This is a genomic window from Buchnera aphidicola (Cavariella theobaldi) (assembly GCF_964059165.1).
Classification (GTDB): Bacteria; Pseudomonadota; Gammaproteobacteria; order Enterobacterales; family Enterobacteriaceae; genus Buchnera; species Buchnera aphidicola_BO.
Map to the genome: position 1 here is coordinate 288,358 of NZ_OZ060413.1, position 115,343 is coordinate 403,700.

Below are 115,343 nucleotides of genomic sequence, written 5' to 3' on the forward strand. Positions count from 1 at the left end.
TAATTTGTATTTCGTTAGGATGAAAATTTTCTCTATGTATTTTTTGAGCTTGAAAAAGAATGTCAAAAAATGGTTTTTGAAAAAGAATTTTTGTTTTTTCTAAAGTCCATATTTTCTTCATATTACCTCTAAAAAATTATGATTTTATTTTTATAAAAGTTTATAATATTTTATTGAATATTCAATTATATATATAAAAATGAATTTATCTGATGCGCTTTTTGATTATAAACATATTTGGCATCCTTACTCTTCTATGATTAAACCATTACCATGTTATTCAATCATATCAGCAAAAGGAGTATATTTAACACTAAAAAATGGCCAAAAATTAGTCGATGGAATGTCTTCTTGGTGGTCTGCGATACATGGTTATAACCATCCTGTATTAAATCGAGCTTTAAAAAAACAAATACAAAAAATGTCTCATGTTATGTTTGGTGGCATTACGCATCCTTCAGCTATCGCGTTATGTCGAAAACTAATTCAATTAACACCTTCAAAATTAGATTGTGTTTTTTTATCCGATTCCGGTTCTATATCAATTGAAGTTGCAATGAAAATGATTATCCAATACTGGAACTCTTTGGGTCAAAATAGAAAAAAATTTTTAACCATTTTAAATGGATATCATGGCGACACATTTGCTGCAATGTCTATATCTGATCCTAATAACTCTATTCATCAAATATATAATAATTTTTTACCTAAAAATTTTTTTGCTCAATCACCTGTTTCTTCTTTTCATTCGTCATGGAATAAAAATGATCTAGTATCATTTAAAAAAATAATTGAAAAACATTCCTTACAAATAGCAGGTGTTATATTAGAACCCATAGTGCAAGGTGTCGGTGGTATGAATTTTTATCATCCTACATATTTAAAAAAAATCAAAAAATTATGTGACTATTATCATATTCCGTTAATTTTTGATGAAATAGCTACTGGTTTTGGTAGAACTGGAAAAATTTTTGCTTTTGAACATGCTAATGTTATACCAGATATATTATGCTTAGGAAAAGCTATTACGGGTGGTACGATTACTTTAGCCGCAACTCTAACTTCACGAAATATTGCAGATAGAATTAGTAATAGCAAACCCGGTTGTTTTATGCATGGACCTACTTATATGGGTAATCCTCTAGCATGCTCTGTAGCTTATGCTAATATAAAAATTTTACAAAGTAATGAATGGCAAAATCAAGTATTACATATTGAAAGACAATTGTATAAAAATTTACTACCATTACGTGAACACCCTAGAGTAATAGATATTCGTATATTAGGAGCTATTGGAGTTGTTGAGTGTTCACAAATAATAAATATTGCGATGATGCAAAAATTTTTTGTGGAACAAGGGGTTTGGATTAGACCATTTAAAAAATTAATTTATATTGTTCCTCCATATATTATTAGTACGTATGCACTGAAACAATTAACAAATGCAATAAAAAAAGCATTAAATAAAAAATTCTTGTTTATTTAAAAAGCATTAAAATAATTTAAAAAAAGATATTATCATATATGTAATTGGTAGGGTTTGATCCACAGAGCTCCAATACGTGTATTATAAGTATTTAATTTTCTTAATTCTCCTGTATTATAAGATATACTATATATAGTAAATGTATTAGATTTCTGACCAGTAACGATTAAGTAATGATTATTCCAAGTAATACAAAATGCGCGAGGTTGTTCTTCTGTCAAATAACTTTTAAAAAATATAATTTTATTATTATCCGAGCGTATATAAAAAAGTTGAATAGTATTAGATGCGCGATCAGCAGCATATAAAAATCGTCCACAAGATGTTATATGAATATCAGAAGCCCAACAATATTTATTTAACTGAGAAGAAAAAAGATTTATGGTTTGTATTTTTTTTATTTTTACCATGTTCTTTTCATGATATAAATTCCATACATCTATAGTGCTATTGAGTTCGTTAATAGTGTATACAAAATCCTGATTCGGATGAATACTGATATGACGTGGTCCTGAATTTTTTTGAGTATATATTACTTTTTGTTCAGTGCTTTTTATTTGATTATTATTTGTAAGATAATACAAATTAATACAATCTGCTTGTAGAGATGTCAATAACAATACATTATATTTTTTATTTACTTTAGCTGCATGACATCCTTTAATATTATATATAGTTTGTATAGGATTTTGTACTATTCCATTTTTATTTAATAAACTTATACTCATACAGTTAAAATGATAAGAACAAGAAAATAAGAATTTATTATTAAAATCAAAAGCAATATAATTCGGGCTTCCAGGTAAAGAGCTTTCATGAATTTTTTTAAGTAAACCATTATGTTTTATAGAATACATAATAATTCTGTTATTAGGACGGATTCCTGCATACAAAATATTTTTATTTTTAATCATATTTATAGGTTGGACTTGGCCGTCAGTCACGACGGTTTGAATTAATTTTAAAATTCCATTTCGGCATAAATTCCATACTTCTATTATATTATGATCTGGTATAGCAATATATACAATTTCTTTCATATAGTCTCTTTTTAGAAAATGAATTAATTTAATACATTAAATAATATTATTATATAATTTAATATATTTCTGATAATATTTATTATTAATATGATTTTAATAATATTTAAAAAATAAATTAATATTATTAAAAACATAAAAATTATTGTTAGTTATTTTTAAATTTTTTTAATAAATCTTTTATCCATGTAATTCGAAGAAAATTATTATTTAAATTTTTTATAAATTTTAATTTAGTTGTACTTATTATTTTCCAAACATGTTGTTCTTCTTGTAATAATTGTAATAAGTATTTTATATTAATGTCATTTTTTGTATCAAATTCTATAAATCCTTCATGATCATTAGATTTAATACGATTAATTCCTAATTGCTCTGCTAGTAAACGAATTTCAGAAATTAATAATAAATTTTTCGTTTCATCAGGGATCTTCCCGTATCTATCATGCAACTCATATTCTACTTTTTTGACTTCTTCTATATTACTAGTACTGGCAATTTTTTTATAAAAATATAATCTTGTATTTACATCGGCAATATAATTTTTTGGTAATAAAACAGGTACAGATAAATCTATTTCTGGTTGTTTTTTTATCAATTCATTCAATGAAAGACAATCACCATGTTGTATAGATTTAACAGTTTTTTTTAATATTTTAATATATAAATTAAATCCTATACTATTTATATGGCCACTTTGCTCTTTTCCCAATAGTTCACCAACACCTCTGATTTCTAAATCTTGATTAGCTAAAGAAAAACCCGCACCAAAATCATCAATAGATAAAAATGCTTCTAGTCTTTTTTTCGCGTCTTCTGTAATTTTTTTAAAATTATGAACAAGGAGCCATGCATATGCTTGATAATTTGATCTACCTACACGACCGCGCAATTGATGTAATTGTGATAACCCAAAATGATCGGCATTTTCAATAATAATAGTATTTGCACTAGGTATATCAATACCGCTTTCAATGATTGTTGTACATACTAATACATTAAATTTTTTTTGATAAAAATTATTGATAATTTTTTTTAGCTCAATATTGTTCATTTTTCCATGACCAATTTGAATATCTGCTTCTGGAATTAAACAAGATAATTTTTTAGCTATATTATTAATGTTTTTTACTTTATTATATATATAATAAACTTGTCCACCTCTTAATATTTCACGCAGGATTGTCTCGCGAATTAATTGAGAATTATACTCCTGAACAAAAGTTTTAATAGATAATCTATGAGATGGAGGATTAGCTATAATTGATAAATCCTTTATACCAGTCATTGCCATATTTAATGTGCGTGGTATTGGGGTAGCAGTTAGGGTTAATATATCAATATTAGAATAGGATTGCTGAATAATTTCTTTATGCCGCACACCAAATTTATGTTCTTCATCTATAATTAACAATCCGAGATTATACCAATTAATATTTTTTAATAAAATTTTATGAGTGCCAATTAATATGTGAATATTACCTTTCTGAGTATTATCTAAAATAATATTTTGTTTTTTTTGTGTACAAAATCTAGATAACATATTAATTTGAAAAGACCAGTTAGAGAAGCGTTTTTTAAAACTATCAAAATGTTGTTGTGCCAATAAAGTAGTTGGTACTAAAATAGCCACTTGTTTATTATTAGATACAGCTATAAATGCCGCTCTCATAGCTACTTCTGTTTTTCCAAAACCCACATCTCCACAAATTACGCGATCCATAGGAGTTGAGCTATGCATATCATTTAAGACTGATGTAATCACTTTTTTTTGATCTAATGTTAATTCAAATGGAAAATCTTTACAAAAAATTTTGTATTCTTCTGTATTTTTTTGAAAAGAAAAACCTGTTTTAGATGCTCTATGAGCATAAATATCTAATAATTTTACTGCATGATCATATAATATATGATGAATTTTCTTTTTTTCCTTGATCCAATTGGACCCACCTAATTTATGTAGTGGAATATTTTCTTGAGAAATACCTGTATATGGTGAAATAAGGTGAAAATATGAAATAGGTACATATAGCTTGTCTTCTTCTGCATATTTAATAACCACATACTCAGATTTAATGTTAGCAATTTCTATAGTTTTTAAACCTTGATATCTTCCAATACCATGTTCAAGATGTACAATAGGATGATTAAATTTTAGTTCAGACAATTGGTTATTTATAAAAATATTTTTCTTTTTTTCTATAATTGGTACGATTTGTTGATCTATCAATATTGGTAGTAAATATTTTTCACATATAAATAAAATATTTCTTTTTTTATTTATAAAGCTTCTATTAATATGACTAATAGTATAAAAATAATTATTTAAACAATGTATATCGGTAATTTTTTTGATATGTTCAGGATTAATATTATGTTCTTGAAGAAATTTTAAAAATATATTTAAATATTTTTTGTTTTCTAGAAAAAAGATAATTTTACCTGAAAATATGTGAAAAAAGGATATAAGATAATTAATTTTTTGTTGTTTATTTAATTTATTTGATACAATAGGTAATTTTTGTATATTTAAATTAATAGCATTATTGTTTTCTACCACTTTACCTACTTTAATTTCAATAGAAGAATATTGTTTTAAAAAAAACAATAATTCTTTTTTAGTTATCCATAAATTTTGAGGCGTTATTAATGGAGTTCGGTTAAGAGAAGAAATCAAGCGATGTCGCTCTTTTATTTTTTTCCAAAAATTGTTTACATATTCTTCTAATGTATCTTCATAAATCACTAAAGTATTTTTAGATAAATAATGAAATAAAGTAATTAATTTTTTTTGAAAAAAAAATGGTTGCCAATATTCAATACCAGGTATAAGTTTACGATTATGAGATTGATAAATATCTTCTTCTTTAATATCGATTTTAAAATTTTTTTTCCAATTTTTACAGAATGTTTGTATGCCATTCTTATGGATGGGAAATTCATTTTTAGGCATAATGATGATTGAATGTATATCACTAAAAGTAAGCTGATTAAATATGTTAAAATGATGTAAACGAGAAATATAATTATGTAATACATGAATGCGACACGGATGAATGTTACCCATTGGATAAATATCTATTAATGATAAATTATAACTAAATTCACCAGGATGAATAACTTCATTAACTTTTTCGTATCCTATCTCATATAATTTACGTATCAGCGTATGAAAATTTATTTTATCATTTTTATTAATATAAATAGATTCTTCAATAAGATATTGATATGAACAGACTTTTTGCAGTAAAGTTGGCAATGAAACAATTAATAATCCTTTTTTAATATTTTTTAAATTATATAAAATTGAAAGCCGTGAAGAAATAATTTTACAATGAGGTGAAAAACAATCAAAAGGTAAAGTTTCCCAATCTTTAAAATGCATAATCTTTAAATTTGTTAATTCCTTGATTGTTTTTTTGATTTCATCTGTTTTTTTAATATCAGAAGAAATAAAAATAACTAGTTCCGAATATTGTTCTATAATAAGAGAACATTCAATAAGGCCTGAAAAACCAATTGCATTAGCTAATATATATTTTTTTTTTGTATTTTCTTTAAAGTTATATTCTATTTTTTTCATCATATGTATCAATTGTTTATATAAATAGATTATATAAATATTTAATAAAAATTTTTATATATTCATTATTTATGTTTTTTGTGTTTAAATGGTATAATAAATAATTATTTATACAATATGCAAAATTTATAATCTATTAAATTAATTGTATTATAAAAGTTTATTTGATTTATTTTTTTTAATAAATTGTGTTAATATATATTAAATTGATTGCATTTATATAATAATTACGTTTAATATATAAAAATATAAAAATTTTTTATATTTATTTTGATACATATAAAGTTTAAATATATTAAAGATAAACAAAATGTATCAACCCATATCATTTTTTATTGGTTTACGTTATTTGTGGAATAAACATCTTCCAACATTTAAAAAAATAATTACTATATTATCGATATTATGTATTAGTATTAGCGTGTCCGCTCTGATTATCATGATATCTATGATGAATGGATTTAAAGAGGAATTTAAAAAAAATATTCTATATTTTACTCCACATATAATTGTTACTAATAAAGATAGACATGTTAATAGATTTATGTTTCCTAAACAATTATTAAATGTTAAAGAAATCATAAAATTTTCCGACTTTATCTCTGATGAAGTTATCATACACACTCATAATAATATAATCATAGGAGCTATCCTTGGTATTAATGCTACCAATTATACTGATATATATAGATACAGCATCCAAGATGTTTTATGCAAACTAAAATCAGGATATAATAACGTAATTATCGGAAAAAAATTAGCCGAAAAATTACATGTAAAATTAGGTGATCATATTAAATTAATTGTCTCACCTTCTAAAAATATTCAATTTCCGAAAAATTTTTTAAAAGAGCACATTTTTAAAATTAATGATATTTTTTGTACTAATAATGAAGTAGATTATTATCAAATATTAATTAATCAAGACGATGCTGCAAATTTATTAAATTATCCCAGAAATCATATTACTGGCTGGAGATTGTGGTTTAAAAATCCTCTGTCTATCAATAGACATGAGATAAAAAAATTTACACAAAAATTTACATTATTAGATTGGAAAATACAAAAAAATACATTATTTCAAGCAATAAAAATTGAAACATATATTATAACGGTACTTCTATGTTTAATTGTATTAGTAGTGATTTGTAACATTGTTATAACTATAATGCTATGTGTAACAGAAAAACAAAAATCTATTGCAATTTTAAAAGCACATGGATTAAAAAACTGGAAAATAATACTAATATTTTTTATTTTAAGTTCCAGCATAACCATCATAGGAGTAGTATTAGGGATTGTTACTAGTATCTGTTTAATTATGCAAAAAAATTTTTTAATGTCTTTTTTAAAAGTATTTTCCAATCATAATGAAATATCAATTATTATTGATTTATCACAAATATTTTTTATTACTAATGCTATTTTATTTTTAACAATATTATTAAATATACTTCCTTCTTGGACTATCATTAAATTGCAACCAGTAAAAATTTTATATAAAAATGAATAATTCTATTTTATTACAATGTATAAACTTATATAAATCCTACCAAGATGGAGATATATTACAGTCTGTTCTAAAAAATATATCATTTGTTATAAAAAAAAAGATATAATAGCTATTATTGGAAAATCTGGTTCTGGAAAAAGTACATTATTACACTTATTGGGAGGATTAGATACTCCCACATCTGGAAAAATATTTTTTAATAATGTATCGCTATGCTCAATGTCATCAAATGCTTTATCAGAATTAAGAAATAAAAAAATTGGTTTTATATATCAATTTCATCATTTACTATTAGATTTTAACATTCTTGAAAATGTTTCTATGCCTTTGTTAATAAATAGTACAAATGCAAAAAAAGCCTATGAAAAATCATATGAAATGTTAAAGATGGTAAATTTAGAAAAAAAAATAAAAAAATATCCATCTGAATTATCAGGAGGGGAAAGGCAGAGAGTTGCGATTGCACGCGCTTTCATTAATGTTCCACCCTTAATTATTGCCGATGAACCAACTGGTAATTTAGACAAATGCAATAGAGATATGATATTGGATTTGATATTAAAATTTAATAAGAATCATAATACTGCCTTTTTAATTGTAACTCACGATATTACATTAGCTAAAAAATTACCAATTCTACTAAAAATCAACAATGGGAAGCTTATACATCATGGACAGTAAAAAACAAGACAATATTAATGAATTATTTGCCTTTCATACTTTCACAACGCTTTTATCGTCCTAAAAAAATAAACTTTTCAACAAAATTAATAACTATTATTTCACAAATAGGAATATCAACAAGTATTTTTGCATTACTAATAAGTTTAAGTGCATTAAATGGTTTTCAAGTTTTATTAAACAAAAATATTTTATCTACTCTACCACACGGTGTGATTTTGTTGAAAAATCCATCTCCATTAAAATGGACTATAATAAAAAAAAAAATAGAAAGTGTACCAGGAATTTCCTATGTAACACGTCATATCACGTTTAATGGATTATTAAAAAAAAATAAAATTATTAAATTAGTTCAGATTAAGAGTTTCAGTGGTAAAAAAGATTTAAAAAAATATTTTTCTCATAAAAACAATCAAAATTATTTTAATGTAAAAAAAAATAATAAATATGATGTTTTTATTTCTTCTTCTCTAGCAAAAATTTTACGCGTTAAAGAAAATGATTGGATTAATTTAATTATATTCAATCAAGAAAATCATTTTGTTCAATCCAGTTTCGTCAATTTTCCTATAAAAATTAAATCTATTTTTACGTCTCAAGAAGTATTATCTGATAACGTGATTTTAATGCCTTTAAACTTTTTTACTAATCTCTCAAGTATTAATAAAACTTTTGCTGAGATTGAAATTCATATGTCTCACCCTTTTCAAGCGGATAGTATTATACTTGATGCAGCAAAAAGGATAAAAGAACCAGTTGCTATTTATACATGGATGAAAACTTATAAAGATTTTTATCACGATATTCAAAAAATTAAAATAACCATATATTGTGCAATATCAATAGTTATTATTATTTCATGTTTAAGTACAGTATCAATTTCTTTTATATCCATCTTAAAAAAAACTAAAGAAATTGCCATTTTAAGAAGTATGGGTGCTAATAATTCTCTTATTCAATTAATTTTTTTATGCTATGGATTAAGATTTGTTGTATCAGGAATTTTTTTTGGTTTGCTTATTGGCATAATTACAATTTTAAATTTTGAAAACATAATATTTTTTTTAAAAATATTTTTTAAAAATACCATTTTTTTAAATGATCTTCACCTGACAGATTACTTATTATTAAAATTACATGTATTAGATGTCATAACAATATTAATTGTAACAATAATAATAGGTATTTTGACTAATATTTATCCATCTTATTATGCTACTACTATCAATCCAAGTAAAGTTCTCAAAGAGAATTAACACAAATATTTATAAATACTATGTTAAAAATATGGTGAAAAAATGACTATTAAAGTAGGAATAAACGGATTTGGTCGTATTGGACGCGTATTATTTAGACTTGCACAAACACGTAAAGATATTGAAATTGTTGCTATTAATGATTTATTAAATACTGAATATATTGCTTATATGTTGAAATATGATTCAACACATGGTAATTTTCAAAATAACATTGCAATACACCAAGATTATTTAATTGTAAACGGAAAAAATATTAGAATTACCTCTCATAAAGATCCAGAAAAAATTTTGTGGAGCGACGTTGCAGTTGATGTAGTTATAGAATCTACTGGACTTTTTTTAACTAAAGAATTAGCGCATAAACACATTAAAGCAGGATCAAAAAAAGTAATTATTACCGGTCCTTCAAAAGATAATATTCCAATGTTTGTAAAAGGTGCTAATTTTGATAAATATCAAGGAGAAAGCATTGTATCCAATGCATCCTGCACTACTAATTGTTTAGCTCCTTTAGCTAAAATAATAGATAAAAAATTTAATATTATTGAAGGATTAATGACTACAGTACATGCCAGTACTGCTACTCAAAATGTTGTAGACGGAGTTTCTTGTAAAGATTGGCGCGGAGGTAGAGGAGCATTACAAAATATTATTCCATCTTCTACTGGAGCTGCGAATGCTGTAGGAAAAATTTTACCTAATCTTAATGGAAAGCTAACCGGTATAGCATTTAGAGTGCCAGTGTCTAATGTATCTGTTGTAGATTTAACTGTTCGCTGTAAAACAACAGTATCATATCAAGAAATTTGTCAAGAAATAAAACGATCTTCAGAGAAGGAAATGAAAGGTATTATAGGATATACAGAAGATGAGGTTGTATCCACAGATTTTAACGGACAAGAATTAACTTCTATATTTGATGCAAAAGCCGGTTTATCATTAAATAAAAATTTTTTTAAATTAATTGCTTGGTATGACAATGAAACAGGTTACTCCAGCAAAGTTTTAGATTTAGCTAAATTAATAAATACGTATAAAATATAAATATTCATTATATAACCTTTAAAGTTATTGAATAATAAATACATATAAAACGATATTGGTTCATGATAAAGCAGTATTAAGTTAGACTTAATACTGCTTTTATTATCAGTAAAATTATATAATTTTTATAACAATAAAAATAAAAAAATTTTTTAAAAAAATTTTATAAAATTAAAATAAAATATGTAATTAACATTATTAATTTCTTTCAATATATAATATATTTACCTTGAAAAAGTCATCATATAAATTCATTTTATGATATTTTTTAAATCAAAAAAAGGTGCAATTTTTCTAAGCCATATTTTAATTCTTTGATCAGTTTTTTCTGGTTGACGATCTTCGTCTAAAATTAATCCTACAAAGTAATCTTTGTTTAATAATGCTTTAGAAGATTCGAAAGTATATTCTTGTGTAGACCATCTTCCTACTATATTTCCTTGGTTTTTTTGTATAATGTTATATATGATACCTAAAGCATCGCAAAAATATTCATTATAATCTTCTTGATCACCACAACCAAATAAAGCAATAGTTTTATTTAAAAAATTTATTTTTTTTAATATAGGTAAAAAATCCTCCCAATCACATTGTACTTCACCATAATACCATGTGGGTATACCAAATATTAAATAATTAAAATTTTCAATATCTTTTTTAGATGCTTTACTAATATCGTATATTTGAGAAATATTTACACCAATTTTTTTATAAATAATATTTGCTATTTTTTCTGTATTACCTGTATCACTTCCAAAAAAAATACCTATTTTTTTCATTTTATTGTTCTCATATACAAGATTTTTACAGAAATATATTATATTAATAAATAATCTATAAATGCTTATGAAAATATTTTTTATATTGCTATTTAAAATATCAGATCATCAACATAATATATTAAATATACTTAAGTATGCATGATATATAATTATAAAAAATTAAATATTAAAATACTTCATAAATATTATTATCGATATTTTATTTATTGAATAAATAAATTATAACTTTATAAAAATAAATTATGATATTGAAATAAAATTATTAAATAATTTATCTTTATCAGTATTTTTATTAAAAAATTTATTATACTTATATTTTGATATAATATATAAAAGAAAATTTATGAAAAAAAATTTAATTTGGTTTAGAAATGATTTGCGTGTTCATGATAATACAGCATTATATAAAGCATGTACATTTTCTACAGAACAGATCATAGCCTTATTCATTGCCACTCCACAACAATGGTATAATCGAAATATTTCTGAAAAAAAAATATCCTTTCTTAATCAAAATTTAATATCATTAAAAAATGAATTATATAATTTAAATATTTTATTATATTATTATGAATCTACTACTTTTAAAAAATCTGTAAATGATTTAGTTGTATTTTGTCAACAACACAAAATAAATAATGTTTTTTATAATTATCAATATGACAGTGATGAACATGTAAGAGATGTAGTAGCGACAAAAAAACTTTCTGAACAAGGTGTCATAACGCATGGATTTCATGATCATATATTAGTTTCGAGTCAAGATATTTTAACTCAAAAAAACATGCCATATAAAAAATTTTTTTCTTTTAAAAAAAAAATTATTAATATTTTAAAAAAAAAAATACCTATATGTTTTCCAGTACCTAAAAAAAGAGCTCATCCATTATCTTTTCATTCCATTGATTTAAATATTAAAAACTATAAATCTAATTTTGATTTAAATCTTTTCCCTATTGGAGAAAGAAAGGCTATTATTCGATTAAAAGCATTTTTAAAAAAAAAATTGAGTGATTATGCTTTAAAAAGAAATTTTCCTATTTTAAATCATACTAGCATGTTATCTCCATATTTATCTATAGGTGTTTTATCATCGCGATATTGTTTTAAAATGATTTTTCAAATACACAAAAATATATTTAATACTATATCTACATGCTCTTGGATAAATGAAATAATGTGGAGAGAGTTTTATTATCATTTATTAATTGGTTATCCATTATTAAATCAATGTCAATCTTTAACGCCATGGGAAAAAAATATTCCCTGGAAAAATAATACAAATTACTTTCATGCTTGGAAACAAGGTCAAACAGGTTTTCCAATAATTGATGCTGGTATGCGGCAATTAAAAAAAATAGGATGGATGCATAATAGATTAAGAATGATTACATCTAGTTTTTTAGTAAAAAACTTGTTGATTGATTGGAGAAAAGGAGAAAAATATTTTATTTCTCAATTAATTGATGGAGATAAAGCTATAAACAATGGAAGCTGGCAATGGGCAGCATCTATAGGAGCTGATTCTACTCCTTATATTCGTATTTTTAATCCAATACGACAGTCAAAAATCTTTGATTCATCTGGAAGTTTTATAAAAAAATTTATTCCTGAATTAAATAATGTACCTTGTGCTTATATTCATAATCCATATGAATGGGCCAATATAAAAAATATTACATTACAATATCCTAAACCGATTGTAAATTTTAGTGATACTAAAAAAAAAGCATTATTAATTTTTAACCAAACACGGTTAAAGTATCTTGATAAGGAAAACAAAAATTAATGAAAAATTTTTTATTAGAAAAAATTATAAATGAAAAATTATCTACGAATCAATATAAAGACAATGTTCCTAATGGCCTTCAAATAGAAGGACGACCAATAATCAAAAAAATTATTACTGGAGTCACTGCTTGTCAAGCATTATTAGATCAGGCATTAAATTACAATGCAAGCGCTATAATAGTGCATCATGGTTATTTTTGGAAAAATGAATCAAAATATATACATGATATGAAAAGAAAAAGATTAAAAACAATATTATCAAATGATATTAATTTATATAGTTGGCATTTACCCTTAGATATGCATCCAGAAATAGGTAATAATGCTCAAATAGCTAAAAAACTAAATATTTGTACACAAGGTAATATTTTACCCTATGTTTTTTGGGGTTATATGAAAGATACAATTAAAGGTTATGAGCTCGCTCAAAAAATAGAAAAAAAATTTAAAAAATCTCCTATACATTTATATGAAAATGCTCCTCATGATATCAATCGTATTGCTTGGTGTAGCGGAAAAGGTCAAGGTTTTCTAAAAGATGCGTATAAATTGGGGGTAGATGCTTTTTTAACTGGAGAGATTTCAGAAGAAACTATGCATATTTCTCAAGAATTAGGTATTCATTTTTTTGCATTAGGACATCACGCCACTGAAAGAGATGGTATTATAGCTTTGGGGCAATGGTTAAAAAATAAATATTGTTTAGATGTTACATTTATTGATATTCATAATCCTGCATAAATTTAGAAAATAAGATTATTATCAATATCAAAAAAATTTATTTTGAAAAATAATGAAAATCACTTAAGAATTAAAATATTAACATGTTTTAAAACATACATGTGTTTTATATAATATTCTTTGTTAATTTTAATATTCATAATTGTATAATTGAATAAAAATGAAAAATAATACTTTTAAAAAATGGTTTCAAAATTCTTGGTTATCTGGAGAAAATCAAAATTATATAGAAGAAATGTACAAAAAATTTTTAAATAATTCCAAATCTATTGATAAAACATGGTATAATAATTTTTTATCTATATCAAAGAATATTGATATACTAGACAAAAATAACATTCAAGAAAAAAATTTATATTTTAGAAATGATTTAGAATATGATGTAAATCATATGAATGTTTCTAGCAATAACAATATTTCTGAAAAAATAAAAATTCTAATTCATACGTTTAGAAAAATAGGTTATAAACAATCTTCTTTTAATCCTCTCCAATCAAAAATATCATCAGATATTCCAAATTTAAAATTATCTTATTATAATTTTACACAGAAAGATTTAAATAAGTTAATTAATATTAATTTTAAAAAAAATAATTGTTTTCGAACGAATATTCAAGATTTGTATTCTATTCTTTTAAAAAAATATTGTGGTTCTGTTGGTTTTGAGTATATGCATTTACAAGATACCGAAGAAAAAACATGGATTACAAATTATATAGAATCATATTTTTGTGAAAAAACATTAAAAAAAATAGATAAAATAAATTTATTAACTGATATCATCCATGCAGAGTCCTTAGAAAAATATCTTGGAAAAAAATTTTCTAGCGTAAAACGATTTTCTATAGAGGGAGCTGAAACACTAATTCCTATATTAAATACCATCATAAAATGTGCACAACAAAAAGATATATCTAACATTATATTAGGCATGGCTCATAGAGGTCGGTTAAACGTTTTAGTTAATATTTTAAATAAAAGCACAAAAATATTATTTAATGAATTCTCTAGTATAAATGTATCAGAAAAGTATAGCGGTGATGTAAAATATCACATGGGAGGATTAACTATAATAAAAAACAAAAATAAAAATATTAAATTTTATTTACATTTTAATCCTTCACATTTAGAAATAATTAATCCAGTAACAATAGGCTCAGTTCGTGCATGCATAGATAATCTAAAAATATCATCTTCTAAAATTTTACCTATTAATATTCATGGAGATGCTGCTATTATTGGACAAGGTATTACCCAGGAAACATTAAATATTTCACAAACAGAAGGTTATACAGTAGGAGGTACAATTCATATAGTCATAAATAATCAAATTGGTTTTACTACTTCTAACGCTAAACATTTGCGTTCTAGTCAATATTGTACTGATATTGCTAAAATGATTGAAGCACCCATCTTTCATATCAATACTGATGATGTAGAATCATCTATTTTTGTAACACAATTAGCGACATCTTTTCGAAACAAATTTAAAAAAGATGTTTTTATAGATTTAGTATGCTATCGACGTCACGGTCATAATGAAGTGGATGAACCTTTTGTAACGCAACCCATGATGTATCAAAAAATAAAAAATCATCCGACGACTAAAGACCAATATTCTCATTTATTAATTAATGAAGGGATTATTACATCATTAAACATCGATAATATTGCTACAGAATATCAGCAAAAATTAAAACAAGAAGATTATGTTGTTTCCACAGAAAAAAAAAGACATGTTATATCTGATAATCATAATGTAAATTTTTACAATAAAAGTACCATATTATCAAAGATAAACAAAAATTTTTTAAATATTCAAAATCTAGCAATAAATATAAATACAATTCCTCATGCTATTACAATGCATCCAAGAGTAAAAAAAATTTATGAAGAAAGATTGGCAATGGCTCAAGGATTAAAATTATTTAATTGGGGCGCTGCTGAAAATTTAGCTTATGCCACTATTTTAAATGAGGGAATTTCTTGTCGGATATCTGGAGAAGACAGTAGAAGAGGTACATTTTTTCACCGACATGCTTGTATTCATGACCAAAAAAACGGTTCAATTTATATTCCACTAAAAAATATACATAAAAATCAAGGATGTTTTCAAATATGGGATTCTACACTTTCTGAAGAAGCTGTATTAGCTTTTGAATATGGATATTCTTTATTCTCATTAAATACATTAAACATTTGGGAAGCTCAATTTGGTGATTTTATTAATGGAGCTCAGATTATTATTGATCAATTTATTGCATCAAGCGAACAAAAATGGAATCAAAAATGTAATTTAGTATTATTATTACCTCATGGGTACGAAGGGCAAGGACCAGAGCACTCCTCAGCAAGAATTGAAAGATTTCTTCAATTATGTGCGGAAGATAATATGCAAATATGTATTCCTACTACATCTTCTCAAATATATCATATTTTACGTAGACAAATTGTTGAAAATATCATTAAACCTTTAATTATATTTACCCCTAAATCGCTGTTAAGAAATACAATGGCTAATTCTACATTAGACTCGATTATATATGGAAAATTTCAACATGTCATAGATGAAATAGATAATATTCATATACAAAAAGTAAATAGAATTATTTTGTGTTCTGGAAAAATATATTATGACTTAATAACAGAACGTCGTAAACAGAATATTAACGACATTGCCATATTGCGAATTGAACAACTGTATCCTTTTCCGACTGATACAATATTAAAAATACTAAAAAATTATCTTTTTGTAAAAGATTTTATTTGGTGTCAAGAAGAACCTTATAATCAAGGCGCTTGGATATATATTAAAGATAATATTAACAATGTTTTACCTAATACTCAATCATTACAATATGTTGGTCGTATGTCTTCAGCTTCTCCCGCTTCTGGATATATTTCAATTCATAAAAAACAACAAGAATATTTAATAAAACAAGCATTAAAAAGATCTTAAAAGGATAAAAAATGACAAAAAATAATATCATTGTTCCCGATCTACCAGAATCGATTACTGATGCTACTGTTATAAAATGGTATAAAAAAGAAGGAGATACAGTTATTTATGAAGAAAATTTAGTAGATATTGAAACAGATAAAGTAATGTTAGAAATTTCTTCTCCATGTGATGGGATATTAAGTAATATTATAGAAAAAGAAAGTAATATTGTTCAGTCACAGCAAATATTAGGTCAGATTATTAAATCGGAATCTCATCAAGAAATAACTAGCAATAATTTTTCATCAAAGAAAATTTTTTCTACACCAGAAAAAGATAACATAAAAGATGATGCAAATGATTTATTTAAATTTTTTTCACCATCTATTAGACGCTTGATAAAAATATATCAAAGTAATCCTGATATTATTAAATCATCTAAAAATTCAAATATTATTTTACGCAAAATAATTATTGATTATATAGATAAAAAAAATAAAAATAAAATACTAGATAAAACGCATAATATTTTTTTCAATAAAAATGATATAGATAAAAATGATATAGATAAAAATGATATAGATAAAAATGATATAGATAAAAATGATATAGATAAAAATGATATAGATAAAAATGATATAGATAAAAATGATATAGATAAAAATGATATAGATATAAAAAAACGTGTAAAAATGACTAGATTACGTCAAAGAATAGCAGAACGATTACTCCAAACTAAAAATAATACAGCCATGTTAACTACTTTTAATGAAGTTAATATGGAGCCTATTATACTATTACGAAAAAAATATAATAAAAATTTTGAACAAACATATGGTATAAGAATTGGTTTTATGTCATTTTATGTAAAAGCAGTCGTGGAAGCCTTAAAAAAATTTCCAGCAATTAATGCATCTATTGATAAAGATGATATAATTTATTATAAAAATTTTGATATTAGCATAGCGATTTCTACACCAAGAGGATTAATCACACCAGTATTAAGAAATGCTGATACTATGTCTATGTCTGATATTGAAAAAAAAATAAAAGAATTTTCTTTAAAAGGTATTCAAAATAAAATTACTATACAGGAATTAATAGGGGGTAATTTTACCATCACTAACGGTGGTGTATTTGGCTCTCTGATGTCTACACCTATTATTAACCCCCCTCAGACAGCTATATTAGGAATACATCTGATCAAAGATCGTCCGATGGCTATCGATGGAAAAATAAAAATACTCCCAATGATGTATTTAGCGCTTTCTTATGATCATCGTTTAATAGATGGAAAAGAATCTGTTAGTTTTTTATTAACTATTAAAAACATATTAGAAGATTTTACCAGTATTTTGATTCATACATAAAAATATATTAATTTCTATGAATATCTTTAAAAGTACAGTGTGACTCAATTAAGTACTGTGCTTTTATGAAAAAATTTTTTTATTTAACTCTATTGTTATAAATTTAATAAATATAAAACATATATTGCTGATATTTTAAATAATTATAGTTCTATTATAAAAAACAATATATAATTTTCTTCCGAACACTATATAGAATATAATTGAGAAAAGAATAATGAATAAAATCGTTTTAATTAGGCATGGAGAAAGTACATGGAACAAATTAAATCAATTTACTGGATGGCACGATGTTGATCTAACAGAAAATGGCGGGAGAGAAGCTAAATTAGCTGCTAAATTATTAAAAAAAGAAAATTTTTATTTTGATGAGGCTCATACTTCTGTATTAAAAAGAGCAATAAATACTTTATGGAGTATTATGAATGATTTACAACAGCCCTGGTTACCTGTAAAAAAAACATGGCGCTTAAATGAAAGACACTATGGCGCATTAGAGGGATTAAATAAACACGAAACTTTATTAAAATATGGAGAAAAAACTGTAGTAGCTTGGAGAAGAAGTTTTGATGCTATTCCACCACAAATTAAAATATCAGATATACGCTTTCCGGGTAATGATAGACGTTATTCCAATGTAGATATTAAAGATATTCCATTAGGAGAAAGTTTAGAATTAACAGTTAATAGAGTAGTTCCTTATTGGAAAAAAAATATACTACCAAATCTTAAAAAAAACAAAAAAATTATTGTAGTAGCACATGGAAATTCTTTGCGCGCATTAATACAGTATTTAAAAAAAATAGACATTAATCATATTTCAGAATTAAACATTCCTACTGCCATACCAATTATATTGGAATTTGATAAACAATGGATAGCTCAAAAATACTATTTTTTACAATAAATATTTAATGACATTCCTCTATGCATAAATATTTTATTAAAAATAAATATTATAAACATTCATAATTAAAAAAATAAAAAATTTTAATGCGAAATGTTTTATTTTTAACATTATCAAAAGTTTTAAAAATCAAATGATAATACTATATTTAAAATAATTTTTATATTTATATATATATATATATTTATATTTTTAAAAGTTTTTTATTATACTATATAAAAAATGAAATAATTAATAGAGGTTCATGTGATTAAAAAAATTGGAGTATTAACTAGCGGCGGAGATGCTCCAGGTATGAATGCTGCCATTCGGGGGGTAGTAAGAACTGCGTTAAGTGAAAAATTAGAAGTTTTTGGTATTTATGACGGATATTTAGGTTTATACGAAAATCGTATGATAAAATTAGATCGATATAGCGTATCAGATGTAATCAATCGAGGTGGAACATTTTTGGGATCAGCACGATTTTCTAATTTTTATAAAGATGAAATACGAGCTATTGCTGTAAGAAATGCAAAACAAAGACAAATTGATGCTTTAGTTATTATTGGTGGTGATGGGTCTTATATTGGCGCGCAAAAATTAACTCAAATAGGTCTGCCATGCATAAGTATTCCTGGTACTATAGATAATGATGTTGCAGGCACGGATTATACAATAGGTTACTTTACAGCATTAGAAACAGTTGTAGAAGCTATTGATAGACTGCGAGATACTTCTTCTTCCCATCAGCGTATCTCTATTGTAGAGGTTATGGGAAGATATTGTGGAGATTTAACATTAGCTGCAGCTATTGCTGGTGGATGCGAATTTATTGTTCTTCCAGAGGTAAAATATATTAAAGAAGATTTAGTAAAGGAGATTAAAGCTGGAATAGAAAAAGGGAAAAAACATGCAATTGTTGCAATAACAGAATATATTTGTAATGTCGAAAAATTAGCAAAATACATCGAAAAAGAAACTCATCGAGAAACAAGAGCTACTATTCTTGGTCATATTCAGAGAGGTGGTGCACCAGTAGTATATGATCGTATTTTAGCTTCGCGTATGGGTGCATATTCTGTTGAATTGTTACTGCAAGGTCATAAGGGTAAATGTGTAGGCATTCAAAATGAAAAAATGGTTTTTCATGATATTGCTGATGCTTTACAAAATATGAAACGTATTTTTAAACAAGATTGGTTAATTACTGCAAAAAAGTTATATTAATATAACATTTGTGCCGGTTTTCCGGCGCTCTAAGGTCATTTTTTATTGCAAATATTTTCATTGATGATTTTTTATATGATACAAATATAATTATTATATATAAAGCATATAAAATCATAACGAGTATTAAAATAATGAATATTTATAATAAAAATAATATAATCAAACAATGCCTAGCTGAATTTTTTGGAACAGGATTAATTATACTATTTGGATTAAATGCTACAGTATTATCTAAACTCAGTAATTATAATATTAATTATTTAGATATTAGTATTATCTGGAGTATTGGAGTATCAATATCTATTTATTCTAGTTTATTTATATCTGGCGCGCATTTAAATCCAGCTATTACTATTTTTTTATGGTCTATATCTGAATTTAATAAAAAAAAAGTATTACCGTATATTTTTTCTCAAATATTAGGATCATTTTTTTTTACAATGATTATATATTGTATTTATCGTAATATTTTAATAGTATTTGAGCGAACACATAAAATCGTACGAGGTACTCAAGAAAGTCTTGATCTAGCATCTATTTTTTGTGTATACCCAAAAATAAATACTCTATTTTTATATGATTTTATTGCAGAAGTGATGACATCTATTATTTTTATGATAGTAATAATGTTATTACGTCATAAAAAAAAATATCTTTTAACTTATTCGTATTTATCTCCAATTTTAGTAGGGATATTAATTTTTTTTATCAATATATCTATTGGTTCTTACTATAATATTACTCTAAATCCAGCTAGAGATATTGGACCAAGAGTATTTTTAAGTTTTATCGGATGGGGTTCTTTATCTTTTACTGGTGGTACTAATATACCATATTTTTTTATTCCTTTGTTAGGTCCTATCATCGGAATTAATATTGGTGGGTGGTTATATAAAAAATTAATAATAAAAAATTAAAAATATTAAATTATTAATATATTTTATGAGCTATCTTTATAATTTTTAAAAATTCTTTATATTCTAATGATGCATTTCCAATTAATAAACCACTTATATCCGGCTGTTCAAGAAATGGTTTAGCATTTAAAGAACTAATAGAACCTCCGTATTGAATAATAAGACTATCTATACTAACACTGTCATGTTCTGCAATATAATTTTTAATAAATTGATGTATTATTTGAACCTTTTCTGCATCAGCTGATTGACCGGTTCCAATTGCCCAAATAGGTTCATATGCTATAACCGTATTTCTAAAAGCACTTTTTCCACAAATATTAAATATACAATTGATTTGATTTTTAAGTATTTCATATGTTTTTTTTAATTTTTTTTCTTCTTTTGTTTCTCCTATACATAAAATAGGAATTAAATTGTGGCTTTTAGCTAAATAAAATTTTTTTGCAATAATATCATTATTTTCATAATGAAAAATACGCCTTTCAGAATGCCCTAAAATAACATATTTAACACCAATATCTTTCAACATTAATATAGATACTTCTCCAGTAAATGAACCGCTTAAATTGACATCTATATTTTGTGCTGAAACAAATAAATTTTTATGAACAATATTTTTACATAATCTATCTAAATATACAAATGCAGGGGCGATAACAATAATATTTTTTTCAATATGACATGATAAATACGCTTGTAATTGCATTAAAAATTTAGAAATTATTATTTTTTTTTGATTAAGTTTCCAATTAGCAACGATTAAAAATTGTTTCATATTACCTCTAGAATATACATTTTTATTTTAAAATATATTTTTTAGAAACTAAGTTTGTTTATAATTTCATTATATGAAAACTTAGTTTCTATTATGCTATACTGAAATATACTTTCTATTCATATTGATTATTGGATTGCTAAGTATTTTTTAATCTAATATATATATTTTCTGCTACATTTCTCTATGAATATACTTTCTTAAAATGCAAATAAAAAAAATAATTTTGATAAAATAAAACTCTTGAATATTTTTATTTTCATTTTGACATATTATAAAAAATTAATATATGCATATTTTTATTATTTCTGAAATATAATTTTTTTTAATAATGCTATCACGCAATTAGCACCTTATCAAAATGTTATAAATTTTATTTTTCAAAAAATATTTTTTAAAAGTGTTATTCAGTATTTTTAGCTGCTTTAAAAGCATCTGCCATAGCGCTAGAAAAATTGTCATCAGAATTTTTTTGACACGTTAAATCCTCTTTAAGATTTTCTTCAATCCAATGAAGATTTACATAAATTATTCTGTTTTTACGATCGATATTTATTATTTTAACTAAAATTTTATCATTAATTTTTATTTTTTGTATAAAATTATTAACATCTATATGCGTAATATCAGAAAATCTCATATGTCCTTCAACATTTTCCGACAATTCTACTATTGCACTTTTACTATCAAAAGATTTCACTTTAGCGGGAATAATTAATGATTTATTTAAAATAGTTATATATTCATTTAGAGGATCATCTTCTAATTGTTTTATTCCTAATGAAATTCGCTCTCTTTCTGCATCAACTTGTAAAACAACAGCTGATATTTCATCACCCTTTTTATATTGTCTTACAGCTTCCTCACCAGGACGACTCCAGGAAATATCAGATAAGTGGACCAATCCATCTATTCCGCCATTTAAACCTATAAAAATACCAAAGTCTGTAATAGACTTAATTTTTCCAGAAACATGCACACCTTTGTTATGTGTTTCAGAAAATTGTTGCCATGGATTTATTTTACATTGTTTTAAACCAAGCGAAATACGACGACGATCCTCATCAATATCTAAAACCATTACCTCTACTTTATCATTAACGCTCACTACTTTAGATGGATGAATATTTTTATTAGTCCAATCCATTTCAGATACATGAACTAATCCTTCTACTCCCTCTTCAATCTCTACAAAACAGCCGTAATCTGTCAAATTAGTTACACGTCCACTTAATTTAGTACATTCTGGATAGCGTTTAGAAATAGCTATCCATGGATCTTCACCTAATTGTTTTAATCCTAAAGATACTCTTGTTCTTTCTCGATCAAATTTTAAAATTTTAACATTGATTTCATCGCCCACATTTACAATTTCACTTGGATGTTTTACTCGTTTCCAAGCCATATCTGTAATATGTAATAATCCATCTACTCCCCCTAAATCTACAAATGCGCCATAATCTGTTAAATTTTTAACAATACCCTTAACATGAATTCCTTCTTGTAAATTTTCTAGTAATTGATCTCTTTCAGCACTGTTTTCTGATTCAATTACCGCTCTTCGAGATACAACAACATTATTACGTTTTTGATCTAATTTGATAACTTTAAATTCTAATTCTTTTCCTTCTAAATGTATTGTCTCTCGAATAGGTCGAATATCAACTAAAGAACCAGGTAAAAAAGCACGTATATCATTTAATTCAACAGTAAATCCTCCTTTGACTTTACCATTGATTATCCCAATTACTGTTTCTTCTTTTTTGTGTGCATCTTCTAATACCAACCATGCTTCATGACGTTTGGCTTTTTCACGCGATAATATAGTTTCACCGAAACCATCTTCTATCGCATCTAAAGCTACATCAATTTCATCACCTACCTTAATATCTAATAATCCTTGAGAATTCTTAAATTGTTCAATAGGAATAGAAGATTCAGATTTTAAGCCTGCGTCTACTAAAACTATATCTTTTTCTATTGAAACAATGACTCCACGAATAATAGATCCTGGTCGAGTTTTAATCTCTTTTAGAGATTGTTCAAACAATTGAGCAAAAGATTCATTCATATTAATAATTTCAAGAAACTTTTATGTAACATCTATTTTAGCTTCATGCAAAATGAGGTTGTTTTAATATGCCTGATAATAATCCCTATTATAGGGCGTAATATTAAAAAAATAAAAATTCTATATTTTTATTTTTTTGAGTATATATATCATAGAAATGTTAACAACTTCTAAAAAACTCATATTAGTTGAATTTAATATTATAGCATTTTTTGATGGGTATAAAGGAGAAATTAATCGATTTTCATCACGCTGATCACGATCTTGAATTTCTTTTAATAACTGCTTATAATCTACATTATATCCATTTTTTTTAAGTTCTAAAAATCTTCTTTTAGTTCGGCATTCTAAGCTAGCATTTAAAAAAAATTTCAGTATCGCATCTGGAAAGACAACAGTTCCCATATCACGACCTTCTGCTATTAATCCTGGAAGACAGCGAAATGATTGTTGTTTTTTTAATAATATTCTTCTTATATAAGGATAAGTGGATAATTGAGAAGCAAGATTACTAATATTATGAGAGTGAAGATAATAAAAAATATTTTTTTCACATTTTGTTATTTTTGATTGCGCTTTTTTAATTAAAGAAAAATCAAATTTTCTTGCAATAGGAATAATATTATTTTCAATAATAGAAACATTTTTTTGTAAAGCTAATAAAGCAATTATGCGATAAATTAAACCTGACTCTAATAAAGACCAATTTAACTTATTGGCTATTTTTTTAGACAATGCACTTTTTCCAACGCCACTTGGTCCATCAATTGTAATAACAGGAGCTAATTTTATCATAATAATCTTTTAATTAAATATAAGGTATTTAAAAATATAAAAATATTTTATAAAATATTATCTAATCACTAATAGTACTAATTGATAAAAATTTTTGAAAATAAGATGGAAAAGTTTTTTCAACACACTTGGGATTTAATATATTAACACCAATATTTGATAGCGATATAAGTGAAAAACACATAGCCATTCTATGATCATTATAAGTATTAATATTTGAATAACAAAAAGATTTTGGGGGAGAAATTGATAAAAAATCTTTTCCTTCTTGAATTATAGCACCAATTTTTTTTAATTCATTAGCCATAGCAGACAATCGATCAGTCTCCTTTACTCTCCAATTATATATATTACGAATTACTGTGGTACCTTTTGAAAATAGAGCGACTATAGCAATAGTCATTGCCGCATCTGGAATATGATTCATATCCAAATCTATTGAATATAAATTATTGCGAATACATGTAATAGAATAATCTTCCCAAATAATGCGCGCTCCCATTTTTTCAAGAACATGAGCAAATTTAATATCACCTTGCACGCTTTTCTTTCCCACTCCTTTTACTGTAACAGCACCACCTTTAATCGCAGCAGCCGCTAAAAAATAAGAAGCAGAAGAAGCATCTCCTTCTATCCAATATTCTCCAGGTGATTGATATTGTTGATTTCCTTGAATATAAAAAATAGAATAATTATCATTTTTAATACTAATTTTAAAAATAGCCATTAAATATATAGTAATATCGATATAAGGTTTAGATACTAAAGAACCTTTGATAAATATAGTAGTATCTTTTTTAGCCAATGGTGCAATGATTAATAACGCTGTTAAAAATTGACTCGAGATGCTACCATCTAAGATAATAGACCCCCCAATAAAACCACCATAAATGCAAACAGGAGGATATCCTGTTTTTTTTTCATAATTTATAACCGCACCGCCTTGTTGCAAAGCATGTATAAGATGTTTAATCGGTCTTTCGTGCATTCTTTTATCTCCACTCAAAATAACATTATTTTTCTTTAAAGAAAATGCTGCTAGCAAAGGCCGCATAGCAGTTCCAGCATTTCCTAAAAATAATGAAATTGGTTGAGATAACTGAAAAGCTTGACCAATACCATGCATGTGACAAGTACGTTTATCGGCTGAAAGAGAATAGTGAATACCTATATTTTTTAAAGCAAGTAACATATATTTAACATCATCGCTATCCAATAAATTTTTTAATACTGTCACACCTTTAGACATCGCAGATATTAATAATACTCGATTAGAAATACTTTTAGAACCAGGTAAATACACAGTTCCATTAACACCAGTAATGGATTTTAATTTTAAACATTCTTCCATAATGAATTATACACTCTATGTAATGATAATAAAAAATGTATTTTTTTAATTGAATTAATTATTTACCCATATCTATTTTGAAAATGTAACATAAATTCCACTAAACATCGAACTCCTGATAATGGCATGGCATTATAGATCGATGCTCTTATACCACCGACCACAGAATGACCTCTTAAGCCAATCAAACCATATTCATATGCTGTTTTTAAAAATATCTCATTTAATTTCGGATCTATTATGTTAAAGACAACATTCATTTTTGATCGATTCTTTGCAGATATATTATTCGTATAAAAATTACTATTATCTATTGTTTTATATAATAAACGAGATTTTATTTCATTTTTTTTTTCTATTTTTTTGAGTCCTCCTTGTTTTTTTAACCATTTAAATACTAAACCTGACAAATACCAAGAAAATGTAGGTGGAGTATTATACATAGAATTGTATTTTGATAATATTCGATAATCTAAAATTGAAGGAGGTAGAGAGGTGGTATTTCTTAACAAGCTTTCTCGAATAATAATTATTGTTATCCCTGCAGGTCCAATGTTTTTTTGAGCTCCAGCATAAATAAGATCATAATTTTCAATATTAATATCACGAGAAAGAAGTACAGATGAAAAATCACCAATAATAATATTTTTAAAGCCATTTGGTTCTTCATAAATAGCTATACCATCAATTGTTTCATTTGGACAATAATGAATATATTTAGCATATTTACTTATATTCCATTGAGACATCGGCAAGAGAGAAACAACATTATTACATATTGTTTTAATATTTATATTATTAGGTATACAATATTTTCTTGCTTCTATTTCTGCGCACTGAGACCAATAACCACTATTAATGTAATCTACATTCTGAGAATTGCTTAGCAAATTCATAGGTACAGCGGAAAACTGACCTCTAGCGCCACCTTGACAAAATAATACTTTATAAGATTCTGGAATCCGTAATAAATCTCTTAAGTCTTTTTCCGATTCTTCTGCAATATCAATAAAGTCTTTACTACGATGGCTAATTTCCATCACAGATAAACGCAATTGTTTCCAATTTTGTAATTCTTTTTTCGCTTGACGAAGTACTATTTTAGGAATCATTGCTGGACCAGCGCTAAAATTGTAAACTACATTCATTATTTCACCAATATTTATTTTTTAAATATTTTATATTTTTATTAATTTATAAATTTTAAATTTTGCATATATTTTTGTAATATTTTTGGCACTTCTATGCGACCATCAGAACATTGATAATTTTCTAATATTGCAGCTAATGTTCGACCTACAGCTAATCCAGAACCGTTTAATGTATGCAAAAAACAAGTTTTTTTTGTAATATTATTTCGATATCTTGCTTTCATTCTACGCGCTTGAAAATCGAGCATATTAGAACAAGAAGACACTTCTCTATACTTTTTTTGAGAAGGAAACCACACTTCTAAATCATAAGTTTTTGATGCGGCAAAACTAATTTCTCCAGCGCATAATAGCATTTTTCTATATGGTAGTTCTAAAAGTTTTAATACTTTTTCTGCATGATTAGTTAATTGCTCCAATGCTTTTTTTGATTTTTCTGGTTGAATAATTTGCACTAATTCTACTTTATCAAATTGATGTAGTCTAATTAATCCTTTGGTATCACGACCATAAGAAGAAGCTTCTGATCGAAAACAAGGAGTGTGTGCAGTAAGCATAATAGGTAATACTTTTTCGTTAACTATTTGATTACTGACTAAATTAGTTAAAGGCACTTCTGCTGTAGGAATTAAGATATAATTATCTTTATTAGAGGATTTAATATGAAATAAATCATCACTAAATTTAGGTAATTGTCCTGTTCCATATAACGAATTTCTATTAACTAAGTAAGGCACATAAACTTCTATATAACCATGACTAGTTGTATGTAAATCTAACATAAATTGACTTAATGCACGATGTAAAAGAGCAATATTACCTTTCATTACTACAAATCGTGCACCAGATATATGAGCTGAAGATTGCCAATCTAATCCATTATATTTTTTTCCAATTTCGATGTGATCCTTAATTTCAAAATTATAATTTCTTTTTTCACCCCAACATTTAATTATTTTATTATCACAATAGTTTTTTCCTTCAGGAATATCTTCGGAAGGAAAGTTTGGTATTAATATTGAAAAATTATGAATTTTTTCTTGTAATCGTTTTAATTTCATTTGAAATAAATGTAAATTTTTATTAGATTTTATAACTTTTTGTTTTAATAATTCATCTTTTTTCTTAAGAAATTTCGCATTTTTGACTAAATTAGATAAAATATTATGCTGACACTGTAAAGTCTCAGTTTTAATTTGAAGATTTTTTCGTTCTTCTTCCATCGAAGATATTTGAAGAGTATCTAACTCAAATCCTTTTTTTAATAATTTTTTAGCTAAATTATGCAAGTCATATCGTAATAAATCAGGATTCAACATAATGTTTTACGTCTTTTAATAATGAATAAAATTTTGTTTTTATAAATAATTTACATTTTAAAAAAATTAAAATATAAAAGATAGTATTATTCCATTCTTTATATCGTTTAGTATTATATATTTTAAGAGTGTTTTTTTATATGAGAATAACACTATACAAAAATAAAATACTTCATAATTTTCTTATGATATTCTTTATATCTTATTATAAGAATACAATATTAACATGTTCTAAATTTCTTATAAAATATAAATATTTCTTTGTAAAAAATTAATTTTTTAATGAAAACAAAATAATTAATATTGTCACATAAAAGTATACTGAATAAAAAAATTTTTATAAAAATAAGAATATATTCTCTTATTATGACAGTATATTTACTGTATGTAATGCAAAAAAAATAACAGATATCTCAAAAATTTGATAATATATCTAGCTTTAGAGTACAAAGTGATTTTAATATCAGCAATATTGACTAAAATATAAGGACAATAAAATCATTGAAAAAAATTATACATAATAAAATAATTATTTTAGGATCTGGACCAGCGGGATATACAGCTGCTATTTATTCATCAAGAGCTAATTTAAAACCATTTTTAATTACAGGTAATAATAAAGGTGGACAATTGATGAATACAAATGAAATTGAAAATTGGCCAGGAGATGTGAATACCGTTTCTGGTACAGATTTAATAAATAGAATGCATCGACAAGCACTAAAATTTAATACAAAAGTTATATCTGATCATATTATTTCAGTAAAATTATCAGAAAAACCGTTTTTTATGATCGGTGAAAAAAATATTTATACATCTGATGCGTTAATTATTGCTACTGGCGCTAATCCACGTTTTTTAGGACTAGAATCAGAACATACTTTTAAAGGTAAAGGTGTCTCCACGTGCGCGATATGTGATGGTTTTTTTTATAAAAATAAAGAAGTAGCAGTAGTAGGAGGAGGTAATACTGCTATTGAAGAAACGTTATACTTATCTAATTTTGTACATAAAATACACTTAGTGCATCGTCGCGATCATTTTAGAGCTGAAAAAATTTTAATTAGTCGGTTAACAAAAAAGATTGAAGAAAAGAAAGTAATACTACATTTAAATTGTACTATTTCAGAAATATTAGGAAATTCCTTTGGTGTTGATAGTATATTAATTAAAAAAAATACTTATTTGAATGAGAAGATATTGAAAATCATGGTTTCTGGTGTGTTTATTTCTATTGGATATACGCCTAATACAAGTCTTTTTATCAATCAATTAGACATGAAAGACAATTATATTAAAATTCTTTATGGTCAACATGGCAATCATACACAAACGAGTATACCTGGTGTTTTTGCAGCTGGTGATGTAACAGATCATGTTTATCGGCAAGCTATTACTTCTTCTGCAAGTGGTTGTATGGCTGCATTAGATAGTGAACGATATCTTAATTCTATAAATCTATAATATTAATATATTTTCACAAATAATATACTAGTCAAAACGACTAGTATTATATAAGATAATGCGATAACATTTACAATGTTATGAAAAACACATATTTTAATTTTAAAGTAAGAGAACAGTATGGCTAAAGAAGAAAATATTGAAATGCAAGGAACAGTGATAGACACATTACCTAATACCATGTTTCGTGTAGAATTAGAAAATAAACATATCATTACCGCCCATATCTCAGGTAAAATGAGAAAAAATTATATTAGAATATTAACAGGTGATAAAGTAACTGTAGAATTAACATCATATGATTTAACCAAAGGTCGTATTATTTTTCGGAGTAGATAATTATTATGTTGGATAAGTTTCTAGTGATAATATTACAAGAAATATAAAAAATTTAATTTTTTTATTTCATTAATATATTTTAAAAAATAATGTATTACTATAAATAATCCATGCATTCCAATATAATATAAATAGATAGTTTAAATAGTCGTTTTGACGCACTCTAAAATAAATCTTCATATATCGTTCTAATAAAATTACATTTGTATTCTAATTTTTATTTTTCCCCATTATATTATAATTAAAAAAATAGGAATTGTATGCGCAGTCAATATTGTGGGCATCTTCGCATTATTCATATAAAAAAAATAGTCAATTTATGCGGTTGGGTACATAAAATACGCAATCTGGGGCAATTTATTTTCGTTGATCTGAGAGATTGGACAGGTCTTGTTCAAGTCATTTTTCAATCACACGATAATAGTCTATTTGATCAAGCTAAAAACTTAAAAAATGAATTCTGTATTAGAATCAGAGGTTGTGTTCAAGAACGAGATATAATTAATAAAAATACAAAAATAAAAACTGGTGAAATAGAGGTTTTAGCGCATAATTTAAAAATTTTTAATGTATCTCTACCTATACCCATCAGTAATGTGAATAATACTAATGATATTCATTTAAAGTACAGATATTTAGATTTACGTCGATTAGATATTTTGAAAAATATTCAAAAACGAAGTGAAGTGACTCACTTAATACGAAAAATTATGGAGAAAAATAATTTTTTAGATATTGAAACACCAATTCTTACAAAATCTACACCTGAAGGTGCTAGAGATTATTTAGTTCCTAGTCGTAACTATCCGGGACAATTCTATGCTTTACCACAATCTCCACAACTCTTTAAACAATTACTAATGATTTCAGGTATTGATAAATATTATCAAATAGCTAAATGTTTTCGTGATGAAGATTTAAGATCAGATCGACAGCCCGAATTTACACAAATTGATATAGAAATTTCTTTTATAAATTCTATTCAAATACGTTGTTTTGTAGAAAAATTAATAAAATCTATTTGGTCAAAAATTATTCATGTAAAACTTAATAAGTTTCCAATTTTATCTTTTCATGAAGCGATGGCGCGTTATGGTTGTGATAAGCCTGATTTACGTAATCCTATAGAAATTATTGATATATCTGATATTTTCATTGATAAACACCATATAGAATTTTTTCAGATTAATCCAAATCATAATAACCGCATTGCATTATTGTGCGTATCTGAAAAAAAATTTTTCAGTCGAAAAAATATAGATATTTATGCTCAATATATTAAAAAATATAATGCAAAAAAACTATTTTATATAAAAATTAATAATATTAAAAAGGGATGTCAAGGCATTCAAACTTCGATAAAAAAAATTTTAGACGAAAAAACGTGGAAAAAAATTGCTTCAAAAACTTATGCTAAAAACGGAGATATTTTATTTATCATAGCGGACACTATAGAAATTGTGAACAAATCACTTGGCATGTTGCGTATAAAGTTAGGAAACGATTTAAATCTTGTTAAAGAATATGAGTGGAAGCCTGTATGGATTATCAATTTTCCTTTATTCTTTAAAAATGCTAAAGGTAATCTTACTTCCATGCATCATCCTTTTACTGCTATAAAAAAAATAAAGAAAAAAGACTCATCAAATGAAATAGAAAAAAATGTTTCTGACAGTTATGATTTAGTTATCAATGGCTATGAAATTGGTGGTGGCTCAGTAAGAATATATGACTATAAAAAACAAGAAAAAATCTTTGATTTAATTGGTATTTCAAAAAATATTCAACTAAAAAAATTTGGTTTTTTTATTGAAGCACTAAAATATGGAGCCCCGCCACATGCAGGTATTGCATTGGGTTTAGATAGAATTGTTATGTTATTAACTGGTAGTAAAAATATTAGAGATGTTATTGCATTTCCTAAAACCACTTCAGCTAGTTGTCCTTTAACTAATTCACCTAGTACGATAAAACATGATATATTAAAAGAATTAGGTATAAAAATTATTAAATAACATCAATATTTTATTGATATAAATATTTTTGAATATTACTAATAAGACAAATAAAAGATGAAAAAACAACAATAGACGGACTTGCAGGTGTATTGCATAGCATAGATAAAAATACACCACCTGTTACAGAAATAATACTTATAATAATAGAAATAATAACCATTTTTTCTGGAGAGCTAGAAAAACGTTGAGCTGTTGCAGGTGGAATAATCAGTAAAGAAGTTACTAATAGTGCACCCACGCATTTTATGGCAATAGCAATTGTCATAGCGCTAGTTAACATAATTTTTAAACGTACATGATATAAGTTAATACCATCTATTTTCGCTAGTTCTTCATTAATTGTTGCTGATAGAAGATTTTCCCAAGAAAATATTAAAATACTGAGCACAATTAGACTAATAATGGAGATTGTAATCAAATCAGAAGTGGTTACTGCTAACAAATCACCAAACAAATAGCTATTAATATCTATAGGTTGTGTAGTAGACATTAAACTTACACAAAATATACCAAGAGAAAGAGAGCTATGTGATATGATACTTAATGTAGTTTCTATAGAAAAAGGTACAATTTCTTCTATCCACGCTATTATTATTGCTAATAATCCGATAAAAAATAATATAGAATAAAAAGAGTCAAAATCTAAAATAGTAGATATTGCTAATCCAAGTAAAGAAGAATGAGATAAAGTGTCACCGAAAGCAGACATTCGACGCCAAACCATGAAAGAACCTAAAGGACCGGTTGCTAAAGTTAGAACAATACCAGCTAACCATCCGGGAAAAATAATCTCAAACATAATAAATGTCACTCGATAATAAAAAATTTGTTGATTTAAAATTCATGAAAATGATTATGATCATGATGATAAATAGCTAATTCCTTTGAACGTTGAGAACCAAAAATAGAGATAAATTCTTTGTTTTTAAATACTTTTTCTGGAGTACCAAAACAACAAATGTGATTATTTAAACATATTACTTCATCTGTTTTAGCCATGACTAAATTTAAATCATGTGAAACCATAAAAATAGAACATTTTAATTCAGTACGAATTTGATTAATCAATTCATACAAAGATAATTGACCAGCTACATCTACTCCTTGCGTGGGCTCATCTAAAACTAACAAATCTGGTTTTTTTAATAGAGCTTTAGCTAAAAGAACGCGCTGCATTTCTCCACCAGATAATTGTTCTAATTTATATAATTGTAATGATCTTACTTTTACACGATTTAATATGGATTGAATATCACTATCATTAGATTTATTAGATAATCTCATAAATCTGTCTACTGTCATAGGTAAAAATGGATTAAAATATAATTTTTGTGGTACATAACCAATCGATAAATTTGGATAATGCAAAATTGATCCTGTATTAGGTTTAATTAATCCTAATATTACACGCACTAATGTGGATTTTCCAGCACCATTTGGACCAATTAAAGTAACAATCTGATTAGATACTAAAGACATAGATATATTGGAAAGAATAGAACGATTAGAAAAGTTAACATAAATTTTTTTTAATTTAATAAATTCTAACATAAGTGACGTAAATTTAAATTTTTTATATACTTTTGTATCTTTATTATAATTGATATTTATCTAGATGAACATCAATATTATGCTGATCTAGTATAAAAATAATGTTAAATATTCTCATGTTAAATCACTTTCAATCAGTAACAATCAATTCTTTTGATTATATGGTAAAATTGAATCGGATTGTTACCTTTTATTATTAAATAAAGAATGAAAAAAAATTTTGTACAGTTTACAAGCTAAATGATATTTGTACTATATAATTAACCAATATTTTCTTTAAATACGGATTATATTAAATACACTTCTGTTAAAATGGTATAGGAAATAAAAAATATTAATATTACAATAATGTTGATATACTTAAGATCAACGCTTATAGAAACATAAATTATATTTACTAAAAAAAATAAAACATTCAAAAATATTTTTAAAAAAATTATTTTTATTTATTCACTACCTATAAATATCTTCAATGATATTATAGATTTTGTTTTTATAACATTTATCTTAAAATCCTGAGAAAATTATAGAAACTCAAAAAATTGATATTTTTTATAAAATTCAACTCAATATGAATATACATAAAAATGCATGAAAATACTAGATTTTCGATATTAATGCTCTATTAAATACAGTAGTTATATATTTATATATATATGTATTTAAAATATTTTCGTAGTATAATGCCAATGTTAATATCAACAAAAAAATTTTACATATTTTCAAGGAAATAATTATGAATTGTTAAGTACAATAGAATTTTATAAAAAATATGCTCGTATATTAAATAATAATAATTTATTATGATATTTTTTATTATTTATTTTAGTAAAAAATATCATATGTAATATAATTTTTTAATTAAATTATGTATAATACATGTATTAGCTTAACTTTTTTTAATAAACAATTATTAAAACACTTTTAAAATTCTGCTAGTGTTAGTTTTACCTATTTTCCCCATAATATCACCTTGAGTCACAATTACTAAATCACCTTTTATTAAAAAATTTTTTTTACATAGCAATGCTAATGCTTCATTAGCGGCTTTCACTCCATTATGAAAGCTATTAAAATATATTGGAATAACACCTCTATAAAGAGCAGATAAATTCAATGTTTTTTGATTTTTTGACAAGGCAAAAATAGGTAATCCAGATGTAATACGAGACATCATCAATGCCGTATTTCCAGATTCTGTCATAGCAATAATAGCAGAAATGCCATGTAAATGATTAGCAGAATACATAGCAGACATAGCAATAGCTTCTTCAATATCATTAAATTTAAGATTTAATCGATGCCGTGAGACATTAATACTGGGGACTTTTTCTGCGCCTTGACACACTTTAGCCATATTTATAACCGTTTCAGATGGATATTTACCGGATGCTGTTTCAGCTGATAACATAACCGCATCGCTTCCATCTAAAACAGCATTTGCTACATCCATCACCTCTGCTCTAGTAGGTAATGGATTAAGAATCATAGACTCCATCATTTGCGTTGCTGTAATTACTATTCTATTTAATTGTCTAGCAGTTCGAATAAGTTTTTTTTGAATACCAGCTAATTCAGAATCACCAATTTCTACACCCAAATCCCCTCTTGCTATCATAATAACATCTGACGCTAATATAATATCTTCTATTGTTTTTTGATTTTTGATTGCTTCAGCACGTTCTATTTTTGCTACTATTTTTGCATTGCTTCCAGCTTGATATGCTAATTCTCTTGCTTTATATAAATCTTGACTACATCGTGGAAATGATATAGCTAAATAATCTACGTCCATTTCTGATGCAAGAATAATATCTTTTTTATCTTTTTCTGTTAATGCATGAGCTGACAATCCACCACCTAATTTATTAATACCTTTATTATTAGACAAAACACCACCTACAATAACTACAGTAAATATTTCTGTTTGAGCAACATGGGTAACTTTTAATTGTATCCTTCCATCATCTAATAATAGTATATCATTAACATTTAAATCATGTGGCAATTCTTTATAATCAATACCAACTCTTTCTTGATTACCTTTATGTTCTTCTAGTGTTGTATCTAATATAAAGCAATCGTTTATATTTAAATATATCCTACCTTTTTGAAATTTAGAAATTCTTATTTTTGGTCCCTGTAAATCCGCTAATAAAGCAATATGACAATTTAAATTTTGCATTATTTCTTTGGCTTTTTTCGCTCTTTTTTTATGTTCGCTTGGTATACCATGCGAAAAATTAAATCTCAATACATTAACGCCTGCTAAAATAATTTTTTCAAGATTATTTTTTAAATCTGTAGAAGGTCCTACAGTAGCAACAATTTTAGTTCTTCTCAAACGCTGTAACATAAAAACCTCTTTACAATAAATAAAACCAATACTTCAGTAGTAGTCAATATTATAATAAATATAACAATTTTTTAAAAATTCTTCATTTGATAAATCATTTTTCAAAAAATATTTATTTTATTTAATAAGCTATTTGGTCACAATTAAAATAACACTATCATTATATAAACAAATTATCTAAAAAAATAGATTCTCTAATAAATAAACATTATAATCTTAATTATTAACATTATATAATCCTATAAAGAGTAAATAATGAATATAGAAAACAATAATAGTTGTGATATAGTTATATTTGGTACAAAAGGCGATTTAGCAAAAAGAAAATTGTTGCCAGCTTTATATAAATTAGAAAAAAATAAAAAAATTCATCAAGATACACGCATTATTGGCGTGGGTCGCGCCGAATGGACAAAAGAAGAATATTCTATCTTAGTCAAAGAATCTATAAAAAAATTTATCAATGAAGAAATAGATAAAACAGTGTGGAAGCATATGCATGCTCGTTTATATTTTTGCAATATTAATGTAAATGATATTTGCAGTTTTGAAAAATTAAAAACAGTGCTGAAAAAAAAAAACAATATAATAGTTTACTATTGCGCTACACCGCCGCATACATTTTATCCTATTTGTAAAGGCTTGGGAAGTATATGTTTAAATACACCCCCTGCTCGTATAATAATAGAAAAACCTCTTGGCACATGTTTGAAAACGTCAAAAAAAATTAATAACCAAATTTCTAAATATTTTTCAGAATCACAAATATTCCGGATTGATCATTATTTAGGTAAAGAAGCCATATTAAATCTTATTGCTTTACGTTTTTCTAATTCGTTCTTTTTTCATAATTGGAATAACAAAATTATTGATCATATTCAAATAACAGTAGCAGAACAGGTGGGTATTGAAAATAGATGGAATTATTTTGATAATATGGGGCAAATGCGTGATATGGTACAAAATCATTTATTACAAATTTTAACTCTATTGACCATATCTCCGCCAAAAGATTTAACATGTGAAAATATTCAAAACGAAAAAATAAAAATACTGCGTGCATTACGTCCTATTCATTCAAAAGATATTGACGTTAAAACTGTACGAGGACAATATATATCAGGTTATATTAATAATTGTCCTGTACCATCATATCAACAAGAAAAAGGTGCAAATAATAATACTGAAACAGAAACCTTTGTTGCTATTAGAGCTGACATTGATAATGAAACATGGTCTGGTGTGCCATTTTATTTAAGAACAGGAAAACGCTTACCATATAAATACTCCGAAGTAGTAATATCTTTTAAAAAAATGGCTTTTAATTTATTTTCTGATGCTGATATAAACTTGCTGCCTAACCAATTAATTATGCGATTAGAACCTGAATTTAATATTAAAATAAATTTTTTTAATAAAAAACCGGGATTTAATTCAGAGTATCATTTAAACAATAGTCAATTAGAATGGCACGCTTGTGATAAAAAAAATTATTCTTTTTCAATCGATGCATATGAAAGATTATTACTGGAATCCATGAAAGGCATACAATCTTTATTTGTATCACGTCATGAAATAGAATATGCATGGAATTGGATCGATCCTATCGTATTTTCTTGGAAAAAAAACAATAATAATCATCTTCAATTTTATTCTGCTGGTACATGGGGGCCAGAAAAATCAAAATATATCATCAATCGTGATCATCGAAATTGGCATATGTTTGATTATTAATTGATTATTTTAAAAAATATTATTGCATAAAGTAAAAGTTTAAATTATAAAAAACATCCGTCTATATTGACTTAATTAAGAATAATATGTTAATTTAAAAATTAATATTTTTAAAAATTTTTCTAGTAAAACACAAAATATTTATAAAAAATTTTATATAATATATACTTTTGTAAGTATATACTGTTTCGCTGATTTAGGAAGATAATTGCTTATGTTACGTATTGCTCTTTTCCTATTAACTAATTTGTCAGTTATGTTAATATTTAGTCTGATTCTAAGCTTAATAGGAATATCGTCTCATACTTTATATGGTTTAATCTTTATATCAACTATATTTGGGTTTAGTGGATCACTATTATCATTGATAATGTCTAAGTGGATAGCTTTATCTTCAGTTAATGGTGAAGTTATTCATTATCCTCGTAATGAAATAGAGCATTGGCTCATAAATACTGTACGTCAACAGTCAATAAAAAAAGGTATTGTCATGCCGCAAGTAGCGGTTTATAATGCTATTGATATGAATGCTTTTGCGACAGGTGCGCGCCGTGATTCTGCTTTAATTGCTGTATCGACAGGATTATTAGAAAATATGACAAAAGATGAAGCAGAAGCAGTATTAGCACATGAAATCAGTCATATTGCTAATGGCGATATGATTACTATGACTTTAATTCAAGGTGTATTGAACACATTTGTTATTTTTATATCTCGCTTACTTTCGCAATTTTTAACTAGTTTTATAGTGAATGATAAAGATGATAGCAATATTGAAACAAAAAATCCTGTGACATATTTTATAATTTCCATATTATTACAGTTATTTTTTGGTACATTAGCCAGTCTGATAACTATGTGGTTTTCTAGACACCGAGAATTTTATGCAGATGCACATTCTGCAAAATTAGTTGGTAAAAATAAAATGATATCAGCTTTACATCGTTTAAAGAAGAGTTATGAACCAGAAGAATCAGATAATATGATCGCATTGTGTATTCATGGAAGACATAATAAATATTTAGAATTATTTGCATCCCATCCCTCTTTAGATAAACGCATACAGGCACTGCATAATAAGGATTACATGTAGTGAAACATGTTAAAAAAATAATATTTTCTCTTAATATGAGAAAATAATATATCTCTATTAAGAGAAAACTAAAAAATATATTATAAAATTATTTTGTGATAGCATTTCCACCCTTGTTTTTTTAAGAAAAACTGTTAGTATAAAATAAAGTATTTTGTTAAAAATATTTTTGATTAACTATATTACATTAATAATAAATTAATTTATAATTCTGGTTATGTATGACTTCGTAAAATTGAACAGCTTAGAGTATATATTTTAAAGCAGAGCCTATTTCCGAATCTTAAATTTATGCCTTATTCAGTAATGTTCATAGTTTATTCACAAATTAGCATTAAACTAATACATAAAATAATACAAGGAAATTACAAAATGAATAAGATTAAAGGTCAAGTTAAATGGTTTAATGAATCTAAAGGTTTTGGTTTTATTACTCCAGAAGATGGTAGTAAAGATGTTTTTGTACATTTTTCTTCAATTCAAGGGAATGGATTTAAAACACTATCTGAAGGTCAAAACGTTGAATTTGAAATTCAAGACGGACAAAAAGGGCCTGCCGCAGTCAATGTTTTTTCTATATAAAGCAAATTCATAAAAATATGTTTTTAAAGACCTCTGCTAAAATCAGAGGCCATTATCTTTTAATGAAAAAATAAAAATATTTAACCGCTAAAAATCTTGTTAATCTATTTTAAAAAATAAAAATAGAGTACAATAAGCATTAACTTCATATATTTTTCTGAAAGCATTGTTTATTCATATAATTACTTCAATCCAGCTTTTTTAATATTCATAAAAATAATAAAACATTCATTAACGATTTTATATTTTTATTGAAATTAAATATCATGCTGTCCTATTTTTTTTTACGGAGCTTTTCTAATGGAGTTTTTGTTAGACGCATCAACTTGGGCTGGCTTATTTACACTAATCTTTTTAGAACTCATATTAAGTGTTGACAACATTATTTTTGTTGCAATTTTATCAGAAAAATTACCACCGCATCAAAGAGATAAGGCACGTATAATGGGCTTGGGGTTAGCCCTTGTCATGCGATTAGCACTTCTATCATTAGTATCTTGGGTTATTACTCTAACCACACCTATTATTCATAATCAATTCTGTACTCTATCAATACGTGATTTTATATTATTATTTGGTGGTATATTTTTACTCTTTAAAGCCGTAATAGAATTACACGAAAAGTTAGAAAATAATCCCAATGATGATATAGAAAATAAAAATTATGCAAGTTTTTGGCCTGTAGTAATTCAAATAGTTGTCTTAGATGCAGTATTTTCTTTAGATGCAATTATAACAGCCGTCGGAATGGTAAATGAATTTTTAATTATGATAACAGCTGTTATTGTAGCTGCAATTTTAATGTTAATGGCTTCAAAATCACTAACAAAATTTATTAATCTTCATCAAACTGTTGTTGTTTTATGCCTGAGTTTCTTATTAATCATTGGATTTAGTTTAGTGGCAGAATCACTACAGTTTCATATTCCGAAGGGATATCTTTATGCAGCAATAGGATTTTCTATATTAATAGAAATTTTTAATCAAATTGCACGTCGTAATTTTATCAAAAATCAATCTCGTAAACCTATGAGACAAAGAGCTGCAGAAACTATTTTAGGATTAATGATTCGCGAAAAAAAAAACGGTTCTGATATATCAAAAGAATATCAAGATCATCATAACCATCAAGAAACACATTATCAACCCTTAGAAGAGCATGAAACCTTTAAAGAAGAAGAACAATATATGATAAACGGCGTTCTTACTTTAGCAGGACGCTCTATTCGAAGTATCATGACACCCAGAAGCAATATTTCATGGGTTAATATAGAAAAAAGTAATAGTGAAATTAGAATGCAGTTACTTGATACACCTCATAGTTTATTTCCAGTTTGTAAAGGGGAATTAGATGAAATTATAGGAATTGTTAGAGCCAAAGAACTTCTAGTAGCTTTAGATAAAAATATTAATATATCTCATTTTTCTAGTCAAAAACCAGCTATTATTATCCCAGATACTTTGGATCCAATAAATCTTCTTGGAGTATTACGTCGAGCTAAAAGTAGTTTTGTTATTGTTAGCAACGAATTTGGTGTAGTGCAAGGATTAATAACACCTTTAGATTTTTTAGAAGCGATAGCAGGAGAATTTCCGGATGCGGATGAAACACCAGATATTATCAAAGAACAAAATAGTTGGCTAGTCAAGGGTGAAACAGACTTACATTCACTACAACAACTTCTTAAAACTACAGCATTAATAAAAAAAGATACATGCGCTTCATTAGGAGGTTTATTAATTTCTCAACAAGGTCAATTACCACTACCAGGAGATATAATCAATATTGACGTTTTTCAATTTCATATTATTAAAATTACAAAATATCGCATTGATCTTGTGAGAATCATAAAAAATAAAATATAATTAAAATTTAATACCAAATATTTGATAAAATATTTCTATTTATTATTATTTTTAAAAACAATATAATGTATAAAAATTTTTTTGAGTGAATTATGTCTAATATAATCTTAGCAATTGATACCTCTCTTAATTCTTGTTCTGTTGCAATCTATAAAAACAATCATATTCATTCATTAATAGAATCTTGTAATAAAACACATACTAAAAAAATATTACCAATGATTAATCAGATTTTATTATATACGAACACAAAATTATCGCAGATACACGCTATCGCTCTATCAATAGGACCTGGTAATTTTACAAGTATACGTATTGGAATCAGCATTGCACAAAGTTTATCATTAAGTTTTAATATACCTCTAATTAGTGTTTCTACTTTAATTATTTTTGCAGAAAAAGCATGGAGAAAATATAAAAAAAACAAAATTTTAGTTGCTATTAATGCCAATCAAAAACAAGTGTACTGGGCTCGATATGTGCGCAATGAAAAATATATGTGGATAGGGAATAAAACAGAATCGTGTATCAATATCTCATCAGTACAAAAAAGAATACAGTCCTTAACTAATCCATGGACATTAGTTGGAAATGCATGTTCTAAAATAGGATATATAAATTCATCGTTAATACAGAATATAAATATTTTATTTCCTAATGCAAAAGATATTATTCCATTAGCTTTGTTATCAATAAAAGAAAATAAAATATTAAAATCTATACAAATTAAACCAAACTATTTAAATAATATTCTTTAATATAGAAATATATAGTTAGATACTACAAAAAAATTAATACAGAAGTATTTTATATACTTCAGTATTAATGGAATAAATGCATAATGAAACTATGATAAAAATAAATATTATAACTATGAGTATTTATATCTATTTTATTCTCTATATCTATTCTGGTAAAATAATATTTAATTCTATTATAGAAACATTTTTATTCTTATGATTTAATTGAATTTTTATCATATTAGGATCTATATGAACATATTTACAAATCACTGATAATATTTCTTGTTTTAATTGTGGGAAACAATCTGGTAGAGATTGACATTTTTTACGTTCTGAAACAATAAGTTGCAATCTTTCTTTTGCAATATAAGCTGTGTTTTTATTCCGAGATAAAAAAAAATCTAATAAAGTCATATTTATCTCCCGAATAAACGTTTTAAAAAACTTTTTTTTTCTTCAATAAAACGAAAAGGACAGTTGTAACCAAGTAATCTATCTACAGTATCTATATAAGCTTTGCCTGCATAAGAATTAGTATCTAATATAATCGATTCCCCTCGATTAGATGCACGAAGAACGGATGGGTCTTCTGGGATAACACCTATGAATGGTATATGAAGAATATCTAATACATCTTTCATACTCAACATTTCTCCATTATTAACTCTTATAGGATTATAACGTGTTAATAATAAATGCTCTTTAATCGGATCTTTATTTTCTTCAGCTCTTCTTGATTTAGAAGCAATAATACCAAGAATTCTATCAGAATCTCTGACTGAAGACACTTCCGGATTAGTCGTAACAATTGCTTCATCCGCAAAATATAATGCTAAAATAGCTCCATTCTCAATACCAGCAGGCGAATCACAAATAATAAAATCAAAGTTCATGTCTATTAATTGATTAAAAACTCTTTCTACTCCTATATTTGTTAATGCATTTTTATCTCTCGTTTGTGATGCAGGTAAAATAAATAAATTCTGTGTTTTTTTATCTTTAATTAAAGCTTGATTTAATGTCGCGTCACCTTGAATCACATTGACAAAATCATAGACAACCCTACGTTCACAGCCCATGATTAAATCTAAGTTTCTTAATCCTATATCAAAATCTATGACCACAGTTTTTTTATTTTTTTTAGCTAATCCAGTTGCAATGGCTGCGCTAGAAGTAGTTTTACCGACACCTCCTTTTCCAGAAGTGACTACAATAATCTGCGTCATATAAAAATCCTTTATATAATATAGTTAACTCAGAGAGAATTTATAGTTAAACATTTATTTTTTAAATAAATTAAAGATGCTTTTCCTATAAACTGTATAGGTATTTGATCTGATAACCAATACTCACCGGATATAGATACTAATTCAGAAAATAATCTAGTACAAAATATTTTACTACTTGTATCTCCATTAGCACCTGCTAATACTCTACCTCGTAATAAACCATATATATGAATATTTCCATCCGCAACTAATTCGGCGCCTGCATTGACAGTATTAGTCACAATTAAATCAGAATATTGCGCATAAATCTTTTGACCTGAACGAACAGGTTTATCGATAAAATATGTTTTTTTTGATTTTTTTTCAGTAATAGAAGAAAGTTTTTTATCAGTAAAATTTGTATTGTGATAAAAATTAATGTTTTGTATTCTTCCTTCGGATAAAATAGGAAGTCCAGAATCAAAAATTATTTTTCTAAAATTTTTATCTTTACAACCGGTCACTCCGACTATAAAAAAACCGTGCGATATAATATTTTTTTTTATTTTTATCCAATTTATTATATTTAATAAACCAGATATATTTATTATAATAGGTGCATTTTTGAAAAAAATAGGATTTTTTTTAATTTTTTGATATAAATATTTATTAATAAATTCTATATTATTATTATATAAATACAAAACTAAAAATGTAAAACTACTACTTTTTAGTTCAACATATTTTTTAAACATATTTATGTCTCAATAATATTATATTCAGATAAATTAATCATATAAAATAAATGTAATTTTGAAAATTATTACATTGATATAAAAATTTTTTTAATAATAAATAATTATAATATAAATATTATATGAGAACAATTTCTATTTTTTTAAATAAAAAAATAGTATAGAAAGCTATTTTTTTAAAAAATATATTTTATTCAGACATACTATCTAAGGAATTTTTAATCGTGTTTATCGCGAAAACCAGTCAGTTGCTATTACGCCATGCTATGAAATTTAACAATAAAAGTATTTTTTTTTCAGGTAATATACAAGACTACTTTCCCGCACATTTATCTGCTTTAAAAAAAACAATTCATATTCAAAAATATTATGATCAATTATCATTTCATATGATAAAAAATCACAAAAACGTTCATATATGTTATGAACATATAGTCACAGAGAAAATAACAAAAGATTATAACGTATTAATATATTATTGGCCTAAAAATAAAAATGAAGCATATTTTCAATTAATGAATCTACTATCCTGTTTTTCAATTGGTACTAAAATTTTTTTAATTGGTAATAATTCGAGTGGTATTAATAGTGCATCAAGAATGTTGTTTCAATGGTTGACATTAAAAACATTAGATCGAGCAAAACATTCTATTTTAAATGCTGGAATTTTATTAAAAAAACCAATATTTATATTTGAAAATTTTTTTAAAACACATATATATAATGATATATCTGTTAAAACATTACCTGGAATATTTGACTATAAAAACATAGATTCTGGAAGTAAATTTTTAGCCTCTACATTTTCTAATAAGATGAAAGGGCCGGTATTAGACATGGGTTGTGGGTCAGGATTTTTATCGGTATTATTAGAAAAAAATGTACCTAATATTAATTTAACATTGGTAGATAATAATATATATGCATTAGCATCTAGTTTAGCTACATTGCGGATAAATCGTATGAACGGAAAAATTTTATTAAGTGATTTATATTCTAATATATTTAAAAAATTTAATATTATTATTTCCAATCCGCCTTTTCACAATGATTTAAAAGTAAATTTTAATATTGTTAAAAATATTATATCGAATGCTTCTAAATATTTAATGATTAATGGAGAATTAAGATTCGTAACAAATAGTTGTTTTAGTTATAAAAATATATTAAGTAAACATTTTAAAAAATATAAAATTTTAAAACAAAATTCAAAGTATAGAGTATATCAAGCGTTTTTATCTTAATTTCATCGTTTATTATTTTTTATTACCCGGAGCGGGACTTGAACCCGCAAAGCTTTTTAAGCCGAGGGATTTTAAGTCCCTTGTGTTTACCGATTTCACCATCCGGGCTTGATAAAAATTTTAAAGGCGTATCCCGGAATCGAACCGAGTTATACGGATTTGCAGTCCGTCACATATCCAATCTGTCAATACGCCGATAAAACTATTATAGAAAGAAAATACAAAAAACACAAATAAAATTTTATAACTTTAGATAATTTATTTTATACACGTTATTAAAAAATATTAACTATGTTAGTGTATATTATAAAATTCTCTTTACATATAGTCATATAATGATTTAATATTATACTCTTTTAATAATATTTCAATATGGAGAGATGGCCGAGTGGTTTAAGGCAGCGGTCTTGAAAACCGCCGACGAGAAATCGTCCGAGAGTTCGAATCTCTCTCTCTCCAAAAAAATATTAAAAAATTAATAATATTTATTTAGATCTATCTTATACTTAATAAAATAAAATCATCTTATTTAAAAATCACTCATAAATAAATTTATGAAAATATATTTTATTGTTTTTTATAAATAATTTATCTAGTTGCTAATACTTCAATATCCACACGACGATCTGGAGATAAGCAGTTCATTAACAAGTCAGTATTTTTTAAATTTTTACATATTTTTTCAGTAGTAGAAAAAGAATTTCCTAAACCTTGTAAAGTAATCGTATTTCTAGAAAATCCTTGAGAAACAAAATAATCTCGTACATTATAAGCGCGTTCTTCAGATAAGATCTGACTATAACGAGCATCTTCCATACGATCAGTATACCCAGATAATACAATAGAAATATTTTTAAGCTTCATATTTTTGATTTTAGCATCTAATTTATGCAATTTTTCACAGCCATTGGATTGAATATCTGAATTTTCAAAAGGAAAATGAATAGTTTCATTTATTGTTATATACGGCTTAGGTGATATTGCATTAGAATATAGTGATGCCGTCTCGTTCATTTTAGAGTTTCCAAATTTCCATCCAAAAGAAACTGATATATCTCCTGTTTTTGATTCAAATGGGGATTGGAAAATGTTTTTAAAATGATTTTTCCAAGTATAATCCACTCTTGTAATAAAATCATCATCTGTAACATATTCAGCGCCTAAAGATATACTAGGTATAACTTTACTATCTTTGCTGAAAATATTTTTAAAATCTTGTTTAGAAGAAAAGTCTTCCCAAAATAATACTCCGCCAACATTAGTATAAAGATTGAAATTCTTTTCCATTGGATATGAAAATTTTGTAGATAGTTGTAAACTTCCAAGTTGAAGTAAGTCTGTCTTCTTTTTAAATATTAAATGAGGATGAGAACCGGTAGTGTCATTCGACATTTCTAGACCAAAATAAGGATTAAAATTATAACCCAAAAATAATCCTGTAATGGGAGCGGATAACTTATTTTTTGTGATGTTGTTTTCTACTGTTTTTGCATTCTCATCTTTACTTAATAAATTTAAATAAGACCACCCCAATTTTGTACCCATATACCATTGATTTTCTGCATTTGCTTGCATTGAAGTAACTAAGCTCGCTAATAAAAATGCGATAGCAGTAGCTCGTTTTTTCATTTTTTAACTCCATTTTTATAAATGATAAGTAAATTAAAAATATAAAAAATCATTTTTAAATAATCTATACATATAGTAAAATACTAAAACATTGTATATTACAAAATAAATATATGTACAATTTAATTTGAAATATTTTAAATTATTAAATTTTATATACTACACGTAATAAACGCATACCTAAAACATGCAACGAACAAAAATATACAATAAAAGATAAAAGAAGAACAAAAAATAGACGTATTATTTTATTACATATAGAGCCTATACTCCATGAAGGCATAATATGTAACATTATAATTAAAATACAAACCATTACAACTGTTGCAGATAATAAACGTAGCAGAAAAATATACCAATTACTCCGTAGTGCAAAAATATTTTTCTGGTACAATTTCCAATATAGAAAAAAAACATTAAACCAACTTGATATACTAACCGATAATGCTAAACCAGCATGTTGAAAATAAAAAATTAAAATTGGATTTATCAACTGTGTTAAAAATATAGTAAATATTGACGTACGTATAGGAATATTGATCTCTTCACATGCATAAAATGCACAAGAGAATATTTTTACTAAAACAAAAGAAACCAATCCAAAAGAATACAATTCTAAGGCTTTTTGCGTCATTAATACATCAAAATCTAAGAATCGACCATATTGAAAAAGAATAATTACAAGTGGCTTAGAACAAAAAAAACATATACAAGCGCTCGGAATACCTAAAATTAAACTCAGACGCATACTATAATCAAGCGATTGTTTATATTTTTTTATAATACCTTGATGATAATTTTTTGATAGTGAAGTAAATAATATTGTACTTAATGATGCGCCTAAAATACCTATAGGAAATTCGATTAATCGATCAGCGTAATATATCCAAGATACAGAACCAATATTTAGTAGTGAACTAAACACAGTGTTCATCATTAATGAAATCTGATTGGCAGAAGAACCAATAATAGCAGAACCCATTCGCTTTAAAACACGCAATATACCAGAATGTTGAAAATTTATAGAAGGCATCACTAACATATTTATTTTATATAAATATGGTACTTGATAAAATAATTGAATTATTCCGCCAATCAGTACGCTCCATGCTAATGCAAAAATAGTGGGGTGAAAATAAGAGCTAAAAAAAACAGAAAAAATAATCATACTGATATTTAAAAAAATTGGAGATATAGATGGGATAGAAAAAAAATTCCAAGCATGTAAAATAGAAGATAATAGTGAAGATAAAGAAATTAACAAAATATAAGGAAACATAATTATTAATAAATGTGTAGCTAATGTTAATTTATATAAGGATAGAGAAAAACTTGGAGCGCTAATTAAAATAATAGAACGAGCAAAAAATACACCTAATAAAATTAAAATAAATAATAAAAAAATTATTATACCCAATATACAAGAAATAAAATATTTTATATACGTTTCTTTTTTTGTGTACTTATATTCCATCAAAATAGGAATAAATGACTGAGCAAATACTCCTTCTGCAAAAATACGACGCAATAAATTAGGAATTTTAAAAGCTATAAAGAAAGCATCAGTAAAAAGAGAAATACCAAACACATGAGCTATTAAAATATCACGAACAAAACCTAGTGTACGAGATATAAAAGTTATCATACTTACTGATACTAAAGATTTTAAAATTTTCATCTTGCACTAACCTATTACTATAAAATATAATATATTTTAATATCTTTTTTATTGTATTTTTTAAAACAATAAAATATTTTAATTTTTAATTTATAAAAAATATAAAGATTCTAGATACAATATTTCTAAAATTTAAGGAATAAAATAGATATTTATATAGATGTCTATAATATCATTAAAAATATAATTATTTTCAATAACATAAAAGAACATAACTATGCCCATATCATTTAAAAAAATAACTATTATTAAACCGGATGACTGGCATGTTCATTTGAGAGAAAAAAACATACTAAAAACAGTTATTAATTATACTACTTCTTTTTATCAAAGAGCAATAATTATGCCAAATCTTTGCAATCCTATTGTGAATTGTAAACAAAGTATTTATTATCGCAATAAAATTTTAAAAGCGCAAAACAACAATAAAAAATTTCAACCTTTAATGACATGTTATTTAACAGAATTTACATCACCAAAAGAATTAGAAGTAGGATTTTCTAAAAATTTTTTTACAGCTGGTAAATTATATCCAAGTTATTCTACAACTAATTCCGAGAAAGGTATTAAAAATATTAAAAACATTTATTCTCTTCTGGAAATTATGGAAAAAATAGGTATGCCTTTACTTATACACGGAGAAGAAACAGAGAGCACTATAGACATTTTTGATAGAGAAACAAAATTTATCGATAATACTTTAGATCCATTAAGAAATACTTTTCCTTATTTAAAAATAGTATTAGAACATATCACCACTAAAGAATCAGTAGATTATGTTGTAGATAGTAATTCTCCTTACTTAGCAGCGACTATTACACCTCATCATTTGATGTTAAATAGAAATGATATGTTAGTTAATGGCATTAAACCATATTTTTATTGTTTACCTATACTAAAAAGAAAAATTCATCAAATAGCACTAAGAAATGCCATAGCAAGTGGAAATAAAAGTTTTTTTTTAGGTAGTGATACAGCACCTCATTATGATAAAAATAAAATAAATACTACAGGTTGTGCTGGTATATTTAATGCACCCTCTTCTTTATTAGCTTATATTACAGTTTTTGAAGAAATGAATGCCTTAAAATACTTTCAAGCATTTTGTTCAGAAAATGGCCCAAAATTTTATAATATGCCTCTCAATAAGGAAAAAATTACTTTAGTCCGAAAACCTAGTCAGGTGATAAAAAGAATAAAAATTGGAAAAAATATTATTACACCATTTTTAGCTGGGCAAATACTAAATTGGTCTATAAATATTTAAGTTAAATAATTATATTTCGTAGAAAATTATTCTAATACTCTAAATTACCATTTTCATCGTATGTCACATCTTTAGAATGTAATGCTAGAATATCTAAAAAGTTTTGATTTATATAAAATTTTTCATTTAATATTTTTTGGTTTTTTAAATTAATTTCTTTTAAAAACAAACACTCTTGAATGATTTCATTCCAAGAGAAATGTAATTTTTTATTGGAATTATAAGGCGCAAAAAAATTATATTTTTTTTCAATATCTATTCTCTGTTCTTGAAAACATTGAAATTGTTTAAACAGTTCTTTTTTTTTGTCAGAAATTTTATTTAATGTATCTAAATAATTATCATTATGTAATAAAATTACATGCTCTTCGTTCAATATTTTTTTTAAACTATTTATAATATTTTTCATATCCTTTATAATTTCATTTAATTCATTCATTTTTTTTCCTTTATACTAACAGTAAATTTTAGAAACAAATATTTATTTCACTTTAATTGTTATATATTATTTTACATATGAATTATAACATCTCCATTACTATTGACTATTCCACTTAAAATACAGTTATTATATATTTTTACTGGTACTAATTGATTTTTTGAAGCATTTTTTAATGCTGTACCATGAGATATTATTTTAAAATTTACACCTTTAATGATAACATTAACTCTTTGATGAATAGTGACCATCCACATTGGACGCAACATAAAAGATGTTATTGGTTTTAATGGAAAAATATCGCGTAAATTAACTTTATTGATTACATCTTTTTTATCAAAATATGTTTGATAAGGTAACATATCTATACGTCCAGTCATTGTTTTTAAATCTGAAAAAATAATACAGCTACCTTTTGGAATAAATCTATTAGCTGTAATATATTTTCCTTTTACTTGTAATTCAATGTTTAAATGTCTAGTAATATTATCACAAGTTAATAAAACATCTATCATGCCAAAATAATGCGCATTATTAAATATTAAAAAAACAGGGTTTTTACAATATAAATTTTTTTGTAATGCGGTATGCACTATAACTTTAATATTTTTTTTTTAAGTGAATATTCTTTACTAAAAAAATTAATTAATTGATCAGTTAAGTTCATAGAATTGACTGTAAAACACAAAAAAATAAAAAAAAGTACGATTGTTTTAAAAAACATTTTTTTTCCTTTTTATTTTATATTATTTTTTATTATGAAAGTAATTAAAACTATTTTAGACATTACATATTTACTGAACAAGTAATCTAGATATATAATTCTATATAAAATAATACTGACACAGTAGAATCTATAAAACATTTTACATTTATTTTCAATTTGTAATTAAATGTAAAATTTTTTATTTACATAAATCATTATCAACATTTTTATATTATCTTATATATTAAAAAAATAATAATAACAAATACACAAGGAGTTTTATATGTTACATGAAATAAATACATTGTTTCAATTGGGTCAATGCGCATTAAATATTTATGCAAAGAGACAAGAAATTTTAGCATCTAATATAGCTAATGCGGATACACCTGGATATAAAGCAATGGATATTGACTTTAAAAAAGAAATAAAAAAAATAATTAAAAAAAATAATATGAAAAATATTGATGTAAAATTACACAAAACATCTCCTCAACATTTTAATACTTATAAAAATACTCAATCTTCATTGAATATTATACCAGTGATTTCTAATGAAATAAAAGCCAATGGTAATACAGTAGATATGAATAGAGAAAGAATTGAATTCATAAAAAACAGTTTGAAATACCAATCAAGCTTAATTTTTATGAATAATGAAATCAAAAATATCATACATGTGTTGCGAGGATAATAATTATGTCTTTACTCAATGCTTTAAATATTGCAGGATCAGCTTTAATAGCGCAATCACAAAAAATTAATGTCATTGCAAGTAATTTAGCTAATTCTGAAAGTATGATATATAAGAATGGTAAATTCTATCCATATATTGCAAAAAAAGCAATATTACAAGTTGATCCTCAAAAAAATTATTTAATTGGAAAGGTAAAAGTGTCAAAAATAGTTAATATTTCTAATCCATACAAAATGATATATGATCCTAATAACCCAATGTCCAATAAAAACGGTTATATAATGACATCTAATATAAATCCAATTACAGAAACTATTGAAAATATTGCAACTTCAAGAAGTTATCAAGCTAATATAGAAGTGCTAAAAACAATTAAATCTCTGGTCTTAAAAACATTAACACTAGGAGAGTAAAATAATAATGAATTATTTTATAAATAGTAATCACAATGTGAATCCACCTGAATATAACACCGGTGTTAATAATAATATTTATTCATTAGATTTACAAAAAAACTTTTTGCGCTTACTAATTGCACAAATTAAAAACCAAGATCCCATTGATCCTATGAAAAATACAGAATTAACATCACAATTAGCTCAAATCAATACAGTTAGTCAAATGGCAAAATTAAATCAAACAGTTACAGAATTAAATAATCAAAATAAACAGAATCAAAATATTCAAGCATCATCATTAATTGGACATCATGTCCTTATACCAAGCACAAAATTAATACACCAAAAAAACATAGTAACAACATTTGGTATAGAGTTATTAGGCCCAGCTAAATTAGTAAATATACAAATTAAAGATCACGAAGGTAATATTGTATTTGATAAAAATATACAAGATATGCAGTCTGGTTTGTATCATTTATTATGGGATGGTAAAAATTTAAATCACGACGATGTAGACACTGGACAATATACTCTAGATGTTACTGCTAAAAATTATTATAATAATAATATCAATATTAATACTTTTAGTGATTCTTTAGTCAAAAGTATTATAACATCTTCACCTAATACGGCTAATAATATTCTTGTTAACTTAGATAGGGCTGGCACAACTAATTTTTCAAATATTCATGAAATTTTTGCATAAGATATTATTCAATTAAATAGGAAAATAATTATGTCGATTATGAATGCAATTAGCGGATTAATGGCTAGCAGTAATTATATAGATGTTATATCAAATAATATTGCTAACGCATCAACTACAGGATTTAAATCCAGTACTATTTCTTTTTGTGATATTGTAGAACAATCTCGCATGGCAAAAAATTTTATAGGTGCAGGTACGGCAAGATCTAATCTTGTACAAAATTTTAATAATGGTCCTTTAATTAATACAGGTAGAGATTTAGATATAGGCATTAATCAAGAAGGATTTTTTCGCGTAGTAGATTCTCACGGAAGAGCACATTATACAAGAAATGGTCAATTTTCTCTAGATAAAAATAAAAATATTGTAAATATGCAAGGATTATATTTAACAGGTCAAAATAAAGATTATGCAAATAGTAACAAAATACATAGTATGCATTTAATACCAATTAACTTAAAAAAAAAATTTATATTATTAGCAAAACCCACTACAAAAATAAATTTTAGTCCCGTGTTAAACGATACTCATATAGACGATCAAAATGATAATACAATCATCCCATATAATACTAGCTTTACTATTTATGATAAATATGCTAACCCCCAAAAAATAGATATAATGTTTGAAAAAGATAAAAAAGAGAGTAATACATGGAAGGCGTATATTAATTCGAGAAATATTAATGATAATTCTCTCGACCATAAAATAGAAGAAGTTTTTACAATGAAATTTAATGATCAAGGTCAATTGACATCTCCTTCTGTTTTTATGATTCTAAAAACATCTAAAAATTTTTTACATCAATCCATTACTTTAGATTTAACAGGAACTGTAGTTAAACAAGATAGCAAATTATTTTTTGATCCGCTTTTTCAAGATGGATATTCAGAGGGTGTGTTAAAAACATTTGATATTCTTGATAATGGCGAAATTATGGGTACATATTCGAATCAAAAAATTTTTCCGATTGGACAAATTATTTTAGCAAAATTTATTAATCCCGTAAAATTACGACCTGAAGGTTCAAATTTATGGGCATCCACAGTAGAAGCGGGATCAGAAAATCTTGGTATCGCTGGAAGTATGGGATTTGGTAGTTTGAGAAGTAAGAACTTAGAATCATCAAATGTGGATTTAAATAAAGAGTTACTTAATATGATTATAGCACAGAGAAACTATCAATCTAATGCTCAAGTCCTTAAAACAGAAGATAAAATTCTTAATACTCTAGTGAATTTGCGATAATAGAAATATGTAGAAAGAGGGTATAATGGAAAATATAATATATAATTCTATGATTAGTGCAAATCGCCTATTAAACAAACAAACTATAATAGCTAATAATTTAGCTAATATTTCAACTTCTGGTTTTAAAGAAGATTTTATGTATTTAATTAAAAAAAATCATCACGCAGATATTGATCTTGAAATTTTATCTCAAATACAAGAAAAAGAATATCATAATTTTTCCTCAGGATTTTTAGATTATACACATAGAAATTTAGATATATTCATTAAAAGAAATGGCTGGTTGGCTGTCAAAGATAATTCCGGAAAAGAAGCATATACAAAAAATGGTCATTTAATGATTAATGCAAATGGACAATTAGTTGCACAAAATCATCCAATAATCGGGCGTAATACACCAATTCAAATACCCCCAAAAGCTAATATAAAAATATTATCTAATGGAGAGATAATAAATACTAAATATAGAAAAAACAATATTATAAAATATAAAATTGGAGAATTAAAATTAGTTACATTACCCATAAAAAAACTTATCAAAAAAAATAATGGATTGTTTTATATTGATAACTCTAATATTAATACCCGTTCTATACCACATGATAGTAATATAAAAATAGTTTCAGGTGCTTTAGAAAAAAGTAATGTTAATCTTACAAAAAATATGATTGATATGATGTCTAATGCTAGACAATTTGATATGCAAATGAAAATGATATCTACATATGATCAAAATACAGAATATGCAAATCAGTTGTTAAATATAAATAGCTAATATATAATACAGGATAAGATTATGATTTCTTCTCTATGGATTTCTAAAACTGGTCTTGATGCACAACAAATTAACATGAACGTTATTTCTAATAATTTAGCTAATATTAGTACTAATGGATTTAAACGATCTCGAGCTGTTTTTGAAGATTTAATGTATCAAACCATAAGACAGTCCGGAACAAACTCATCAGAAAACACGCTGTTGCCCTCTGGGCTACAGTTAGGAGCTGGAGTAAGGCCAATCTCTGCTGAAAAAATATATATTCAAGGTAATATGATTAAAACAGAATCTGCTACAGATATTGCTATTAATGGAGAAGGTTTTTTTAAAATTGAATTAGCAGATGGAAATATAGCATATACCAGAGATGGTTCATTTAAATTAAATGAAAATGGTCAATTAGTAACTAATTCTGGATTTCCCGTTATACCCGCTATTGTAATTCCACCTCATGCCTCCAGTATTAATATTGGTAGAGATGGAATTGTCAGCGCTAATATAAAAGGACAAACACAGCCTACTGCAATTAGTCAAATCAGTTTAACAAACTTTATTAATAATGCTGGCTTAGAAAGTTTAGGTGAAAATTTATATCAAGAAACTCAATCATCAGGAATGCCCATGGATAGCAATCCTGGAACAAATAGCACAGGATTACTATATCAAGGATATTTAGAAACTTCCAATGTAAACGTTGCAGAAGAATTAGTTAATATGATTCAAACACAGAGAGCATATGAAATTAATAGTAAATGTATTAGTACTTCTGATCAAATGTTACAGAAATTATCACAGTTATAACATTTTTTTTGACCATAATACGATATCATTATAGAATATATTTATTAAAAAAATTATTTATACTACACTAATATCATTAAAGGTAATTTTTTCGTGGTAAAGTTATTTACTTACACAATTAAATGGTTTATAACTGCTATTATTTACCTATCAATTAATAGTTGTACATATTTTTATAAACAATCTGTAATAGAAGATATGCATCCAAATATTACAGAATATATAGAATCAGATATTAAAAATGAATCTTTGTTTAAGGAAAAAAAACTTATAAATTACGGATACCAAGCTTTATTTGAAGATCATCGACCACATAATATCGGAGATATATTAACCATTGTTTTGCAAGAAAATATTAGCGCCAGTAATAGTTCATCTGCAGATATTAGTCATAATGCTTCTTCTAATGCGGGATTTTCTTTTATACCAGGTCAATTTAATCCTATTTTTGGTATTAACGTTCAAGATATACAAACAGGATTAGATAGTAAAGGAAAACATGGATTATCGGGAAGAGGCAGGAATTCTGCCAATAATAAATTCACGGGTCTTATAACTGTAACCGTGCAAGATATACTTCCAAATGGAAATTTAAGAGTCACTGGAGAAAAACAAGTAACAATCAATCAAGCAGAAGAGCTTATTCGATTTTCAGGTGTCGTTAATCCTAAAAATATTAATCAAAAAAATTTAATTGCATCTACTCAAGTAGCAGATACTCACATTGAATATATTACTAGTGAAATGTTTAATAAAATAAAAAAAATGGGATGGCTTCAAAAAATATTATTAAAAATATCACCCATGTAGTATTAATAAAAATGTAAATTATTAAAGATATTTAATCTCATAAGGAATATTATCGATCCTTATGAGGGATATTAAAATATATTTTAATATTAATAAAAAATTTTTATAAATAATCATTTTTATAAAAAATAAAATATTTATGTAATTTTATATAGATTATATAATTTTCAAAGAAAATATATTTATAAAGGTTTTTTTATGTTGAAAGTTATCATATTGTTACCATTACTTTTTGTGATATTTTTTAATTCATATTCATATGCCGATAAAATACGTGATTTAGCCAGTATTCAAGGAATCAGAGAAAACCCGCTTATTGGTTATGGTTTAATAGTAGGATTAGATGGTACTGGTGACCAAACAATACAATCACCATATACCACTCAATCTTTGAATAACATGCTAACTCAGCTAGGTGTGAATTTATCGTCGAATAATAATATGAATTTTAAAAATGTAGCTTCGGTTATTGTAACTGCGAAGTTGCCACCATTTAGTCATTTAGGTGAACAAATAGATGTGACAGTGTCTTCTATTGGTAATTCTAAAAGTTTAAGGGGAGGAACATTGTTAATGACTCCTCTAAGAGGAGCTGACAATCAAATTTATGCTATTGCACAAGGCAACATATTGGTGGCAGAAAGAAATAATATAGATAAAAAAGCCAGTTTTCTTCATAGTAATGAGGTCAACGCAGGTAAAATTAACAATGGCGCTACAATTGAACGTGAAGTCAATAATAATTTTGGAAAAAATAAAACAATTAATTTGCAATTAAATAAAGAAAATTTTAGCACAGCACAACGTATTAGTGATATGATTAATATGAAATACCAAGATATGGCTAAACCAATTAATTCAAAAACTGTACAATTAAGTATGTTAGAACACGATACTTCATATGTTAATACTATTGCAAACATTGAAAATATAGATGTTCCCATGCCGTTACAAGAAGCAAAAGTCGTTGTCAATGCTCGAACTGGATCAGTGGTAATGAACCAAGAAGTACAATTAGGTTCTTGTGCAATTTCTCATGGACAATTATCATTATTGATCAATCAAGAATCACTACAATCTTCATTGTCAGAAATAAGAATGAATATACAACAAAAGAAAAAATTATATAAACAAATCAATCAAACAGCTTTAGTAAAATTAAATTCTTTAAATAATGCTAATTTAAACAATATAATTCAAGCCTTAAATATATTGGGTGCAAGACCTGAAGAATTAATGTCTATTTTACAATCGATGAAGAGTGCTGGCTGTCTTCATGCTAAATTGGAAATTATGTGATGAATAATCATTTATTACCTTTCTATATATCAGACTACAGTTCTCCATGGATCAATACATTAAAATATCGAGATCCAAAAAATAGTGAATTAAAAACAGCGCAAGAAGTAGAAAGTATTTTTATTCAACTGTTAATAAAAAATATGCGGAATACTTTACCGAATAATAGTTTAGTAGATAATGATCAAAGTCGTTTCTATACAGATATATATGATCAAAAAATTGCTCAAGCAATGACAAATAAAGGAATGGGCTTGACAAATATTATTTTACAAAATATAAATAAAAAACGAACAGAATAAAAAGACCATGCAGTTAAATAATATACTCATTAAAAATAAATAAATTTTTAAAGAGTATTATAAATAGAATATCATATAAAAAAGGAAAAGATTATGAGTTCCATTATAACATCAACTCTTTCTGGAATGAATGCAGTACAAGAAAGCATTAATTATACTGCAAACCATATTAAATCTCCTCAATATAATAATGAAAACCAAATATCAATAGAAAACAATATTGATCCTCATGATTTAAATCCCGGCGTACAATCTAAACAAGTATATGATGAATATTTAGATTTTCTTAAAACAGAAGAACAACAAAATAATACTAAGATTAGCGCGCAAAAAACAAAAATTTCTCAATTAAATAAATTAGAAAATTTATTACGTGAAAAATCTACTTTATTTAATAAAACGATTAATGATCTATATAATCAAATAGAACAAGATATAGTAATAAAACATCATACTCATATAAATGATACTATAGAAGATAAGTTAGCGAGTATTATTGTCGAAATGAGAGACTTTGACAAAAAAATGACTGCTTTAGAGACAGAGACTAAAAACGCTATCCAATCTAACATTAATCAGATAAACGAAATTCTTAATCAAATTCAAGAAGCAAATGTACAGCTTGCATGTTTTCCTGATGATGTTATGACAAAGAAAAAAAAAATAACACTAGAAAAAAGAGAAAAATTAGAAATTGCATTACAAACAATTATTGACGCAAGAGTATTAAAAAATAATAAAGAATACAAAATAGCTTTATCTGATGGAAAATATCTTATAAATAATAAAAACAAAACTAATCTTATCTCTATTATTTCTCAAAATGATCCTCAGTATATAAGTGTGGCATATCAAAATGAAAATAGCACTAATTCATTAATTGATATAATAGAACCTGTTATAACTAGCGGTTCTTTAGGTGCATTATTAAAATTTAGCAAAGAAGATTTATATAATACTCGTAACAAAATTGGACAATTATCTTTAAATTGTCTTGATAGTGTTAATTCGTATCACATGCTTGGATACGACCAAGATGGAGAATTAGGTGAAAAAATTTTCCAATGGGATAATCCAGAAGTAATTTCTACGCATGCGAGCGCACCATCTGAATTAGTATCAGCTATGTGGAGTTCTAGTAGTAAAGCAAAATCTAGTGATTATGAAGTGACCTTTAAAGGTGATACATGGACAGTAAAAAGATTATTAGATAATCAAGATATTAAACCAACAGAAAAAAAGAAAAAAAATGAATACCCTCTTACCTGTCTTGAATTTGATGGAATAACATTAAATATTAAAAGTAGACCGAAAGATGGTGATTTATATGAAATTAGACCATATAACAAAATATTTAATAAATTAAGAATAACAATTAAAAAGAATTCTCCTTTTGCATTTTCATCAACAAAAGATAAAAATCAATTAAATTATAATAATGCTTTAATAATGAAAAAATTAAATAAAGATTGGTTGGTTAACCAATCTGAAACACTTGATGAATCTTATAAAAATTATACTAAATCTGTTGTGCACAAGCGTCATATATTAGAAGAGAATCTGAAATTTAAAGAAAAATTAAAAGATGTTTTCATTGAAAAGAAAAAATCAATGGCTAATAATATTGAAACAGATTACAAGACTTTAAGTTATCAACAAAAATGTTATATTGCTCATACTAAAGTATTAAAAATGGCAGAAAAAATTCTGAATGAATTGCTTTCAGTATCTCACTAATTATTAATAATTAATTTTATCTTTAAAAAAATAAAAACTTACTCAAAAAGTAAGTTTTTATTTTTTCACAATATAAAATATTAATATTGATTTATTTTATTTTTTTAATAGGGGAATAAGAATGATTTTTTGTATTATAAGCTTTTGAAAAAATTTTTATTTTACGATAAGGTTTAGTAATCAATAATTTAGAATGCATGATAGATTTGTTTTTGCTATATGCAACTGCATTGGAAACCTTGGTTACAGGTGCGCTAGCTTGTTGAATCTGATTTTTTTCTTTAATTGATGTATCAAAAAAAAATCTTCTTTTTTCTATATAACGTTTATTTTTTTCTTCTGTTGTAATGAATTTCTTATTATGTAAATAATATTTTTTTATATTACTTTCTATAAAATGATTTTTATGAACATTGATATAATCTTTATATTTTTTAATTTGAGAAAAATGATAAGAAAAAAAAATTCTCTGATATAACATGATAAAAAAAATATTATTTTTTATAAACAATTTGTCATTTATAAGGATTGATTGAGATTTTAGTTTTTTTGGATTAATAGTAATACTATTGCTTATTTTTCGATTTAACATGATCAATAAATTATTATTATAACTTGTATTCAAAGATAGTTCTTTTAACAACCGTTTAGTGATAACAGTGATTGATGAACAAATAATATCACTATTCTTATATCCGTATTGTGGAGTGCCGATACGAAAAAAATTAGATTTTTGATCAATTCTGGAACAAGGTATAAAACTATGAAAATCAACTGTATCATTAAGATAAAATTTTTCTCTACTATTTTGATACTCAAACAATAAATAATTTTTTAATTTTATATTTTTTATATAATATTGATTAAAAATATTTTTTTTTATTGGTTTTCTTAGAAATATTTGATATTTTTCCTTTATTTTCTTTATTTGAAAAAAAATATAATTTTTTTTAATGTTTAGATATATATCGTATAAAAAATGATATCGCATCTTTTTTCTATATATATTATTGTTTATGTTTTTATCATTTAATACCATTGTCGAAATATTAAAATTTTTACTGTAGATACTATCTGGTAATAATATTTTTTTTTTATTAAAAAAAATATTTTTTATTAAAAAAAAATTTTTTACCCAAGATACTATTTTTCTAATAGTAACTTTATAGTATGATAAATATCTAAAGATTGTTAAAAAATAATTATCATGTATAAAACCATGTTCTTTTTGAATAGTAATATCTTCGTAATTATTATTTTTTGTGTGAAAATTATTTATTAAACAATTTTCTTTATTTTTTTTCTCTAAAAAATCTTTTTTTATATAAGAAGTAATATTATTATTTCGACACTGAACTCGATCGTAACTCATAGACCTGGTCATCTCTCCTTTTTTGGTTCTAAAAACAGAATAATGAGGAGTTTTCATATTTTTATTAGGAATAATAATAGTTTTTCCACCAGATTGTCGTTTTTCAATTGCATACACTTCATTTCTTTTTTCATTAAGCAAATAACAAGCTATTTCTATAGGAACAATAGCATGTACTTCGTATGTGTTGTTTTTTAAAGCTTCTTCTTCAATTAATCTTAAGATTGATAAAGACAATGATTCATTGTCTCTAATTGCACCAGTACCCTGACATCTAGGACAAATATGATGACTAGATTCTCCTAAAGAAGAACTTAATCTTTGTCTTGACATTTCCAATAAACCGAATTGAGAAATTTTTCCCACTTGAACACGAGCCCGGTCTTCACGAACAACTTCACGTAATCTATCTTCAATAGTTTTTTGATGATTAATAGGACTCATATCTATAAAATCAATTACAATCAATCCCCCCAAATCACGTAATCTTAATTGTCGAGAAATCTCATACACTGCTTCAAGATTAGTGTTAAAAGCGGTAGATTCAATATCTGCACCTTTCTTAGAGCGAGAGGAATTAATATCAATAGCTGTTAAAGCTTCAGTACTATCAACAATAATTGATCCTCCTGATGGAAGTCTAACTTTTCTTTGATAAGCAGAATGAATTTGTGATTCAATTTGATAATAACTAAAAAGAGGAACTGATCCTGTATATAATTTTATTTTCTTTAAAAATTCTACACGACCCAGAACAATCATATGTTCATGAGCAAGATTCAATATCTTTACATTGTCTATCAAAATTTCACCAATATCTTTTCGTAAATAATCTCTAAACGCACGAAAAATAATATTACTTTCTTGATATATTAAAGAGGGTGCTATTTTTTTTTTTGCAATTTTTTTTATAGTATTCCACTTATTTAATAAAATGGATAGATCTAATTGTAAAGATTTAACCGATTGTCCAAGGCTAGATGTTCGTATAATCACTCCCATACTTTTTGGTATATTTAAAGACAAAAGCGCCTCTTTTAACATAAATCTATCATTACCTTCAATTCTTCTAGAAACACCATATAAATTTAAATTATTAGGCAGTAATACTAAATAACTACCAGCTAAACTAATAAAAGTTGTTAAAGCAGCTCCTTTTCTACCTCTTTCTTCTTTATCTATTTGTATAATAATTTCTTGTCCTTCTTTTAAGAATTTTGTTATATTAAAATCTTTAGGAGGTACTGTATCTACAAAAAAGCATTCTTTACAAATATCTTTAAATGGTAAAAAACCGTTTTTTTCTGCTCCATAATCTACAAATACTGCCTCTAAACTAAGTTCAATACGAGTAATTTTTCCTTTATAAATATTAGATTTTTTTTGTTTAAATCCAGAACTTTCTATATTCAGATCATATAAACGCTGACCATCAACTAAAGCAACACGCAACTCTTCTTCCTGAGTTGCATTAATTAACATTCTTTTCATTATAACATTTTCTCTCTTATTTTTATAAATAAGTTAATATATTAATAAACATATAAACTGTTAAAAATTATTATTATTTTATTTAAAATATGTATAAAAATAAGTGTTTTTATAAAAAACGTTGTCACATAAAATATATAATATAATTTATATATAAAATAAAAAAATAATAATCTGAATATTCTGTAAATAAAATGAAATTAAAAAATGTATTTAATATACAAATTTATTTAATAATCTCGATGATTTCAAACAAAAAAATATCTGAACCTGGTATAATTCTAAAAATATTTAATATAATATAATTATTCATATATTTATATTTATAATTATATTATAATTAAAAAAATTAAAAAAATTGCTTCAATAAAGAGATTTTTTTAATGAAAAATAAAATATTACCTATATCCCATATATATATTAATGAGGATATGATAAATCAACGCATAGATAATTTTTTAATAAAAAAATATAAAAACATACCCAAAAGTGTTATTTATCGTATTATAAGAACAGGTCAAGTACGCATAAATAAAAGAAGAATAAAACAATATTATAAATTAAATATTGGAGATAAATTAAGAATTCCACCTATACTCATAGAAAAACAAAAACAAAATTTTATTAATAAGAATTCATTTCCAGATTTATCAAAGAATATTATATATGAAGATAATTATTTATTAATTATTAATAAACCATCTGGTATAGCTGTTCATGGAGGTAGCGGTCTTAATTTTGGTGTCATAGAATATTTTAGATATATACGTCCATTAAATGGTTTTTTAGAATTAGTTCATAGAATTGATCGTGACACATCAGGCATTCTTATATTATCTAAAAAAAGAATATCACTGTGTCATTTACATAAACAATTCAGAGAAAAAAAAATAAAAAAAGAATATATAGCATTAGTACATGGAAAATGGCCTTTAGATATAAAAAAAATTTCTGCACCTTTGCTTAAAATTCAGTCTATCAATCATCCTAAAAAAGTCGTTATTCACAAAAATGGAAAATATTCAGAGACATACTTTAATATAAAGAGGAGATATTGTGCAACAACTTTAATGCATATAATACCCAAAACTGGTCGTACACATCAAATTCGCGCACATGCTTTACATGCAGGACACCCTATAGTATTTGATAACCGTTATGGTAAAAATAATTTAGATATCAATATAAAAAAAATAACAAATATAAACAGATTATTGCTACATTCTTTTAAAATGTTCTTTATACATCCTAGTGATGGTAAAAAAATGCACATAATCGCACCATTAGATGCTCAATTCGAAAAATTTTTAAATATTCTTCCAGAATTTTAAAAAGATTAATATATATTAATTATTGTAAAACACTGAATATTTAATAAATATTGTATTCATATGAGTATTAAAATCTTGATATCCTATTGTCAGTATTGATATATAAAATATATTATATATTTATTTAATAATAAAAAAGAGAGTTTTGATATGGCAGTACAAAAAAATAAACCAACTCGTTCTAAAAGAGGTAAAAGACGTTCTCATGATTTTTTATCATTACCTACTTTATCTGTAGATAAAAATTCAGGAGAAACACATATTCGTCATCATATTACTAAAAATGGATATTATAGAGGAAAAAAAGTTATTTAAAAAAATGGCACTTTTAAAACGTGCCATTAATATATTATTAATGATCTATATTATATAGATCTCAATATCAATATAATATTGAATATCAATATCGACATTATCTTCATAAAAAATAAAAAAATTTTACATGATATATTTTATTAAGTAATTAGGATGATTATCATGACTTTTTTTGCAATGTTATTTCCAGGACAAGGTGCTCAATATATAGGAATGTTGTCTTCTTTTTTCGATAAACATTATATTTTTAAAAATACTTTTGATGAAGCCTCTCATCATGTCGGGATAGACGTTTTAAAATTAGCTAAAGAAGGTCCTAAAAGAACAATTAATACTAGCAAATATACACAAGTGATCATACTAACTGCATCAGTATCAATATATAGATATTGGCAACAAAAAAATGGAAAATCACCGATTTTTATGTCTGGACATAGTCTTGGTGAATACTCTGCATTAGTATGTTCAGATGTACTCAAATTTTCTGATGCAGTTAAAATTGTATTTTTGCGCGGTGAATTAATGCAAAAATCTACAATTCATCGACCAACAGCAATGTATGCAATTAATGGTTTAGAAAAAAAAAAGTTAAAAATATATGTTCTATTTTTTCAAATAATAATATAGTATCTTTATCTAGTATTAATTCAACCACTCAAATAGTTATATCAGGTGATAAAATAGCTGTACAAAAAGCTAGTATATTCTGTAAAAAACAAGGCGCAAAATCTATACACAATTTGAATATCAACATTCCTGCACATTGTCAATTAATGAGGCCTATTAGTGAAAAGCTAAGAATAATATTAGATAAAATTACCATTAATCCACCAATAATACCAATCATTAATAATGTTGATGTAAAATCTGAAACATCAAAAAAAAATATTATAGATGCATTAATTCGACAACTGTATAACCCAGTAAGATGGAAAGAAATAATTGATTGTATGCTATCAAAAAATATTTTTTACATGCTGGAAATAGGACCTAACAAAATATTAACTAATATAAACAAAAAAAATAAAAAGATTACCACATTAAGTACAAATAATTTTAAAAATTTTTTAATATCTTTTAAAAAAATTAACAAAAGACTATAATGAATACTCGAAAAAAAACTGCACTAGTGACTGGTGCTACTCGTGGAATAGGAAAAGCGATAGCTGAAAGATTCGTTGAAAAAGGCATTTACGTAATAGGTACTGCAACCAGCTTATCTGGAGTAAAAAAAATTAATAATTATTTAAAAAACTATGGTTTTGGTATTATTTTAAATTTACGAGATACCAATTCTATTACTAAAACAATCAAAAACATTTATTGTCAAAAATATATTATTGATATACTTATCAATAATGCAGGTGTGAAAAAAGATAATTTATTAATAAAAATGACTGAAGCAGAATGGGAAGATGTAATTAAAATTAATCTTATTTCCATATTTTATCTATCTAAACTTATCGTCAATTCTATGATAAAAAAAAGAGCGGGGAGAATAATAACTATTAGCTCCGTCATTGGTTATATGGGTAATAAAGGGCAAATTAACTATAGCTCTTCTAAATCAGGGCTTATAGGATTTAATAAATCATTAGCTTTAGAAGTAGCTTCCAAAGGTATTACTGTAAATATTGTTGCGCCTGGTTTTATTCAGACAGATATGACTCAAACATTAAATCCCAATCAATATAAATGCCATTTATCTAATATTCCTATGAAAAGATTAGGCACAGTTGAAGAAATAGCAGAGGCTGTAGTATTTTTATCTTCTAAAAAATCTTCATATATCACTGGCCATACATTACATGTAAATGGCGGTATGTATATGATGTAAATCATATAGTACTTTTAAAAACAATTATCTTTTAAAATGGAATAAAAATGAATAATATTAACAATAAAATAAAAAATATTATTGCTGAAAAATTAGATATTAAAAAAGAAAAAATCTATGATCATTTATCTTTTGAAAGTGATATGAATGCAGATTCTCTCGATAAAGTAGAACTTATTATGGCTTTTGAAGATGAATTCAATTTAGAAATTACGGATGAAGACGCTCAAAAAATTAATACTGTACAAGAATCAATCGATTATATAAAAAAAAATGTTCTGATTAAAAAATAATATTTATAATCATTATGCTTAACAATGCTATATACAGTATATAAAAAACGTTAATGTATAACTATTTTCAATTTATCGAGTTATAAAATAATGATTAAAAATAAATTTATTGTCATTGAAGGATTAGAAGGGGCGGGAAAAACAAGTGCTTGTATTTTTATAAAAAAAATATTAAAACAAAAAAATATTAAAAATATACTTTTAGTACGTCAACCAGGCAGCACGCTAATTTCAGAAGAAATACGCCATCTTATAAAAAAAAATTTTTATAATGAAGAAATGGTTAAAGAAACAGAACTTCTACTAATGTATGCAGCACGCGTGCAATTAGTTCAAACTATTATTGTACCTGCATTAAAAAATGGTATATGGGTTATTTCAGATAGACATGATTTATCTTCATTTGCTTATCAAGGCGGAGGTTTAGGTATAGATAAAAAATTTATTATCATATTAAAAAAATTTTTATTCAATAATCTCGACCCAGATCTTACTATTTATTTAGATGTTCTTCCTGAAATAGGGTTAAAGAGAGTATTTAAGAGAAATATTTTAGACAAAATTGAAAGTAGATCTTTAGACTTTTTCTATAAAACAAGAAAAAGTTATTTAAAAAATATAAAATTAGACAATAATAGTATTACCATTAATGCTAATATGAATATTGACTCTGTCAATAAAAATATAAAATATCAACTTTTAAAATGGCTTCAATAAAAATTTATATGATATGGTATCCTTGGTTAAAAAAACTTTATAAAATAATTATTACACAACATCAAGTGAAAAAAGCACACCATTCCATTTTAATAAATACAATGCAGGGTATAGGAGTATTTGAACTTATTTGGCATGTTAGTGCATGGCTTTTGTGCTCAAATCGAGTAGGCAAAAAATTATGTTATTCATGTTACGGATGTAAAATGATGCTGTTAAAAAATCATCCTGACTGGCATTCTATCATTACAGAAAAAAATAAACTATGTAATGTAACTGATATTCACAATATACAACATAAAATCTATCAATGCTCTCAGCGAGGTGGTAACAAAATTATTTTTATATCAAATATTGATCAACTAACAGAGTCAGCAGTCAACGCTTTATTAAAAATCATAGAAGAACCACCTAAGAATACTTGGTTTTTTCTTGTAAATTATAACTGTCTGTATTCATACCCTACATTAAGTAGTCGTTGTGTTATATATAACCTACCTATTCCTATGGAAAAAAAAAGCTTATTATGGTTAAATCAAGAATTAAAAAATAACGATAACACATCATATTTAACTGCATTAAGAGTGAATGCAGGATGCCCTATTACGGCAAAGAATTTTATTAATGGAGAAATATGGAAAGAAAGAATATATTTTTTTCAAAATATTTTTTTTTCTTTTAAAAATAAAAATTTAATAAATATGTTATCGATTTTAAACGATCATAATATTATTGTTAAAATCAATTGGATATGTTTGTTATTATTTGATGCGATTAAGTTTAATATTAATCAAAAAAATTATATTAGTAATTTAGATCAAATGCCATTAATTGATATGCTTTCTCGTAACTATTCTGATTATCATTTAGATCAAAGTATTCATGCGTGGATAAAATGTAAATATAGATTAACCACTATACTTGGTATTAATCATGAACTGATATTACTAGATCAATTGTTATTATGGGAAAAAATTTTAAATTTTTCGTTCACTTCTTAAATTTATATAAGAGATAAAATTATGTTATTAATTGATTCTCATTGTCATCTTGATCAATTGAATTATAATATAATACATAAAAATATAGATGATGTTTTACGTAAATCATATCAAAGTAATATAAAAAAATTTTTAACCGTTTCTACTTCTGTTGAAAATTTTTATATAATAAGAAAATTATTTAAAAAATATCCATCCATATTTTATTCGTGTGGTATTCATCCTTTATATTGTCATACAGAATTAGAAAAAATAAAACAAATAAAAAAACTATCCCAAAGTGAAAAAGTAATTGCATTAGGTGAAACAGGATTAGATTATCAATGTTCAGAAGAAAATAAAAAAATTCAAAAATATTTTTTTCGAAAACATATTCAAATAGCTATTATTCTAAAAAAACCAATTATTGTACATTCTCGTAATGCCATACAAGATACCTTAAAAATATTAAAAGAATATAGCAATCAAGGGTGTTACGGTGTATTACATTGTTTTACAGAAAATTATAAATCAGCATGTCAATTATTAGATATGGGTTTTTATCTTTCTTTTTCTGGTATTATTACTTTCAAAAATTCTATTCTACTTCAAGAAACGATAAAAAAAATTCCACTAGATCGTTTATTAATAGAAACTGATTCACCTTATTTAGCACCAGTACCTTATAGAGGAAAAGAAAATCAACCAGCATATTTATTGAATATAGCAAAAAATATTTCTATCTTAAAAAAGATAGATCTTGAATACCTAGCATATATTACAACAAAAAATTTTTATACACTATTTAATATATAATTATATATACAATAAATATCTTTTAAAAAAAATAAATTGTATTATATATTATATATATTGGAGTTTTTTAAAATATGTTTCAAAATACTTTTGCGCACCTTCAAAAGATTGGTAAATCATTGATGTTACCTGTTTCTGTTCTCCCTATTGCTGGTATATTGTTAGGAATCGGTTCAGCTAATTTTCGATATATACCAGAAATAATTTCACAAATTATGGCGCAAACAGGTGGTTCTGTCTTCAATAATATGCCTTTAATTTTTGCCATTGGCATTGCACTTGGCTTCACTAAAAACGATGGTGTTGCTGCATTAGCTGCAGTCATTGCTTATAGTATTTTTATTAAAACCTTATCTGTGATAGAGCCAATTTTTTTACATAAAACTATAGAAGAAATACAACACGAGCATTTATCTGATACTGGTATATTAGGAGGTATCGTCTCTGGTGCTATAGCAGCATATATGTTTAACACATTTTATCGGATTCAATTACCTGAATATTTAGGTTTTTTTTCAGGAAAAAGATTTATTCCTATTATTTCCGGACTATCAGCAATAATAATCGGATCAATAATGGCTATTATTTGGCCTCCGATTGGTTCTATAATTCAAATTTTTTCTCAATGGGCGGCATATCAAAATCCCATGTTAGCTTTTGGTATTTATGGTTTAGTAGAAAGAGCATTAGTACCTTTTGGGTTACATCATATATGGAACGTTCCATTTCAAATGCAAATTGGAGAATATCAAAATAGTCTTGGACAAATTTTTCATGGAGATATAGCAAGGTATATGGCCGGTGATGCAACAGCTGGAAATTTATCAGGAGGATTTATTTTTAAAATGTATGGATTACCTGGCGCTGCTATAGCTATTTGGCATGCAGCCAACAAAGAAAATAGAGCAAAAATCGGAAGTATTATGCTTTCCGCAGCATTAACTGCTTTTTTAACCGGTATTACTGAACCGATTGAATTTTCATTTATATTGGTAGCTCCTATATTATATGTCCTTCATTCTATTTTAGCAGGCTTATCTTTTCCGCTATGTATTTTATTGAATATGCGTGCAGGAACTAGTTTTTCTCACGGTTTTATAGATTTTATAATATTAAGTGGTAATAGCAATAATGTTGTACTTTTTCCTATAGTAGGAATCATGTATAGTATTTTATACTATATAATATTTTATTTATTCATTATAAAAATGAACTTAAAAACACCAGGACGAGAAATAATTAAAAAAAATATTTTCACTAAAAGCAATTCTGAAATAGCGCCATATATTATTGATGCTTTAGGTGGAAAAAAAAATATTCACAATTTAGATGCATGCATCACTAGACTACGAGTAACTGTTATAGAAATATCAAAAATTAATAAAAATGATTTAAACAATCTAGGTGCAGTTGGAGTTTTTATTTCCGGATCAGGAGTACAAATAGTATTTGGAACTAAATCCGAAAATATTAAAACTGCTATGGATGAATATATGCATCACAGATAAATATATTATATGTTGTATTAAAAATTTTAAAAAATAATTTAATATAACTATATTTATTAAATAAATGCAGGATTTACATGAAAAATAACAATATTTTTGAGAAAATCATTAAAAAAACCATTCCATCAGATATTGTATATCAAGATGAAATCTTAACAGCTTTTAAAGATATAAAACCTATTGCACCTACACATATATTAATAATACCTAATATTTTTATCTCATGTGCTAATGAAATTAATAAAGAAAATTGCTATATATTAGGGCATATGTTTTATATTTCTACTATTGTTGCCAAAAAAGAAAAAATTGATCAAGATGGATACAGAATAATTATTAATTGTAATAAAAATGGAGGGCAGGAAATAAATTATTTACATATGCATTTATTGGGAGGTAAAAAACTTGGAAAAATGTGTTAATATATTTTAATGATTTTTATATAATTCAAATAGTAGTTCAAAAACTTATTAAGTGTATATTCTGAAATTATAAATATAATTATGTTTATATATAAATGATGTATTATTATTTGTAATTTTAAAAATAAAATATTTAATATCTAAGACAAATGTTGTTTTGTATCTCTTTCTAATAATATTCAATAAAAAATATAAAGTAGTGGCACTTGAACGTATTTTATAATTATATATATTTAATTATTACAAAAAATTTTTTTAATTTTAATAAAATAAAAGTGCCACTCTTATTTTTTTTTATTTAAACTTATGTTAGAATTAATATTCTAAAAATTTTTTTAATATACATATGATTTTTATAATCTAAAAAATTAAATATATTTTTAAAAAATATAACGAGATCTACATAATATTATTTATAATATATACAAAATTTTATAACTTTTTATCATTATTGAATAATATTTAATCTGTTATGATTCATAATAAAATTATTAATATAATGAAAATATTTTATATATTAAAAAATAGTTATATTCTGTACAAAAATAATATTATTTAAAATTTTATATAAAATAAAATTAATGTTTAATATAAAAATAAAATATGTTATTATACATGTCGTATTAAAAAATAATATTACTTTAGTATATAGAAAACACTGTTTATTTTTTTCTTAAAAATCTGCATTACGTACTGTTCTTGGAAAGGGAATGACATCTCTTACATTAGAAATCCCGGTAAAATAAGAAATTAACCTTTCAAAACCCATACCAAATCCCGAATGCGGAACACTTCCATATCTACGTAAATCACGATACCACCAGTAATCTTTCTTGTTTAATCCAGCTTCTAATATACGTTGATCTAATATAGAAATACGATCTTCACGTTGAGATCCACCTATTAATTCACCGATACCAGGAACTAATATATCCATTGCAGATACAGTTTCTTGATCATCGTTTAGTCGCATATAAAAGGCTTTTAACTTTTTAGGATAATTTAATATAATCACTGGAATTTTAAAATGTTTTTCTACAAGATAACGTTCATGTTCAGAAGACATATCCATACCAAAAAAAACTGGTTCATTAAATAATTTTTTAGAATTTAATAAAATACTTACAGCATCTTTATATTCCAATCGTATAAAATTCATATGTAAAAATGATTCCAAACGAGAAATAATATTAAAATCAATATTATTCTTCAAAAAATTAATGTCTGATGTAGCATGTTGTAATAAATATTCACAAATATATTTTAACATTTTTTCAGCAAAATTTGCTATTTCATTTAATGTCATAAAAGCTGATTCCACTTCTAACATCCAAAATTCTGCTAAATGACGACTAGTATTGGAATTTTCTGCTCGAAAAGTTGGTCCAAAATTATATACTTTCGATAAGGAACATGCATAAGCTTCTAACGTTAACTGTCCAGAAACCGTTAAAAATGATTCTTTTCCAAAAAAATCTTTCTTGTAATCAATAGTATCATTTTTATTATTATTAATATCATCTATATTTAGTGTAGAAACACGAAACATTTCTCCTGCACCCTCAGTATTTAATCCTGTAATAATAGGTGTTGGAATCCATAAATAACCATTTTCAGAGAGAAATTTATGTATAACTTGAAATAATGTATTTCTTATACGTGATATTACTCCAATTAAATTCGTTCTCGATCTTAAATGTGCAAATTCTCTTAAATATTCTATGCTATGCTTTTTTGCGGACATAGGATAATTGTTTGGGTTTTCAATCCAACCTAATATTATAATTTTTTTAGCTTTAATCTCATATTTTTGTTTTTTTCCAATAGAAAGTACTAATATTCCAGTAATTTGCACTGAACAACCAACAGTCAAATGCAATATTTCTTTGTAATAATTAGACAATGTGTTAATAGCGATGATTTGTATAGTATATAAGGAAGAACCATCATTAATAGTAAGAAAAGAAAATCCGGATTTAGAATCACGACGATTTTTAATCCATCCAAATATTGTAATAGTGCTATTAATCATAATATTATCTTGTAAAATTTCTAATACTGATGCTATTTTCATTACTACTTCCTGTCATTTTATTATTAATAATCTATCAAAATAATTAATGTTTAAATAATTAAATAAATATTTTCAGGAAATTTTTATAGATATATATTTTCTTATTCAATATTAATTGTATAATATACATGATTTATATTTTTGTTAAATACCAATATTAAATATTAACTAAAAATAATTTACGGTAAATTAAACGCTTTATATAAAGATTCTATAAAGTGATTATCTAAACAAAAAGTTTTACCGGGGCTATCAGATAACTTAGCTACAGGATAGCCATTACATTTTACTAATTTAATTACAATATTTAACGGCTTTACATAAGGAATATCACAAGTTAATATTGTACCCATCCCAAATATTATATTAATTCTATTATGAAATTTTTTATAAATAGAAATCATTGTGTGAAAATTTAAATTGTCTGAAAAAAGTAATGTTTTAGTACCAGGATCAATACCTAAACGTTGATAATGTTGAATCGCTTTTTCTCCCCAAATAATTGGATCGCCTGAATCATGCCTTAATCCTTGATAAAGACGAGAAAAATAAAAATTAAAATCACGTAAAAAAGCATCCATAGAAATACAATCTGTAAGTGCAATAGATAAATGATGCTGATACTGATATAACCACATATGTAAAGCTAAAATTTGACTATTAGCTAAATTAATGCTAATTTGCTGATGAGCTTGAAACCACTCGTGTGATTGAGTTCCAACTGGTGACAATTTTAATATACGAGCTATATGATAATTACTAGAACCAGTTAAAAAAGGAAAATTTTCTTTCAATCTTTTAACAATAGAATATTGAACATCATAAGAAAATCTTCTTCTAGTACCAAAATCAACAATTTTTAAACGAGATAAATCTAAAAATTTAGTATCATGATAAAATTTTTTTAGTTTAGAATCTAAATAATGTACTGCAATTTTTGGAGTAATATGAGGATAAGAAATTTTATAAAACACTTCACTAATAAGAGCTAAAATGGGAACCTCCCATAAAATAACTTCCTTCCATAAACCACTAATACGAATATGTAATTGACCACAATAATTGTTAATTTTAACTTGTGAAATATTATAGCGAAATTGTTTAAGCCAATTCAAATATTCATGTTTAAAAAATGGAAAAGATTTTAGATATATATATTCTTCATGACTTAAAAATAAAGATGTCATCATTTTGATTTGCTTTAATAAAATATCACTATAACAACCTAATATATTATCTCCTCTACAAATTAATTCTGCTACCACCGTTGTATTCTTATAATGATAAAAAACTGCTTGTTGCATATGAATTTTATAAGCATCAGTATCAAGTAATGTTTTTACTATAGGATAATTATATATTTTCATGATATTTACTTTTTATAAATATTTTTACATATTATATATTTTATATTTATATTTATACTATAAAAATATTAAAATTAAAAAAATTAACACGTATAATTTAACAAAATTATAGATAATTTAAAATAATCTAAATTAGATTATCAATTCTTATAAGATATTATCTTATATTTAACATATTTATTAGATAATTGATAATTACATACATAATTATTGAAAAAATATTCTAAATATTAAGGACATGACAATGTTTTATTATTTTATTCGGAAAATTATATTTTTAATAGAACCAGAAGTGGCTCATAAATTGATATTAAAATATCTTTATTCCCAGCATATACAAAAAATAATTAATTTTTTTCTTCAACCATTGCCTAAAAAAAAAATAAAATGCATGGGTTTAATATTTGATAATGTGTTAGGCACTGCTGCAGGTTTAGATAAAAATGGAGAATACATTGATGTTATATCTAAATTAGGATTTAGTTTTATTGAACTAGGTACAGTGACACCCATTGCTCAAATAGGCAATCCTAAACCAAGATTATTTAGATTGATTCATATGGAAGGAATAATAAATAGAATGGGATTCAATAATTTAGGAGTAGATAATTTAATTAAAAATATAAAAAAATCTGATTTTAAGGGTATTATAGGTATAAATATAGGTAAAAACAAAGATACAAGTATACAAAATGCTATTAATGATTATTTAATATGTATAGAAAAAACATATTGCTATGCTAGTTATATTGCCGTTAATATTTCATCACCTAATACTACAAATTTAAGAAATTTACAGTATGGTACAATGTTTGATCAACTCTTAATGCACATAAAAAAAAAGCAAACAGAAATGTGTCGAAAATACTCAAAATATGTCCCCATAGCCATCAAAATATCACCTGATTTATCTACAACAGAAATAATACATATTTCGAAAAAACTAATAGAATACAAAATTGATGCAGTAATTGCAACTAATACTACTATTGATTACTCATTGATAGATAATAAAAAAAATAATCAAAAGCAAAATGGTGGCATTAGCGGTTTGCCTTTACAAAAAAAAAGCACTGAAATAATTCATATTTTATCAAAAATTTTAAAAAACAAAATACCAATTATTGGTGTAGGTGGTATAAATTCTGTAGACTCAGCTCAAGAAAAAATACAAGCGGGAGCCACTTTAATACAGATGTATTCAGGATTAATATTTCATGGACCCGCAATTATTAGAAAAATAATCAGAAAAGTATAACTAACATATATAAATAAGTTAATGTATCAATGACGTGTACATATAAATATTGATATAATATATAATCTTAAAAAATTTATCAGAAATAAATATGAACGATTTATTTATAAGCACAATTTTTGGATGCGAAGATTTATTAGAAAAAGAACTAAATATTTTAGGGGCTACAAATTTAAAATTGATTAAAGGAGGTATATATTGCAGTGTAAATAAACATGTATTATATAACATCTTAATGTGGAGTAGAATTGCATCACGTGTTTTTTTATGTATAAAAAATTTTTCTATCCAAAATTCTAATGATTTATATACCAATATTTATAATATTGAATGGAATACAATATTTCATCATAATGATACCTTTATGATTCGTTTTAAAGGAACGAATAATATTATTCGTAATACTTTATTTGGAACGTTTATCATTAAAGATGCTATTATGGACTATTTTTATAAAAAAGAATTCTTTAGACCAATTGTAAACCGTGTTTCTGCCGATATCTGTATAACAGCATTTTTATTTAAAAATGTCGTTCATATTATGTTAAATCTTAGTGGAGATGCCTTACATCAAAGAGGATATTCTAAAATATCAAAAAATATCACTCCTATTAAAGAAAATCTAGGAATGGCAATAGTATTAAGATCGGGATGGAATTTTAAATCTCTCTTAATTGATCCTATGTGTGGATCCGGAACTTTACTAATCGAAGCGGCGATGTTCTCTTCGGATAGAGCTCCTGGTTTAAAAAGAAAAAAATGGGGTTTTCAAAATTGGAAAAACCATGATAAAAAAATATGGGAAAATACACAAAAAGAAGCATTATACAAATTTGAAATAGGTATTAAAACTTGTAAACAAATATTTTTAGGTTATGACTATAATAAAAATTGCATAAAAGAAGCTAAAATACATGCACTGAATGCAGGAGTAGATGGTATTATTCAATTTTCTCAAAAAAATATAAATGATTTTAAAAATATTTTTGAAAAAAACCATAAAGGTACTATATTAAGCAATCCCCCATATGGAGAGAGACATAAGACAAAAAATCAAGTCGCTGCATTATATATACAAATAGGATTTGTATCACAAAAACATTTTCACCAATGGAATATATCAATATTTAGTTCTTCTATATATTTATTAAATTTTATACAAATGCCATTTTATAAAAAATTTTTTTATAAAAATGGACCGTTAAATTGTATACAAAGAAACTATATTGCTTCCTCTAGTTCTGATGATACATGTATAAATGAATATAAAAATAGGTTAAATAAAAATTTCAAAAAATTTAAAAAATGGAAATTTTTGAATAATATAGATTGTTTCCGCGTATATAACGCTGATTTACCTAATTATAATATTATAATAGATCTTTACAAAAACTGGATGGTTATTCAAGAGTATGAAGCTCCTAAAGAAATAAACCCTGAATATGCGCATAAGCGATTATGTCAATCTGTTTATTATGCTAAAAAAATATTATCCATTCCAATAAATAATATAATATTAAAATTAAGAAAAAAACAAAAAAAAGGAAAACAATATGAGAAATTTCATCATAATAATAATTTTTTTGAAATTCAAGAGTATAATTTAAAATTTTTAGTAAATTTAACAGATTATTTAGACACAGGTATATTTTTTGATAAAAGACTAATTAGAAAACTAATAACAAATATTTCTTATGGAAAAGATTTTTTAAATCTTTTTTCTTACACAGGTACTGCCAGTGTAGCTGCTGCATCAGGAGGAGCGAGAAGTACAACTACCATAGATATCTCTAAAACATATATAAAATGGTCAATGAAAAATATGTCAATCAATCATTTTACAAGTAACAATCATATTTTTATACAACAAGATTGTTTAGATTGGTTGAAAATTAGTAATAAAAAATTTGACCTAATTTTTGTAAATCCCCCTACATTTTCTAATTCAAAAAAAATGAAAAAATTTTTTTATTTAAAAAAAGATTATCTTATATTAATGATACATTTAAAAAAAATTTTAAAAAATGATGGAAAAATTATTTTTTCTAGTTCAACGCATAATTTTGATATTAATATAAAACATTTAAATGCTATTAAATTATATGCAAAAAATATTACTAAAAAAATAACACCACAAGATATGATAAAGAATATACATGTACATCATTCTTGGTTAATTACACATATATAATAATAAAAGGATAAAAATAATGTCTCTTATTCAAATGAAAAACGCTTATCTATCTTTTGGTACTCTAGAAATATTAAATAATGCTACACTTTATATTAATGAAAATGAAAAAATTTGCTTGATTGGAAAAAATGGAGCAGGAAAATCTACTTTATTAAATATCATCAAAAAAAAACAAGATCTAGATCGAGGTGATGTATTATATAAAAAAGATATTCAAATAGCATTTTTACAACAAAAACATTTTAATTATAGCAATATTTCCGTATATAATTTTATTATCAATCAATTGAAAAAAAAAATAAAAAATAATTTGCCAGAGAATTTACATGATAATCCAATAAAATTAAACATTGATCATATTGTTCAAATCGAAAAGATAATTAATACAATAAAAATTGAAAAAAATACTCTTCTTTCATCTTTATCTGGAGGATTGTTAAGAAAAGTAATTATTGCCGGCACCTTGGTACAAGAACCTGATATACTCTTATTGGATGAACCTACAAATCATTTAGATATCGAAACAATTCAATGGCTTGAAAAATTTTTAAAAAATTTTTCTGGCAGCGTACTATTTGTGTCACACGATCGATCTTTTATTCAAAATGTTTCTACTCGAATTATTGATCTTGATCGCGGAAAATTAATCTCTTGGCCAGGAAACTATAAAAATTTTTTAATATTAAAAAAAGAAAGTAATCGTATTGAAACAATTCATAAAAAATTGTTTGATCATAATTTAGATATTGAAGAGAAATGGATTAAAAAAGGTATAAAAGCTCGATGCACACGGAATGAAGGTAGAATAAAAAAAATAAAAATACTAAGAGAAACTCAGGCTAACTATAAAAAAATAGAAAATATAAAAAATATTAATATTAACCAAATACATACTTACATAGGAAAAATTATTTTTAAATTAAAAAAAATCAATATCATCATCAATAATAAAACTATTATTAGAGATTTTTCTGAAACTATACAGAATGGTGATAAAATTGGATTAATTGGAAATAATGGATGTGGTAAAAGTACTTTAATAAAAGTTATATTAGGGCAAATACAACCTAATAACGGACAGATATATAAAACACCAGGAACAAATATTGCATACTTTGATCAAAATAGAGCAACATTAAATCCGAATAAATCAATTTTAGATAATATCGATTGTGGGCAAGAAAAAATTACTTTAAATGGAAAAGAACAATATTTAATAGGATACTTAAAAAAATTTTTGTTTCAACCAAATAAATTAAACATTTTAATAAAAACTTTATCAGGTGGTGAATGTAATAGATTGTTACTAGCACGACTTTTCCTAAAACCAAGTAATGTTTTAATTCTAGATGAACCGACTAATGACTTAGATTTAGATACATTAGAGCTATTAGAAAAAATAATTATTGACTATACCGGAACAGTTATAATTGTTAGTCATGATAGAAAATTTATTAAAAATACAGTCAATAAATATTGGGTTTTTAGGGAAAACGGAAATATTAGTTCTTATCTTGACAATTATAAATTTTTTAAAAAAGACAATAAACACATTAATATCAGTAAAAAAAATAAAGAAAAAAAACTTTCTAAAAATACTAACAAAAAAAATAAATATAATATAATACACCATAAAAAAAATAAAAAAGATATTAATCTTATCTTGCATGAAATAGAAAAGATAGAATTAAAAATTAAAACATTACAAAATCAATTAAATCAACCAAACTTTTTCAAAAAACCTATTGCAGAAAAACTTCCTATTCTAGAACAATTACAGAAATATGAAAAAAATCTACAAAAAAACATTAACAATTGGGAAAGTTTAGAAAAAAGTATTGGTTAAAAATATTTTAATGATATAAACATTATTTTTAAAATTTAAAATATATTTTCAAAAATTTTTAATAAAAATATATTTATATTATTATTTTATTCATACATTGTATAGAACAACAATTAGAAAAACGAATACTACACCTATGGCACTGAATAAAAAGACGATGACATTTATGATGTGCACAATTAGTATAAGTATCTTCTTTTCTATGACATTGTTGACATTTAGATATTACATCATGAGAAATTTTCTCGCTCATACGATAATCAAAAACAAACATTTTTCCTTTAAAAAAAATTGGTAAATTATTTTTTTTAGCATGACTAACATAACCAATAATACCCCCTTCTATATGATAAATGTTTTTAAAACCGTGAAATTTCATCCATGCTGTTGCTTTTTCACAACGAATGCCACCGGTACAATACATTATAATATTTTTATGTTTTGCATAATCTAACGATTTTATTATTAGCTGAAGTTGTTCACGAAAAGTGTTACTTTTGATATTAATCGCTCCCTCAAAGTGTCCTATTTTATATTCATAATAATTTCGCATATCTACTAATATTGTGTTTGAATTTTTTATCATTGCATTCACTTCAGGAGCTTGTAGATATATACCGGTATCATAGGGATCAAAAGTAGTATTCTTTATTCCATCTGCTACAATATTTTTTTTTATTTTAATAGACAGAACCCAAAATGATTGACCAATATCATTCAGCGCTTTATTAATACGTATATTTTTTAATGAACTATTAGAACTTTGTATTATTTTATTTACAATATCATAAAATTTTACAGGAATACTAATTTGTGCATTTATTCCTTCGTTTGCAATGTAAACTCTTCCTAAAACATGATATTTAAAAAATTTTTTATAAATATTATCACGATATTTTTGTATATTTACAATATTAAAGTACTTATAAAAAGAAATTGTAATACGAGGTTGTTGTGAAAATAAAAAACGTTTTTTTAATTCAGCTTTAGAGATACGATTATGCAAAATTAACATTTTAATATATGCCTATAATTAATTGTATTTAAATATATTAGTATTTTTAAAAATTAGATTATATAAAGCATTTTATAAAAAATATTTATTTTCTATGTTTCTGAGAAGCATAAATAAATTTTTTTATATGACAAGACAATTTTTGATATATTTTTTTAAGTCGTATAAAATTTTCTTTTTCTTTTTCTATAATACTTTTCGGTGCATTCTGTAAAAATTTTTCATTTATTATTTTTTTTTGACTTTTTTGCATATATATTTCTATTTTAGATATCTCTTTTTTTAAACGTTTTAATTCTAAATTAATATCTATAACTTGTAATATAGGTACAATTAATTCTACTCCATCAATAATTTTTTTAATTGATAAAGGATCATTATGTTTTTTATCTAAAATATCTATGCTTTTTATATAAACAATTTTTTTTAAAAATAACATGTTCTCTTCAATAATAATTTTTTTTTCATATGAAATATTATACACTAATAAAGGTAACAATTTTGATGAACTAATATTCATAGTATTCCGAATATTTCTGAGAAAAATAATTATTTTTTTAATCCAACAAACACTATATAAAACTTTTAAATCTAACAATTTTGGTTCATATTGTGGAAAAGATTGTAACATAATTGTATTATTTTTAATTTTTTTAATTATTTTTATATTTTGCCAAATTGTTTCTGTGATAAACGGAATTATGGGATGAGCTAATCTTAATAAAGATTCTAATATATATACTAGCATATTTTTAGTGGTGTTAATTTCTAAAGATGTGCCATTTTGAATAATTATTTTAGAAAACTCTAAATACCAATCACAAAAAGTATTCCAAATAAAATCATACAAAGTATTAGCCGCTATATCAAAACGATAAGTATCTATAGATTCTCGATAAAGTTTTACTGTATTATTAAATTCTACTAACACCCACCGATTAAATAATAAAATATTTTTTTTTATGCATATATTACAAAAATCATGATTCTTGGTATGCATTAAAACAAAACGACTAGCATTCCAGAGTTTATTACAAAAATTACGATATCCTTTTAACCTATTCATATCCCAATGTATATCGCGCGTATTAGATGCTAATGCTGCAAATGTAAATCGTAATGCATCTGTACCAGTTGATTCAATACCGGTAGGGAATTTTTTTATTGTATCTTTGCGTATCATATTAATGATATTGGGTTGAATTAAATTTTTAGTTCTTTTAGCAATTAATTCTGATAAAGAAATTCCATCTATCATATCTATTGGATCAATAACATTGCCTTTAGATTTAGACATTTTTTGACCTTTTTCATCACGAATTAATCCTGTTATATAAACAGTTTTAAATGGTACTTGTGGCTTCCCTTGTGCATCTTTCATAAAATACATAGTTAACATGATCATACGAGAAATCCAAAAAAAAATAATATCAAAACCGCTGATTAATACATTTGTAGAATGAAATGTTTTTAATAATTTATTTTTTTTAGGCCATCCTAAACTAGAAAATGTCCATAATGCTGAAGAAAACCATGTATCTAATACATCTTTTTCTTGTGTTAAAATAATCTCATTGGATAATTTATTTTTTTTTCGTATTTCTTTTTCATTTCTTCCAACATAAATATTTTTTTTATTATCATACCAAATAGGAATACGGTGCCCCCACCATAACTGCCTTGAAATACACCAATCCTCAATATTATTCATCCAAGAAAAATACATTCTTGTATATTGTTTTGGTATAAATTGTATTTCTTTATTTTTTACTGCATTAATAGCATTTTTTGATAATTCTGATGTTTTTAAATACCATTGATTAGTTAACATTGGAATAATTATAACTCCACTACGATCACTATAAGGAATTACAATATCAGATTCTTCTATTTTAACTAAACAACCAATTTTTTTTATTTCTTCAATAACTTTGTCTCTAGCAGATAAAATATCTAAATCTTGAAAATCTAAAGGAATAAAAGAATCATAAATATTCGATTTTATACCCTGATAATCATAAATATCAGATTGTTTTTTAATTTTTCCATCAAAAGTAAAAATATTAATCATAGGTAATTTATGACGATAACCTACTTGATAATCATGAAAATCATGAGCAGGAGTAATTTTTACACAACCAGTACCTTTATCTAAAATTGCATGTTTATCAGAAATTATAGGAATAATACGATTAATTAAAGGTACAATAACATATTGACCGATTAAATGATTATGATGATGATCATTTGGATTTATAGCTATAGCTGTGTCACCGAATAAAGTTTCTGGTCGTGTTGTCGCTACTACTAAATTTTTTATATTATTATCCACAAGAGAATTTTTATAAATAATCGAGTAAGAAATAAACCATTTTTTTCCTTTAATTGTTTTATGTTCTACTTCTAAATCTGAAACAACTGTTTCTAAATTCGAATCCCAATGTACTAATCTTTTTTTTTGGTAAATAAATTGATTGTTATATAAAATAATAAAAGCTTCTTTAACCGCTAGAGAAATATCTGGATCTAAAGTAAATTTTTCAAGATCCCAATCTACTGAATTTCCTAAACGACGCATCTGCTGTGTAATAAGAGTGCTAGATTCACTTTTCCATAACCATATTTTTTTAATAAAATCATCTCTATTATAATCTTTTTTACTTTTTTTCTCTTCTAATTTTATTTTACGTTCAACTAAGATTTGAGTTGCTATTCCAGCATGATCTGTACCTACTTGCCATAACGTGTTTTTCCCTTGCATTCTATTATAACGAATCAGTATATCCATAAGAGTTTGTTGAAAAGCATGACCCATATGCAAGCTTCCCGTAATATTAGGAGGTGGCATCATAATACAAAAACTCTCTTTTTCTAAATTATTATTGGGTTTGAAATATCCATTTTTTTCCCAAAGATCATATAATGATCTTTCAATCAATTGAGGATTATAAATTTTTTCCATCATTTCTTACTGCGTTCTGTATGAAAGGCAATATTGCCAAATACTTAAAATATTATTAATTAATATTTTAAAATTCATTGAATAATTTTGATTGATTTAACAAAAATTGACATAATAATTCCACTGGTCGACCTGTAGCTCCTGTTTTAATGCTAGATCTCCAAGCAGTACCTGCAATATCTAAATGTGCCCACTGATATTTACCAATAAACTGTGAAAGAAAAAAAGCCGCAGTACTAGCGCCTGCCTCACTTTTACCTATATTCGACAAATCCGCTATATTAGAAAATAACTCTTTTTTGTATTCTCTAAATAATGGTAATTGCCATATTTTGTCACTAGTTTGAACGGAAGCATGGATTAATTGAGAAGATAACTCTTTATCGTTTGAAAATAAACCACTAGCATAACTACCTAATGCCACAACACATGCTCCTGTTAATGTTGCGATATCAATAACAATATCTGGAGAAAATTTTGTAACATAAGTTAAAACATCACATAATACTAAACGACCTTCTGCATCAGTATTTAATATTTCTACTGTTTTGCCTGACATTGTAGTTAATACATCTCCCGGTCTAAAAGCATTACCACCAGGCATATTTTCACAACCTGCTAATATTCCTATAATAGTTAAAGGTAATTTTAAATCAGCTGCCATAATCATCGACCCATAAACGGATGCAGCGCCACACATATCATATTTCATTTCGTGCATACGATATGATGGTTTGATGGATATACCACCAGAATCAAATGTTACTCCTTTACCAATTAACGCAATAACTTTATTATTTTTTATTTGATTATTAGAATATTTGATTATAGACATTATTGGTTTATTTTTAGATCCACGACTCACTGCAAGATAAGCATTCATACCTAATTTTTGCATATCTTTATCATTAATTAATTCAACCTCAATGTTATCGGTGTATTTTTGAGATAATCTTTGAGATTTTTTAGATAAATATAAAGGATTGCATATATTAGGTGGAAGATTACTTATATCTTTAGCAGCTCTTACACCTTTATCAATAGATAAAGCATGATTCAAACCAAGTTCTGCTTTAATAAAATCACATTTATCTAATATATGTAAACATATTAATTCAAAATTTTCATTTCTTTCAATAAGACTATTTACCTTTTTAATATTATATAAAGATTCTGTTATGTTTTTTATAAATATTCTTACCATCCAATATATATTAATATTTTTAATATATAATTCAGAAAAACAATATAATATATTTTTTATAGAATTTTTTTTCAGTATCTTTATGCTCTTTATTAATATTTTTTTAAAATTTTTTCTATTTAAATTCGATTTTTCACCGCAACCTACTAAAAGAATTCTTTTAGCAGAAATATTTGGTGTATTATATAATAAAAGTGTTTGTCCTATTTTTCCTGAAATATCGCCCAATTTTATTAATGAAAGAATATATCCATTAGTACACTGATCTAAATATTTCGCCGAAATGCTTAGTTGATTTTGTTCAAATATACCCACTATAATGCAATCTACACATTGCGTATTTAATTGATAATTATCTATTAAAAATTTCATATAATTTCTCTGTATAAATCTATCCTATCAATCTAAAAGTAAATAAAATAATTATGCATAATAAATATGATAATTTATCATATAATAAAAAAATAATTATAATTTATATTTCTTATTTATTAATAAAAATTAATATTTCATTTTTAGTGAAAATAATATAATTGTTAAAATTTTATAGTTATGTTACTTTTTAAAAATAATTATATATAAAAAGATTATTACATAATAAACTATTTATATATTAAATAAATAAAAAAATTATTGCGTATACTATAAAAAATAATTTATCACATAAAATATTCTTTTATTATATATTTACTTGAATAATATAGGAAAACCTATGAACACTCTTTATCAACGTCATTGTTTAAGATTAATGAATATTACTTCTCAAGAGCTAAAGAATGTTATTATGTTGGCAAAAAAGTTAAAAAAAAATAAAAAAAATAAAGAAGAAAAAAAACTACTAAAAGAAAAAAATATTGCTTTAATTTTTGAAAAAGAATCTACACGTACACGATGTTCTTTTGAAGTAGCCGCTTTCGATCAAGGGGCTCATGTTACATATCTTGGACCTGGAAGCACGCATCTCGGAACAAAAGAATCTATAGAAGATACTGCAAAAGTATTAAGTCGTTTATACGATGGTATTGAGTATCGCGGTCATAGTCATAAAACAATAGAAACGCTTTCAAAATATTCTACAGTGCCTGTCTGGAATGGATTAACTGATACATTTCATCCAACACAATTAATTGCAGATTTGTTAACTATAACAGAAATAATGCCTAATAAATTGTTTTGTGAAATAAAATGCGCATATGTCGGTGATGCCCGTAATAATATGGGAAATAGTTTTTTAGAAGCGGCTTCATTAGTAGGATTGGATTTAAGATTAGTTGCTCCAAAAGAATGTTGGCCAGACAAAAATCTTTTTATTGTATGTCAAAAAAAAGCTCTAAAAAATAATGGTAAAATTATTTGTACTGAAAATATTTCAGAAGGAGTTAAAGATGTAGATTTCATTTATACTGATGTCTGGGTATCTATGGGGGAAATAGAAACAGTATGGCAAAAAAGAATAAAATTATTAAAAAAATATCAAGTAAATCAATCAATGCTTCATCTCAGTAATAATAAAAACATAAAAATATTACATTGCTTACCAGCTTTACATAATCAAAAAACAAAAATAGGAAAATCAATGTTGAAAAAATATGGATTGGAAAAAGGTATGGAAATTACTGATGATGTTTTTCAAGAGAATGAAAACATTATTTTTGAACAAGCAGAAAATAGATTACATACTATAAAATCTTTAATGATATCGACTTTATTAAAAAATATTAATTTATAATCATTATTAATGATATGCAAACATATTATTCTTTATATAAAAAATTAAGAATCTTTTTAAAAATAAAATATTATATACGCATACTTTCTCGGATTTTTATATGATATGAACATCTGCTATTATCTTTTCTGACATTATCAAGGAAAAATAAAAATTGAGAAATTCATTATATAAAAAAAATATTATTTCCATAAATGATTTGCAACGTAGTGAATTAGAATTAGTTTTAAAAAAATCTGCTATTCTTAAAAAAAACCCACAACCTAATTTATTAAAAAACAAAATCATTGCTAGTTGTTTTTTTGAAGCATCAACACGTACAAGATTATCTTTTGAAACTGCTATTTATCGTTTAGGAGCATCAATAATAGGATTTTCTGATAGTAATAATATTTCTTTAAAAAAAAAAGGAGAAACATTAGCAGATACTATTGCAGTAATTAGTTCTTATGCCGATGCAATTATTATTCGGCATCCGCAAGAAGGATCTGCACGTTTAGCTACAGAACACTCCAATGGAGTACCAATCTTTAATGCTGGAGACGGATCAAATCAGCATCCTACACAAACACTACTAGATTTATTTACGATTCAGGAAACTCAAACGAGATTGGATCATTTAAATATTGCTATGGTCGGTGATCTTAAATATGGACGCACGGTACACTCATTAACACAAGCATTAGCAAAGTTTCAAAATAATCAATTTTTTTTTATTTCACCAGATGCTTTAAGTATGCCTAGCTATATTAATGATATGCTGTGCAAAAAAGAAATACATTGGAAGAAATACCATAATCTTGAAGATATTATTTCTGAAATAGATATTCTGTACATGACAAGAATTCAAAAAGAAAGATTAGATTCTACTGAATATGCTAATGCTAAATCTAAATTTGTACTACATGCTGCTACTTTAAAACATGCACGCAATAATCTAAAAATATTACATCCATTACCTCGTATAGACGAAATTAATTATGATGTTGATCATACACCATATGCTTGGTATTTTAAACAAGCAGAAAATGGTATTTATGCGCGTCAGGCTATATTATCACTCGTATTAATAGAAAAACACATATAAAAGATTGTATATCAATGAACAAATTACAGGTAGAAGCTATTAGAACAGGAAGTGTTATTGACCATATTCCAGCACATATTGGCTTTAAACTTCTCTCATTATTTAGACTCACTGAAACCGAAAAACGCATCACAATAGGTTTTAACTTACCATCTAAAAAATTAGGGAAAAAAGATATCATAAAAATTGAAAATACCTTTTTAAGTGATGATCAAATTAATCAATTAGCTATTTATGCTCCATGTGCCTCTGTAAATTATATTAATCAATATAACGTAGTCGGAAAAATTTTTCCTCATTTACCAAAACAAATAAAACGCATTTTAATTTGTCCAAATACTAATTGTATCAGTCATAATCAAGCAGCTATTTCTAATTTTACATTAATAAAAGATAAGCATAACAATATGAATTTAAAATGTAAATATTGTGAAAAAGAATTTGATAAAAATATCGTTTTATCGTATTAATAATACTATTCTTGTATACAAATTTTAAATAAAAGTGATAATTTATGAGCTATATAATAGATACTAAAAATGCCCCTCATGCTATTGGACCATATTCACAAGCAATAAAAATAGATAATTTTTTAATTATCTCTGGACAAATACCTATTGATATAAAATCTCAAAAAATACCAAAAAATATAAAAGAACAAACAAATATTGTATTAAAAAATATTCAATCTATTATTCATGCAGCAGGCTTAGAAGTTAAAGATATTATTAAAACAACTATTTTTTTAACTGATCTTAAAAACATGCATATTGTGAATGATATATATAAAAAATTTTTTATAGAAAACAAAGCAAATTTTCCTGCACGATCTTGTGTGGAAATTAGTGCTCTTCCTAAAGATGCAGATATTGAAATTGAAGCTATGGCATATTTGATAAAAAATTAAAATATGTATTTAACAAAAAAATTTATTTATATTATGTGTATAACATAAAATGTTTTATATGTAGTATATAAGATTATTATTTATATAATAAATATGCCGCAAAGCGGCATAAAAAATCTTATATTTTTTTGTAAAATATTTGCATTATTTTTTCAGAACATTTGATCTTTTTGTGTTATATTCTGACAAGCGACGCACATTTGTTTTATCTTTGTTCATAAAAACACGACGAACTGTTTTTCCATTATATGACTGAGTATCATTAAATAAATGCATATTTATTGGTTTATTTAAAATACGAGTACGAATACAATTTTTTAATAAATCTCTAGACACTCGTTTAGGTATTTCAATTGTAGAATAAGTAGAAAACAATCTTATATTACCGATATAACGACTACTAATATCACCTTCGTTAGCAATAGCCCCAACAATATGACGCACTTCTACACCATCATTGCGTCCTACTTCAATACGATATATATCTGTATTTTTTATATCACGACGTTCACGACGCATTTTATTATTGCGAACATCATCGCGCTTATAATTGTCTTTATTTATATATTCACGAGAAGAGCGGTGTAATAAATCTTTTTTAATAATTAAAGGACGTTCACCTTGTGCCATTTTTAGCAAAGCTGCAGCTAAAATTTTAATATCTAAGTCATCTGTAATATATAATTTATCTAATAAAGCACTATACTGTTCTAAATCTCGACTCTCAAGTTGTTGTTGTACTTTTTTCGAGAATTTTTCGAGGCGTTTTTGAGATAAAATATCAATATTAGGCAATTGTACTTCTGGAATAGAATGCTTAGTTATTCTCTCTATATTACGTAACAAACGTCGTTCACGATATTCTACAAACAACAACGCTCGACCTGCTCGACCTGCTCGACCTGTTCGACCTATTCTATGTACATATGATTCAGCATCCATGGGAATATCATAATTAATCACAAAACTAATCCGATCTACATCCAAACCTCTAGCAGCAACATCTGTGGCAATCAATATATCTAAACGACCGTTTTTTAATCTATCTAATGTTTGTTCTCGTAATGATTGATTCATATCTCCATTTAATGCGGCACTATTATAACCATTATGTTCTAATGCTTCAGAGACTTCTAAGGTTGCATTCTTTGTTCTTACAAAAATAATAGTAGCCGAAAAATCTTCCACTTCTAAAAAACGAATTAAAGCATCAGTCTTTTTACCATGCACCATCCAATGACTTTGTTTTATATCTGGTCGTGTTGTTATATTAGATTGTATTTTAATTTCTTTTGGATTTTTCATAAATCGTTTAGAAATACGACGTATGGCTTCTGGCATCGTAGCTGAAAATAATGCTGTTTGATGTTCTTTGGGGATTTGTGCTAATATATTTTCTACATCTTCTATAAAACCCATACGTAACATTTCATCAGCTTCATCTAAAACTAATCCATGTAAATTTGAAAGATTCAGAGTACCTCTTTTTAAATGATCTAATAATCTTCCAGGAGTACCTACAACAATTTGCGGACCTTGACGCAGTGCTCTCAATTGTAATTCGTATCTTTGGCCACCATATAAAGGCAGCACTTTAATTCCCACAATATATTTTGAGAAAGATGCAAAAGCTTCTGCCACTTGTACTGCTAACTCTCTTGTAGGAGCTAATACTAATATTTGCGGTGCTTTTAAGCTAATATTTAAATTATGTAATAAAGGTAGAGAAAAAGCAGCTGTTTTTCCACTACCTGTTTGCGCCATACCCAGTACATCTTGTCCTTTTAATAGAAGAGGAATACAAGACGATTGGATAGGAGATGGTTTAACATATCCCATTTCAGTTAAAGATTGAATTAAAAATGGATTTAAACCAAGTGAAGAAAATGTGCTTTCAATATGAGTCATTCAGTAGATATGCCTTTTTAGTTACAGTGGCCAGTCTACATAGCTAATGATGAAAATATTTATTTATTCTCATGGAAAGGTGTGAACCGGCTCAAATTATATGATGTAATAAATAAAAAAATTAATGATTCGATCAATATCAAAATTAATTTTGATATTTATTAATGATTGCTAATGAATTTTTAGATATATAATATATATTACTAAAAAATCACATTAGCAATGAATTAAAATTTATTTTTTTAAAATATATATATGATAATACAGTAGAATTTTAAAAAATTAATTTTATATTGCTTGTATTATTCAAATGGTACTATTTGATGAGATATAAATCTATATTTTATTGAAAGAATTATATTATATATTAAATTATATCAGATAATAGTATTTTTGATAGATTTATTATGCTTGATAGTATGTTCTACTTCTTTCATACTTAATCTTAAACGATTTTGACGATCTATTTCCAATACTTTTACAAGCACTACTTGGTCAAGATGTAAATGATTAATAACTTTATCAACTCTTTTATCAGAAATTTGTGAAATATGCACTAAACCTTCTTTTCCAAAACCAATAGAAATAAAAGCTCCAAAATCAACAATTCTTGTTACCTTACCAGAATAAATTTGACCAATTTCAATATCTGCTGTAATTTCTTCAATTCTACGAATTGCATTTTTTACTTTCTCTCCAATCGTAGCAGATATTTTTACTGTGCCATCATCTTCTATTTCGATAACAGTTCCTGTTTCTTCCGTTAACATACGAATAACAGACCCTCCTTTACCTATAACATCTTTAATTTTTTCAGGGTTAATTTTAATTGTATGAATACGCGGTGCGAATGCAGAAATGTCTTTTTTTGGTGTGCTCAATGCTTTTTTCATGACATTCAAGATATGTAATCGAGCTGATTTAGCTTGATTTAAGGCTAGCTTCATAATTTCGCTAGTAATTCCTTCTATTTTAATATCCATTTGTAATGCTGTAATTCCATCTTCTGTGCCAGACACTTTAAAATCCATATCTCCTAAATGATCTTCATCACCCAATATATCTGATAACAATACATATGTATCACCTTCTTTTACTAAACCCATAGATATTCCCGCTACAGCTGCTTTTATAGGTACACCAGCATCCATTAGCGCTAAAGAAGCTCCACATACAGAAGCCATAGAAGAGGAACCATTTGATTCAGTGATTTCAGAAACAATTCTAATAGTATAAGGGAAATCATCTAATGTAGGCATTACAGCTAACAAACTTCTCTTCGCTAATCGGCCATGTCCTACTTCTCGTCTTTTTGGTGAGCCTATAGTTCCTATCTCTCCGACAGAATAAGGGGGGAAATTATAATGAAATAAAAAATTATCTGTTCTATCTCCTAACAACTCATCTAAATTTTGTGCATCTCGAGATGTTCCTAAAGTAACAGATACTAAAGATTGAGTTTCACCTCTAGTAAACAACGCGGAACCATGCGTACGAGGCAAAATCCCTGTTCGTACATCTAAAGCACGAATCATATCTTTTTCACGCCCATCAATACGATTTTCATTATTTAATATACGTTTACGAACAATTTTTTTTTCAATTTCATGAAAAATATCTTCAATGTCTGTTATATTAATATTATCATGATCATTAATGAGTAATTCAATTAATTCCTCTCTAATAATATTTAATTTTTCACATCTTTCTTGCTTATTTAAAATAGAATAAGCGGCACTGATTTTCGATTGAGACAATATGACAATTTTTTGTTCCAGCCCTTTGTTTATTTCAGGATAAGAAACTACCCAAGGTAATTTTCTAGCTTCATTAGATAATGAACGAATATTATCAATGACAACTTTTTGTTGTTGATGACCAAACATAATCGCATTAAGAATTTGTTTTTCATTCATAATATTGGATTCAGCTTCTACCATCAGAACAGCATTATGAGTCCCGGAAATTACCAAATCTAAAGAACTCAATTTCATATCATCACTAGTAGGATTCAATACATATTGATGATTAATATAGCCTACTCTTGCAGCTCCTATAGGGCCGTAAAAGGGTATGCCCGATAAACTAAGAGCAGCTGACGCACCAATAATAGAAATTATATCTGGATTAATTTGAGGGTTAACTGAAACCACGGTAGCTATAATTTGAATTTCGTTTAAAAAACCTTTTGGAAAAAGAGGTCTAATAGGTCTGTCAATCAATCTTGCTATTAATATTTCATTCTCACTAGGACGACCTTCCCTTCTAAAAAAACCACCAGGTATACGACCTGCTGCATATGTACGTTCTTGATAATTTACAGTTAAAGGAAAAAATTTTTGTCCAATATGTATTTTTTTTTGCCCAACAACAGTAATAAATACAGCAGTATCATCCATACTAGCCATAACAGCTGATGTAGCTTGCCTGGCCATTATACCAGTTTCTAAAGTAATAGTGTGTTGACCATATTGAAATTTACGTACAATAGGATTAAGCAAAATAATATCCTTAAAAAAATTATTTTAATGAATTTACATTCATAAATTGGTTATTGTTACTAACAATCTTATATTCATAAAATATAAATATAATTATTTATCATGTATAAGATAAAATTATATTTTTAATATTAATTTACTTAAATAAAACATGCAAAAAAAAGGGCTAATAAAGCCCTTTATAAAAAATATAGAATTAGCTTGTATATCAATATATATATTAAAATTCTGTCATAAATACTTCTAAGTAGATGATTTATCGTCTTAAATTTAAATGTTCAATTAACATAGTGTAACGACATATTTTTTTACGCTTTAAATAATCTAATAATTTACGACGATTTGAAACCATACGCAAAAGCCCCCTGCGACTACCATGATCTTTCGTATGTTGAGAAAAATGCTCTTGTAAATCATTAATTTGATGTGTTAATAATGCAATTTGTACTTCTGTCATACCAGTATCTTTATTATTTTTACCATATTTTAAAATAATTTTTTTCCTATCTATCATACTAAGAGACATATAAAACCCCATATGTTTTACATTAAAATTAAATATTATTTCATATAGTAAAATTACTTGAAAATCATATCATGCCCATCTTTATTTTAAAAGCGAATACATTACCCCTGCATAGTAGAAACTAAACGATGTGGTATTACAAAATTTTCACTATTAATTTTACCTAAACCCAAAAATTTTCGTGTTTCTGTATCTATTACTCTAACTAAACTATTTTTAATATCACATATAAAACAAACTTTCTGACCTAATTGAAAACACAATGTTTGCTGAATAGAAAAAAATATTTTAGGTAAAAAAGATACAGGACTATCAATTGGCATTAAAAATTGATCTAATTTTTTGAATATATCAATATTATAGATATCATTCCTATTAAAAGATTTGTATAAATCTATCATATTGACTAATTGAGAATGAATATAGGAAGCTACTTGTAAACGGCGTAAAAACGTTATATGAGCGCCACAACCTAATTTTTCCCCTAAATCCTCTATGAGAGTGCGAATATAAGTACCTTTTGAACAATGTACATAAAGCTCAATTACATTATTTGCATAATTAATCAAATCAATTTTATATATAAATATTTTTCTCATCTTCCGATTGATTGTTAATCCCTGTCTTGCATATTTGTATAACGGTTTACCATGATATTTAATAGCAGAGTACATCGAAGGAATCTGATCAATTAATCCAGTTAATTCATTTATAGATGCATGAAGTTGTATAAGTGAAAAAGATACAGAACGCTTTTCTAATAGCGCACCGCACGAATCAGATGTAGTAGTTTTTTCGCCTAGTTTTGCAACTACATGATATTTTTTTTGAGAATCAGTTAAATAGTGGGAAAATTTTGTAGTTTCTCCAAAACAAATAGGCAACATTCCAGTGGCTAATGGATCTAAAGTACCAGTATATCCAGCTTTTTTAGCATGAAAAATACGTTTTACTTTTTGTAAAATATAATTAGAAGACACTCCTTTAGGCTTATCCAATAATAATAATCCATGAACGTTTCGCTTTTTAAAAAAAAACATCTATATATCCTTGATATAATTTATAAACATACTGTATTTTTTTTTATTATATTAGCTAATATCATAGATATCTTATCAGCTTTTACAAACGAATCATCATGATGAAAAACAATATTCGGGATAATACGTAATCGTGTTTGTTTGCATAATAATTTACGAATATAACTGACTGCTTTATTTAATATGATCAAAATTTTTTTTATTTCATTTTTTTTATTATTTTGTAAAAAACTTACAAACACTTGAGCATAAGATAAATCTTTTGATAGCTTAACTTCTGATACTGTTATAAATGTATTAATACGTGGATCATTTAATGAATATTGTATAATAACAGCAATTTTTTTCTGTAATTCTTGAGAAATACGAGAAGCACGATTAAATAATTTTTCCACCATGATATTACCAATATTTAAAATAATGTGCTTAAAAAAAATATATAAAAATATGTTTATATATTTTAGTGGATGTATAATGAATTAATATATTATTTACATGGTTCTTTTAATTTCTTTAACTTCAAAAGCTTCTATATTATCTCCAATACGTATATCGTTATAATTTTTTACAGCAATACCACATTCTATTCCATTACGCACTTCATTTACATCTTCTTTAAATCGACGTAATGATTCTAATTCCCCTTCATATATGACAATATTATCTCTTAATACACGAATGGGGCTATTTCTCTTCATTACACCTTCCACAACCATACAACCAGCAATAAAACCAAATTTAGGAGATTTAAATATATTTCTAACTTGAGCTAAACCGACAATATTTTGCTTATATTCTGGTGACAACAGACCGGTCATAGCTAATTTTACTTCATCAATTAAATTATAAATAACCGAATAATAACGCAGATCTAAATCTTCTGAATCAATAATTTTTTTTGCCGTAGCATCTGCTCGCACGTTAAAACCTAATATAATAGCATTAGAAGCAAGAGCTAAAGAAGCATCAGTTTCTGTAATGCTACCAATTCCCAAACCTATAATATTCACCATAACTTCATTAGTAGATAATTTCATTAAAGCACTAGAAATCGCTTCTAGAGAACCTTGTACATCAGATTTAAGAATAATTTTTAATTCAGAAATATGATTTTTATTTATATTTTCAAACATATTTTCTAAACTAGAACGAGTTTGATTAGCTAATTTATTTTCACGATATTTATTTTTACGATAACATGCGACTTCTCTAGCTTTTTTTTCATTACGAACTACTGTGACGATATCACCTGAAAATGGTACTTTAGATAAACCTAATACTTCTACAGGCAAAGATGGCCCGGCTTTTTTAATTTCGCACCCCATTTCATTTCTTAACGTTTTAATTCGTCCATATTCTAATCCACACAATATAACATCACCTTTATTTAAAGTTCCTTTTTGCACTAAAATAGTAGCTACCGGCCCTCTACCTTTATCTAAGAAAGACTCTATCACAACCCCTTCTGCCATCCCGTTAGTAATCGCTTTTAATTCTAAAATTTCGGCTTGCAATAAGATTGCATTTAATAATTGATCAATACCTTCTCCTGTTTTTGCGGAAATAGGTATGAATATGTTATCACCACCCCAATCTTCAGGAACAATATTATATTTCATTAAATCGTTTTTAACTTTATTAACATCCGATTCTATCTGATCGATTTTATTAATTGCTACTATAACAGGAACATGAGCCTCTTTAGCATGTTGAATGGCTTCTATAGTTTGTGGCATAACTCCATCATCGGCTGCCACTACTAAAACTACAAGATCTGTAATTTTTACACCTCGAGATCGCATAGCAGTAAATGCTGAATGCCCCGGTGTATCCAAAAAGGTAATAGATCCTAATTCTGTTTTAACATGATAAGCGCCAATATGCTGAGTAATGCCTCCAGCTTCATTATCAGTAATTTTTGTAGACCGAATATAATCCAATAAGGACGTTTTCCCATGATCTACATGTCCCATTATAGTTACAACAGGTGAGCGAGTTAACAAAATATTGTTACCTATATCTCTATCCTTCATAATTTTTTCTTCTAATTCATTATCCTTATGTAATATAACTTTGTGACCCATTTCCTCCGCAATTAATTGAGCTGTATCTTGATCAATAACCTGATTAATTTCTCCAGAAAAACCCATATTAATCATGGTTTTAATAACCTCTGTACTTTTTATAGCCATTTTATTCGCTAAATCAGATAATGTTATAGTATCATTAATAACTACATCTCTATTAATAATGCATTTTGGTTTTTGAAAAACTTGTTGTAATAAAGAAGAATGATTATTTGAAATTTTACTTTTTTTATTTTTTTCATTCAGATAAAGATCTTCTTTTAAATTTTTACCACTATAATTCTGTTTTTTATTTTTCTTTTGACGATAATTTTTTGCATTACGAATGCGATTCTTGTTATCATTTTCTATTTCACGATCATTGTCATCTTCTATATGTCGCGCATGCAAGAAAGTTGTCAAATGATAATCTTTTTTTACATTTTGATTAATAGTCCAATTTTTTATGTTTTCTTTTACTTTCTTTTTTACATTGGTTACTTTTTCATACAGTTCTATATTTTTTTTTAACTGTGTTTTTCTTGTATCTCTTACAAGATGATTAGATTTTTTTATATCAGAAAAAGCATTTACTTTAGAAGATAATTTTGAATATGTAGTATCATGTGTGGATATATTATCTTTGTTATTTTTCGATATTAAGAATTTGTTTTTTATAGATTGTTTATTTCTTTTATTATCGTTTAACGTATTTTCCGTATTAATTTTAATATCCTTTAAATAAGTTCTTTTTTTTCTAACTTCTACTTGAATAGATTTATTTTTTCCACCTACTGTTGCGACATTCAAAGTAGTACGAGTTTTTCTTTGTAAAATGAATGTATTTAAATTTGTTTTTTTTTCTTTATCTAAATATTTTAATAAAGCATTTTTTTCTTCTATACTAATAGAGTCGTTTGCATTTTTAGATATACCAATAGAAAATAATTTTTCTATCAAATTAGGAATTGATATTTTCATTTCACTAGATAAAACTTTTAAACTAACATCTATCATACTATTTATTCCTATTATCAGACTTTACCACCAAACCAACAAATATTACGTGCGGCCATAATTATCATACCCGCTTTTTTAGAATCTAAACCCTCAATATCTATTAAATCATCTATCCCTTGATCAGCTAATTCTTCTAAGGTAAATATATTTTTTTCAGATAATTGTAAAGCCAAGGATGTATTCATCCCATTAATATTTAATAAGTTCTCTGCAGGTTTTTTTTTACATACTTTATTTTTATTCTCTCTTTCTATCACAGTTAATCCACATCTTGCTCTTTCTCGTACTAATTTCAATTCTTTTTTAGTTAAATCTTTGATAGTTAATAATTCATTAAATGGTATATATACTAATTCTTCAAGAGAAGAAAAACCTTCTTTTACTAAAATATTAATAATTTTCTCATCAACATTTAGATATTTTTTAAAAAGATGAAAAGCCACATGCGCTTCTTGTTCATGCTTAGTATGAAGATCTTCTGTAGTCATAACATTTAATTCCCAACCGCTGATTTGAGAAGCTAAACGAACATTTTGACCATTACGTCCAATAGCCTGAGCTAAATGATTTGCATCTACTGCAATATCCATAATATGATGATCTTCATCCACTATAATAGCCGCGACTTCTGCAGGCGCCATAGCATTAATAACAAATTGTGCTGGATTATCATCCCATAAAATAACATCAATACGTTCACCACATAATTCACTGGATACTGCCTGTACTCTAGCTCCTCTCATACCTACGCATGCACCAATAGGATCAATGCGTTTATCATTTGTTTTGACTGCTATTTTAGCTCTAGAACCAGGGTCGCGTGCCGCTGCTTTTATTTCAATTAACTCTTCTCCGATTTCAGGAACTTCTATTCTAAACAATTCGATTAGCATTTCAGGTTTAGATCGACTGATAAATAACTGAGCACCACGAGCGTCTGGATACACTCCATATAAAACACCACGCACTCTATCCCCTGGTCGAAAATTTTCTCTTGGTAACATGCCTTCACGTAAAATTAATGCCTCAGCATTATTACCTAAATCTAATGTTAAATTATCTCGATAAATTTTTTTTACTATACCAGTAACAATTTCACCGGTATATTTACGAAACTGATCGACTAACATAGCGCGTTCCGCTTCTCTTACCTTTTGAACAATCACTTGTTTTGCAGTTTGAGTAGTAATCCTGTCAAACATAACAGATTCTATCTTATCCTCTATTTGATCATTTAATTCTACTTGTTCACTTTCAAAACAAGCAGCTTCTAAAGTAATCTCTCTAGTAGGCTGTGTCACTATCTCAACTACTGTCCATCGGCGAAAAGTACTAAAATCTCCTGTTTTACGATTAATACTCACTCTTACATCAATTTCTTGTTCATGTTTTTTCTTGGTTGCTGTTGCTAATGCAATTTCTAAAGCTTCAAAAATTTTTTCACGGGGCAAAGATTTTTCATTAGAAACAGCTTCTACCACTGCTAAGATTTCTTTATTCATCTTAGTAAGCCTCAAAATAACACTTTTGCAAAAAAACTTATTTTGCAGGTGTAAATTATAAAATATGCATTATTGAAAAAAAATAATACATTCATTTTGTAATTATCAAAAGTTATAAATTCTAATATTGATATCAAGGCAACGTAAATAAAATAAAGTTTTATTTTATGTAATTTTTAATTAAAATTTTAAATATTCTAAATAAAAAACCCCGAAAATTCGAGGTATGATTTGTTATACTATATGTGTGAAGTATTAATAAAAAAAAATTTATATTAATTTTTGATAGACATTATATACAATTTATATCATAGATGTATTATTATCTATTATTGCCGAGGATGGGATTTGAACCCATATACTTATTCAGTACTACCCCCTCAAGATAGCGTGTTTACCAATTTCACCACCTCGGCTTAAATAAAATAGATAAAAACTCTTTTTTTAAAAAAATTAAGTGATATTTATCGAACATTTTTTATTTTTTTATATCATCTAATTTTTGATGATAATTAATAATTTTTGTGTTTTGTTCCTGAAAAAAATTACTTTTTATTGTGTTATTATTAATATTGCATAAAATAATACTGAATATTAAAAATAAAAAAGAAAAAATACTAATAATATTAATTACGAGATTATTGCGATACATATTACCAAAAAGAGTTAAATTATTTTTAGAACTAAAATTATTTATTTTATTAAATCCTTGTCTTGGCTGTAATAAAATAAAAGCAATTAAAACAAAAGAAATGAGTATAAACAATACTAAAAAAAATAAATACATATAATATTTTCCTTTTTATATTAATGTGTAAAATATATTTTATTTTAATGTATTGTTATTATATTATTAAAATAATTATTGTTTATATTTAAAATATATATATTTTAAATATTTATGTATATTCATTAATTATTGAATAATTAAATATGTTATACCTTATCATTTTCTGTCTATAAATTTTATATAAAATTTTTATAATGTTATTTTTTAAAAAACAAATTTTATTTATTGTACAATAAAACCTTTAATGTTTTATTAATATTATGAATATTTAAATATAATAACATTAATCATGAGACAGCGATAATTTTATATAATTAAATTGACTATTTTCAATACTGTTACATATTTTATATGTCCTATAAAAATATATTATATTAAATAATTTATTGTTTATAACTATTTATTCATGTTTATTTTCAAGAAAAATTTTTTACTATACTAAATATTTTTAAAATATTTATATAAATATAAAATTAGAAAATGTTGCAATGAATAAAAATTTTTTTTAAAACAGTATCATAATATTTTTAGATAATATAAAATATATTTTTGTAGAAACATAAAAATAGATTATTATGCATTTAATATAGTAAATATAATACTTGATGATAAAATACCCGATTCTATAAAAGATTGCAATATACATTATGGTAATGTGTATCGCTCTAATAATAAAAATATTTTTCTTTATCTTCTTGAAAAAATTTTTTATGCAATTTTGTTATAAAAATTATTTTTATAAAAAACTTTGAAGATATAAAAATAAGATGAAGTTATATAATTTTATTACTTCATCTTATTTTACTAATCATAACAATAATTATCTAATAACAAGAAATTCATACTTACAATAATAAAAAAATATTATATTCTTATATAATCTACAAACTATTGAATTATGTTCTTTATTTCCACCCTTTTGGTTCTCGTACTTGTCTCCGCGCCATCAAATCATCAATTTGTAAGGCATCAATAGTCTCATACTTTATTAATGCATCTTTCATAGCATGTAAAATATCTATATTCTTATTCAATATATTTTTTGCGCGATTATAATTTACTTCAATTAACAATTTCACTTCTTCATCAATAATTCTAGCAGTTTCATCAGACATATGTTTTGCTTGAGATACTTGGCGTCCTAAAAACACTTCTCCTTCTTCTTCCGCATAGAGTAACGGTCCAAGTTTATCAGAAAACCCCCACTGGGTAACCATATTTCGAGCTAAACTAGTCGCTACTTTAATATCATTAAAAGCTCCAGTAGAAACATTTTTCGCTCCATAAATAATTTCTTCTGCTAAACGACCTCCATAAAGAGTTGATATTTGACTTTCTAATTTTTCACGGCTGATACTAAATGTATCGGATTCTGGTAAAAAAAATGTTACTCCTAAAGCTCTTCCTCTTGGAATAATAGTAACTTTATGTGCTGGATCGTGTTGAGGTACTAATCTGCCAATAATAACATGACCAGATTCATGATATGCAGTTGATTCTTTTTGAAAATCACTCATCACCATAGATCTTCTTTCTGAGCCCATCATAATCTTGTCTTTAGCTTTTTCCAATTCCATCATAGAAACAACACTATTATTAAGCCGAGCCGCAAAAAGAGCTGCTTCGTTGACAAGATTAGCCAAATCAGCACCAGAAAAACCCGGCGTACCACGTGCAATAATCATAGAATCCACATCTTTTGACAATGGCACTTTTCTCATATGAACTTGTAATATTTGTTCTCTTCCACGAATATCTGGTAATGCTACAATAACTTGTCTATCAAAACGACCAGGACGTAACAAAGCAGGATCCAATACATCTGGTCGATTAGTTGCTGCAATTAAAATAATACCTTCATTACCATCAAAACCATCCATTTCAACTAACATTTGATTCAGTGTTTGTTCTCTTTCATCATGTCCACCACCCAATCCAGCCCCTCTTTGACGACCTACTGCATCAATCTCATCAATAAAAATAATACATGGAGCTGATTTTCTGGCATGTTCAAACATATCTCTTACTCGAGAAGCACCTACACCAACAAACATTTCGACAAAATCAGAACCAGAAATAGTAAAAAAAGGAACTTTTGCCTCTCCAGCTATAGCTTTTGCAAGTAAAGTTTTTCCAGTACCAGGTGGACCAACCATTAATATACCTTTTGGTATTTTACCACCTAATTTCTGAAATCGAGCAGGTTCTTTTAGATATTCAATTAATTCACTAACCTCTTCTTTCGCTTCATCGCATCCTGCAACATCAGAAAAAGTTGTTTGTATTTGATCTTCTGGCAACATGCGCGCTTTACTTTTTCCAAATGACATAGCACCTTTTCCGCCACCCATCTGCATTTGACGCATAAAAAAAATCCATACGCCAATTAACAATAACATTGGAAACCAAGAAATAAAAATAGAAGCAATAAGACTGGGTTCTTCAGGTAATTCACCAACTACTTTGACATTTTTAGTCAAAAGATTATCTAATAACTTCGAATCATGAATGGGAATATAAGTAATATATTTGCTACTATCCTTTTTAGTTACATTAATTACACGACCATTAATACTTGCTTCATGAATTTGATCTTGATTTACTTCTGATAAAAAAGTAGAATAACTAATTCTATGATGCCTAATATCATTAGAGTTAACACTCTGAAAGATAGACATTAATAAAACCGTGATGACTAACCAAAAAATAAGGTTTTTAACCATGTCACTCAAGGGAACAACCTCTCATTACATCTATTTTAAAAAAACACAGATTACTATATTTCATCTGGTTGCTAAAATGAAAATTTCTCGCGATCTTGACCGAGAAGTATTTGGTTTGCAAATTTTAACTTTTGAAAATAAAATTTTAATTTCCTGATAAAGTTCATTAAAACCTTTTCCTTGAAATGCTTTTACTAAAAACACACCTTTTTTAGATAGTGTAAGATTTGATATCTTTAATGCTAAATGACATAAATTCATCGCATTGGGTATATCAATAGAAGCATGTCCTGTTATATTCGGTGCCATATCTGACAGCACTAAATGAAATTGAGTGCTTTTTAGACATTGCAATAGCTGATTAAAAATTTCTTGATTTCGAAAATCACCTTGAATAAACTCAACTCCCTTTATAGGCTTCATAGGTAATATATCACATGCTATAATACGACCTGTCGATCGAACTTTAGAAAGAGCATATTGCGACCAACTACCTGGTGAAGATCCTAAATCAATAATATTCATTCCTAATTTAAATAATTTATTCTTACAATCAATTTCTTGTATTTTAAACCAAGCTCTTGAACGTATATTATTTTTTTTTGCTACTTGTATATATTTATCATTAGCACGTTCTAATAACCAACGCATGGAACTGGGCGATTTTTTTGAAGAAGTCATATTATCACTATATTATTACTTATTTTAAAAAATCTATTTTAAAAAATATTTTATTTGTCAATTAATAAAAATATTGAAGTATCTAATTAAGAATTATATAATAAAAAATTAAAACATATTCTAAAAATGTATTAACTTTTAATTAAATAATTATTATATATATAATCAACTACAAATATTCTACTTGTAAAATTCTGTAATCTATATTACCACTTGGAGCCCGTATAGTAGTGATCATATTAACATTTTTTCCGATTAAACCTCTAGCCATAGGAGAATTTACAGAAATTAAATTTTTTTTAAAATTTGCTTCATCATCACCTACGATTTGATAAGTAAACTGCTCATTATTCTTAATATTAAGAATTGTTACTGTAGAGCCAAATATTACTCGTCCATTATTTGTCAATGCAGTAATATCTATAATTTGAGATTTAGACAATTTTTTTTCAATATCTTTTATACGACCTTCGCAAAAAGCTTGCTCTTCACGTGCAGCATGATATTCAGCATTTTCTTTTAAATCACCATGAGCTCTAGCAGTAGCTATGGAAAGAATAATACGAGGACGTCGTACACTTTTTAATTCTTTTAGTTCCTGACGAAGTTTTTCTGCACCTCTTATAGTCATAGGGATTAAATTAGTCATATATAACCTCATAATTTTATTATTTTAAATTTTTAAATAACATCACGATTACTAAATATTATATTTTTTATAATTTAGTAGAGTAAATAGTTATTTTTTAAAATATTTTATCTTATTCTAATATTAAAAGTAATATTATATTTTGTTCCGAATGATTGAGATAAAAAATTATAACAATAATATATAAAAAAAACAGTAATTTAAAATAATTTTAATCAGGAGAAAAAAAAAATTTTCTAATAGTCTTATTATTAATACAATGTTTAATATTTTATAGAAATAAAAAATTTTTATATTATATATAAATATTTTTACAGGAAAAATAAAATATAAAGTATATATTTTATATATAATATTGTTTAATCAAAATATTTTTTTACTTTTAAAGAGCATAAAAATGAATATACAAAAAATACAATTTTTATTAATAAAAAAACTAAATTTAAAAACCGCTTACGTGACCGGCGATCAAAATCATATAAATATTATTGCTATAGGAGATATTTTTAAGGGAGTGAGTCCTGTTAAAAAACAAAAAATGATTTATACCCTTTTAATAGAAATGATTACTCAAAAAAAAATTCATGCCATATCAATCGAATCATATTCTATAGAAGAATGGAATAAAAAAAATAATATTCAAAACGATAAAAACACCTTATTGTTTTCTTAATATATGTAATATATTAAAATACATTTTTTAATGAAAAAGAAACTGATTAATATACAGATAAAATATTTATGCACAAAAATATAAAATTTTAACAAGCTATTTTTTTACATCTAGATGGAAGATACTAGACGACTCATTGTACTCATAAAAATATTAACAAAACGCATTTGAAACAATATTTTTGATAATAAAAAATATTTTAATCACTATTAAAGTGTCTATTTTTTTTTGAATAGTAAAAATACAGAATAAAAAATTATCTATTGATACTAAGCGGGTAATTACTTATTTTCTATAATCATTGAATAAAAAAACATTAAAATATCTGCTGAGATTTTTAGAATTTTTTACTTCCTGCCATCAGGCTAAAATTTTTTTGAAAAAATTTAAAATAGAAAAGACCAAGAAATTTAAATATCACAATATTAATATTACACTGTATTAATATCATTATTTAAACTTTATACAGTTGTATAGGTAGAACTTACATAAAAAAATTATTTCTAGTCAAATTGAAACCAATATTTTTCTAGTATCTAAACAAGCGGATCCAAACTATATCATATATAATAGTCAACTCAATCATATGAGAAATATTTTAATAAAATCGCTGAAATCTAAAAAATAAAAATTAAATGCATTAATTAAAATATATCAGGACAAGACTCATCGATATTAATATTAAAATAAATGTTTAGTCCAAAATTCCAATTCATATAAAATTTTTTTATTGAATATTATTTTATATAGAAAGAATTCGATTACAGAAAATATTTTAAAAATTATCTAAACATATTTAAAATTCATTAATATAATTTCTAAAAATCAGTGAAAAAATAATTTTACTATTTGTTATGATAAATCTACATTATAAATAATATTTCCAAGAAACATAAATTTATTAATCATAGTCTTACTAGAAAAAATAATGATAAATGTAAAAAATCACGTACATAATATTTTTATATTATATGAGTATGATTGTATATTATATAAAAAATTTAATAGTGAAGGTACTGATATTAATATAAAATAAATTGTTTTCTAATAGTTTTAAAAAAATTAAAGTATTTTAAAATATAAGATATTAGACATATATTCTATGATGGAGTGAAAGTATGTATGCAGTTTTTGTAAATGGTGGAAAACAATACCGAGTAATGAAAAATCAAACCATTAGATTAGAAAAAATAAATACACCGATCGGCACAAAAATACAATTTAAGAAAGTATTGTTAATTAAAGACAAAGATACTCTTAAAATAGGTAATCCCTTTGTCAAAGAAGGTATTATACAAGCACACATTAAAAAACATGGCAGATTAAAAAAAATTAAAATAATAAAATTTAATCGTCGTAAGCATTATAAAAAACAACAAGGACATCGTCAATATTTTACTGATGTAAAAATTATAAATATTTGTTAAAATTTAAGGATATTATACAGTATGGCACATAAAAAAGCAGGAGGATCAACTCGAAATGGGCGAGACTCTAATGCTCAAAGATTAGGTGTAAAATGTTTTGGTGGTGAATTTGTTTCAGCCGGGAGTATTATTGTAAAACAACGCGGTACTAAATTTCATCCCGGTCACAACACAGGTTGCGGGAAAGATCATACTATCTTTGCCATTATAAGTGGAAAAGTACAATTTCAAAAAAAGGGCTTAAAAAAAAGAAAATACATAAATATTTTAAACTAAAAAAAATAATCATTTTATATATAGAAAACCCCTTATCAGGGGTATTCTATTTTTATTTTTAGAATACTGGCATAGTAAAATAATTTTAAAGTGATTTTTGATTAAATGATTAATTTATTATTGCAAAATATTTTAAGTTCAAGAAATATACGTAAAGAAAATATATCCACTTTTATCACTATGTCATCTTTAAGTGCACGTTAAAGATTATATTAATATATATATATATATTTTAAAAAAATTTTTGTACGGAAAAATAATGAAATTTATTGATCAAACTATAATTCAAGTTATTGCAGGAAATGGTGGAAATGGATGTATTAGTTTTAGAAGAGAAAAATATATTCCTAAAGGAGGACCAGATGGAGGGGATGGAGGAGATGGGGGAAATATTTGGATAAAATCAAATAGAAATTTAAATACTTTAATAGATCTGAGGTTTAAAAAAATATTTCAAGCTCAAAATGGTCAAGATGGATTGAGTAAAAATTGCTCTGGAAAAAAAGGACGCAGTATAGTTATTGAGGTACCTATTGGAACCAAAATTATTAATTATGAAACTCGTGAAATTATAAGTGATTTAATTCAACACAATCAAAAAATTTTACTAGCTAAAGGCGGTTGGCATGGATTAGGAAATGCAAGATTCAAATCTTCTACTAATAGAACTCCTCGGAAAAGAACTTTAGGCACTACAGGAGAAAAACTTAATCTCCAATTGGAGTTAATTTTAATTGCAGATGTTGGAACTTTAGGAATGCCTAATGCTGGAAAATCTACTTTAGTAACAATAATGTCTGGTGCAAAAACAAAAATTGCATCATATCCTTTTACAACACTCAATCCTGTTTTAGGTAGTGTCTTATATAATACTAAAAAATTCATAATAGCTGATATTCCAGGAATAATTAAAAATGCTTCTCAAGGTATAGGATTAGGAATTCATTTTTTAAAACATCTAGAAAGATGTAAAATACTATTACATATTGTTGATATTGCACCGACCAATGGATCCAATCCAATTGATAATATTAAGATTGTCATGAACGAATTAAAAAAATATAATATAAATTTATATCAAAAACCTATCTGGTTGGTATTCAATAAAATTGATTTGTTAAATAAAATTGATTTAATGAAAATGGTCAATGAAATTATTTCTATCTTAAAAACCAAAGAAAGATATTATTTAATTTCATCAATAAAAAAAATTGGCATCAAGGCACTGTGTTATGCAATTATTCAAGATCTAAAAATCTAATAAAAAACAACATTATTACTAACATACAATATAGTCTATTAATACAATATTAATAAAAGAACTCGGTTAATTAGACAACCAAGTTCTTTAATAAAATATTCAACAATACATTATTAACGTTTAGAAAATTGTGGACGTTTTCTTGCTTTACGCAAACCCACTTTTTTACGTTCCACTTGTCTAGCATCACGTGTAACAAATCCAGCCTTTCTTAATTCTATACGTAAAGATGGATTATATCGAATTAAGGCGCGAGTGATTCCTTGTCGAATAGCACCTGCTTGACCCGAAATTCCCCCACCTTTGACTGTGATATAAATATTAAACTTGTTTATCATATCAAGCAATTCTAATGGTTGTAATACAATCATATAAGAAGTTTCACGACTAAAATACTTCTCTAAAGATAATTTATTAACAATAATACTACCATTACCAGATTTTAAAAACACTCTAGCAGAAGAACTTTTACGACGTCCTGTTCCATAATATTGAGTATAAATCATTAACTAAAAACTCCATTAAATACGTAATAATTGAGGGCATTGTGCTTCATGATGATGATTTTCATTTGCAAAAACTTTTAATTTTAAGAACATGGATCGACCTAATGATCCTTTAGGTAACATTCCTTTTACGGCAATCTGAATGATTCTTTCCGGATAACGAAATAACATTTCTTCAAATCTTAATTTTTTTATACCACCTACATAACCAGTGTGATGATAATAAATTTTATTTGTATATTTTTGTCCTGTTACTAATATTTTTGATGCATTTAATACAATGATATAATCTCCAGCATCGAGATGAGGGGTATACTCTACTTTATGTTTACCTCTTAATCTATGAGATAAAAAACTAGCCAATCTTCCTAAAACTTGATTAGAAGCATCAATATAATACCATTTTTTTTTTATATTATGCATTTTAGCCGAAAAAGTTTTCATATAATATTCACTCAAAAAAATTATTATTCATATAATAAAATAATACTATGATTATAGTTAATAAGATATAGTAAATATATTTTTGCTAATAAGATATTATAATTATTCTTATTTATGTATTTTAATTTAAAATATAAAAATTCATCACATAAATAAAAATATTTTCTTATAATAAAATCTTTTATTAATTCAATATAGTAATTTTGATCAAGAAAACAATACAAAAAATTCTTATAATATTTCAAATACAAATTTATACTATTTTAGTATATATCATTCATCTCATATAAATAGGTTGTTTTTATGAATTCTAAACCTTCTTTACCACCTATACGTAACCAAATTAATAATATAGACAAAAAAATAGTTTATCTATTAGCCGAAAGAAAAAAATTGATTTTTACTATTGCTGCATCTAAAATTCAAAATAATCAAGAAATACGTGATATAGAGCGTGAAAAAAAATTATTGCATGATTTAATTAATTATGGAAAAAAATATCATCTTACCTCTGAATATATTACTTGTATTTTTCAAATCATTATTGAAGAGTCAGTTCTAACTCAACAAATGTTATTACAACAATTTTATAACAACAATAAAATTTATCCATCCAGCTTCTCTTTTTTAGGTCCAAACGGATCTTATTCTCATATTGCACTTAATGAATATGCACAAAGAAATTGTAAAAAATATATTGAAAAAGAATGTTCAACATTTGAAGAAGTTCTTCTTTCAGTAGAAAATAATTATACTGATTGCGCTATTGTACCTATAGAAAACAATTCTTCTGGCGTTATTTCTGAAGTTTTATCTATATTGAAAAACATTAATTTATTTATTATTGGAGAAATAAATATTTGTGTAAATCATTGCCTGTTAGGATTAAAAAATGCTAAATTAAAAAATATAAAAACAATATATAGTCATCCACAACCATTTAAACAATGTAGTAATTTTATTAGACAGTTTTCTCATTGGAAAATTAAATACTCTAAAAGTACAACAGATGCCATCAGAACAGTAGCTCAATATAAAGATATAACTAATGCTGCATTGGGTAGTGCAATAGGGGGAAACATATATAAATTAAATATTTTAGCTACCAATGTCACCAATCAAGAAAAAAATATTACAAGATTTATATTATTATCTAAAAACAAGATAAATATTTCTCCACAAATACCTGCTAAAACAACTATTATCTTCAATAAAAAAAATACATCTAACGATCTTGTAAAAATATTAATATTACTACAAAAAAACAATATTACTGTAAAAACGATATCATCTAAAATAAAACAAAATAATCTAATAGAAGAAGTGGTTTATGTTGATATTCCATTAAATATATCATCGTCATTAATGCAAGATATTATTAAAAAGGTTATACACCTTAATACAAATATAAAAATATTAGGTTGTTATCCCAGCGCAAAAATTATACCAGCAGTATTGTAAAAGCCCATTAAAAGTATTAATTTATTTTTTATTAGCACCTCTCATCAAACACTGAGTTATATAATATAATTCTTGCAAATCGATTTATTATCACTATTAACTTAAAATGAGTAAAAATATGTTTGATAACTTAACTGAACGTCTTTCACATACTTTACGTAAAATTACCCATTCAGGAAGACTTACAGAAGAAAATATCAAAAACACCACTAGAGAAGTTCGAAAAGCGCTACTAGAGGCAGACGTAGTATTATCAGTTGTAAAAAAATTTATTAATAATGTTAAAAATAAATCTATTGGTCTTAAAATTAATAAAAGCTTAACTCCTGGGCAAGAATTTATAAAAATAGTAAAAAATGAACTTATATTAGCCATGGGAGAAAAAAATAATAAATTAAATTTTTCTGTTCAACCTCCAGCAATCATATTATTTATTGGTTTACAAGGGGTTGGAAAAACTACAAGCATGGTAAAATTAGGAAAATTTATTCAAGAAAAACATAAAAAAAAAATATTAACTGTGTCAACTGATATTTATCGTGCAGCTGCAATTAAACAGTTAGAAATATTATCAAAACAAGCAAAAATAGATTTTTTTCCATCTTATGAAAATCAAATTCCTGTTGATATAGTACAAAAATCTATAACATATGCTCAAAATAAGATATATGATGTTTTATTAATTGATACAGCAGGAAGATTACACGTTAATATAAAATTAATGAATGAGATAAAAAAAATTCAAATTTTATCTAAACCAATTGAAACTTTATTGGTAGTTGACTCAATGATGGGGCAAGATTCTATAAATATGGCGAATATTTTTCAAAATTATGTTGATATTTCAGGAATATTTTTAACAAAAACAGATAGTGATTCACGCAGCGGTATTGCGCTTTCTATACAAAACATAACTGGAAAATCTATTAAATTTATCGGAACGGGAGAAAAAATACATCAATTAGAAAAATTTTATCCTGAAAGAATGGCAAATAGAATTTTAGGAATGGAAGATGTTGTATCTCTAATTGAAGATATAGAAGACAAAATAGACAAATCACAAATTAAAAAATTAACTAAAAAAATTAAAATCGGTCATAATTTCGATTTAAATGATTTTTTGATACAAATAAAACAAATGAAAAAAATAGGAGGTTTAAATCATTTAATAGAAAAATTTTTTCATAAAAATATATTACCTGAAAATCAATTAATAAATTGTAATGAAAATACATTAAATACTATAGAAGCTATAATTTGCTCTATGACTCCGAAAGAAAAAATGACACCAAAAATTATAAAAGGATCTCGTAAAAAAAGAATTGCATTGGGATCCGGAACAAATATTCAAGATATTAACAAATTATTAAAAAATTTTGATGATGCTAAAAAAATGATGAAAAAAATTAAAAAAAGCGGCTTAGGAAACATGATGAGAGGTGTGAAAAATTTTTTACCTAAAAAATTTTAAAAAATTATATAATATAATATATCTAAAAAAAGATTTTTGTTTTACTTTCATGTAAAATAACATTTCTTTTCATGATTTTGTATATAAAACGCATTGTCTTTACAACAAATAAAAGAGGTAAAAAATGGTAAAAATTCGATTAGCTCGACATGGGGCAAAAAAACGTCCTTTTTATAAAATAGTTGTTGCCGACAGCCGATTTTCAAGAGATGGCCGATTTATCGAACGAATAGGTTATTTTAATCCTATAGCAAAAGCTCAGTCTAAAAATATTGTATTTAATTTAGAGCGAATAAAACATTGGATACAAAAAGGGGCAAAAATGTCAGATAGAGTAAAAAAATTAATCAATATTGTATAAAAAAGAGATAATATTATAAAAAACAGCATAGAAAAAACAACAAAAAAGATCATAATAGGAAAAATTGGAAAAGCCTATGGTATTTTAGGTTGGTTAAATATTTTTTCTTTTACAGAAAAACAAGAAAATATTTTTAATTATTTTCCATGGTTTTTTATTAAAGAAAAAAAATGGGAAATAATACAACCAAAAAATTGGCAAAAACATAAAAATCATTTTGTTGTTCACATAAAGAATATTGATAATCGTTCAGTTGCTATGCAATTTACTAATGCCAATATATTCATCAATGAATGTCAATTACCACAGTTAAAAAAAAATGAATACTACTGGCAAGATATTATGAATTATCAAGTATTTAATACAAAAAATACATATCTAGGTCACGTAATAAATATTATCAGAACAACACATAACGATATCTTTGTAATAAAAAAAAAATCAGAATTGTTCAATGAAAAACAAGTACTCATTCCTGTCATTTATGAAAAAATAATTAAAAAAATTGATACTATTAAAAAAATTATCAACGTTCAATGGGACTAATAATGCATTCTAAAATAAAAAAAAATATGAAAAAACTATAATATGCTTTAATGTTGTAACTTTGTTTCCTGAAATGTTTCGAGCTATTACTGAATATGGTATTATCGGACAAGCATGTAAAAAAAAAATTATTAAAATTAATTTTTTTAATCCAAGAGATTTCACAAATAATAAAAACAAGTCTGTAGATGATCGTCCTTACGGAGGAGGGCCGGGAATGATAATGAGTGCTATACCATTATATATGGCAATACAAAAAGCGAAATCTATATTAAAAAACACTACAGTTATTTATTTATCGCCTCAAGGTATCAAATTAGAACAAAAAAAAATACAGTTATTACTAAACAAAAAAAAAATTATTTTTGTATGTGGTCGATATAAGGGTATTGATCAGAGAATTATTGATGATCAAATCGATGAGGAATGGTCAATAGGTGATTATATACTGACTGGGGGGGAATTAGCTGCTATGAATGTTATTGACGCCATGTCTAGACTAGTACCGGGAGTAATTAAAAAAAAAGAATCAATAGAAGAGGATTCATTTACTAATCGCTTCCTAGACTATCCTAATTATACCAAACCAAATAATATAAACGGTATGACAGTTCCATCAGTATTATTATCTGGACATCATAAAAATATTCGTCTTTGGCGACTAAAAGCATCAATTGGAAAGACATGGATAAAAAGACCAGATATATTAGAAAAACTGTCTTTAACAGAAGAAGAAAATAAACTTTTAAATGAATTTAAAAGTGAATTTGAAAAAAATATTGATTAATTTCTCTCGGTAAATACACGTAATAATAAGGAAATGCATGTGCTAAATATTATTCAAACAATAGAGCAAGAGCAGCTAAAAAATGATATACCAACATTTCGTCCTGGTGATACTATTGAAGTAAAAGTATGGGTAATTGAAGGATCTAAAAAAAGATTGCAATCTTTTGAAGGTGTAGTTATAGCTATTAAAAATAGACAATTAAATTCATCTTTTACTGTACGTAAAATATCTAATAACGAAGGCATAGAAAGAGTTTTTCAAACGCATTCACATAGTATCAATAATATTCTTGTCAAAAGAAAAGGATTTGTTAGACAAGCAAAATTATATTATTTAAGAAAACGTACTGGAAAATCTGCTCGTATTAAAGAAAGAATAAATTAACATAAAATAAAACCTTTGTAAGATGCAGTCACGACATTATTCTTGACTGCACATATATGAGATATTATTTAATAGAAAAATTAATTAAATAGTTCCACCTATAGTCAAAGAATCGATTTTAATAGATGGTTGACCTATTCCAACTGGAATATTTTGACCATCTTTTCCACATATACCAGTTCCTTGATCCATCTTCAAATCATTACCTACCATAGATATATTTTGCATCACTTCTAATCCAGAACCAATAAGCATTGTATTATGAATAGGAGTAGTGATTTTGCCTTTTTCTATTAAATATGCTTCAGCAGTAGAAAATACAAATTTTCCAGAAGTGATATCTACTTGACCTCCAGAAAAATTGATTGCATATATTCCATATTTTACACTATGAATAATATCATCCAAATGAGATTCTCCAGATAACATATAAGTATTGGTCATGCGAGGTATTGGTATGTATGCGTAAGATTGACGACGTCCATTTCCAGTTGATTGAGAACCCATTAATCGTGCATTTAATTTATCCTGCATATATTTTTTTAAAATTCCATTTTCAATTAATATATTATGTTGGCCCTTTACACCTTCATCATCTATATTTAATGAACCACGTTGATTGACCATGGCTCCATCATCAATGATTGTACATAACTCTGATGCAACTTTCTCTCCAATAATATTTGTAAATATTGAAGTTCCTTTTCTGTTAAAATCACCTTCTAAACCATGCCCTACTGCTTCATGTAGTAAAACACCCGGCCATCCTGATCCTAATACGACAGGAAAACTACCGGAAGGAGCAGATTTGGAGGATAAATTTAATAAGGCTATCCGAACCGCTTCTTTAGTCCAATGATTAATTCTAGTATCTTCATAAATATCATCTTTATCATAAAAAAAATGATAACCAGTACGACTACTACCACCACTTTTACCACATTCTCTTTTTCCATCTTTTTCTACTATAACATTAATGGAAATCTGAACTAATGGTCTAATATCGGTAGCTAAATCACCATCTGTGGCGGCAATTAATATTTGTTCATAAGAACCTGTTAAATGGGCATTCACTTCAATGACGCGCTGGTCTAATTGACGAGCTATCTTATCTACTCTATATAATAAATCTATTTTTTCTCGCGATGAAAAAGCATCTAACGGATTATTAAGACAATATAATGGTGTTATATTTTTTTTTGTTAATGTGATACCATTACGAACACCCTTTAAATTTAGAAAACTTTTAGCCATATAAGCAGTTTTTCTTAAAGAATCTAATGATATTTGATCAGAATATGCAAAACCTGTAGTTTCTCCTTGAATAACTCTAATGCCAATTCCTTGATCTGAATGATAATACCCTTCTTTAACAATTCTATTTTCTAAACACCATGATTCATTAATATTAGATTGAAAATAA

99 protein-coding genes, 3 tRNA genes and 1 pseudogene (2 of these 103 only partly in view) are annotated in these 115,343 nt (G+C 25.5%); 61 read left to right on the plus strand and 42 right to left on the minus strand.

The window, feature by feature from the left end; genetic code table 11:
* A protein-coding gene (gene bioB / locus AB4W59_RS01260) for a biotin synthase BioB (protein WP_367673323.1) crosses the window boundary here: on the minus strand, positions 1-121 show its 5' portion. Its footprint begins 908 nt before the window's first position; the window shows 121 of its 1,029 coding nt (coding positions 1-121); it begins with the start codon at positions 119-121; the stop codon falls past the left edge of the window.
* 78 nt (positions 122-199) lie between these two features.
* Here bioB and bioA point away from each other — a divergent pair, with 78 nt between their 5' ends.
* Positions 200-1,486 (plus strand): adenosylmethionine--8-amino-7-oxononanoate transaminase, encoded by a 1,287-nt coding sequence (gene bioA, locus AB4W59_RS01265; RefSeq protein ID WP_367673324.1) that lies wholly within the window; start codon positions 200-202, stop codon positions 1,484-1,486.
* Between the two features lie 32 nt (positions 1,487-1,518).
* On the opposite strand, the gene pgl is transcribed toward bioA, so the two are convergent.
* Positions 1,519-2,526 (minus strand): 6-phosphogluconolactonase, encoded by a 1,008-nt coding sequence (pgl, locus tag AB4W59_RS01270; protein WP_367673325.1) that lies wholly within the window; start codon positions 2,524-2,526, stop codon positions 1,519-1,521.
* A gap of 148 nt (positions 2,527-2,674) precedes the next feature.
* Positions 2,675-6,112: a transcription-repair coupling factor gene (gene mfd / locus AB4W59_RS01275; protein WP_367673326.1), complete on the minus strand. Its 3,438-nt coding sequence runs from the start codon at positions 6,110-6,112 to the stop codon at positions 2,675-2,677.
* Between the two features lie 307 nt (positions 6,113-6,419).
* Between mfd and AB4W59_RS01280 the strand changes: the two genes are divergently transcribed.
* The 4 genes and pseudogenes from AB4W59_RS01280 to gap all read left to right on the plus strand — a co-directional run bounded on the left by AB4W59_RS01280 (position 6,420) and on the right by gap (position 10,606).
* On the plus strand, positions 6,420-7,622 hold the full coding sequence (locus tag AB4W59_RS01280; protein WP_367672851.1) for an FtsX-like permease family protein: 1,203 nt from the start codon (positions 6,420-6,422) through the stop codon (positions 7,620-7,622).
* Positions 7,615-8,303, plus strand: a pseudogene (lolD, locus tag AB4W59_RS01285) (lipoprotein-releasing ABC transporter ATP-binding protein LolD). The gene AB4W59_RS01280 and the pseudogene lolD overlap by 8 nt, the downstream one beginning before the upstream one ends.
* A 17-nt stretch (positions 8,304-8,320) precedes the next feature.
* The gene (locus tag AB4W59_RS01290) at positions 8,321-9,559 is read left to right on the plus strand and encodes an FtsX-like permease family protein (RefSeq protein ID WP_367672853.1); all 1,239 of its coding nucleotides are present in this window, start codon (positions 8,321-8,323) and stop codon (positions 9,557-9,559) included.
* A gap of 42 nt (positions 9,560-9,601) precedes the next feature.
* Positions 9,602-10,606: a type I glyceraldehyde-3-phosphate dehydrogenase gene (gene gap / locus AB4W59_RS01295; protein WP_367672855.1), complete on the plus strand. Its 1,005-nt coding sequence runs from the start codon at positions 9,602-9,604 to the stop codon at positions 10,604-10,606.
* Positions 10,607-10,857: 251 nt separating this feature from the next.
* Here gap and fldA read toward each other — a convergent pair whose 3' ends face one another.
* A complete protein-coding gene (fldA, locus tag AB4W59_RS01300; protein ID WP_367672857.1) occupies positions 10,858-11,385 on the minus strand; it encodes a flavodoxin FldA in 528 nt (175 codons plus the stop codon).
* A gap of 346 nt (positions 11,386-11,731) precedes the next feature.
* On the opposite strand from fldA, the gene phrB reads away from it, so the two are divergent.
* From phrB to AB4W59_RS01335, 7 genes are all read left to right on the plus strand, one after another.
* On the plus strand, positions 11,732-13,177 hold the full coding sequence (gene phrB, locus AB4W59_RS01305) for a deoxyribodipyrimidine photo-lyase (RefSeq protein ID WP_367672859.1): 1,446 nt from the start codon (positions 11,732-11,734) through the stop codon (positions 13,175-13,177).
* A complete protein-coding gene (locus AB4W59_RS01310; RefSeq protein WP_367672861.1) occupies positions 13,177-13,920 on the plus strand; it encodes a Nif3-like dinuclear metal center hexameric protein in 744 nt (247 codons plus the stop codon). The genes phrB and AB4W59_RS01310 overlap by 1 nt, the downstream gene beginning before the upstream one ends.
* Positions 13,921-14,080: 160 nt before the next feature.
* Entirely contained in the window at positions 14,081-16,879 is a 2,799-nt protein-coding gene (locus AB4W59_RS01315; RefSeq protein WP_367672863.1) for a 2-oxoglutarate dehydrogenase E1 component, read from the plus strand.
* A gap of 11 nt (positions 16,880-16,890) precedes the next feature.
* Entirely contained in the window at positions 16,891-18,231 is a 1,341-nt protein-coding gene (sucB, locus tag AB4W59_RS01320; protein WP_367672865.1) for a dihydrolipoyllysine-residue succinyltransferase, read from the plus strand.
* A gap of 217 nt (positions 18,232-18,448) precedes the next feature.
* Complete coding sequence (gene gpmA, locus AB4W59_RS01325) at positions 18,449-19,138, plus strand: 2,3-diphosphoglycerate-dependent phosphoglycerate mutase (protein WP_367672867.1); 690 nt, start codon at positions 18,449-18,451, stop codon at positions 19,136-19,138.
* A 246-nt stretch (positions 19,139-19,384) separates the two neighbouring features.
* Positions 19,385-20,347, plus strand: a complete 963-nt coding sequence (gene pfkA, locus AB4W59_RS01330; RefSeq protein ID WP_367672869.1) for a 6-phosphofructokinase — start codon at positions 19,385-19,387, stop codon at positions 20,345-20,347.
* A 134-nt stretch (positions 20,348-20,481) separates the two neighbouring features.
* Entirely contained in the window at positions 20,482-21,267 is a 786-nt protein-coding gene (locus AB4W59_RS01335) for an MIP/aquaporin family protein (RefSeq protein WP_367672871.1), read from the plus strand.
* A gap of 13 nt (positions 21,268-21,280) precedes the next feature.
* Here AB4W59_RS01335 and tpiA read toward each other — a convergent pair whose 3' ends face one another.
* The 6 genes from tpiA to serS form a co-directional block, all read right to left on the minus strand.
* Complete coding sequence (tpiA, locus tag AB4W59_RS01340; protein WP_367672872.1) at positions 21,281-22,045, minus strand: triose-phosphate isomerase; 765 nt, start codon at positions 22,043-22,045, stop codon at positions 21,281-21,283.
* A 403-nt stretch (positions 22,046-22,448) separates the two neighbouring features.
* Positions 22,449-24,116, minus strand: a complete 1,668-nt coding sequence (gene rpsA, locus AB4W59_RS01345; protein WP_367672873.1) for a 30S ribosomal protein S1 — start codon at positions 24,114-24,116, stop codon at positions 22,449-22,451.
* Between the two features lie 120 nt (positions 24,117-24,236).
* Positions 24,237-24,911 carry a (d)CMP kinase gene (gene cmk, locus AB4W59_RS01350; RefSeq protein WP_367672874.1) on the minus strand — a complete coding sequence of 225 codons (675 nt, stop codon included), beginning with the start codon at positions 24,909-24,911 and terminating at the stop codon, positions 24,237-24,239.
* A gap of 61 nt (positions 24,912-24,972) precedes the next feature.
* Positions 24,973-26,262: a 3-phosphoshikimate 1-carboxyvinyltransferase gene (gene aroA, locus AB4W59_RS01355; RefSeq protein ID WP_367672875.1), complete on the minus strand. Its 1,290-nt coding sequence runs from the start codon at positions 26,260-26,262 to the stop codon at positions 24,973-24,975.
* A 62-nt stretch (positions 26,263-26,324) separates the two neighbouring features.
* A complete protein-coding gene (gene serC / locus AB4W59_RS01360) occupies positions 26,325-27,410 on the minus strand; it encodes a 3-phosphoserine/phosphohydroxythreonine transaminase (RefSeq protein WP_367672876.1) in 1,086 nt (361 codons plus the stop codon).
* Between the two features lie 41 nt (positions 27,411-27,451).
* Positions 27,452-28,732, minus strand: a complete 1,281-nt coding sequence (gene serS / locus AB4W59_RS01365; protein WP_367672877.1) for a serine--tRNA ligase — start codon at positions 28,730-28,732, stop codon at positions 27,452-27,454.
* A gap of 501 nt (positions 28,733-29,233) precedes the next feature.
* On the opposite strand from serS, the gene trxB reads away from it, so the two are divergent.
* The 3 genes from trxB to aspS all read left to right on the plus strand — a co-directional run bounded on the left by trxB (position 29,234) and on the right by aspS (position 32,550).
* A complete protein-coding gene (trxB, locus tag AB4W59_RS01370; protein WP_367672878.1) occupies positions 29,234-30,196 on the plus strand; it encodes a thioredoxin-disulfide reductase in 963 nt (320 codons plus the stop codon).
* 120 nt (positions 30,197-30,316) lie between these two features.
* Positions 30,317-30,535 carry a translation initiation factor IF-1 gene (gene infA / locus AB4W59_RS01375; protein WP_367672879.1) on the plus strand — a complete coding sequence of 73 codons (219 nt, stop codon included), beginning with the start codon at positions 30,317-30,319 and terminating at the stop codon, positions 30,533-30,535.
* Between the two features lie 260 nt (positions 30,536-30,795).
* On the plus strand, positions 30,796-32,550 hold the full coding sequence (gene aspS, locus AB4W59_RS01380) for an aspartate--tRNA ligase (protein ID WP_367672880.1): 1,755 nt from the start codon (positions 30,796-30,798) through the stop codon (positions 32,548-32,550).
* A gap of 10 nt (positions 32,551-32,560) precedes the next feature.
* On the opposite strand, the gene znuB is transcribed toward aspS, so the two are convergent.
* From znuB to pyk, 3 genes are all read right to left on the minus strand, one after another.
* Positions 32,561-33,352 carry a zinc ABC transporter permease subunit ZnuB gene (gene znuB / locus AB4W59_RS01385; protein WP_367672881.1) on the minus strand — a complete coding sequence of 264 codons (792 nt, stop codon included), beginning with the start codon at positions 33,350-33,352 and terminating at the stop codon, positions 32,561-32,563.
* 35 nt (positions 33,353-33,387) lie between these two features.
* Entirely contained in the window at positions 33,388-34,104 is a 717-nt protein-coding gene (gene znuC / locus AB4W59_RS01390; protein WP_367672882.1) for a zinc ABC transporter ATP-binding protein ZnuC, read from the minus strand.
* Positions 34,105-35,017: 913 nt separating this feature from the next.
* Positions 35,018-36,460, minus strand: a complete 1,443-nt coding sequence (gene pyk / locus AB4W59_RS01395) for a pyruvate kinase (protein ID WP_367672883.1) — start codon at positions 36,458-36,460, stop codon at positions 35,018-35,020.
* Positions 36,461-36,715: 255 nt separating this feature from the next.
* Here pyk and zwf point away from each other — a divergent pair, with 255 nt between their 5' ends.
* The 5 genes from zwf (at position 36,716) to tsaB (ending at position 42,493) form a co-directional block, all read left to right on the plus strand.
* Positions 36,716-38,194, plus strand: coding sequence for a glucose-6-phosphate dehydrogenase (gene zwf / locus AB4W59_RS01400; protein WP_367672884.1), 1,479 nt, complete (start codon positions 36,716-36,718; stop codon positions 38,192-38,194).
* Between the two features lie 214 nt (positions 38,195-38,408).
* A complete protein-coding gene (gene htpX, locus AB4W59_RS01405; protein ID WP_367672885.1) occupies positions 38,409-39,287 on the plus strand; it encodes a protease HtpX in 879 nt (292 codons plus the stop codon).
* A gap of 372 nt (positions 39,288-39,659) precedes the next feature.
* Positions 39,660-39,869 (plus strand): cold shock-like protein CspC, encoded by a 210-nt coding sequence (cspC, locus tag AB4W59_RS01410; protein WP_367672886.1) that lies wholly within the window; start codon positions 39,660-39,662, stop codon positions 39,867-39,869.
* A gap of 300 nt (positions 39,870-40,169) precedes the next feature.
* On the plus strand, positions 40,170-41,735 hold the full coding sequence (locus AB4W59_RS01415; RefSeq protein ID WP_367672887.1) for a TerC family protein: 1,566 nt from the start codon (positions 40,170-40,172) through the stop codon (positions 41,733-41,735).
* 92 nt (positions 41,736-41,827) lie between these two features.
* Entirely contained in the window at positions 41,828-42,493 is a 666-nt protein-coding gene (gene tsaB, locus AB4W59_RS01420) for a tRNA (adenosine(37)-N6)-threonylcarbamoyltransferase complex dimerization subunit type 1 TsaB (RefSeq protein ID WP_367672888.1), read from the plus strand.
* Between the two features lie 147 nt (positions 42,494-42,640).
* Here the strand turns inward: tsaB and minE are convergent, their stop codons facing one another.
* Genes minE through minC form a run of 3 tightly spaced genes read right to left on the minus strand, consistent with a single transcriptional unit; the run spans position 42,641 to position 44,441 of the window.
* The gene (gene minE / locus AB4W59_RS01425) at positions 42,641-42,892 is read right to left on the minus strand and encodes a cell division topological specificity factor MinE (RefSeq protein ID WP_367672889.1); all 252 of its coding nucleotides are present in this window, start codon (positions 42,890-42,892) and stop codon (positions 42,641-42,643) included.
* A gap of 2 nt (positions 42,893-42,894) precedes the next feature.
* Complete coding sequence (gene minD / locus AB4W59_RS01430; RefSeq protein WP_367672890.1) at positions 42,895-43,704, minus strand: septum site-determining protein MinD; 810 nt, start codon at positions 43,702-43,704, stop codon at positions 42,895-42,897.
* A 29-nt stretch (positions 43,705-43,733) separates the two neighbouring features.
* Positions 43,734-44,441: a septum site-determining protein MinC gene (gene minC, locus AB4W59_RS01435; protein WP_367672891.1), complete on the minus strand. Its 708-nt coding sequence runs from the start codon at positions 44,439-44,441 to the stop codon at positions 43,734-43,736.
* 224 nt (positions 44,442-44,665) lie between these two features.
* Here minC and rsmC point away from each other — a divergent pair, with 224 nt between their 5' ends.
* On the plus strand, positions 44,666-45,685 hold the full coding sequence (gene rsmC, locus AB4W59_RS01440; protein ID WP_367672892.1) for a 16S rRNA (guanine(1207)-N(2))-methyltransferase RsmC: 1,020 nt from the start codon (positions 44,666-44,668) through the stop codon (positions 45,683-45,685).
* Between the two features lie 23 nt (positions 45,686-45,708).
* On the opposite strand, the gene AB4W59_RS01445 is transcribed toward rsmC, so the two are convergent.
* Positions 45,709-45,793, minus strand: a tRNA-Leu gene (locus tag AB4W59_RS01445).
* 266 nt (positions 45,794-46,059) lie between these two features.
* Here AB4W59_RS01445 and AB4W59_RS01450 point away from each other — a divergent pair.
* Positions 46,060-46,144: transfer RNA gene (locus AB4W59_RS01450), tRNA-Ser, on the plus strand.
* Between the two features lie 129 nt (positions 46,145-46,273).
* Here the strand turns inward: AB4W59_RS01450 and AB4W59_RS01455 are convergent.
* Complete coding sequence (locus AB4W59_RS01455) at positions 46,274-47,314, minus strand: outer membrane beta-barrel protein (RefSeq protein WP_367672893.1); 1,041 nt, start codon at positions 47,312-47,314, stop codon at positions 46,274-46,276.
* Between the two features lie 145 nt (positions 47,315-47,459).
* A complete protein-coding gene (murJ, locus tag AB4W59_RS01460) occupies positions 47,460-48,992 on the minus strand; it encodes a murein biosynthesis integral membrane protein MurJ (protein WP_367672894.1) in 1,533 nt (510 codons plus the stop codon).
* A 217-nt stretch (positions 48,993-49,209) separates the two neighbouring features.
* Here murJ and pyrC point away from each other — a divergent pair, with 217 nt between their 5' ends.
* Positions 49,210-50,259, plus strand: coding sequence for a dihydroorotase (gene pyrC / locus AB4W59_RS01465; protein ID WP_367672895.1), 1,050 nt, complete (start codon positions 49,210-49,212; stop codon positions 50,257-50,259).
* Positions 50,260-50,290: 31 nt separating this feature from the next.
* Here pyrC and flgN read toward each other — a convergent pair whose 3' ends face one another.
* Complete coding sequence (flgN, locus tag AB4W59_RS01470) at positions 50,291-50,698, minus strand: flagellar export chaperone FlgN (protein WP_367672896.1); 408 nt, start codon at positions 50,696-50,698, stop codon at positions 50,291-50,293.
* A 71-nt stretch (positions 50,699-50,769) separates the two neighbouring features.
* A complete protein-coding gene (gene flgA / locus AB4W59_RS01475) occupies positions 50,770-51,213 on the minus strand; it encodes a flagellar basal body P-ring formation chaperone FlgA (protein WP_367672897.1) in 444 nt (147 codons plus the stop codon).
* Positions 51,214-51,687: 474 nt separating this feature from the next.
* On the opposite strand from flgA, the gene flgB reads away from it, so the two are divergent.
* From flgB to AB4W59_RS01525, 10 genes are all read left to right on the plus strand, one after another.
* The gene (gene flgB, locus AB4W59_RS01480) at positions 51,688-52,098 is read left to right on the plus strand and encodes a flagellar basal body rod protein FlgB (RefSeq protein ID WP_367672898.1); all 411 of its coding nucleotides are present in this window, start codon (positions 51,688-51,690) and stop codon (positions 52,096-52,098) included.
* 5 nt (positions 52,099-52,103) lie between these two features.
* Positions 52,104-52,514 (plus strand): flagellar basal body rod protein FlgC, encoded by a 411-nt coding sequence (flgC, locus tag AB4W59_RS01485; RefSeq protein ID WP_367672899.1) that lies wholly within the window; start codon positions 52,104-52,106, stop codon positions 52,512-52,514.
* Between the two features lie 7 nt (positions 52,515-52,521).
* Positions 52,522-53,208: a flagellar hook assembly protein FlgD gene (locus AB4W59_RS01490; RefSeq protein ID WP_367672900.1), complete on the plus strand. Its 687-nt coding sequence runs from the start codon at positions 52,522-52,524 to the stop codon at positions 53,206-53,208.
* Positions 53,209-53,238: 30 nt separating this feature from the next.
* Positions 53,239-54,459 carry a flagellar hook protein FlgE gene (locus tag AB4W59_RS01495; RefSeq protein WP_367672901.1) on the plus strand — a complete coding sequence of 407 codons (1,221 nt, stop codon included), beginning with the start codon at positions 53,239-53,241 and terminating at the stop codon, positions 54,457-54,459.
* Between the two features lie 25 nt (positions 54,460-54,484).
* Entirely contained in the window at positions 54,485-55,237 is a 753-nt protein-coding gene (flgF, locus tag AB4W59_RS01500; RefSeq protein WP_367672902.1) for a flagellar basal-body rod protein FlgF, read from the plus strand.
* 21 nt (positions 55,238-55,258) lie between these two features.
* Positions 55,259-56,041, plus strand: a complete 783-nt coding sequence (gene flgG / locus AB4W59_RS01505) for a flagellar basal-body rod protein FlgG (RefSeq protein ID WP_367672903.1) — start codon at positions 55,259-55,261, stop codon at positions 56,039-56,041.
* A gap of 93 nt (positions 56,042-56,134) precedes the next feature.
* Positions 56,135-56,851, plus strand: coding sequence for a flagellar basal body L-ring protein FlgH (locus AB4W59_RS01510; RefSeq protein ID WP_367672904.1), 717 nt, complete (start codon positions 56,135-56,137; stop codon positions 56,849-56,851).
* 198 nt (positions 56,852-57,049) lie between these two features.
* The gene (locus tag AB4W59_RS01515; RefSeq protein ID WP_367672905.1) at positions 57,050-58,150 is read left to right on the plus strand and encodes a flagellar basal body P-ring protein FlgI; all 1,101 of its coding nucleotides are present in this window, start codon (positions 57,050-57,052) and stop codon (positions 58,148-58,150) included.
* A complete protein-coding gene (locus AB4W59_RS01520) occupies positions 58,150-58,452 on the plus strand; it encodes a rod-binding protein (protein WP_367672906.1) in 303 nt (100 codons plus the stop codon). Before AB4W59_RS01515 ends, AB4W59_RS01520 begins: the two co-directional genes overlap by 1 nt.
* 93 nt (positions 58,453-58,545) lie before the next feature.
* Positions 58,546-60,189: a FlgK family flagellar hook-associated protein gene (locus AB4W59_RS01525; protein ID WP_367672907.1), complete on the plus strand. Its 1,644-nt coding sequence runs from the start codon at positions 58,546-58,548 to the stop codon at positions 60,187-60,189.
* Positions 60,190-60,280: 91 nt separating this feature from the next.
* Here the strand turns inward: AB4W59_RS01525 and rne are convergent, their stop codons facing one another.
* Positions 60,281-63,052, minus strand: coding sequence for a ribonuclease E (gene rne / locus AB4W59_RS01530; RefSeq protein ID WP_367672908.1), 2,772 nt, complete (start codon positions 63,050-63,052; stop codon positions 60,281-60,283).
* 383 nt (positions 63,053-63,435) lie between these two features.
* Between rne and AB4W59_RS01535 the strand changes: the two genes are divergently transcribed.
* From AB4W59_RS01535 to AB4W59_RS01585, 11 genes are all read left to right on the plus strand, one after another.
* Positions 63,436-64,383 (plus strand): RluA family pseudouridine synthase, encoded by a 948-nt coding sequence (locus tag AB4W59_RS01535; RefSeq protein ID WP_367672909.1) that lies wholly within the window; start codon positions 63,436-63,438, stop codon positions 64,381-64,383.
* A 150-nt stretch (positions 64,384-64,533) separates the two neighbouring features.
* The gene (gene rpmF / locus AB4W59_RS01540; protein ID WP_367672910.1) at positions 64,534-64,698 is read left to right on the plus strand and encodes a 50S ribosomal protein L32; all 165 of its coding nucleotides are present in this window, start codon (positions 64,534-64,536) and stop codon (positions 64,696-64,698) included.
* Between the two features lie 162 nt (positions 64,699-64,860).
* A complete protein-coding gene (locus tag AB4W59_RS01545) occupies positions 64,861-65,325 on the plus strand; it encodes an ACP S-malonyltransferase (RefSeq protein WP_367672911.1) in 465 nt (154 codons plus the stop codon).
* 113 nt (positions 65,326-65,438) lie between these two features.
* Complete coding sequence (locus AB4W59_RS01550; protein WP_367672912.1) at positions 65,439-65,801, plus strand: ACP S-malonyltransferase; 363 nt, start codon at positions 65,439-65,441, stop codon at positions 65,799-65,801.
* Positions 65,801-66,535: a 3-oxoacyl-[acyl-carrier-protein] reductase gene (gene fabG / locus AB4W59_RS01555; protein WP_367672913.1), complete on the plus strand. Its 735-nt coding sequence runs from the start codon at positions 65,801-65,803 to the stop codon at positions 66,533-66,535. The genes AB4W59_RS01550 and fabG overlap by 1 nt, the downstream gene beginning before the upstream one ends.
* Before the next feature lie 47 nt (positions 66,536-66,582).
* Positions 66,583-66,828, plus strand: a complete 246-nt coding sequence (gene acpP, locus AB4W59_RS01560; RefSeq protein ID WP_367672914.1) for an acyl carrier protein — start codon at positions 66,583-66,585, stop codon at positions 66,826-66,828.
* Positions 66,829-66,918: 90 nt separating this feature from the next.
* A complete protein-coding gene (gene tmk, locus AB4W59_RS01565; RefSeq protein WP_367672915.1) occupies positions 66,919-67,545 on the plus strand; it encodes a dTMP kinase in 627 nt (208 codons plus the stop codon).
* The gene (locus AB4W59_RS01570; protein ID WP_367672916.1) at positions 67,533-68,546 is read left to right on the plus strand and encodes a DNA polymerase III subunit delta' C-terminal domain-containing protein; all 1,014 of its coding nucleotides are present in this window, start codon (positions 67,533-67,535) and stop codon (positions 68,544-68,546) included. Before tmk ends, AB4W59_RS01570 begins: the two co-directional genes overlap by 13 nt.
* A 21-nt stretch (positions 68,547-68,567) precedes the next feature.
* Positions 68,568-69,341 carry a TatD family hydrolase gene (locus tag AB4W59_RS01575; protein ID WP_367672917.1) on the plus strand — a complete coding sequence of 258 codons (774 nt, stop codon included), beginning with the start codon at positions 68,568-68,570 and terminating at the stop codon, positions 69,339-69,341.
* A 74-nt stretch (positions 69,342-69,415) separates the two neighbouring features.
* On the plus strand, positions 69,416-70,849 hold the full coding sequence (ptsG, locus tag AB4W59_RS01580) for a PTS glucose transporter subunit IIBC (RefSeq protein WP_367672918.1): 1,434 nt from the start codon (positions 69,416-69,418) through the stop codon (positions 70,847-70,849).
* A gap of 77 nt (positions 70,850-70,926) precedes the next feature.
* Complete coding sequence (locus AB4W59_RS01585; RefSeq protein ID WP_367672919.1) at positions 70,927-71,271, plus strand: histidine triad nucleotide-binding protein; 345 nt, start codon at positions 70,927-70,929, stop codon at positions 71,269-71,271.
* 673 nt (positions 71,272-71,944) lie between these two features.
* On the opposite strand, the gene asnS is transcribed toward AB4W59_RS01585, so the two are convergent.
* Both asnS and pncB read right to left on the minus strand, forming a co-directional pair.
* Positions 71,945-73,345 carry an asparagine--tRNA ligase gene (gene asnS, locus AB4W59_RS01590; protein WP_367672920.1) on the minus strand — a complete coding sequence of 467 codons (1,401 nt, stop codon included), beginning with the start codon at positions 73,343-73,345 and terminating at the stop codon, positions 71,945-71,947.
* Between the two features lie 179 nt (positions 73,346-73,524).
* On the minus strand, positions 73,525-74,712 hold the full coding sequence (pncB, locus tag AB4W59_RS01595) for a nicotinate phosphoribosyltransferase (protein ID WP_367672921.1): 1,188 nt from the start codon (positions 74,710-74,712) through the stop codon (positions 73,525-73,527).
* A 244-nt stretch (positions 74,713-74,956) separates the two neighbouring features.
* Here pncB and pyrD point away from each other — a divergent pair, with 244 nt between their 5' ends.
* The 3 genes from pyrD (at position 74,957) to AB4W59_RS01610 (ending at position 80,010) form a co-directional block, all read left to right on the plus strand.
* Entirely contained in the window at positions 74,957-75,970 is a 1,014-nt protein-coding gene (pyrD, locus tag AB4W59_RS01600; RefSeq protein WP_367672922.1) for a quinone-dependent dihydroorotate dehydrogenase, read from the plus strand.
* 91 nt (positions 75,971-76,061) lie between these two features.
* On the plus strand, positions 76,062-78,161 hold the full coding sequence (rlmKL, locus tag AB4W59_RS01605) for a bifunctional 23S rRNA (guanine(2069)-N(7))-methyltransferase RlmK/23S rRNA (guanine(2445)-N(2))-methyltransferase RlmL (protein ID WP_367672923.1): 2,100 nt from the start codon (positions 76,062-76,064) through the stop codon (positions 78,159-78,161).
* Positions 78,162-78,180: 19 nt separating this feature from the next.
* On the plus strand, positions 78,181-80,010 hold the full coding sequence (locus tag AB4W59_RS01610) for an ATP-binding cassette domain-containing protein (RefSeq protein WP_367672924.1): 1,830 nt from the start codon (positions 78,181-78,183) through the stop codon (positions 80,008-80,010).
* A gap of 73 nt (positions 80,011-80,083) precedes the next feature.
* On the opposite strand, the gene AB4W59_RS01615 is transcribed toward AB4W59_RS01610, so the two are convergent.
* The 3 genes from AB4W59_RS01615 to AB4W59_RS01625 all read right to left on the minus strand — a co-directional run bounded on the left by AB4W59_RS01615 (position 80,084) and on the right by AB4W59_RS01625 (position 85,563).
* Positions 80,084-81,025, minus strand: a complete 942-nt coding sequence (locus AB4W59_RS01615) for a rhodanese-related sulfurtransferase (RefSeq protein WP_367672925.1) — start codon at positions 81,023-81,025, stop codon at positions 80,084-80,086.
* A gap of 85 nt (positions 81,026-81,110) precedes the next feature.
* Positions 81,111-83,990 carry a valine--tRNA ligase gene (locus AB4W59_RS01620; RefSeq protein ID WP_367672926.1) on the minus strand — a complete coding sequence of 960 codons (2,880 nt, stop codon included), beginning with the start codon at positions 83,988-83,990 and terminating at the stop codon, positions 81,111-81,113.
* Positions 83,991-84,054: 64 nt separating this feature from the next.
* Positions 84,055-85,563, minus strand: coding sequence for a leucyl aminopeptidase (locus AB4W59_RS01625; protein WP_367672927.1), 1,509 nt, complete (start codon positions 85,561-85,563; stop codon positions 84,055-84,057).
* A gap of 340 nt (positions 85,564-85,903) precedes the next feature.
* Between AB4W59_RS01625 and argF the strand changes: the two genes are divergently transcribed.
* The 4 genes from argF (at position 85,904) to AB4W59_RS01645 (ending at position 88,914) form a co-directional block, all read left to right on the plus strand.
* Positions 85,904-86,920: an ornithine carbamoyltransferase gene (argF, locus tag AB4W59_RS01630; protein WP_367672928.1), complete on the plus strand. Its 1,017-nt coding sequence runs from the start codon at positions 85,904-85,906 to the stop codon at positions 86,918-86,920.
* A gap of 154 nt (positions 86,921-87,074) precedes the next feature.
* Entirely contained in the window at positions 87,075-88,007 is a 933-nt protein-coding gene (gene pyrB / locus AB4W59_RS01635; protein ID WP_367672929.1) for an aspartate carbamoyltransferase, read from the plus strand.
* Between the two features lie 14 nt (positions 88,008-88,021).
* Complete coding sequence (gene pyrI / locus AB4W59_RS01640) at positions 88,022-88,477, plus strand: aspartate carbamoyltransferase regulatory subunit (protein WP_367672930.1); 456 nt, start codon at positions 88,022-88,024, stop codon at positions 88,475-88,477.
* Positions 88,478-88,521: 44 nt separating this feature from the next.
* Positions 88,522-88,914: a Rid family detoxifying hydrolase gene (locus AB4W59_RS01645; RefSeq protein ID WP_367672931.1), complete on the plus strand. Its 393-nt coding sequence runs from the start codon at positions 88,522-88,524 to the stop codon at positions 88,912-88,914.
* A 144-nt stretch (positions 88,915-89,058) separates the two neighbouring features.
* Here the strand turns inward: AB4W59_RS01645 and AB4W59_RS01650 are convergent, their stop codons facing one another.
* The 12 genes from AB4W59_RS01650 to greA form a co-directional block, all read right to left on the minus strand.
* Positions 89,059-90,822, minus strand: a complete 1,764-nt coding sequence (locus AB4W59_RS01650; RefSeq protein ID WP_367672932.1) for a DEAD/DEAH family ATP-dependent RNA helicase — start codon at positions 90,820-90,822, stop codon at positions 89,059-89,061.
* Positions 90,823-91,199: 377 nt separating this feature from the next.
* On the minus strand, positions 91,200-93,323 hold the full coding sequence (gene pnp / locus AB4W59_RS01655; protein WP_367672933.1) for a polyribonucleotide nucleotidyltransferase: 2,124 nt from the start codon (positions 93,321-93,323) through the stop codon (positions 91,200-91,202).
* 256 nt (positions 93,324-93,579) lie between these two features.
* The gene (rpsO, locus tag AB4W59_RS01660) at positions 93,580-93,849 is read right to left on the minus strand and encodes a 30S ribosomal protein S15 (protein ID WP_367672934.1); all 270 of its coding nucleotides are present in this window, start codon (positions 93,847-93,849) and stop codon (positions 93,580-93,582) included.
* A 101-nt stretch (positions 93,850-93,950) separates the two neighbouring features.
* The gene (truB, locus tag AB4W59_RS01665; RefSeq protein ID WP_367672935.1) at positions 93,951-94,889 is read right to left on the minus strand and encodes a tRNA pseudouridine(55) synthase TruB; all 939 of its coding nucleotides are present in this window, start codon (positions 94,887-94,889) and stop codon (positions 93,951-93,953) included.
* Between the two features lie 20 nt (positions 94,890-94,909).
* A complete protein-coding gene (rbfA, locus tag AB4W59_RS01670; protein ID WP_367673338.1) occupies positions 94,910-95,284 on the minus strand; it encodes a 30S ribosome-binding factor RbfA in 375 nt (124 codons plus the stop codon).
* 96 nt (positions 95,285-95,380) lie between these two features.
* Positions 95,381-97,972 carry a translation initiation factor IF-2 gene (infB, locus tag AB4W59_RS01675; RefSeq protein WP_367672936.1) on the minus strand — a complete coding sequence of 864 codons (2,592 nt, stop codon included), beginning with the start codon at positions 97,970-97,972 and terminating at the stop codon, positions 95,381-95,383.
* 17 nt (positions 97,973-97,989) lie between these two features.
* Positions 97,990-99,477, minus strand: coding sequence for a transcription termination factor NusA (gene nusA, locus AB4W59_RS01680; protein ID WP_367672937.1), 1,488 nt, complete (start codon positions 99,475-99,477; stop codon positions 97,990-97,992).
* 333 nt (positions 99,478-99,810) lie between these two features.
* Positions 99,811-99,893 (minus strand) — tRNA-Leu (locus AB4W59_RS01685).
* A gap of 62 nt (positions 99,894-99,955) precedes the next feature.
* Entirely contained in the window at positions 99,956-100,264 is a 309-nt protein-coding gene (gene secG / locus AB4W59_RS01690; protein WP_367672938.1) for a preprotein translocase subunit SecG, read from the minus strand.
* A 908-nt stretch (positions 100,265-101,172) separates the two neighbouring features.
* Positions 101,173-102,990: an ATP-dependent zinc metalloprotease FtsH gene (gene ftsH / locus AB4W59_RS01695; protein ID WP_367672939.1), complete on the minus strand. Its 1,818-nt coding sequence runs from the start codon at positions 102,988-102,990 to the stop codon at positions 101,173-101,175.
* Positions 102,991-103,050: 60 nt separating this feature from the next.
* Positions 103,051-103,671: a 23S rRNA (uridine(2552)-2'-O)-methyltransferase RlmE gene (gene rlmE / locus AB4W59_RS01700; protein WP_367672940.1), complete on the minus strand. Its 621-nt coding sequence runs from the start codon at positions 103,669-103,671 to the stop codon at positions 103,051-103,053.
* 169 nt (positions 103,672-103,840) lie between these two features.
* On the minus strand, positions 103,841-104,320 hold the full coding sequence (greA, locus tag AB4W59_RS01705; RefSeq protein ID WP_367672941.1) for a transcription elongation factor GreA: 480 nt from the start codon (positions 104,318-104,320) through the stop codon (positions 103,841-103,843).
* 397 nt (positions 104,321-104,717) lie between these two features.
* Here greA and AB4W59_RS01710 point away from each other — a divergent pair, with 397 nt between their 5' ends.
* From AB4W59_RS01710 to cgtA, 4 genes are all read left to right on the plus strand, one after another.
* Positions 104,718-104,993, plus strand: coding sequence for a BolA/IbaG family iron-sulfur metabolism protein (locus tag AB4W59_RS01710; protein ID WP_367672942.1), 276 nt, complete (start codon positions 104,718-104,720; stop codon positions 104,991-104,993).
* Between the two features lie 1,118 nt (positions 104,994-106,111).
* The gene (rplU, locus tag AB4W59_RS01715) at positions 106,112-106,420 is read left to right on the plus strand and encodes a 50S ribosomal protein L21 (protein ID WP_367672943.1); all 309 of its coding nucleotides are present in this window, start codon (positions 106,112-106,114) and stop codon (positions 106,418-106,420) included.
* 21 nt (positions 106,421-106,441) lie between these two features.
* Positions 106,442-106,696 carry a 50S ribosomal protein L27 gene (gene rpmA, locus AB4W59_RS01720; RefSeq protein ID WP_367672944.1) on the plus strand — a complete coding sequence of 85 codons (255 nt, stop codon included), beginning with the start codon at positions 106,442-106,444 and terminating at the stop codon, positions 106,694-106,696.
* 259 nt (positions 106,697-106,955) lie between these two features.
* Positions 106,956-107,957: an Obg family GTPase CgtA gene (gene cgtA / locus AB4W59_RS01725; protein WP_367672945.1), complete on the plus strand. Its 1,002-nt coding sequence runs from the start codon at positions 106,956-106,958 to the stop codon at positions 107,955-107,957.
* 113 nt (positions 107,958-108,070) lie between these two features.
* Here cgtA and rpsI read toward each other — a convergent pair whose 3' ends face one another.
* Positions 108,071-108,463: a 30S ribosomal protein S9 gene (rpsI, locus tag AB4W59_RS01730; RefSeq protein WP_367672946.1), complete on the minus strand. Its 393-nt coding sequence runs from the start codon at positions 108,461-108,463 to the stop codon at positions 108,071-108,073.
* A gap of 15 nt (positions 108,464-108,478) precedes the next feature.
* Positions 108,479-108,907, minus strand: a complete 429-nt coding sequence (gene rplM, locus AB4W59_RS01735; RefSeq protein ID WP_367672947.1) for a 50S ribosomal protein L13 — start codon at positions 108,905-108,907, stop codon at positions 108,479-108,481.
* Positions 108,908-109,210: 303 nt separating this feature from the next.
* Between rplM and AB4W59_RS01740 the strand changes: the two genes are divergently transcribed.
* From AB4W59_RS01740 to rplS, 6 genes are all read left to right on the plus strand, one after another.
* Positions 109,211-110,368 (plus strand): chorismate mutase, encoded by a 1,158-nt coding sequence (locus AB4W59_RS01740; RefSeq protein WP_367672948.1) that lies wholly within the window; start codon positions 109,211-109,213, stop codon positions 110,366-110,368.
* A gap of 118 nt (positions 110,369-110,486) precedes the next feature.
* Positions 110,487-111,839, plus strand: coding sequence for a signal recognition particle protein (gene ffh / locus AB4W59_RS01745; RefSeq protein ID WP_367672949.1), 1,353 nt, complete (start codon positions 110,487-110,489; stop codon positions 111,837-111,839).
* Between the two features lie 124 nt (positions 111,840-111,963).
* On the plus strand, positions 111,964-112,200 hold the full coding sequence (gene rpsP / locus AB4W59_RS01750; RefSeq protein WP_367672950.1) for a 30S ribosomal protein S16: 237 nt from the start codon (positions 111,964-111,966) through the stop codon (positions 112,198-112,200).
* A 54-nt stretch (positions 112,201-112,254) separates the two neighbouring features.
* Positions 112,255-112,746, plus strand: coding sequence for a ribosome maturation factor RimM (rimM, locus tag AB4W59_RS01755; RefSeq protein ID WP_367673339.1), 492 nt, complete (start codon positions 112,255-112,257; stop codon positions 112,744-112,746).
* Positions 112,747-112,786: 40 nt separating this feature from the next.
* The gene (trmD, locus tag AB4W59_RS01760; protein ID WP_367673340.1) at positions 112,787-113,533 is read left to right on the plus strand and encodes a tRNA (guanosine(37)-N1)-methyltransferase TrmD; all 747 of its coding nucleotides are present in this window, start codon (positions 112,787-112,789) and stop codon (positions 113,531-113,533) included.
* Between the two features lie 39 nt (positions 113,534-113,572).
* Entirely contained in the window at positions 113,573-113,920 is a 348-nt protein-coding gene (rplS, locus tag AB4W59_RS01765) for a 50S ribosomal protein L19 (protein ID WP_367672951.1), read from the plus strand.
* A gap of 84 nt (positions 113,921-114,004) precedes the next feature.
* Here the strand turns inward: rplS and tldD are convergent, their stop codons facing one another.
* Positions 114,005-115,343 carry the 3' portion of a metalloprotease TldD gene (gene tldD, locus AB4W59_RS01770; RefSeq protein WP_367672952.1) on the minus strand. It continues 113 nt past the right edge of the window, so the window shows 1,339 of its 1,452 coding nt (coding positions 114-1,452); its start codon lies off the right edge, out of view; its stop codon occupies positions 114,005-114,007.

Coding starts and splice junctions, on each gene's coding strand:
- bioA (WP_367673324.1), top strand. CDS start 200: ATGAATTTATCTGATGCGCTTTTTGATTATAAACATATTTGGCATCCT.
- pgl (WP_367673325.1), bottom strand. CDS start 2,526: ATGAAAGAAATTGTATATATTGCTATACCAGATCATAATATAATAGAA.
- mfd (WP_367673326.1), bottom strand. CDS start 6,112: ATGATGAAAAAAATAGAATATAACTTTAAAGAAAATACAAAAAAAAAA.
- AB4W59_RS01280 (WP_367672851.1), top strand. CDS start 6,420: ATGTATCAACCCATATCATTTTTTATTGGTTTACGTTATTTGTGGAAT.
- AB4W59_RS01290 (WP_367672853.1), top strand. CDS start 8,321: ATGAATTATTTGCCTTTCATACTTTCACAACGCTTTTATCGTCCTAAA.
- gap (WP_367672855.1), top strand. CDS start 9,602: ATGACTATTAAAGTAGGAATAAACGGATTTGGTCGTATTGGACGCGTA.
- fldA (WP_367672857.1), bottom strand. CDS start 11,385: ATGAAAAAAATAGGTATTTTTTTTGGAAGTGATACAGGTAATACAGAA.
- phrB (WP_367672859.1), top strand. CDS start 11,732: ATGAAAAAAAATTTAATTTGGTTTAGAAATGATTTGCGTGTTCATGAT.
- AB4W59_RS01310 (WP_367672861.1), top strand. CDS start 13,177: ATGAAAAATTTTTTATTAGAAAAAATTATAAATGAAAAATTATCTACG.
- AB4W59_RS01315 (WP_367672863.1), top strand. CDS start 14,081: ATGAAAAATAATACTTTTAAAAAATGGTTTCAAAATTCTTGGTTATCT.
- sucB (WP_367672865.1), top strand. CDS start 16,891: ATGACAAAAAATAATATCATTGTTCCCGATCTACCAGAATCGATTACT.
- gpmA (WP_367672867.1), top strand. CDS start 18,449: ATGAATAAAATCGTTTTAATTAGGCATGGAGAAAGTACATGGAACAAA.
- AB4W59_RS01335 (WP_367672871.1), top strand. CDS start 20,482: ATGAATATTTATAATAAAAATAATATAATCAAACAATGCCTAGCTGAA.
- tpiA (WP_367672872.1), bottom strand. CDS start 22,045: ATGAAACAATTTTTAATCGTTGCTAATTGGAAACTTAATCAAAAAAAA.
- rpsA (WP_367672873.1), bottom strand. CDS start 24,116: ATGAATGAATCTTTTGCTCAATTGTTTGAACAATCTCTAAAAGAGATT.
- cmk (WP_367672874.1), bottom strand. CDS start 24,911: ATGATAAAATTAGCTCCTGTTATTACAATTGATGGACCAAGTGGCGTT.
- aroA (WP_367672875.1), bottom strand. CDS start 26,262: ATGGAAGAATGTTTAAAATTAAAATCCATTACTGGTGTTAATGGAACT.
- serC (WP_367672876.1), bottom strand. CDS start 27,410: ATGAATGTAGTTTACAATTTTAGCGCTGGTCCAGCAATGATTCCTAAA.
- serS (WP_367672877.1), bottom strand. CDS start 28,732: ATGTTGAATCCTGATTTATTACGATATGACTTGCATAATTTAGCTAAA.
- infA (WP_367672879.1), top strand. CDS start 30,317: ATGGCTAAAGAAGAAAATATTGAAATGCAAGGAACAGTGATAGACACA.
- aspS (WP_367672880.1), top strand. CDS start 30,796: ATGCGCAGTCAATATTGTGGGCATCTTCGCATTATTCATATAAAAAAA.
- znuB (WP_367672881.1), bottom strand. CDS start 33,352: ATGTTTGAGATTATTTTTCCCGGATGGTTAGCTGGTATTGTTCTAACT.
- znuC (WP_367672882.1), bottom strand. CDS start 34,104: ATGTTAGAATTTATTAAATTAAAAAAAATTTATGTTAACTTTTCTAAT.
- pyk (WP_367672883.1), bottom strand. CDS start 36,460: ATGTTACAGCGTTTGAGAAGAACTAAAATTGTTGCTACTGTAGGACCT.
- zwf (WP_367672884.1), top strand. CDS start 36,716: ATGAATATAGAAAACAATAATAGTTGTGATATAGTTATATTTGGTACA.
- htpX (WP_367672885.1), top strand. CDS start 38,409: ATGTTACGTATTGCTCTTTTCCTATTAACTAATTTGTCAGTTATGTTA.
- cspC (WP_367672886.1), top strand. CDS start 39,660: ATGAATAAGATTAAAGGTCAAGTTAAATGGTTTAATGAATCTAAAGGT.
- AB4W59_RS01415 (WP_367672887.1), top strand. CDS start 40,170: ATGGAGTTTTTGTTAGACGCATCAACTTGGGCTGGCTTATTTACACTA.
- tsaB (WP_367672888.1), top strand. CDS start 41,828: ATGTCTAATATAATCTTAGCAATTGATACCTCTCTTAATTCTTGTTCT.
- minE (WP_367672889.1), bottom strand. CDS start 42,892: ATGACTTTATTAGATTTTTTTTTATCTCGGAATAAAAACACAGCTTAT.
- minD (WP_367672890.1), bottom strand. CDS start 43,704: ATGACGCAGATTATTGTAGTCACTTCTGGAAAAGGAGGTGTCGGTAAA.
- minC (WP_367672891.1), bottom strand. CDS start 44,441: ATGTTTAAAAAATATGTTGAACTAAAAAGTAGTAGTTTTACATTTTTA.
- AB4W59_RS01455 (WP_367672893.1), bottom strand. CDS start 47,314: ATGAAAAAACGAGCTACTGCTATCGCATTTTTATTAGCGAGCTTAGTT.
- murJ (WP_367672894.1), bottom strand. CDS start 48,992: ATGAAAATTTTAAAATCTTTAGTATCAGTAAGTATGATAACTTTTATA.
- pyrC (WP_367672895.1), top strand. CDS start 49,210: ATGCCCATATCATTTAAAAAAATAACTATTATTAAACCGGATGACTGG.
- flgN (WP_367672896.1), bottom strand. CDS start 50,698: ATGAATGAATTAAATGAAATTATAAAGGATATGAAAAATATTATAAAT.
- flgA (WP_367672897.1), bottom strand. CDS start 51,213: ATGATAGATGTTTTATTAACTTGTGATAATATTACTAGACATTTAAAC.
- flgB (WP_367672898.1), top strand. CDS start 51,688: ATGTTACATGAAATAAATACATTGTTTCAATTGGGTCAATGCGCATTA.
- flgC (WP_367672899.1), top strand. CDS start 52,104: ATGTCTTTACTCAATGCTTTAAATATTGCAGGATCAGCTTTAATAGCG.
- AB4W59_RS01490 (WP_367672900.1), top strand. CDS start 52,522: ATGAATTATTTTATAAATAGTAATCACAATGTGAATCCACCTGAATAT.
- AB4W59_RS01495 (WP_367672901.1), top strand. CDS start 53,239: ATGTCGATTATGAATGCAATTAGCGGATTAATGGCTAGCAGTAATTAT.
- flgF (WP_367672902.1), top strand. CDS start 54,485: ATGGAAAATATAATATATAATTCTATGATTAGTGCAAATCGCCTATTA.
- flgG (WP_367672903.1), top strand. CDS start 55,259: ATGATTTCTTCTCTATGGATTTCTAAAACTGGTCTTGATGCACAACAA.
- AB4W59_RS01515 (WP_367672905.1), top strand. CDS start 57,050: ATGTTGAAAGTTATCATATTGTTACCATTACTTTTTGTGATATTTTTT.
- AB4W59_RS01520 (WP_367672906.1), top strand. CDS start 58,150: ATGAATAATCATTTATTACCTTTCTATATATCAGACTACAGTTCTCCA.
- AB4W59_RS01525 (WP_367672907.1), top strand. CDS start 58,546: ATGAGTTCCATTATAACATCAACTCTTTCTGGAATGAATGCAGTACAA.
- rne (WP_367672908.1), bottom strand. CDS start 63,052: ATGAAAAGAATGTTAATTAATGCAACTCAGGAAGAAGAGTTGCGTGTT.
- AB4W59_RS01535 (WP_367672909.1), top strand. CDS start 63,436: ATGAAAAATAAAATATTACCTATATCCCATATATATATTAATGAGGAT.
- rpmF (WP_367672910.1), top strand. CDS start 64,534: ATGGCAGTACAAAAAAATAAACCAACTCGTTCTAAAAGAGGTAAAAGA.
- AB4W59_RS01545 (WP_367672911.1), top strand. CDS start 64,861: ATGACTTTTTTTGCAATGTTATTTCCAGGACAAGGTGCTCAATATATA.
- fabG (WP_367672913.1), top strand. CDS start 65,801: ATGAATACTCGAAAAAAAACTGCACTAGTGACTGGTGCTACTCGTGGA.
- acpP (WP_367672914.1), top strand. CDS start 66,583: ATGAATAATATTAACAATAAAATAAAAAATATTATTGCTGAAAAATTA.
- tmk (WP_367672915.1), top strand. CDS start 66,919: ATGATTAAAAATAAATTTATTGTCATTGAAGGATTAGAAGGGGCGGGA.
- AB4W59_RS01570 (WP_367672916.1), top strand. CDS start 67,533: ATGGCTTCAATAAAAATTTATATGATATGGTATCCTTGGTTAAAAAAA.
- AB4W59_RS01575 (WP_367672917.1), top strand. CDS start 68,568: ATGTTATTAATTGATTCTCATTGTCATCTTGATCAATTGAATTATAAT.
- ptsG (WP_367672918.1), top strand. CDS start 69,416: ATGTTTCAAAATACTTTTGCGCACCTTCAAAAGATTGGTAAATCATTG.
- AB4W59_RS01585 (WP_367672919.1), top strand. CDS start 70,927: ATGAAAAATAACAATATTTTTGAGAAAATCATTAAAAAAACCATTCCA.
- asnS (WP_367672920.1), bottom strand. CDS start 73,345: ATGAAAATAGCATCAGTATTAGAAATTTTACAAGATAATATTATGATT.
- pncB (WP_367672921.1), bottom strand. CDS start 74,712: ATGAAAATATATAATTATCCTATAGTAAAAACATTACTTGATACTGAT.
- pyrD (WP_367672922.1), top strand. CDS start 74,957: ATGTTTTATTATTTTATTCGGAAAATTATATTTTTAATAGAACCAGAA.
- rlmKL (WP_367672923.1), top strand. CDS start 76,062: ATGAACGATTTATTTATAAGCACAATTTTTGGATGCGAAGATTTATTA.
- AB4W59_RS01610 (WP_367672924.1), top strand. CDS start 78,181: ATGTCTCTTATTCAAATGAAAAACGCTTATCTATCTTTTGGTACTCTA.
- AB4W59_RS01615 (WP_367672925.1), bottom strand. CDS start 81,025: ATGTTAATTTTGCATAATCGTATCTCTAAAGCTGAATTAAAAAAACGT.
- AB4W59_RS01620 (WP_367672926.1), bottom strand. CDS start 83,990: ATGATGGAAAAAATTTATAATCCTCAATTGATTGAAAGATCATTATAT.
- AB4W59_RS01625 (WP_367672927.1), bottom strand. CDS start 85,563: ATGAAATTTTTAATAGATAATTATCAATTAAATACGCAATGTGTAGAT.
- argF (WP_367672928.1), top strand. CDS start 85,904: ATGAACACTCTTTATCAACGTCATTGTTTAAGATTAATGAATATTACT.
- pyrI (WP_367672930.1), top strand. CDS start 88,022: ATGAACAAATTACAGGTAGAAGCTATTAGAACAGGAAGTGTTATTGAC.
- AB4W59_RS01645 (WP_367672931.1), top strand. CDS start 88,522: ATGAGCTATATAATAGATACTAAAAATGCCCCTCATGCTATTGGACCA.
- AB4W59_RS01650 (WP_367672932.1), bottom strand. CDS start 90,822: ATGACTCATATTGAAAGCACATTTTCTTCACTTGGTTTAAATCCATTT.
- rpsO (WP_367672934.1), bottom strand. CDS start 93,849: ATGTCTCTTAGTATGATAGATAGGAAAAAAATTATTTTAAAATATGGT.
- truB (WP_367672935.1), bottom strand. CDS start 94,889: ATGTTTTTTTTTAAAAAGCGAAACGTTCATGGATTATTATTATTGGAT.
- infB (WP_367672936.1), bottom strand. CDS start 97,972: ATGATAGATGTTAGTTTAAAAGTTTTATCTAGTGAAATGAAAATATCA.
- nusA (WP_367672937.1), bottom strand. CDS start 99,477: ATGAATAAAGAAATCTTAGCAGTGGTAGAAGCTGTTTCTAATGAAAAA.
- secG (WP_367672938.1), bottom strand. CDS start 100,264: ATGTATTTATTTTTTTTAGTATTGTTTATACTCATTTCTTTTGTTTTA.
- ftsH (WP_367672939.1), bottom strand. CDS start 102,990: ATGGTTAAAAACCTTATTTTTTGGTTAGTCATCACGGTTTTATTAATG.
- rlmE (WP_367672940.1), bottom strand. CDS start 103,671: ATGACTTCTTCAAAAAAATCGCCCAGTTCCATGCGTTGGTTATTAGAA.
- greA (WP_367672941.1), bottom strand. CDS start 104,320: ATGACTAATTTAATCCCTATGACTATAAGAGGTGCAGAAAAACTTCGT.
- AB4W59_RS01710 (WP_367672942.1), top strand. CDS start 104,718: ATGAATATACAAAAAATACAATTTTTATTAATAAAAAAACTAAATTTA.
- rplU (WP_367672943.1), top strand. CDS start 106,112: ATGTATGCAGTTTTTGTAAATGGTGGAAAACAATACCGAGTAATGAAA.
- rpmA (WP_367672944.1), top strand. CDS start 106,442: ATGGCACATAAAAAAGCAGGAGGATCAACTCGAAATGGGCGAGACTCT.
- cgtA (WP_367672945.1), top strand. CDS start 106,956: ATGAAATTTATTGATCAAACTATAATTCAAGTTATTGCAGGAAATGGT.
- rpsI (WP_367672946.1), bottom strand. CDS start 108,463: ATGATTTATACTCAATATTATGGAACAGGACGTCGTAAAAGTTCTTCT.
- rplM (WP_367672947.1), bottom strand. CDS start 108,907: ATGAAAACTTTTTCGGCTAAAATGCATAATATAAAAAAAAAATGGTAT.
- AB4W59_RS01740 (WP_367672948.1), top strand. CDS start 109,211: ATGAATTCTAAACCTTCTTTACCACCTATACGTAACCAAATTAATAAT.
- ffh (WP_367672949.1), top strand. CDS start 110,487: ATGTTTGATAACTTAACTGAACGTCTTTCACATACTTTACGTAAAATT.
- rpsP (WP_367672950.1), top strand. CDS start 111,964: ATGGTAAAAATTCGATTAGCTCGACATGGGGCAAAAAAACGTCCTTTT.